The sequence below is a fragment of the Armatimonadota bacterium genome (assembly GCA_016223145.1).
Taxonomy (GTDB): domain Bacteria; phylum Armatimonadota; class Fimbriimonadia; order Fimbriimonadales; family Fimbriimonadaceae; genus Nitrosymbiomonas.
The window spans coordinates 236,103-351,445 of sequence record JACRPN010000008.1 but is presented as its reverse complement, the minus strand read 5'-3'; the positions used below and the strand labels follow the sequence as shown (position 1 = coordinate 351,445).

103 protein-coding genes (1 of these 103 only partly in view) are annotated in these 115,343 nt (G+C 61.6%); 45 read left to right on the top strand and 58 right to left on the bottom strand.

The genetic code is table 11. The features are described from left to right. On the top strand, window positions 1–1,531 hold the 3' portion of the coding sequence (locus tag HZC36_06760) for a tetratricopeptide repeat protein (protein MBI5706675.1). 365 nt of this gene lie to the left of the window's left edge; the window shows 1,531 of its 1,896 coding nt (coding positions 366–1,896); the start codon falls outside the window, past its left edge; the stop codon is at window positions 1,529–1,531. A gap of 9 nt (window positions 1,532–1,540) precedes the next feature. On the opposite strand, the gene HZC36_06755 is transcribed toward HZC36_06760, so the two are convergent. From HZC36_06755 to HZC36_06715, 9 genes are all read right to left on the bottom strand, one after another. Then, window positions 1,541–2,362 (bottom strand): carbohydrate ABC transporter permease, encoded by an 822-nt coding sequence (locus HZC36_06755; GenBank protein ID MBI5706674.1) that lies wholly within the window; start codon window positions 2,360–2,362, stop codon window positions 1,541–1,543. 9 nt (window positions 2,363–2,371) lie between these two features. Further along, complete coding sequence (locus tag HZC36_06750) at window positions 2,372–2,812, bottom strand: type II toxin-antitoxin system VapC family toxin (protein MBI5706673.1); 441 nt, start codon at window positions 2,810–2,812, stop codon at window positions 2,372–2,374. Continuing rightward, window positions 2,812–3,042 carry a hypothetical protein gene (locus HZC36_06745; GenBank protein MBI5706672.1) on the bottom strand — a complete coding sequence of 77 codons (231 nt, stop codon included), beginning with the start codon at window positions 3,040–3,042 and terminating at the stop codon, window positions 2,812–2,814. The genes HZC36_06750 and HZC36_06745 overlap by 1 nt, the downstream gene beginning before the upstream one ends. Window positions 3,043–3,092: 50 nt before the next feature. After that, complete coding sequence (locus tag HZC36_06740; protein MBI5706671.1) at window positions 3,093–3,314, bottom strand: hypothetical protein; 222 nt, start codon at window positions 3,312–3,314, stop codon at window positions 3,093–3,095. Window positions 3,315–3,637: 323 nt separating this feature from the next. Continuing rightward, window positions 3,638–4,522, bottom strand: a complete 885-nt coding sequence (locus HZC36_06735) for a sugar ABC transporter permease (GenBank protein MBI5706670.1) — start codon at window positions 4,520–4,522, stop codon at window positions 3,638–3,640. Window positions 4,523–4,800: 278 nt separating this feature from the next. Then, complete coding sequence (locus tag HZC36_06730) at window positions 4,801–6,156, bottom strand: sugar ABC transporter substrate-binding protein (protein MBI5706669.1); 1,356 nt, start codon at window positions 6,154–6,156, stop codon at window positions 4,801–4,803. Between the two features lie 9 nt (window positions 6,157–6,165). Next, window positions 6,166–6,531 (bottom strand): methylenetetrahydrofolate reductase C-terminal domain-containing protein, encoded by a 366-nt coding sequence (locus tag HZC36_06725; GenBank protein MBI5706668.1) that lies wholly within the window; start codon window positions 6,529–6,531, stop codon window positions 6,166–6,168. A gap of 29 nt (window positions 6,532–6,560) precedes the next feature. Further along, window positions 6,561–7,616, bottom strand: coding sequence for a methylenetetrahydrofolate reductase (locus HZC36_06720; GenBank protein ID MBI5706667.1), 1,056 nt, complete (start codon window positions 7,614–7,616; stop codon window positions 6,561–6,563). After that, complete coding sequence (locus tag HZC36_06715; protein ID MBI5706666.1) at window positions 7,606–8,430, bottom strand: dihydropteroate synthase; 825 nt, start codon at window positions 8,428–8,430, stop codon at window positions 7,606–7,608. Before HZC36_06715 ends, HZC36_06720 begins: the two co-directional genes overlap by 11 nt. 159 nt (window positions 8,431–8,589) lie before the next feature. Between HZC36_06715 and HZC36_06710 the strand changes: the two genes are divergently transcribed. Continuing rightward, window positions 8,590–9,228 (top strand): PEP-CTERM sorting domain-containing protein, encoded by a 639-nt coding sequence (locus HZC36_06710; protein MBI5706665.1) that lies wholly within the window; start codon window positions 8,590–8,592, stop codon window positions 9,226–9,228. A 47-nt stretch (window positions 9,229–9,275) separates the two neighbouring features. Here the strand turns inward: HZC36_06710 and HZC36_06705 are convergent, their stop codons facing one another. Then, window positions 9,276–10,811, bottom strand: a complete 1,536-nt coding sequence (locus HZC36_06705; protein MBI5706664.1) for an alpha-glucosidase/alpha-galactosidase — start codon at window positions 10,809–10,811, stop codon at window positions 9,276–9,278. Window positions 10,812–11,312: 501 nt separating this feature from the next. On the opposite strand from HZC36_06705, the gene HZC36_06700 reads away from it, so the two are divergent. After that, on the top strand, window positions 11,313–12,170 hold the full coding sequence (locus tag HZC36_06700) for a phytanoyl-CoA dioxygenase family protein (protein MBI5706663.1): 858 nt from the start codon (window positions 11,313–11,315) through the stop codon (window positions 12,168–12,170). 78 nt (window positions 12,171–12,248) lie between these two features. On the opposite strand, the gene HZC36_06695 is transcribed toward HZC36_06700, so the two are convergent. Beyond that, window positions 12,249–12,833 (bottom strand): PEP-CTERM sorting domain-containing protein, encoded by a 585-nt coding sequence (locus HZC36_06695; protein MBI5706662.1) that lies wholly within the window; start codon window positions 12,831–12,833, stop codon window positions 12,249–12,251. Between the two features lie 195 nt (window positions 12,834–13,028). Between HZC36_06695 and HZC36_06690 the strand changes: the two genes are divergently transcribed. Together HZC36_06690 and HZC36_06685 are read left to right on the top strand one after the other, a co-directional pair. Next, window positions 13,029–14,186, top strand: coding sequence for a hypothetical protein (locus tag HZC36_06690; protein MBI5706661.1), 1,158 nt, complete (start codon window positions 13,029–13,031; stop codon window positions 14,184–14,186). Between the two features lie 352 nt (window positions 14,187–14,538). Beyond that, window positions 14,539–16,737, top strand: a complete 2,199-nt coding sequence (locus tag HZC36_06685) for a redoxin domain-containing protein (GenBank protein ID MBI5706660.1) — start codon at window positions 14,539–14,541, stop codon at window positions 16,735–16,737. Window positions 16,738–16,739: 2 nt separating this feature from the next. On the opposite strand, the gene HZC36_06680 is transcribed toward HZC36_06685, so the two are convergent. Then, window positions 16,740–17,141, bottom strand: coding sequence for a hypothetical protein (locus tag HZC36_06680; protein ID MBI5706659.1), 402 nt, complete (start codon window positions 17,139–17,141; stop codon window positions 16,740–16,742). A gap of 220 nt (window positions 17,142–17,361) precedes the next feature. Next, on the bottom strand, window positions 17,362–19,395 hold the full coding sequence (locus HZC36_06675; GenBank protein ID MBI5706658.1) for a hypothetical protein: 2,034 nt from the start codon (window positions 19,393–19,395) through the stop codon (window positions 17,362–17,364). 111 nt (window positions 19,396–19,506) lie between these two features. Between HZC36_06675 and HZC36_06670 the strand changes: the two genes are divergently transcribed. Together HZC36_06670 and HZC36_06665 are read left to right on the top strand one after the other, a co-directional pair. After that, window positions 19,507–20,217, top strand: coding sequence for a hypothetical protein (locus tag HZC36_06670; protein ID MBI5706657.1), 711 nt, complete (start codon window positions 19,507–19,509; stop codon window positions 20,215–20,217). A 132-nt stretch (window positions 20,218–20,349) separates the two neighbouring features. Next, entirely contained in the window at window positions 20,350–21,585 is a 1,236-nt protein-coding gene (locus HZC36_06665; protein ID MBI5706656.1) for a hypothetical protein, read from the top strand. Between the two features lie 192 nt (window positions 21,586–21,777). On the opposite strand, the gene HZC36_06660 is transcribed toward HZC36_06665, so the two are convergent. Beyond that, window positions 21,778–22,212, bottom strand: a complete 435-nt coding sequence (locus HZC36_06660) for a DoxX family protein (protein ID MBI5706655.1) — start codon at window positions 22,210–22,212, stop codon at window positions 21,778–21,780. An 86-nt stretch (window positions 22,213–22,298) separates the two neighbouring features. Between HZC36_06660 and HZC36_06655 the strand changes: the two genes are divergently transcribed. Both HZC36_06655 and ggt read left to right on the top strand, forming a co-directional pair. After that, complete coding sequence (locus tag HZC36_06655) at window positions 22,299–24,314, top strand: Zn-dependent oligopeptidase (protein ID MBI5706654.1); 2,016 nt, start codon at window positions 22,299–22,301, stop codon at window positions 24,312–24,314. A gap of 49 nt (window positions 24,315–24,363) precedes the next feature. Further along, a complete protein-coding gene (gene ggt / locus HZC36_06650) occupies window positions 24,364–26,061 on the top strand; it encodes a gamma-glutamyltransferase (protein ID MBI5706653.1) in 1,698 nt (565 codons plus the stop codon). A gap of 98 nt (window positions 26,062–26,159) precedes the next feature. On the opposite strand, the gene HZC36_06645 is transcribed toward ggt, so the two are convergent. Continuing rightward, window positions 26,160–27,038: a DMT family transporter gene (locus HZC36_06645; GenBank protein MBI5706652.1), complete on the bottom strand. Its 879-nt coding sequence runs from the start codon at window positions 27,036–27,038 to the stop codon at window positions 26,160–26,162. Window positions 27,039–27,175: 137 nt separating this feature from the next. Here HZC36_06645 and HZC36_06640 point away from each other — a divergent pair, with 137 nt between their 5' ends. Then, window positions 27,176–27,958, top strand: coding sequence for a PEP-CTERM sorting domain-containing protein (locus HZC36_06640; protein MBI5706651.1), 783 nt, complete (start codon window positions 27,176–27,178; stop codon window positions 27,956–27,958). Between the two features lie 42 nt (window positions 27,959–28,000). On the opposite strand, the gene HZC36_06635 is transcribed toward HZC36_06640, so the two are convergent. The 7 genes from HZC36_06635 to HZC36_06605 form a co-directional block, all read right to left on the bottom strand. Continuing rightward, the gene (locus tag HZC36_06635; GenBank protein ID MBI5706650.1) at window positions 28,001–28,933 is read right to left on the bottom strand and encodes a tyrosine recombinase; all 933 of its coding nucleotides are present in this window, start codon (window positions 28,931–28,933) and stop codon (window positions 28,001–28,003) included. Then, a complete protein-coding gene (locus HZC36_06630) occupies window positions 28,912–30,600 on the bottom strand; it encodes a glycosyltransferase family 39 protein (GenBank protein ID MBI5706649.1) in 1,689 nt (562 codons plus the stop codon). Before HZC36_06630 ends, HZC36_06635 begins: the two co-directional genes overlap by 22 nt. A gap of 20 nt (window positions 30,601–30,620) precedes the next feature. Beyond that, window positions 30,621–31,331, bottom strand: a complete 711-nt coding sequence (locus tag HZC36_06625) for a hypothetical protein (protein MBI5706648.1) — start codon at window positions 31,329–31,331, stop codon at window positions 30,621–30,623. Beyond that, window positions 31,328–32,566 (bottom strand): HD-GYP domain-containing protein, encoded by a 1,239-nt coding sequence (locus HZC36_06620; GenBank protein ID MBI5706647.1) that lies wholly within the window; start codon window positions 32,564–32,566, stop codon window positions 31,328–31,330. Before HZC36_06620 ends, HZC36_06625 begins: the two co-directional genes overlap by 4 nt. A gap of 225 nt (window positions 32,567–32,791) precedes the next feature. Continuing rightward, window positions 32,792–33,856, bottom strand: a complete 1,065-nt coding sequence (locus HZC36_06615; GenBank protein ID MBI5706646.1) for a hypothetical protein — start codon at window positions 33,854–33,856, stop codon at window positions 32,792–32,794. 55 nt (window positions 33,857–33,911) lie between these two features. Next, complete coding sequence (locus HZC36_06610; GenBank protein MBI5706645.1) at window positions 33,912–34,454, bottom strand: 50S ribosomal protein L9; 543 nt, start codon at window positions 34,452–34,454, stop codon at window positions 33,912–33,914. A gap of 11 nt (window positions 34,455–34,465) precedes the next feature. Beyond that, entirely contained in the window at window positions 34,466–35,866 is a 1,401-nt protein-coding gene (locus tag HZC36_06605; GenBank protein MBI5706644.1) for an MCE family protein, read from the bottom strand. Window positions 35,867–36,339: 473 nt separating this feature from the next. Here HZC36_06605 and HZC36_06600 point away from each other — a divergent pair, with 473 nt between their 5' ends. Beyond that, window positions 36,340–38,061, top strand: coding sequence for a M61 family metallopeptidase (locus HZC36_06600; GenBank protein MBI5706643.1), 1,722 nt, complete (start codon window positions 36,340–36,342; stop codon window positions 38,059–38,061). A 17-nt stretch (window positions 38,062–38,078) separates the two neighbouring features. Then, window positions 38,079–39,107: a hypothetical protein gene (locus HZC36_06595; protein MBI5706642.1), complete on the top strand. Its 1,029-nt coding sequence runs from the start codon at window positions 38,079–38,081 to the stop codon at window positions 39,105–39,107. A 161-nt stretch (window positions 39,108–39,268) separates the two neighbouring features. On the opposite strand, the gene HZC36_06590 is transcribed toward HZC36_06595, so the two are convergent. From HZC36_06590 to HZC36_06575, 4 genes are read right to left on the bottom strand one after another with little or no spacing between them, the layout of a single operon-like run. Further along, the gene (locus HZC36_06590) at window positions 39,269–40,279 is read right to left on the bottom strand and encodes a glycosyltransferase family 9 protein (GenBank protein MBI5706641.1); all 1,011 of its coding nucleotides are present in this window, start codon (window positions 40,277–40,279) and stop codon (window positions 39,269–39,271) included. Window positions 40,280–40,317: 38 nt separating this feature from the next. After that, window positions 40,318–42,018 carry an ATP-grasp domain-containing protein gene (locus HZC36_06585; protein MBI5706640.1) on the bottom strand — a complete coding sequence of 567 codons (1,701 nt, stop codon included), beginning with the start codon at window positions 42,016–42,018 and terminating at the stop codon, window positions 40,318–40,320. Then, window positions 42,015–42,770, bottom strand: a complete 756-nt coding sequence (locus HZC36_06580) for an enoyl-CoA hydratase/isomerase family protein (GenBank protein ID MBI5706639.1) — start codon at window positions 42,768–42,770, stop codon at window positions 42,015–42,017. The genes HZC36_06585 and HZC36_06580 overlap by 4 nt, the downstream gene beginning before the upstream one ends. A gap of 28 nt (window positions 42,771–42,798) precedes the next feature. Next, window positions 42,799–43,920: a GGDEF domain-containing protein gene (locus HZC36_06575; protein ID MBI5706638.1), complete on the bottom strand. Its 1,122-nt coding sequence runs from the start codon at window positions 43,918–43,920 to the stop codon at window positions 42,799–42,801. A gap of 744 nt (window positions 43,921–44,664) precedes the next feature. On the opposite strand from HZC36_06575, the gene HZC36_06570 reads away from it, so the two are divergent. Beyond that, the gene (locus HZC36_06570; protein MBI5706637.1) at window positions 44,665–45,504 is read left to right on the top strand and encodes a hypothetical protein; all 840 of its coding nucleotides are present in this window, start codon (window positions 44,665–44,667) and stop codon (window positions 45,502–45,504) included. Here the strand turns inward: HZC36_06570 and HZC36_06565 are convergent. Then, on the bottom strand, window positions 45,480–47,237 hold the full coding sequence (locus HZC36_06565; GenBank protein ID MBI5706636.1) for an adenylate/guanylate cyclase domain-containing protein: 1,758 nt from the start codon (window positions 47,235–47,237) through the stop codon (window positions 45,480–45,482). The genes HZC36_06570 and HZC36_06565 overlap by 25 nt on opposite strands. A gap of 90 nt (window positions 47,238–47,327) precedes the next feature. Between HZC36_06565 and HZC36_06560 the strand changes: the two genes are divergently transcribed. Genes HZC36_06560 through HZC36_06550 form a run of 3 tightly spaced genes read left to right on the top strand, consistent with a single transcriptional unit; the run spans window position 47,328 to window position 50,756 of the window. Beyond that, window positions 47,328–47,936, top strand: coding sequence for an NfeD family protein (locus HZC36_06560; protein MBI5706635.1), 609 nt, complete (start codon window positions 47,328–47,330; stop codon window positions 47,934–47,936). Between the two features lie 34 nt (window positions 47,937–47,970). After that, the gene (locus tag HZC36_06555; protein MBI5706634.1) at window positions 47,971–49,296 is read left to right on the top strand and encodes a flotillin family protein; all 1,326 of its coding nucleotides are present in this window, start codon (window positions 47,971–47,973) and stop codon (window positions 49,294–49,296) included. After that, window positions 49,293–50,756, top strand: a complete 1,464-nt coding sequence (locus HZC36_06550) for a flotillin family protein (protein ID MBI5706633.1) — start codon at window positions 49,293–49,295, stop codon at window positions 50,754–50,756. The genes HZC36_06555 and HZC36_06550 overlap by 4 nt, the downstream gene beginning before the upstream one ends. Before the next feature lie 61 nt (window positions 50,757–50,817). On the opposite strand, the gene HZC36_06545 is transcribed toward HZC36_06550, so the two are convergent. Next, window positions 50,818–51,486: a hypothetical protein gene (locus HZC36_06545; protein MBI5706632.1), complete on the bottom strand. Its 669-nt coding sequence runs from the start codon at window positions 51,484–51,486 to the stop codon at window positions 50,818–50,820. A 344-nt stretch (window positions 51,487–51,830) separates the two neighbouring features. Here HZC36_06545 and HZC36_06540 point away from each other — a divergent pair, with 344 nt between their 5' ends. The 4 genes from HZC36_06540 (at window position 51,831) to HZC36_06525 (ending at window position 54,395) form a co-directional block, all read left to right on the top strand. Next, window positions 51,831–52,721, top strand: coding sequence for a prepilin-type N-terminal cleavage/methylation domain-containing protein (locus HZC36_06540; GenBank protein MBI5706631.1), 891 nt, complete (start codon window positions 51,831–51,833; stop codon window positions 52,719–52,721). Next, window positions 52,718–52,939: a hypothetical protein gene (locus HZC36_06535; protein ID MBI5706630.1), complete on the top strand. Its 222-nt coding sequence runs from the start codon at window positions 52,718–52,720 to the stop codon at window positions 52,937–52,939. Before HZC36_06540 ends, HZC36_06535 begins: the two co-directional genes overlap by 4 nt. A 181-nt stretch (window positions 52,940–53,120) precedes the next feature. Continuing rightward, entirely contained in the window at window positions 53,121–53,768 is a 648-nt protein-coding gene (locus HZC36_06530; GenBank protein MBI5706629.1) for a hypothetical protein, read from the top strand. Window positions 53,769–53,822: 54 nt separating this feature from the next. Then, window positions 53,823–54,395 carry a GNAT family N-acetyltransferase gene (locus HZC36_06525; GenBank protein ID MBI5706628.1) on the top strand — a complete coding sequence of 191 codons (573 nt, stop codon included), beginning with the start codon at window positions 53,823–53,825 and terminating at the stop codon, window positions 54,393–54,395. Window positions 54,396–54,426: 31 nt separating this feature from the next. On the opposite strand, the gene HZC36_06520 is transcribed toward HZC36_06525, so the two are convergent. From HZC36_06520 to HZC36_06505, 4 genes are all read right to left on the bottom strand, one after another. Then, window positions 54,427–55,314, bottom strand: coding sequence for an SOS response-associated peptidase (locus HZC36_06520; GenBank protein MBI5706627.1), 888 nt, complete (start codon window positions 55,312–55,314; stop codon window positions 54,427–54,429). 104 nt (window positions 55,315–55,418) lie between these two features. Then, window positions 55,419–56,711 carry a serpin family protein gene (locus tag HZC36_06515; GenBank protein ID MBI5706626.1) on the bottom strand — a complete coding sequence of 431 codons (1,293 nt, stop codon included), beginning with the start codon at window positions 56,709–56,711 and terminating at the stop codon, window positions 55,419–55,421. Between the two features lie 161 nt (window positions 56,712–56,872). Then, entirely contained in the window at window positions 56,873–58,270 is a 1,398-nt protein-coding gene (locus tag HZC36_06510) for a Gfo/Idh/MocA family oxidoreductase (protein MBI5706625.1), read from the bottom strand. Window positions 58,271–58,396: 126 nt separating this feature from the next. Then, window positions 58,397–59,080, bottom strand: coding sequence for a Crp/Fnr family transcriptional regulator (locus tag HZC36_06505; protein MBI5706624.1), 684 nt, complete (start codon window positions 59,078–59,080; stop codon window positions 58,397–58,399). 352 nt (window positions 59,081–59,432) lie between these two features. Between HZC36_06505 and HZC36_06500 the strand changes: the two genes are divergently transcribed. Then, complete coding sequence (locus tag HZC36_06500; GenBank protein ID MBI5706623.1) at window positions 59,433–60,530, top strand: PEP-CTERM sorting domain-containing protein; 1,098 nt, start codon at window positions 59,433–59,435, stop codon at window positions 60,528–60,530. Between the two features lie 21 nt (window positions 60,531–60,551). On the opposite strand, the gene HZC36_06495 is transcribed toward HZC36_06500, so the two are convergent. After that, window positions 60,552–61,979: a DUF1080 domain-containing protein gene (locus tag HZC36_06495; protein ID MBI5706622.1), complete on the bottom strand. Its 1,428-nt coding sequence runs from the start codon at window positions 61,977–61,979 to the stop codon at window positions 60,552–60,554. A 359-nt stretch (window positions 61,980–62,338) separates the two neighbouring features. On the opposite strand from HZC36_06495, the gene HZC36_06490 reads away from it, so the two are divergent. After that, window positions 62,339–62,893 (top strand): hypothetical protein, encoded by a 555-nt coding sequence (locus HZC36_06490; GenBank protein ID MBI5706621.1) that lies wholly within the window; start codon window positions 62,339–62,341, stop codon window positions 62,891–62,893. A gap of 161 nt (window positions 62,894–63,054) precedes the next feature. Further along, window positions 63,055–63,474: a hypothetical protein gene (locus HZC36_06485; GenBank protein MBI5706620.1), complete on the top strand. Its 420-nt coding sequence runs from the start codon at window positions 63,055–63,057 to the stop codon at window positions 63,472–63,474. Window positions 63,475–63,565: 91 nt separating this feature from the next. Here HZC36_06485 and HZC36_06480 read toward each other — a convergent pair whose 3' ends face one another. Next, on the bottom strand, window positions 63,566–64,621 hold the full coding sequence (locus HZC36_06480; protein MBI5706619.1) for a redoxin family protein: 1,056 nt from the start codon (window positions 64,619–64,621) through the stop codon (window positions 63,566–63,568). Window positions 64,622–64,895: 274 nt separating this feature from the next. Here HZC36_06480 and HZC36_06475 point away from each other — a divergent pair, with 274 nt between their 5' ends. Then, a complete protein-coding gene (locus HZC36_06475; protein ID MBI5706618.1) occupies window positions 64,896–65,516 on the top strand; it encodes a sigma-70 family RNA polymerase sigma factor in 621 nt (206 codons plus the stop codon). 64 nt (window positions 65,517–65,580) lie between these two features. Then, window positions 65,581–68,523, top strand: a complete 2,943-nt coding sequence (locus HZC36_06470; GenBank protein MBI5706617.1) for a prolyl oligopeptidase family serine peptidase — start codon at window positions 65,581–65,583, stop codon at window positions 68,521–68,523. A gap of 390 nt (window positions 68,524–68,913) precedes the next feature. Here HZC36_06470 and HZC36_06465 read toward each other — a convergent pair whose 3' ends face one another. Then, on the bottom strand, window positions 68,914–69,129 hold the full coding sequence (locus tag HZC36_06465) for a hypothetical protein (protein ID MBI5706616.1): 216 nt from the start codon (window positions 69,127–69,129) through the stop codon (window positions 68,914–68,916). Window positions 69,130–69,265: 136 nt separating this feature from the next. Continuing rightward, on the bottom strand, window positions 69,266–69,652 hold the full coding sequence (locus HZC36_06460; GenBank protein ID MBI5706615.1) for a hypothetical protein: 387 nt from the start codon (window positions 69,650–69,652) through the stop codon (window positions 69,266–69,268). Window positions 69,653–69,953: 301 nt separating this feature from the next. On the opposite strand from HZC36_06460, the gene HZC36_06455 reads away from it, so the two are divergent. Then, on the top strand, window positions 69,954–70,280 hold the full coding sequence (locus HZC36_06455) for a hypothetical protein (GenBank protein MBI5706614.1): 327 nt from the start codon (window positions 69,954–69,956) through the stop codon (window positions 70,278–70,280). Window positions 70,281–70,284: 4 nt separating this feature from the next. Here HZC36_06455 and HZC36_06450 read toward each other — a convergent pair whose 3' ends face one another. The 5 genes from HZC36_06450 to purL form a co-directional block, all read right to left on the bottom strand. Next, the gene (locus tag HZC36_06450) at window positions 70,285–70,764 is read right to left on the bottom strand and encodes a cyclic nucleotide-binding domain-containing protein (GenBank protein MBI5706613.1); all 480 of its coding nucleotides are present in this window, start codon (window positions 70,762–70,764) and stop codon (window positions 70,285–70,287) included. A gap of 184 nt (window positions 70,765–70,948) precedes the next feature. Further along, window positions 70,949–71,887, bottom strand: a complete 939-nt coding sequence (locus HZC36_06445; GenBank protein ID MBI5706612.1) for an ABC transporter ATP-binding protein — start codon at window positions 71,885–71,887, stop codon at window positions 70,949–70,951. Next, the gene (locus HZC36_06440; GenBank protein ID MBI5706611.1) at window positions 71,884–72,744 is read right to left on the bottom strand and encodes an NAD(+)/NADH kinase; all 861 of its coding nucleotides are present in this window, start codon (window positions 72,742–72,744) and stop codon (window positions 71,884–71,886) included. Before HZC36_06440 ends, HZC36_06445 begins: the two co-directional genes overlap by 4 nt. 5 nt (window positions 72,745–72,749) lie before the next feature. After that, window positions 72,750–74,207, bottom strand: coding sequence for a tetratricopeptide repeat protein (locus tag HZC36_06435; protein ID MBI5706610.1), 1,458 nt, complete (start codon window positions 74,205–74,207; stop codon window positions 72,750–72,752). 92 nt (window positions 74,208–74,299) lie between these two features. Next, entirely contained in the window at window positions 74,300–76,579 is a 2,280-nt protein-coding gene (gene purL / locus HZC36_06430; GenBank protein ID MBI5706609.1) for a phosphoribosylformylglycinamidine synthase subunit PurL, read from the bottom strand. On the opposite strand from purL, the gene HZC36_06425 reads away from it, so the two are divergent. From HZC36_06425 to HZC36_06415, 3 genes are read left to right on the top strand one after another with little or no spacing between them, the layout of a single operon-like run. Then, complete coding sequence (locus tag HZC36_06425) at window positions 76,566–77,117, top strand: hypothetical protein (protein ID MBI5706608.1); 552 nt, start codon at window positions 76,566–76,568, stop codon at window positions 77,115–77,117. The two genes, purL and HZC36_06425, sit on opposite strands and share 14 nt — an antisense overlap. Before the next feature lie 49 nt (window positions 77,118–77,166). Next, entirely contained in the window at window positions 77,167–77,721 is a 555-nt protein-coding gene (locus tag HZC36_06420; GenBank protein ID MBI5706607.1) for a LemA family protein, read from the top strand. Beyond that, window positions 77,721–78,956, top strand: a complete 1,236-nt coding sequence (locus HZC36_06415) for a hypothetical protein (GenBank protein ID MBI5706606.1) — start codon at window positions 77,721–77,723, stop codon at window positions 78,954–78,956. Before HZC36_06420 ends, HZC36_06415 begins: the two co-directional genes overlap by 1 nt. Window positions 78,957–78,972: 16 nt before the next feature. On the opposite strand, the gene HZC36_06410 is transcribed toward HZC36_06415, so the two are convergent. The 8 genes from HZC36_06410 to HZC36_06375 all read right to left on the bottom strand — a co-directional run bounded on the left by HZC36_06410 (window position 78,973) and on the right by HZC36_06375 (window position 86,188). Further along, a complete protein-coding gene (locus HZC36_06410; GenBank protein MBI5706605.1) occupies window positions 78,973–80,043 on the bottom strand; it encodes a shikimate dehydrogenase in 1,071 nt (356 codons plus the stop codon). A gap of 104 nt (window positions 80,044–80,147) precedes the next feature. Next, the gene (locus HZC36_06405) at window positions 80,148–81,053 is read right to left on the bottom strand and encodes a quinate 5-dehydrogenase (GenBank protein ID MBI5706604.1); all 906 of its coding nucleotides are present in this window, start codon (window positions 81,051–81,053) and stop codon (window positions 80,148–80,150) included. After that, window positions 81,050–81,442, bottom strand: a complete 393-nt coding sequence (locus HZC36_06400) for a four helix bundle protein (GenBank protein ID MBI5706603.1) — start codon at window positions 81,440–81,442, stop codon at window positions 81,050–81,052. The genes HZC36_06405 and HZC36_06400 overlap by 4 nt, the downstream gene beginning before the upstream one ends. 136 nt (window positions 81,443–81,578) lie before the next feature. Further along, window positions 81,579–81,959, bottom strand: coding sequence for a RidA family protein (locus tag HZC36_06395; protein MBI5706602.1), 381 nt, complete (start codon window positions 81,957–81,959; stop codon window positions 81,579–81,581). A gap of 152 nt (window positions 81,960–82,111) precedes the next feature. Further along, complete coding sequence (locus HZC36_06390) at window positions 82,112–83,392, bottom strand: flagellar hook protein FlgE (GenBank protein ID MBI5706601.1); 1,281 nt, start codon at window positions 83,390–83,392, stop codon at window positions 82,112–82,114. 450 nt (window positions 83,393–83,842) lie between these two features. Further along, window positions 83,843–84,208, bottom strand: coding sequence for a hypothetical protein (locus HZC36_06385; protein MBI5706600.1), 366 nt, complete (start codon window positions 84,206–84,208; stop codon window positions 83,843–83,845). Between the two features lie 3 nt (window positions 84,209–84,211). Beyond that, a complete protein-coding gene (locus HZC36_06380) occupies window positions 84,212–84,637 on the bottom strand; it encodes a hypothetical protein (protein MBI5706599.1) in 426 nt (141 codons plus the stop codon). 12 nt (window positions 84,638–84,649) lie between these two features. Next, window positions 84,650–86,188, bottom strand: a complete 1,539-nt coding sequence (locus tag HZC36_06375) for a flagellar hook-length control protein FliK (protein MBI5706598.1) — start codon at window positions 86,186–86,188, stop codon at window positions 84,650–84,652. A gap of 340 nt (window positions 86,189–86,528) precedes the next feature. On the opposite strand from HZC36_06375, the gene HZC36_06370 reads away from it, so the two are divergent. From HZC36_06370 to HZC36_06360, 3 genes are all read left to right on the top strand, one after another. Further along, window positions 86,529–89,675: a hypothetical protein gene (locus HZC36_06370; GenBank protein MBI5706597.1), complete on the top strand. Its 3,147-nt coding sequence runs from the start codon at window positions 86,529–86,531 to the stop codon at window positions 89,673–89,675. Window positions 89,676–89,690: 15 nt separating this feature from the next. Beyond that, window positions 89,691–90,713 (top strand): GTPase Era, encoded by a 1,023-nt coding sequence (gene era / locus HZC36_06365; GenBank protein ID MBI5706596.1) that lies wholly within the window; start codon window positions 89,691–89,693, stop codon window positions 90,711–90,713. 306 nt (window positions 90,714–91,019) lie between these two features. After that, window positions 91,020–91,958, top strand: coding sequence for a hypothetical protein (locus HZC36_06360; GenBank protein MBI5706595.1), 939 nt, complete (start codon window positions 91,020–91,022; stop codon window positions 91,956–91,958). Here the strand turns inward: HZC36_06360 and HZC36_06355 are convergent. Then, window positions 91,955–93,196: a PEP-CTERM sorting domain-containing protein gene (locus tag HZC36_06355; protein ID MBI5706594.1), complete on the bottom strand. Its 1,242-nt coding sequence runs from the start codon at window positions 93,194–93,196 to the stop codon at window positions 91,955–91,957. The genes HZC36_06360 and HZC36_06355 overlap by 4 nt on opposite strands. A 207-nt stretch (window positions 93,197–93,403) precedes the next feature. Here HZC36_06355 and HZC36_06350 point away from each other — a divergent pair, with 207 nt between their 5' ends. Together HZC36_06350 and HZC36_06345 are read left to right on the top strand one after the other, a co-directional pair. Next, window positions 93,404–94,183 (top strand): phytanoyl-CoA dioxygenase family protein, encoded by a 780-nt coding sequence (locus HZC36_06350; GenBank protein MBI5706593.1) that lies wholly within the window; start codon window positions 93,404–93,406, stop codon window positions 94,181–94,183. 158 nt (window positions 94,184–94,341) lie between these two features. After that, window positions 94,342–95,262 (top strand): glycosyltransferase family 2 protein, encoded by a 921-nt coding sequence (locus HZC36_06345; protein MBI5706592.1) that lies wholly within the window; start codon window positions 94,342–94,344, stop codon window positions 95,260–95,262. On the opposite strand, the gene HZC36_06340 is transcribed toward HZC36_06345, so the two are convergent. The 6 genes from HZC36_06340 to secD form a co-directional block, all read right to left on the bottom strand. Further along, window positions 95,213–95,962 carry an ABC transporter ATP-binding protein gene (locus HZC36_06340; GenBank protein ID MBI5706591.1) on the bottom strand — a complete coding sequence of 250 codons (750 nt, stop codon included), beginning with the start codon at window positions 95,960–95,962 and terminating at the stop codon, window positions 95,213–95,215. The genes HZC36_06345 and HZC36_06340 overlap by 50 nt on opposite strands. Before the next feature lies 1 nt (window position 95,963). Further along, entirely contained in the window at window positions 95,964–96,836 is an 873-nt protein-coding gene (locus HZC36_06335) for an ABC transporter permease (GenBank protein ID MBI5706590.1), read from the bottom strand. A 9-nt stretch (window positions 96,837–96,845) separates the two neighbouring features. Further along, window positions 96,846–97,301, bottom strand: a complete 456-nt coding sequence (locus tag HZC36_06330) for an FKBP-type peptidyl-prolyl cis-trans isomerase (protein MBI5706589.1) — start codon at window positions 97,299–97,301, stop codon at window positions 96,846–96,848. Window positions 97,302–97,340: 39 nt separating this feature from the next. Next, window positions 97,341–98,105, bottom strand: a complete 765-nt coding sequence (locus HZC36_06325; protein ID MBI5706588.1) for a phytanoyl-CoA dioxygenase family protein — start codon at window positions 98,103–98,105, stop codon at window positions 97,341–97,343. 19 nt (window positions 98,106–98,124) lie between these two features. Then, window positions 98,125–99,321 (bottom strand): DUF1343 domain-containing protein, encoded by a 1,197-nt coding sequence (locus HZC36_06320; GenBank protein ID MBI5706587.1) that lies wholly within the window; start codon window positions 99,319–99,321, stop codon window positions 98,125–98,127. A 115-nt stretch (window positions 99,322–99,436) separates the two neighbouring features. Beyond that, the gene (secD, locus tag HZC36_06315; protein ID MBI5706586.1) at window positions 99,437–101,947 is read right to left on the bottom strand and encodes a protein translocase subunit SecD; all 2,511 of its coding nucleotides are present in this window, start codon (window positions 101,945–101,947) and stop codon (window positions 99,437–99,439) included. A gap of 160 nt (window positions 101,948–102,107) precedes the next feature. Here secD and HZC36_06310 point away from each other — a divergent pair, with 160 nt between their 5' ends. The 7 genes from HZC36_06310 to HZC36_06280 all read left to right on the top strand — a co-directional run bounded on the left by HZC36_06310 (window position 102,108) and on the right by HZC36_06280 (window position 109,991). Next, on the top strand, window positions 102,108–102,956 hold the full coding sequence (locus tag HZC36_06310; GenBank protein MBI5706585.1) for a prepilin-type N-terminal cleavage/methylation domain-containing protein: 849 nt from the start codon (window positions 102,108–102,110) through the stop codon (window positions 102,954–102,956). Window positions 102,957–103,106: 150 nt separating this feature from the next. Continuing rightward, the gene (locus HZC36_06305) at window positions 103,107–103,610 is read left to right on the top strand and encodes a heavy-metal-associated domain-containing protein (GenBank protein ID MBI5706584.1); all 504 of its coding nucleotides are present in this window, start codon (window positions 103,107–103,109) and stop codon (window positions 103,608–103,610) included. A gap of 135 nt (window positions 103,611–103,745) precedes the next feature. After that, window positions 103,746–104,432, top strand: a complete 687-nt coding sequence (locus tag HZC36_06300; GenBank protein ID MBI5706583.1) for a DUF1326 domain-containing protein — start codon at window positions 103,746–103,748, stop codon at window positions 104,430–104,432. A gap of 570 nt (window positions 104,433–105,002) precedes the next feature. Further along, window positions 105,003–105,548, top strand: a complete 546-nt coding sequence (locus HZC36_06295; protein ID MBI5706582.1) for a PepSY domain-containing protein — start codon at window positions 105,003–105,005, stop codon at window positions 105,546–105,548. A 197-nt stretch (window positions 105,549–105,745) separates the two neighbouring features. Beyond that, window positions 105,746–106,273, top strand: a complete 528-nt coding sequence (locus HZC36_06290; GenBank protein MBI5706581.1) for a PEP-CTERM sorting domain-containing protein — start codon at window positions 105,746–105,748, stop codon at window positions 106,271–106,273. Window positions 106,274–106,604: 331 nt separating this feature from the next. Next, on the top strand, window positions 106,605–109,031 hold the full coding sequence (locus HZC36_06285) for a M28 family peptidase (GenBank protein ID MBI5706580.1): 2,427 nt from the start codon (window positions 106,605–106,607) through the stop codon (window positions 109,029–109,031). A 396-nt stretch (window positions 109,032–109,427) separates the two neighbouring features. Beyond that, a complete protein-coding gene (locus HZC36_06280; protein MBI5706579.1) occupies window positions 109,428–109,991 on the top strand; it encodes a PEP-CTERM sorting domain-containing protein in 564 nt (187 codons plus the stop codon). 276 nt (window positions 109,992–110,267) lie between these two features. On the opposite strand, the gene HZC36_06275 is transcribed toward HZC36_06280, so the two are convergent. Beyond that, window positions 110,268–111,251, bottom strand: coding sequence for a sugar phosphate isomerase/epimerase (locus tag HZC36_06275; GenBank protein ID MBI5706578.1), 984 nt, complete (start codon window positions 111,249–111,251; stop codon window positions 110,268–110,270). A 156-nt stretch (window positions 111,252–111,407) separates the two neighbouring features. Here HZC36_06275 and HZC36_06270 point away from each other — a divergent pair, with 156 nt between their 5' ends. The 4 genes from HZC36_06270 to HZC36_06255 all read left to right on the top strand — a co-directional run bounded on the left by HZC36_06270 (window position 111,408) and on the right by HZC36_06255 (window position 113,202). Then, window positions 111,408–112,112 carry a hypothetical protein gene (locus HZC36_06270; protein ID MBI5706577.1) on the top strand — a complete coding sequence of 235 codons (705 nt, stop codon included), beginning with the start codon at window positions 111,408–111,410 and terminating at the stop codon, window positions 112,110–112,112. Window positions 112,113–112,153: 41 nt separating this feature from the next. Further along, window positions 112,154–112,342 carry a hypothetical protein gene (locus HZC36_06265; GenBank protein MBI5706576.1) on the top strand — a complete coding sequence of 63 codons (189 nt, stop codon included), beginning with the start codon at window positions 112,154–112,156 and terminating at the stop codon, window positions 112,340–112,342. A 4-nt stretch (window positions 112,343–112,346) separates the two neighbouring features. After that, window positions 112,347–112,733 carry a hypothetical protein gene (locus tag HZC36_06260; protein ID MBI5706575.1) on the top strand — a complete coding sequence of 129 codons (387 nt, stop codon included), beginning with the start codon at window positions 112,347–112,349 and terminating at the stop codon, window positions 112,731–112,733. Window positions 112,734–112,863: 130 nt separating this feature from the next. After that, window positions 112,864–113,202, top strand: a complete 339-nt coding sequence (locus tag HZC36_06255) for a transposase (protein MBI5706574.1) — start codon at window positions 112,864–112,866, stop codon at window positions 113,200–113,202. Between the two features lie 357 nt (window positions 113,203–113,559). Here HZC36_06255 and HZC36_06250 read toward each other — a convergent pair whose 3' ends face one another. Next, a complete protein-coding gene (locus HZC36_06250) occupies window positions 113,560–114,993 on the bottom strand; it encodes a hypothetical protein (protein MBI5706573.1) in 1,434 nt (477 codons plus the stop codon). Window positions 114,994–115,343 lie beyond the last annotated feature (350 nt).

Here is a 115,343-nt window from a genome sequence, read left to right as displayed (position 1 = left end):
GCGCCTGCAGAAGCTCGCAGAACCTGGCGGCGTCTGCGTGTCCGAAGACGTGTTCCGCCAGGTAAGCGGTCGTCGTGGCTTCACGTTTCGTCCGATAGGCACGCCTCCGCTCAAAAACATCGGGAGGCCCGTCGAGCTATACAAAATGGTCTTCGAGAAGAGCGATGCCACGAGCGCCGTCCGGTCCCAGGACGCGCTGACAAGTATCGCCGTCCTCCCATTCGCAAACTTCAGCTCTGATCCCGAAAACGAGCATTTTTGCGACGGCCTGTCGGATGAACTCATCAATGCTCTCACAAAGATCCGAAGGCTCAAGGTCGTTTCCCGCACTTCATCATTTGCCTTTAAGGGACGCGAGCGGTCGCTCAGCGAGGTGGGCGAGATTCTTGGGGTCGGTATCGTGATCGAGGGCAGCGTCAGAAAGGTGGGTAACCGTATCCGGGTCACGGCGCAGGTCGTCGACGTGGCCAGCGACACACACCTCTGGTCCGAGACCTATGACCGTGAGTTGGAAGATATCTTTGCCATCCAGGATGAACTGACGGCTGCCATTGTTTCCTCACTCGAGATCGCAGTCACCCCCGAGGAGCGGGAGGGGCTCGCGCGGTCGGGCACGCGAAACATTCACGCCTACGAACTGTATCTTCAGGGCATGCAGCAGTATTGGCGTTTCAGCATCACTGGCCTGCGGGCCGCCCGGAGTCTCTTTCGGGAGGCAGTGACCCTCGATCCTGACTTCGTCCTAGCGTATTCAGCGCTTGCCCAGTCGGCGGCATATCACTTCTTCTTCTGGGGCGACCACGCCATGTATGACGACGCCCGGACCTCTGCTGACCGACTGCTTCAGATCGCGCCGGAATCGGCAGAAGCCGCCATCGCCGACGGACTGGCGCACCTTCTAGCTGAGAACTTTGAGGAGGCGAGTAAGCGCTTCATTGTCGCCATCGACAGGGCACCCCAGTCCTACGACGCATGGTACGTGCTGGCCCGCTGTCGCTTTGCCCAGGGCAGGAACGAAGAGGCGATCGAGGCATTTCTTCGAGCGGCGGACATCCGATCGGACGACTATCAATGTCTTGGGCTGGCACAGGTCGCATGTCGCGCTATGGGCGACGAAGTCCGCCGAAAGCAGATCGCCGAGCGCACGCTGCCGATCCTCGTGCGAAGCCGTAGGCTTCATCCAGACGACCCGCGAGCCGCGTACTTTGAGGCGAGCGTGCACACGGTGCTCGGCGACACGGTGGCCGCTTCGGAGTGCCTGGAACAAGCCTTGTCACTGGGGCCGCATGACCCTTCGATCCTCTACAACGCGGCGTGTATCTACAGCTTGCTTGGCAAGCGCGAGGAGACACTCGCATGCCTCGAGAAGGTAGCCCGAACGGGCTTCGCAGACCTCGATTGGCTTGTGCACGACATGGACCTCGCCACCGTGCGAGAAGATCCTCGCTTTGCCGCAGTTGTGGCCATGGTCGAAGATAATCGCCGCCGCGCGATCGAAGACGTGGCAGGAATCGATCGGCCGAAGGTGTGACGTGCGTCGCTACCCCTTCAGACCGCCCGCCGCGATGCCCTCGATGAAGTACCTTTGCGCCAAGAGGTACACGATCAGCACCGGCACGATGACGAAGGACGCCCCAGCCATCAGCAGCGGCCAGCTCATCACGTAATGCCCCGCCGATAGCGCCGAGATCGCTAGCGGCAAGGTCTTCATCTCTTCGCTCTTCACCACGATGAGCGGCCCAAGGAAGTCGTTCCAGACTCCAAGGAACGTGAAGACTCCAAGCGTTGCCAGAGCCGGCTTGACCAGCGGAAGCGCCACCCGCCGATAAATAGAGAGCTCCGAAGCACCGTCCAAACGCGCGGCATCCAAATAGTCGTCTGGGATCGTGAGCATGGACTGCCGGAGGAAAAAGATGCCGAACGCGCTCGCGAGCCCGGGCACGATGAGGCCGGTGTAGGTGTCCAGCCAAGCGAGGTGCTTGAGCAGGAGAAAGCTGGGGATCATGGTCACCTGGCCCGGGATCATCATGGTGGCGAGCAAGGCGATGAAGAGCACGTCGCGGCCTCTGAACGGGTATTTCGCAAAGGCAAAAGCGGCAAGGCTGTTCAGGAGAAGGCTCCCCAGAGTCACGCAGATGCTGATGACGGCGCTGTTGAAAAAGAACCTGCCAAACGGGGCGATGCTCATGGCGTCAGCGTAGTTCTTCCATTGCGGCGAGGCGGGCAGCGGTTTGGGTGGAAACAGGAACGCCTCGGCGTCGGTCTTGAGCGAGGTGAGCACCATCCACAGGAAGGGCACCGCCATCATCAACGCCCCGGCAAGGACGATCATCCAGATGGCAGTGCGGGTGACGCGGGTCATTGCTAGATCCTACTCAGACGGGTCGACAGCCTTGATCCCAACTAGTGAGAATCGCCGGAAATCCGAGACATCAAGCGTGAGGATCGTGAGGACCTTATGAGAGAGCGCTATCGCCACGTGATTAGCGTCGTGACAAGCTGCGCCTTTGACCTCCAGTTTTCGGACCAAAGCAACCCAGTGACTGTACGTCGATTCATCTTCCAAGAGCACAGTAAGGCGGGCAGCGAGCGCGTCGAGCATGCGCCCCACCTCGTCAAGCTCTTTTCCTATCCCATTGGCAGACTTGGGCCTCGTACAAACGTGCCAAAACTCCCGAAGTGCCTGTGTTGAGCAACACAACTCGTGTCCGTCGGCTTCCAACGACCGAACCGTGTCGAGGACTCTGGGATGCAGGGGATCCTCGGCCACTGCTAGCCGCAACAAGATGTTGGTGTCGAGGAGATAGCGCACTACTCTGGGCTCTCGTAGAAGTCCTCGGCTCTGTAGATCTTGCCCTCAGGGAGGCGCCACCCTTTCGTGATTTCGCGAGCAATGGCCTCAAAGTCGTCCCAGGTGCCCCGCTTCTTCTGGCCCGTCTTGACTTCGTCAAGCACCCGAATCTCGACGCGATGGCCCGCCAATTCTTTTGCATGCTTGGTTGAGACGTCGTCCCAGTTCCCTTCGATGATCCGCGGGTCCATGGTATTAGTATACGATCATCTCAATGGCGCTCTTGTGCTCAGCAAAGGTCTTAGCCATCGTATAGATCTTCGCGCTTCCAGGTGCGTGGTCCTTTCAGCCCAAGCTCGTCCGCTATTCGAAAGGCATCCTGGACCTTGCCTTTTCCGGCAGGCGACACAGCCTGCTCGATGACCTTCGCCAAGAACTGCCCGACGGGCATTCCTGCGAGCTGGGCGTTCTTCTTCGCTGCCTCAAGCACTTCGTCCCGCATGGTCACCGTCACGGTTCTCATGGTCTCAATATGCGGCGGACGGCTTCAAATCACCTCACAAATCCTCGGGCACACGGCCGATCATGGGTTAGGTGCTCCCCGCCCAACGACTCGGTCGTCGGCCCATCCCCGGATGCCACCGGTCTATCTCCTCTCAATCAGGGACCAAACACCCATTGGCCCGAACATTGCCGCGAACGCGAATGAATGCCACGGAAGGTGCTCACCATAGGCCACGAGACTTATGACAAGCGCGGCCAACAGAAAACCTATCCCTCTGCTTGTCCTGCCCCCACGATCTGTAGCCATCGTCTCCTAAATCCTAATCTCCTCGAAGACCATCCTCATTGCCACGGCTTCATTCTCCTATTGAAGAACCGCCACTGGGCCAACGTCAACAGCAGCACGATCACAAACAGCAGCACCGCCATCGCCGAGGCGTAGCCCATCTCCAGGTTCTGGAACGCCGTCTGCCAAAGGTAATACAGATACACCCGCGTGCGGTCGAGCGGCCCGCCGCCGGTCATGATGTATACGCTCTGGAACACCTGAAAGCCGCCGATGACCCCCATGATCGTCAGGAACATCGTGGTCGGCGTGAGCAACGGCCAGGTGACGTGCCGGAACGCTTTCCACGAGTTCGCGCCATCGATGCGCGCCGCCTCGTGAACCTCCTCAGGAATCGCCCTGAGACCGGCCAGATAGATCAGCACCCCGAACCCCAGCCCGTGCCACACGCTGACCATCGCCACCGAGGGCATCGCCAGGCTGGGTTCGCTCAGCCATCCAGACCCCTTAAGGCCCGCCTGCCGAAGAGCCGCATTGGCCAGGCCGTATTCCGGGTTCAAAATCCACTCCCACACGAACGCCACCGCCGCCATGCTCGTCACATTCGGGAGGAAGTAAAGGCCCCTCACGAAGCTCCGCCCCGTGAACCACTTTTGGTGAAGCGCCAGAGCGATCCCGAGCCCGAGCGCCAGTCCGACCGGAAGCGTGAAGACCACGTAGATCGAGGTGTTGAGTAGGGTGGTCCAAATAAGCGGATCGTCGAGCAGGCGCTTGAAGTTGTCAGCCCCGACGAACCGGGCTTCGGACATGCCGTCGTAGTGCGTAAACGCGAGCAGGATCCCCCAGATCGCCGGGATGGCGACGAAAATGCCCATGATCAGCAGCGCCGGAGAAACAAAGTTCCACCCGGCGGTCTGAAGCTGAGCCTTGGGGTTAGGCACCTAGCGGGCCTCCGGGCAGTTCGCGTTCCTGGTTCGCAGTGCAGACAGAAGTCCCGAATCGCCGTATCGCTGTTCGCGCACCGCCCTTCGCCCTTCGCCCATCGCTCTTCGCATGCAAAGCGGCGCTAGGTCGCCGCACTCCAAGGAAGTCGCCCTTCACCAATCGCCCTTCATTTCTTAATCCCATCATCCCTTCATCTCTTAATCTCTTCATCTCTTAATCTCTTCATCCCATCCTCACTCACCCTCACTCACCCTCACACATCCTCACACATCCCTCACCTCCGCAACCCCTCCGCCTCGATCGCCTGCCGGATCTGCTTGTTCGTGGCCACCGCGGCATTGTGTAGCGCCACCTGTGGGTCCGCGCCCTCCAAGAGCACCCGGTCCACCGCCTCGCGCAACCGAAGCGACGCGCGGTCGATGTACGGGCTGCACATTTCCATGGTCGTCCAGCCGTTCTCCAGCACCTGGCTGATCCAGCCGCACTTCTCCTCGAACTCGGCCTGGGTGGGTACGCCCGGGATGCGCCCCTCGACGCCCGTTACATTCCTGAAGCCGGCCGACCTCAACGACGACCATCGCGAGGGTGGCGCCACCCACAAGACCTGCCAGTACTTGACCAGCGCCTCGGTGCTCGATAGAAACTTCACGAGCTTCCAGGCCTCCTTCGGATGGCGCGTCTTGCTGCTAATCCCCCAGAAGCACGAGCTGCTGACCGACATGGGCTTTTCGCCCCTGGGGATCGGGGCCACGCCGAACCGAAGCTTCGGCGCGTTCTTCTTGATCGAGGGTGTGATCCAGCTTCCATCGAAGTACATCGCCACCTTGCCCTGCTCAAAAAACTTATCCGGCCCAAGGCCCCCTCGCTGGGTCCTCGATTGGGTCAGCGTGTAGCTGCGCATCATCCCCTTCATGAAGCTAAGCGCCTTGGCGGCTTCCGGGCTGTCATAGACCGTCTGAGTTCCGTCCTCGCTCCAGAAGCGGCCGCCAGCCTGGTAGAGAAAAGGCCGAAACCCCCAGTCGTTCCAGGATAAGTTGAATCCCAGTACCTCGGGGTGCCCATCCCCGTCCGAGTCCACCGTCAGCTTGTCGGCGGCCGCCTTCAGGTCGCTCCAGGTCCAGCTCGCGTCAGGATAGGGCAGCTTGGCCTTGTCGAAGAGGTCCTTATTGAAGAACAGACCCACGATGTTGATGTCCTGGGGGATCCCGTAGATTTTGCCGTCATACCGAAGGTAGTCCCACAGGATCGGGATGAAGTCGTTGCGGTCGATACCATCCGGCCCATCGATGAACTCATCGAGCGGCAGGTTGATGCCACGGCGAATCCACAGCGGCCCTCCGTCGCTGCCCTCGCGCATGACGTCCGGCGCGATGTCCCCTGCGTACGAGAGCTTGATCCGGTTCCCGTAGTCTTCAAAGTGGTGGAACCGCACCTTAATGCCTGGGTTCTGCCGCTCGAACGCGGGGATGTAGATGTTCTTGTAAAGGTCATTCTCCCATGGCATGCCGAACACGCTGAGCTCAATGACCACTGGCCCGCTCGTCGGCGGGTCGACTTTGGGGCGTGATGCGACCCAAGCCGCTCGCGCAACGAGAAGCAGAAAGGCACAAAGCGTAAGGAATCGAATCACGGTGGTTCGCTATTCCTTTCGGAGCGACGTGCCATGAATCCTGCCTGCCATCGCGTTCAGAATGGCGCTCGTGCCTTCCAGCCGGTGGTCGTGTGCCGGCTGGATGTGAAGGAGCTTGCGCTCCCGGCCCAGCTTCTTGGACCGAACATAGATCAGATGCCACACGCAGGGCAGCCACGGGTCCACTTCGCACATGCCGTCGGTCCTGGTTCCGCCGCAAGGCCCGTTTCGCATCTTCTTGGGGCATCGCATCGGGCAAGTGAAGGCGGTGTAGCTCAAAATGCACTGCCCACAGGTTTTGCAGCCAAAGATGGGCTTCTTGACCGTGTTCTCGGCGATCAAAAACAGACGGTACGGCAGCCTGTGCCGCTCCATGAATCCTGAAAAACGCTCGGACAACCGGCTCACACAAGCCCCCTGGAGGCCACACGGACGGCGGCAACCGCCGATCTCGCCATCGAGCCCGTTTCGGGGCTGTTCGGGCTGTGAGCGAGCGGCCGAGGAAGCAAACCGGCCTCCTCGACGATCCTCGGCGTGAGCGACTCCTTCATGGCCGGCATGATGTGGATCCCAGCCACGCCTGAAATCTGTCGTAGTCGACGGATCGTCTCAACGCAGATCCGAACACCTTCGGCTTCCGGGTCGTCCGCTGCCTCGATTTTCTGCGCCAGTTCCTGAGGAAATCGCAGCCCCGGCACCTTCTCCGCCATGTGCTTGAGCGCCTTTACCGAGCGCAGCGGCATGACCCCTGCGATGATCGCCGCCCTTTTCTCCAGGCCCTCTCGGCGCAGAGCATCCATCCATTTCTCAAATCCTCCGATGTCGAAAATCGGCTGCGTCTGAAAGAACTTGGCCCCCGCTTCGATCTTCTTCGTCACAGACCACACCCGCATCTCGAACGGCTCGCCATAGGGGTGCGCCGCCGCGCCGACAAAGAGCTTGGGAGGCGGCGAAATGGGCTGTTCGTTCATGAAGCGCCCTTCGGCCATCCCCGCAGCGAGCTGCACAAGCTGCGTCGCGTCCAGGTCCCACACGCCCTTGCTCTCAGGATGGTCGCCAATGCTGGGATCATCGCCGCTCAGGCAGAGCAGATTGCGAACCCCGCAAGCATTCGCCGACAGAATCTCCGACTGCAGCGCCAAGCGGTTGCGGTCACGGCAGGTGGCTTGCATGATGGGCTCAAGACCCGCCTCAGCCAGCAGAACGCTGCAATGGGAGGAGCTCATCCGCACTGAGGCCGCCTGATTGTCGGTCAGGTTCACCGCGTCGACGATGCCCTGAAAGTGCTTGACCTTGTTGAGTAGGGCCACTCGGTCGGGGCCTTTCGGAGGGCTCATCTCGCCGCAGACCACAAACGTCCCGGCGGACAGGAGCGCCTGCAACCTGCTGACGGGCTCGATCTGCTCGGGCGAAGCCCCCGGAACCCGGTCATACGAAGCGGGCTCCGAGCTACACCCCATCGAACCTCCCTGACCGGCACGCCTCGATGTAGCCCATGCAGTATTCATCGCGGTCCGTGAGTACTTCGGCTGACGCTACCAGCGCCATCAGCGTGCGGTCATTGGGATCCAGAATCGCGGCGTCCAAACCCGCACCGATGGCGAGCACGGTCATCGCCCAATTGACCAGCTTTCGGTTCGGCAGGCCGTGAGAGACGTTGCTCAGCCCAGCGATGGTGTGAACACCGGGAAACTCGGCTTTCACCTCACCAATCAGCTTCAAAAGAGCCCTCGCCGACCCCTCGCCGCCGGCGATCGGAAAGGTCATAGGGTCAAGGTATACGTCGGCAAGCGGAACGCCATCCGCCGCGAGGCGCGCCACAAGGTTGCGGGCGATCAGGCTTCTCACCGCTCCGTCGGCCTGGATGCCCGAATCGTCCATAGCTAGCGCCACGACCTTCGCGCCATGCCTGAGCACTACGGAGATGAGCCGCCGGTATCGGTCCGGCTCGGCGGTGATGGAGTTGACGATCGGCGCCCCATGCCTCGGGTCATAGGCCTCCAGGGCCTCGCGAAGGGCGTCCGGGTTTGGGCTGTCGATGCAAAGTGGGCACGGTGTGCAACTCTGGACCGTCTCGACCAGCCAGCGCAACGCCTCCGGCTCCGAGTCGGTGAGCGTGCCGCAATTGACGTCGAGATAGTGGGCGCCGGCGTCGATCTGGGAAATGGCGAGACGCTCGATGAACGCCGCGTCACGGTTTGCGACGGCCCGCTCGACGACCGGCTCGCCCTTGACCTTTCGACTGGTGTTGATGCGCTCGCCAACGACTAGGATAGGGCACCTCTTGTTGCCCTCATTCTATCCTTCTGCGGGCCCATCCAGGGGGCGATACCGGCTTTTCAATCCTGACAAAAATGAACTGTATCAAGGCGCAAAAGGGGACCCACTCTGGATCGTGGGCGGCGCGATTCCGGGCCGACCTCGGGACCAGACATGAAACCGTATCTCGCACTCTGCCTTCTGTCAACGGCGGCGCTTTCGGCGGCCAATACCTATCTCGCCACCTTCGATGAACTGAATGAAGGCGATTTCGGCCCATCGATTACCAGTAGTGGTGTGAAGTTCTACGACGTGGACCAAGACCTCTCGGGCGGAGTGTTCTGCATCGAACAGGCCAATTCTGGCGACCTTGGCGGGTCGTTCTCTACGCCAAACGTCCTCGGCTTTGGGGGCTATGTTCCGGGCAGCGGCGTCGCCTTCGGACGCATGAAGAGCTTCTCCATCGGGATGGCCGGAACCGGATTCCAGCTCAAGAAAGCCTCACTGGACATCTGGACGTTCCTCCTCCAGCAAGGCGGCAACACGGTCACGCTGGAAGGGTGGCTCGGAAACACCCTGGTCAACTCGGACACCTACACGCCCGGCACCTTTTCCGTTGAGCACCATTCCCTAAGCCTGCCGACGGATGACTACGACAAGTTCATCGTCCGAGCGCAGGGCGCCGTCGACCACGGAGTGGTGTTCGCAGACGTGGACAATGTCCGTGTGGACGCCGTGCCGGTGCCCGAGCCCGCAACGTTGGCGGCTCTGGGTCTTGGCGGATTGGCATTGCTCCGAAAGCGGCCTCATTAATCGAGAGCTGCCCACCAAATGGTGCGCAGGCGTCTCGCCTGTGCAACTCACCCCGTCATCCCGGCCTTGTCTGAGGACGCGGCGGCCCGTTTGGCCGCCGCGTCCTCAGACATTTCCTCTGCAGACCGAACCCTCAGGCGCGCAGCACCCCGATTCCCACCAAACCGTGCCAAACTCGCCGAACCCGTCAACCGCTCCCGCGCCAACGCAACCTCGTCCCGGTATTGCGGCAGCCACTGCCCTGTCGCCACCAGCATCTCGTCGGCCATCTGCCAGATCTCCGGCGGGTTGCACACAGCCCCCGTCAGCGGGTCCAGCATCATTGCCTGCTTGAGCAGCTCCACTTCCCCTCGCACCGCCGCCTCAACCCCCAACCGCTGCACCGAGACCGACGCATTGCACACCGCCGCGCACCCCAGCGGCAGATCGCCGACCACCGGCATCGAGATGCCATTTCCGTCCACATATCCCGGCGCTTCGATCACGCAGTCCTGCGGCAGATTCGTGATGATCCCGTCGTTGCGCACGTTGAAGTGCCCCCGATACACGCGGCCCGTCTCCAGCCCCTCCAGGATGTAGGACCCGTGCTCCTGGCCCCGGTCCTTCGGCTCGAAGGTGAACGGCGGCTCTTCCAGCCACCTCGGAAACTCCTGCTCGAACCAGTTCCGCCCCTCCGTGCACACCCTTAGGTACCCGCCGGTCTCCCCGTTGATCCAGCTGCTCAAGTCGATCCAGTCGGCGATCTCGGCCGGGCGCTTGCGATACCAGGGCACGTATTCGCTCAGGTGGCCGTTGGATTCTGTGGAGTAATAGCCGAACCGCCTCAGCATGTCGATGCGCACCTTCTCGGTCTGGCGGAATTCGGGGTGCTTCTGGAACCCCTCCAGCAGGTAGGGCGTCATGTCGCGGCCCTGGAAGCGCACCTGCACGTACCACGTCTGGTGGTTGATGCCCGCGCAGACGATGTCCACGTCTTCCTTGGTGACCCGGTCCTCCGGGCCGATCCAGCCCCTCTCTCGCGCCAGAAGCTGGATGACGCTGGCGAGCTGGTGATGCCCGCCGATGACGCCATGGCAGAGTCCAATCGTGCGCACGTTCGTGTACTCCAGGCACGCCCACGTGAGCATCGCCATGGGGTTCGAGTAGTTGAGGAACAGCGCGTCGTCCGCAGCCAATTCCTCGATGTCGGCGCAGAAGTCCAGAAGCACCGGAACCCCGCGCTGGGCGTACATCAGGCCACCCGGACCGAGCGTGTCGCCGACGCACTGGTCCACGCCGTACCTTAAGGGGATGTACACGTCGTGCGCAAAGCCCTCGAGGCCGCCAACCCGCACGAAGCTGAAGATGTACTTCGCGCCTTCGATCGCCTTCTTTCTCTCTAGGTGGGCTGTCACCTGTGTGGGCAGACCCGAGGCGGCGATGTCCCGGCGCACAAGCTGCTCGACCATCGAGAGGTTCCGCGCGTCGATGTCGTGCAGAGCGATCTCGATCTCCCGAAGCTCAGGAACGCACAGGATGTCGCGGATCATCCCCCGCGTAAAGCCGACGCTCCCCGCGCCGAGAACCGCGATCTTCAAGCCCATGGCCTAGGATAGTGGATTTCGGGCAGCTCGTGGGCTCCCCTCCCTTTGTTTTGAGGGAGTCGAAACTGCTTCCGAGTCCCGGCGAAGTCGGGAAGGGAGGGGTCGGGGGAGGGAGGCCTTGCTCGCTCTCGATCATCATTTTTCGACTGTGTGTGGTGAGTAATTGACCTTTGGTTCAAAGGCATGTCGATCCCAGGGCTAGAGTCTGCACCGAGTGATAGAAGTCGCGGGTGCCTCCACCCTTTAGGGTGGTGTTCGTGGAGTCGGTTCCTGTCGGGAAAGTAGGATGCAACTGTGCAGCAGGCCCTACTGAGCCCATCAGAGCACGGCACATCCGACCATACTCAAGAACCGCGAGCCGGGCGGAGACCACTATGACGCCACCCGTAAAGGGTGGAGGCACCCTGTGTTCCGAGCTGGGGGGATCCCCACCCGGAGGGTGGCTTGCCGGCTAAGGCTCGGAAGAGCGCCCAAGGGATAGACTGAATCCCGGAGGCGATCATGACGTGCGTCAAGCCCACACCCGAAGAACTTCACACCGGCGTGTTCTCGCCGGTAACGCTCCAAGCCGCAAGAAACGCCATCCTCGACGATGGGATGGTGGTGCTGGAAGCTGTCGCCGACGTCCAGCACCTGGCGCTTATCCGTGAGCAAATGCTCGCAGACGTGGACAAGGTGCTCAGCCGAGGCGACACGCCTTTCAACTTCGTGAAGGCCAACATCCAACAAGACCCGCCGCCCTTTCCGCCGTTCCTGTTCAAGGATGTGCTGCTGAACGACCTGATCATCCAAGTCACCCACTCGATCCTCGGCGACGGGCTCTACAACGCCTTCTACAGCGGCAACACCGCGCTCGCCGCCTCCGGCCAAAGGCAGCCCACCCACTTCGACATGGGCCATCTCTGGCCCGGCCTCTACGGCCCGCCCTATTGCCTTGTCGTGAACTTCCCGCTCGTGGACATGGACGCGGGTAACGGCGCCATCGAGCTCTGGCCCGGCACGCACAAGATCCCGTTCGGCGATTGGCGGTCGGCCGACATCAAGATCCCCGAAGCGATGCTGGAAGAGCAGCGGCCGATCTCCAAGCCGTTTCAGCCCTCGGTGAAGCTCGGCAGCGCGCTCATCCGCGATATCCGGCTGTGGCACGGCGGCATGCCCAACCCCAGCCCCAACCACCGCCCGATGATCGCCATGATCCACTACGCGGCGTTCTTCCCTTGCGGCCCGGGACCGGAGTTCCCTGCTTCATGCAAGAGCTTCTTCGAGCACCCTGTTCTGGAGACCAGGGCGCACTGGGTCGAAGGCGACATCGACCACACGCAGCACAATACGGCGTTCGACTACGCCGAGAGGGGATAGTCCCCTTGACCTCAGATCGTTGAAAGCGGGGCCAACTTCCTGAAGGGCGCCGGCCCCACTCTAAGAACGCTTGGCCGACTATCGGCGACGTCGCGCGAGCGCTACTACTCCAATCGCCAGTGCAGCGAATGATGCGGGCTCAGGCACGGGCGAAGTATCACCCATATAGCTCAGGATTTGAGTTCCGTCGGCATTAGATCCTAGCGTTCCTGCGCCGGTCCACTCACCATCAATGTCGGCGAAGAAGGGCTTGCTGGCAGCGTCATATCCGACCGCATCGAACACGAGGGTGCTCGATCCGCCAGTACCAACACTGGTGGCGCCGCCACCGCCATACGCGAAGTTCGTATCCCAGCCCATATAGCTGTATCCGGCAAGGGCCATGTCAGAAGGAATGCTTCCAAAATAGCCGCTGCCCATGGGCGCATAAACCAGACCGCCAGGCGCATTGTTCGTGTAGACGCCCCACCACCATACCGGAGCAAGGGCGGACACATTTGTAAGGGTATACGTGTACCGATATACCCCGCCTCCCATGGCAGCGATGGACTCGGTGCAAGTGAGATCGGGTGCAGCCGGCCTCAAGCCGGTCACGGCAAAGCTGGTCGAAGCCAGTGGGACGATGACGGCAACAGCCGCCAAAGTCAGCGTTTTGAGTCTCATTTCCTAGAAACCTCCAATCAATACAACTCACCAGCGTGCGTGAGTCCTAGATATCCTACAACGGAAGTGAAACACGTCCAAGGTGTATCCAGCCCGTAAAGTTGCCGGTTCTTGCAGGTGGCGGTCCGATGCGGTGTCAGCCTTCCGCCGATTCTCGGCAGCCCATAAAGACGAGCCGCCTGCCAAACTTGGGCTGTGGACACAATGCGCCAGAACGACTGGGGCATCGCCCGGTCTCGGCTCCTGGACTGGTGGCTCGGCAAGGGCTGCGCCCTGTGGATTACGGCTCCCGCAGAGGAGCCTTGGCTGGAAGTCCCTGAGCCGGCACCTCCGGCAGACCTCGAACAACGGTGGATCGACCCAACCTTCCGCGTTCAGCAATCGCTCCATTGGCTCTCCCGCACCTACCACGGGGGCGCAGCCTTTCCCTACCTCGACACGATGATCGGCCCCGGCTCGCTCGGGCTCTTCCTCGGCTGCGAACCCGGGTTCGCAGAGACCACGGTTTGGTACAACCCGTGCATCCAGGACCCCGACGCCACGCCGCCGGTCCGCTTTAACCCGGCCAACCAATGGTGGCAGACACATCTCGCCCTGATTGACGAGGCAATTCGAGTTTCTCAGACCCTTGGAGGCTGGCTGCCGGTCGGGATGCCGGACCTCATCGAGAACTGGGACACGCTGGCGCAGCTCCGCGACCCAATGGAACTCCTGATCGACTCGATAGACCGTCCCGAGTGGGTCCTTGCGCAGATCGAGGCGATCAACCAGGCGTTCTTCGAGACGTTCGACCTGATCTATGAGCGGATCAGGCTCTCGAATCCGCAATCCGCAATCCGCAATCCGCAATCTCAGAACCTCCACCCCCTACCCCCTCCTCCTCCAGGGCAGGAGGAGGGGGAATCGGGAGGGATGGTGTTCGCCGCCTTCAGCCTTTGGGGACCGGGGAAGACCGCTAAGGTCCAGTGCGACGCGGGCTCCATGATCTCCCCCGAGCACTTCCGCAAGTTCGTCCTTCCCTCGCTATCCCGCCAATGCGACTGGCTCGACTACTCGATGTTCCACCTCGACGGCACCGACTGCTTCCCTATCCTCGATGCCGTGCTGGAAATCGAATCGCTGAACGCGGTGGAGTGGACGCCGCAGCCGCAGTTCCCTGGTGGCGGCTCGCCCCAGTGGTACGAGTTGTACCGCCGCATCAGGGCGGCCGGAAAGTCGGTGCAGGCGATCTGGGTCAAACCGGACGAGGTGCTGCCCCTGCTCGACGCCCTCGGCCCCGAGGGGATGTATCTGATGGTCGAGTGCGCGACGGAGTCTGAAGCAAGGAGGCTGGAGAGGGAGGTGTATGGGTGAAGGGTAGTGGGGTGGTTTCGGGTGCCACCCGTCGCTCCGTTCGATCCTTACCCATGAGTTCCGGCAACCGACCCTTGTCGATGCGTTTGTATGGGTGAAGTGCCGGGTTCTGACGCCCCTTTGCGTCCCTCTGCGCATCTGCGCCTTTGCGAGAAATCCCTAGCTGCGCAGACTGAAGACCAGCGGCTATGGGCCTGAAGGGACAGAGGCCTGGGGGCCAAATACTCGTCAGTCCACAATCCGCAGTCCGCAGTCCGCAGTCCGCAATCCTGAAACGTCGAATTTCCCGCCGATTTCTGGCCCTATTTCATCTCCCGTAGCGATAGAACTCGCTACAATGGAAACCCTTACCATGACAAAGAAGTCAAGAATCCTTCCACTGCTGTTGTTGGCCTCAGCGGGCTCCTTGGCGATGGGCCAAGTCGCTGGCAAAGACTTTGGCCACTCGGCGCACGGAAAGGCGTTCGACACCGGGATGCGCACCAAACCCTGGAAGATGGACGGCATCGGCACCGCCCCGTTCCGGATCACCACCAAGGTTCCCGAGGTCCAAGAGTGGTTCAACCAAGGCAACGCGCTGCTCCACAGCTTTTGGTATGAGGAGGCCGAACGCACCTTTCGCTGGTGCCTGAAGCTCGACCCCGACTGTGCGATGGCCTATTGGGGCCTCACGGCGACCGGCCTCAACTGGTCGAATATGGGCGCCCGCTACGGCAAAGAATACGACAGATACCGTGCCTTCCTTAAGGAAGCCGCAGCGCGAAAGGACAAGGCCACGCCGATTGAGCGTGCGTTCATCGAGGCTTGGGAAGCTGCCTTCGCCGAAGGTAACAAAGACTCTGGAGGAACCCTTAGCAAGCGGCTGCTTGACATCACCAAGGCCCATCCGAACGACATTGAGGCCAAGGCGTACGCGGGGCTCTATTCCATCGGGCTCCTTTCGGCGTCCGAGAACGACAAGGTCTTGCAGCAGGTTATCGCAGTCGCGCCGAGCCACCCAGGGGCCCACCACTACCGCATTCACAACTGGGACTTTCCGGACCCCTACAAAGGTGTGGACAGTTGCCGGCAATACGGCTCCTTCGCCCCTGGAATCGGCCATGCCATGCACATGCCCGGACACATCTTCAGCAAGGTGGGCATGTGGCATGAGGCTGCCATCGCGATGGACGGCGCCACGAGGGTCGAGCTGAAGTACATGAACGCCCGCATGGCGCTACCTTTCGAGGAGTGGAACTTCGCGCACAACCGGACCTACCTCTCCTACATCCAGGAGCAGCTCGGTATGGCAGACGCCGCAATCCAAGGTGCGCGAGACCTGATCGCTGCCCCCCTGGACCCTCTGTACAACAACTTTGAGTCGTACGATACGGGCGTTGAAGCCCTGGTGCGGGCACTCGTGAAATTCGAACGGTGGGGGGATATCCTGCGTACGGGTTCAATTCCGTGGCGCAATCAGAGCCCCTACGGCCAGCAACGCGCGTTCATCGAGGGCCTCGCCTATGCCGGGACAGGCAAGGTGGACCTGGCGACCCTTCGGCTTGCGATCCTCGAAGGCAAAAAGGGCAGCGGCGAACTCAGCGAGGCGGAGATCGCTCAGGCCAAGACCCCTGAGGGGAGGATTCTCGCAGCGAACATCTTGTCGGCGATGGGCAAGCCCGCCGATGGCGCGAAGGTGCTCAAGGAGGAAGCCGACAAGGAAGTCAAAGCCTATGCCGACAGCCCCTACGGCCTGGGTGACCCTCCTGGTGATCCGATCATGGTTCCGCGGATGCTGGCCGAGCTGTATCTGAAGGCCAAGGACTTCGCTGCGGCGATTCCCTACTTTGAAGCGACGCTCAAGCATCTTCCGTACGATGGCTTCTCGCTTTCCGGTTTGGCGGTCTGCCACGCAGCGCTGCGAGAAACCGAAAAGGCAAGGCAATACGCGGGAAAGCTGCGGCACGTGTGGTCGGGAGCGGATCGGGACCTTCGGTGGCTGAAGGACGTCACCGCTCTTGGATTACGCGAAAGCCCCGTTGCCGATCCCGCCTCTCCCGAGCGGATCTACAAGCCCTCTGCACTGAACCGGCTCGGCCCAGGGAACTGGGAACCCTATGAGGCTCCGAAGCTAGCCGTAACTGACGCGAACGGCCGGAGCGTCCGCCTCACCGACTATCGGGGCAAGAACGTCCTGCTGATCTTCTACCTGAGCGACGAGTGTGTGCACTGCATGGAGCAACTCCGAAAAGTGAACGGGTCGAGCGCAGCGTTCGAGAAAGAGAACACGGCCATCTTGGCCGTGAGCAGCGCCACGCCGAAGCAGATTCGTGAATCGCTCAAACTTGGCGAGATCGGGTTCCGCTTGCTCTCCGACAAGGACCACGAAAACGCCCGACGGTTCGCCAGTTACGACGACTTCGAGAACATCGAGCTCCACTCGACGATCTTGATCGACTCGGAGGGGAAAGTCCGATGGAAGCGCACAGGAGGCGACCCGTTCGACAAGGTCGACTGGCTGCTGGGTGAGGTGAGGCGAGTCAACGCAGAACTCGCCTCACCACGTCGGTAGCGTTAGTGTTTCATGCACACGAACTGGTAGTACTTCTTGCCGCCCTTGTAGACTGTGCGGCGGACGTACTTCTTGCCGTTGCGATAGATGTACGCCTTGCTGAAGGTGGCCGCGCGTGCGCGCCGCAGCTTGTTCTCGCTCTTGCGATCCTGCTCGTATCGGTGGGCCGAATAGAGCGCTCCCGCCGTGCCCAGGAACGTAAGGGTCCCGTCCTTGTTGAGCAGGCCGATGGCGCCGAGCACGCCTGAGCCGATGGCGATCGTTTTCCATTCGTTCTTCATCTTCTCTCGGTGCTTGATGGCCGCACTTTGGGGTTCAAGCACGCGCCCGTGAGCCAACGAGGGGGCAAAGGTGGCGAAGGCCATAGCGCTTATCGCCAGGACCGTACTGAGTGTGTTTCTCATGGTTTCCTCCTTTGGCGTTGTGGATACTTTCCTTAGACGGAAGTAAAGATTGCGAGTGTTCGGCCACCTTGGCTCCGGCGGGACGTTGGTCCCGCCATGGCATGAAGGGGCAGCCTGTTCGCACTACGGAGACATTCAAGTAACTCGTCCCTCAGATGGTCTCGCAGGCATAGGAACGCCAGTCTCCAGACTCGGCCGGTTACGGTTTACGGGACAGGTTCTATCCGGCTCTACCTGAGCCCCCAATCCATATGGGCTCTCCTTCCACGTAGCCCCCATTGGTGAGGCCCGGCCAAAAACGGTTGTTGCGATGGTCCCGATCCTTAAATGGGGGACCCACGCTGATGCTCAGTTCGCGCCACTTGACCTTTCTGTTTAGGTACCGAATGGTCTTATCGCGGTACTCGGTTTCGCCGTCTTTGAAGTGGAGTCCTGCGACAAAGTCGTTGATGTAGGGGTTGCTCTCTGGACGGACCTCTCCCGGGATCGAAATGACCAAGTCCGTCGTACCAGCCGTTACCAGAGCGGCAACTTGCGTCACCACGTCCTTATCCTTATCGCCAATAATCGTGCCCATCACGCATGCCTGGTCGCCCCAAGGCATGGTGAAAGACGTCTCCTGCTGGCTGACGAACGTGCGCGGCTTGCCCAAGGGAGTCCAATAGAGCTCTGCTCGAATCTTCGCAGGCAGGACGCGGGGGATCGAGAACCGGTATTGACGGATCTTCCCCATTTGGTCCGGATGCCTGCTGTTGAACCATCCCAGACCCACCCACTCGTAGGCGGGCCGGAATCCGGCGTTTTTGACCCCATCCACTCCGTCCTTGGGCGCGATCAGGTATCCGCCGACATAAAGATCTACCGTGTAATCGGCGCTTGGCTTGCTCAGTTCAACTTCAACCAGCAGATACCCGTCCGGGACGTACTGATCTTCGACGTGGATGGCCTTCAGCGCGACCAAGTTCACATCCGACTGGCGGGAAGGGACGCTGGCCAAAGGCCATGAGCGCCGGTAGAGCAGCGCGGTCTTCACGCCTCCGCCCTGTGCTCCAACCGGTGGCAAGGGCAACGGGCCAGGAGCATATTTTGGTGGCCCGAACGCCGTGGCTGTTTCTCCTGGCCCTGGCTCGGGAAGCCTAAAGCCACCGCCAGCTCCGCCACCAGAATTTCCCCCCGTGGCGCCGCCCGACGAGCCTCCCGTGCTTCCACCGCCGGCCGGAGGGCCACCGCTTGGCACATCTCCGACCCGAGCGGCTGTAACAGACTGATAGTAGTAGTTGCTGCTCGTCGTCGTCATGGACCTCCCATCAACCGTGATCGCGAACTGAACGACGTAGTGGAGGTTCGTCCTTGGCGAAGAAGACGGCCAATACACCATCACCTTGCCATCCTGGACCCACCACTCGCCGGGCTGCCAGCCAGGGTCGGGGCACGTGACCTTACCGTCCCGTGTCAGTGTGACCTGGCTCGTTCCCGCTCCGGTATATCCCTGCCACTTCCATTCCCAGACTCCCGGCGCGAGCTTCTCGAGGCTAACTCCAGGTTGTGGCGTCACAGATGGCGCACCGCCAATGCGAGTCGCCTTGACGGACTTGTAATAGTAGTTTCCAGCGCTGGTGCTCATCGTTCGGCCATCTTGCGCCAGCGTGAAGACCATTGAGTAATGGGTGTTCGTTTTCGGATAGGACGTGGGCCAATAGACTCGAACGGTCCCGTCTGTTTCGACCCACCACTCGCCCGGAGCCCAGCCTGGGTCGGGGCAGGTCGCCTTGCCATCCTGCTGAAGGGTGACCATGCTGGTCCCCGAGCCTATGTAGTTCTCCCACTTCCATTCCCAGACCCCGATCACGCTTCCGCTCAAGCCACCGTTTGCCGGCGTTTTTCCCGTCCGCATGTACTCGATGAGGAACATGCAGACGCGGTAGGACTCGCCGCGCCTGGTAGGGTTGGATGCGGCGGACACCACGACTCGCGTCTTGCCTCCAGACGGCGTGCAATCGATGAGCGCCATCACCCACTCGTTGTTGCCTCCAATGGTGTGTTCCATGGGCTTGTGGGTCACGAGCCCCGCCGCGCGCAAAGCACTAGTGGCGCGCTCCATCGCCTGAGGCACCGTCAGGTCGATGCTCGTCTCCGCGGCAGTGAGCCCCGGAGTCGTCGGATGGTAGTCCTGAACCCTGCCCCCCAGACCGCGAAGCGGGAAAAGGGCACACAGAACAACGAGAATCGGAACAATGGCCTTTGCCTTCAGCATTTTGAGCTTTTCCTCCACAAGTGAGACTCATTGTATCAACACTCTCTTAGGAACCAAAACGATTCAACGATAGATGCGGACGAACGGCATTGGAACGGATAAGATGGAGCCATGACCTCGCTCCTGCTCGGCATCGCCGCGATCTCATCCTTTCAGACTGCCCAGAACCCAGGTTATCGGGACATCGAGATCCGGGGATGGAAGGCGCACGTCGAGCGCTCGCTCTTCAACAGCCTTCTAGAATGGAATCCCGTGCGCGAAGAGCTGGACAAACAGCTCTATCAGATCACGCGGGTCGTCCCGCATCCTGCCCTTGGCCAGCTGAGGCAGGTCCCGATCTGGGTTCATCGTAAGGCGCCGATCACGCAATGCATGGCTTATCACCCGGGCAAGGAATATCTGGTGGAGCACGCGATGAACCCAGAAATGGCCAAAGGGATCGAAGTGGGGTGCGCCGAGACGTTTCTTCTCTGGACCATCGATCAGCCCTGGATGGTGTTCCACGAGCTGGCACACGCGTATCACGACCGCTTCCTTGCGAGCGGCTTTGAAAACGCGGGGATCAAGTCGGCCTACGAGGCTGCGATGAAGGCCGGGCTCTACAAGCGTGTGGCCTTTTGGGATGGCAGGGAGCGCGACGGCTACGCTACGACCAACCAGATGGAGTACTTCGGAGAGCTTTCGGAAGCGCTCTTCGGGCAAAACGACATGTTCCCGTTCGTCCGAGGCGAACTGGCCAAATACGACGGCGGTGGCCTAATAGCCGTCGCCGAGGCGTGGGGGGTGAAAGACCTGCTTTCGCCGACGAGGAAGAAGGGATAGGGACGAAGCGCAGGCATCCACCTTGCTCGAGGGGGGAGAGGCTGGTGAGCGAAGCGAATCGGGTGAGGGGCAGGAGCGCGAAGCGCGACAGCCGGCGGGCACAACACCTCACCTCGGAGGCAAGATAGAACCATGAGCGGTTTCGAAGTTCGGGGTGTTTGGGGCGGTCCCGCGCAATGCGGAAAGACCCGCGAGAGCGTGGCCAAGTACCTGGACAAACTGAAAGATCACGGATTCAACGCGGTGTTCATGCACCTCAAGGGTGGCGACGGCCTGCTCTATTGGCCCAGCCCTGGATTCCCCGAATGTGTTGCGCCAGGCTATGGAGATTTCGATTTGCCGGCGGTCCTCCAAGAGGAGTGCGAGAAGCGCGGGATGCAGGCCCACGCCTGGATGATCGACTTCTTTGAAGGCAAGAACGGCGCCGCGTACCGTGCTCATCCGGATTGGGCAGCGCTGGACCCGGACGGCAAAACTTGCGCCGAGGAGATGCTGCGTGGCAAGCCCTGGGGGCCACTTTGGATGTGCCCGGCACAGCGGCCCGGCTACACGGACCAGTGGCTGGTGCCCGTCTACAAGGAGTTCGCCGAGCGCTACAACTTTGTCAGCATCCACCACGACTACGTGCGTTACCCCGGAGATGCTGCCCCCGATCGCTACTGCTTTTGCGATTACTGCCTGAAGCACCTTCCGCAATGGGCAGGTTTCGTTAGTGAGAAGTACCCTGATGAGCGGTTTTTCCATGAATCCTACGATCGTGGCTACCTCGAAGCCCACTGGGAGCAAAGTCCAAGGGTCCTACCGGTTAACTGGAACACACTACCCAGAAAGTTCAAGGCCGAGTTTCTACTGAGCGGCAGCTTCTTCCAGGGGGGCCGATACGACCTGGATTACTTCTTCTATCTTTACCGAATCCACTGGATCACCGAGTTCACCAGGCAGTGCCGTGAAGCTGTACAAACCGCGAACCCCAGCATGAAGATCTCGGCGGCAGTGTTCAAGAACCCAATCCATAGTGGGCGCTTTATCGGCCAGGATTGGCGGACATTTGATCGATATGTGGATATTGCGATCCCGATGGACTACCGCGACCACTATCCGGGGAACTTCGAGCAGTACCTGCACCTGCTTGAGGAGTCGATCGGGAACCAACAAGAGTGGGCGAAGGACTTCGAGGCCCTTTACATCGGCATTGCCATCAATTTCCTCTTCAAAGAAGAACCCAATGGACCCTACCCCGACGCCAAACTGAGCCGAGTCGTCGAGCGAATCCGAAAAACGGGCGTGCCCGGCATCGTCATGTTTTGCGACAGCCAACTTGACGAATACGGAATGTGGGACGTGGCTAAGAGAGCGTTGGAAGGATGAAGGCGGGGTTCGAAGCGCAACCGGCGTCTGGGAGCTTGTGGACGCCGGATGCATCGCATGTAGCTACGCGAGCTTTGGCCCAACGGGCCGCAAGGAGATAGCGAAGGGCACCGCCCTGGAACCGGGGCATCTTCACCCGCTTCCCCAGCCCCAACGGGGCGTGCGGAGTATCGGTGTCATCTCCTGACGCCCTTACTCCCCAAACGGGAACATCGGGACTGTGGCCAATCCGATCAGAGCACACGCCATATAGCCCGTAAGCGATGCCGCTGCCGCGTAGTCCTTGGCCCACCGCTGACCCGTCATCAGGCAGACCAACGTCAGCGAAACGCAACCCATGGCTGCCGCGGCGACCCAAGCCGGTCCCGAAAACAGGGTCGACACGATCGCAATCAGACATCCCCATCCGCTGACAAACTCAAGAGCCGTTAACGCCGTGAGAAACATCGGCACCGTACCCTTGAACGGGCTTTTCTCGAAGTGCGGCACCATCCACTCGAGGTTGCCCTTGCGGTCCGTCAGCTTGTCGTAGCTGGACTGGATAAACGTCGTCGCAAAGAACGCGCAGGCCGCCAGGTTTGCGAGAATTGCAGGGTTCCAATGCATGTTGGCGCTTGCCTCTGCCAAAGGACGGACCGCCCCTCGGGAACGATGCGCCGGCCTGGTCCGGTACTCTGGCAAGAACGGGCGACGAAGCCCCGGAGTTAAGACTCATGCAGAAGTGGACTCATCTGCGCGCGACCTCCATCGGCGCGCTCATTCTCCTCGCAGCAACTGGACTTGGACAAGAAGTGCCTGCCAACGTAACGGCGGCCCTCAAGAAGGCGGACGCGGGAATCGCGGCCATCCTGAAGATCAAGCCCAAAGACCGCAATTTCTGGAACACCTTCGCGTCACTGGACAAGATCTCGGCTCAGCTCGACGTGGACACGTCGCTCACCGTCTTCATGCAATACGTGTCCACCAACGCCGAGGAGCGAGATTCGGCGCGGGCGGCAGATGAGGCCGTCACCAATTGGGCCATCGCGCTCGGCAAGCGTGAGGACCTTTACAAGGCGCTGAAAGCCGCTGCGGCCACAAAAGCCAAACTTTCTCCTGAAGAGCAGCGATTGTGCGACCACTGGCTGCGCGATTTCCGGCGTTCGGGCATGGGCCTAGACGCCGCCAAGCGAAAGCAGCTCCAGGGTATCGAAGAGCAGCTCAACAAGCTGGGCATCGACTTTCAGCGCAACATCGCCGAAGACGAGACCAAGGTGGCGCTGGCGCCAGATGAGCTCAAAGGCGTTCCCGCAGAAGTCCTCAAGCGGATCCCGATGACGAACGGCCTTTACCTGGTCGGCATGGACACGCCCACTTACTCCGCCATCATGGACAACTGCGAAGTGGCGCTCACGAGGCAGAAGTGCTGGCTCGCGCACAAGCGCCGAGGCGGCCTCAAAAACGTCCAAGTGCTCGAGCGGCTAATCCCCTTGAGGGCACAACAAGCCAAGATGCTCAACTACAAGTCCCCAGTCGACTACGAGGTCGAGATCCGCATGGCGCGCAACTCGGACACCATCGCCAAGTTCTATGAGCAGCTCGAACCGCTGGTCCGCCAGAAGCGAGATGCCGACATGGTGGAATTCAACGAGGTCAAGCGCAAGGCGACAGGCGACCCGAACGCCAAGCTCGACGTCTGGGACTACGCTTTCTACAAGAATGCCCTGCTCCGGGACAAGTACGCCGTCGATCAGGACAAGGTCGCCGAGTACCTTCCGATGGAAAAGGTGGTCGCCGGGCTCTTCTCCATCACCTCGAAGCTCTATAACATCGAGTACCGCGACATCACGTCCAAAGCAGCCGAACTCAAGCTGCCGCTCTGGCATGAAGACGTGAAACTCTACGAGGTCGTGAGCATGGAGGACGGCAAGCTCCTGGGCCGGATGTATACGGACCTCTATCCACGGCCCGCCAAATACTCGCACGCGGCGTGTTGGGGCTTGCGGCCCCGCTACTATCTGAATGGCAAGGAGCAGGTGCCCTTGGCGGCGCTCGTATGCAACTTTACCAAGCCCACTGCGGAGAAGCCTTCCCTTCTGCCCCACGATGAAGCCGAGACCTTCTTCCACGAGTTCGGCCACGGCCTACACCACATCCTCTCGCAGTGCCGCTACGCGCGATTCTCGGGCACTTCGGTGGCCAGGGACTTCGTCGAAGCACCCTCACAGATGCTGGAGAACTGGGTATGGGACCCGGCGGTGCTCGACACGTTTGCCGCGCACTATCAGACAGGGGAGAAGTTCCCCAAAGCCCTTCTGGACGGAATGGTTCGGGCGCGCACCCTGGGCTCTGGGATCGAGACCTCGTTCCAGCTCTTCCTGGGCGAGATGGACCAAGCCTTCCATACGGTGCCCGACGGCAAGGTAGACACGGTCGCCAAGTACAAAGAGGTCTTTGGAAGGCTCATGCCCTATGCGCCGATCAACGAGTCCATGTACCACGCTTCGTTCACGCATATGGTCGGCTATCAGGGTGCCTATTATGGATACCTTTGGTCGCTGGTGTATGCCCAGGACATGTTCCAGCGATTCGAGGAGCTGGGTCTGCTGAATCCTGAAGCGGGCAAGTACTACCGAAACAAGATTCTGGGTCGAGGGGGCTCCATGGAAGAAATGGACATGCTGAAGGACTATTTGGGCCGCGAGCCCAAGATGGACGCGTTCCTAAAGCACTTGGGTCTTGGCGGCTAGACGCCCCAAATCACCGAACCCAAACGAGCGCGCGCAAGGTCCTATCCGCATGAGGTCCTTGCCCGTATTGCTTGGTCTGCTCCTGTCGCTCGTCGCGGCTCCCGCCCCATCGCAGGTCACCGAAACCCTGCGCGCCAAGCGCGCGATGGTGGTCTCCGACAGCGCCATCGCTTCGAGGGTTGGCGCCGAGGTCTTGCACAAGGGAGGCAACGCAGTGGACTCCGCCGTCGCAACGGCGTTCGCCCTGGCCGTCACCCTTCCGGCTGCGGGCAACATCGGGGGCGGCGGGTTCATGCTCATCCGCCTCAAGTCGGGCGAATCGGTATTCGTGGATTACCGCGAGACGGCGCCCGCCGCCGCGACCAAGGACATGTATCTCGATAAAGAGGGCAACGTCGTCAAGGCGCTATCCACGGTCGGCCAAAAAGCCGCCGGCGTGCCCGGGACCGTCGCCGGACTCTTCGAAGCGCACGCCAAGTACGGAAAGCTCGCGTGGGCCGATCTGGTCGAGCCGGCGATCAAGCTGGCGCGCGAGGGGTTTGAAGTCAGCTTCGAACTGGCCCGAGGCCTAAAGTCGCGCTCAGCCACCTTCAAGCGGTTCCCGGCGAGTTGGGAGGTGTTTTGCCGTGAAGGCAAGTTCTACGAGTGGGGCGACACGCTGAAGCAGCCCGACCTCGCCAAGACCCTCGAACGCATCGCCAAGAATGGGCGGGACGGCTTCTACAAGGGAGAGACCGCGCGGCTGATCGCAGAGGAATGCAAAGACGGCGGCGGCCTCATCACCGAGCAAGACCTCGCCCAATACCAGCCCGTCTTTCGTGAACCGTTGCAGAGCAGCTACAAGGGCTACGACCTCATCACCGCCCCGCCTCCAAGCTCGGGTGGGACCGCCCTGATTGAGATGCTCAACATCCTCTCGGGCAAGGACCTCAGCAGCTACGGAGCAGGCTCGTCGGTGACCTACCACTGGATGCTGGAGTCCATGAAGCGGGCGTTCGCCGATCGGGCGGCCTATATGGGCGACCCCGACTTCACCAAAATCCCGGTTGGCCAGCTCACCGACAAAGTTTATGGGGCCAAACTGCGCGCCACGATCAGCCCGATCTTTGCGACCGCAGCCAAGGACATCATGCCTGGGCTCGGGCAGATTCACGAAGGCGAGCACACCACGCATTTCTCCGTCGTGGACGCAGAGGGCGCCGCCGTCTCAAACACCTACACCATCAACGACAGTTACGGCAGCCACGTCGTGGTGCGCGGCGCGGGTTTCCTGCTCAACGATGAGATGGACGACTTCGCTTCGAAGCCCGGAGTCCCGAACAACTACGGCCTGATCCAGGGCGAGGCCAACAGCATCGCTCCCGGGAAGCGGCCTCTCTCCTCGATGACGCCGACAATCGCGCTGCGCCACGGCCAATTGGTCGTGGTTTTTGGATCGCCGGGCGGGCCGACGATCATCAACACGGTGCTCCAAACGTTCCTAAACGTCGCCGAATTCGGTATGACGATCCAGCAGGCCGTCGACGCCCCGAGGCTTCATCATCAGTGGCTGCCCGACGAAGTGCGCTGGGAGGCTCGGGGCCTGAGCCCAGACACAAAGATCGCCTTGGAGGCGCTTGGCCACCGCCTCAAAGCCACGCCCGAAACCATCGGCTCCTGCCAGGCGATCTTCGTCGATCCGGCTACGGGCCACCGGATCGCGGGCCTTGACAGGAGGCTCTCCGGAACCGGCGCGGCAGGCTACTGAGGCGGGGTTCGTGGTCCGCGGTTCGTGGTCTGGAGACCGGAAGGCGTCGCCCTTTGCCCGTCGCTCTTCGCAATTTGAAGGTCCGGAACGTCCGCCCCCTACCTCAGCCTCGACCTCTGCGCCAAGAACACGCCTGCAAACGCGATGACGAACCCGAGCCACTGGACCCCCGTAAGGCTCTGTCCAAGCACGATCCACGCGAAAAGGTTCGCCAATGGCGGAACGGCGTATTGATAAATCATCGTCCCCGATGCGCCCACCTGCTTCACCCCGACGTAGAAACACACAAACCCGAAGACTCCCGCGACAAGGGCCACGAACACCCAATGCCAGATTGCCACCGGGGGCAGGGCCGCCCAATTCGTGGCCAGCACTTGGGAGTAGCCATAGGGGAGGATGATCGGTAGCGCGCCCCACATAGAGACCGTCAGAACCGTCGCGGGAGGGTATTTCCCCACGAGTGGCTTGCTGATGACCGTTGCCACCGCCCATACAACCGCCGAACCGAGAATCAGCAAGTCGCCGACGAGCCCGCCCTGTACGCCGTGACCCGCGACCACCATCGAGACCCCTGCAAACGCGAAGAGCGACCAGAACACCGTCTCGCGCTTCAGCACCTCCTGCTTGGCCAGCGCCGAGAAGAGCGCGGTGAAGAGCGGCGCCGTGGCCAGCACGATGGAAGCCTCACCAGGGCCCGTCCGTGTCGTGCCCTCCAGGAAGAGCACCATATAGATCCCGAGCGAAAGAAAGCCCTGAAAGAGCACCAGAAGTAGGTCGCTGCGCGGAATGCCGCGGGGCACCCGACTGATGAGACAAAAGGCATAGAGCCCCGCAATCATCGCGCCCCAACGGGTCAGAGCCAGGGCCGGCGCGGAGATGTAGCTCCACATGAGCTTTAGGGCGACGAAATTGTAGCCCCAGGACACGTAGGTGACGACCAGCGCAAGGCTGAATACTCGGTGGCGCTGGTCTTGCACAAGGGAGTATGGCGCACGCGCTAGAGGTCGATCCGTGCCTGGCAGAAATACCAGACTTGAGGCTCTTCCCAATCCTTACTTGTTTGCGTTGGAAATCTGGCTCAAACCGGAGATAGGCTGACGATCGAGGTTTGTCCATGCGACTCTTTGAGATGAAACTCGTGGCGACGGCTCCATTGCTGTTGATTGCGTCCAGCAGCCTCGCCTCCACGAATCTGCTCGTCAATCCTGGATTCGAAGAGCCACCCATTTTGGGGGCCGGCCAGAGCGACCTGATCGTCGACGATCAGAAAATGATCCGCACCGTCTACCTGGGCGATGACAGCTACTACGCTGCGATCTCGGGAATTGCCGACTGGCAGTACGCCATCCCTGGCGATCACGGCACCGCTTCGGACCATGGGCTGATGCGGCCGACCAGCTTCGGCGATCCCACTGGCCCTCGGATGCTCTTCATCAACAACTGGGAGCGGCGAGTAAGCCAATCGGTTAGTGAAACCATCCAGGCCAATCGAACCTATCGAGCGACCGTCGTTTTCGGCATGCCGCTCGACCAGGACACCGACCCCAAAGCCGGTCTGTTCCAGTTGATCGCCGGGCCTATGGATCTTGGAAATCCCGACTTTCTTGCGTCCGAGAGCCTTGTGCTCGCGGAGTGGCGCATAGGCTCAGCAGGTTGGCTCGGAGCACCCTTGAATCAAGTCGTCCCTGGCTTTTCTCTTGTGCCCCTCACGCTCGAATACACGGCGCAGCCGGGCGATCCGGGAATAGGCAAGGTCCTCACCGTCTCGTTCCGAACGGAGTCGGACTCTGCGGGGATCACCCTCTGGGATGATGCGACTTTGACGGTGGTTCCGGAGCCTGCTACGGCCCTTGGATTCTGCCTCGGTATGGCTTTTCTGGCTCGCCGGCGCCGCTAGTTTGGGGGATTCCGGGCAGCCGAAGGACTGGCCGCCAGGGGCCTACCGACGCGGATGGGCCGCCTGATACTTGCGCCTCACCTCGTCCAGGTCGAGCTGGGTGTAGACCTGCGTCGAGGCCAGCGAGGCGTGGCCAAGCAGCTCTTGAACCGCCCGCAGGTCGGCGCCCCCCTTCAGCAGGTGTACGGCGTACGTGTGCCGCAGGGTGTGGGGGCTGACGTGCTCCGGCAAGTCGGCCTTGGCCGCCATCGCCTGCAGCCGCTGGCCAACGGTCGTTCGCCGCATCGCCAGCCCACGATCAGACACAAAGACGTTCCGTAACGGCCGTCTCAGCAGCGCGGGCCTCCCCGATTCCAGATATCGCCGGAGCCACTCGATGGTCTGCCCGGGCAGAGGCACATACCGGGTCTTACCCCGCTTGCCCGTCACGCGAAGCGCCCTGCCCTCCAGATCAATCTCTTCCATGGCGAGGTCGCAGGACTCGCTCACGCGCAGTCCGGCGCCATAGATGAGTTCGAGCATCGCCCGGTCCCGCAGGCCCTTTGGGGTGGCGAGATCGGGGACAGCCAGCAGCTTCTCAAGCGTCTCCATCGGCAGAGCCTTGGGGAGTACCTTGGGCTTCCGGAAACCTCCCGTCGAGGGCAGGTCCATCGCTGGCCCCTGGCCCCTTTGCTTCAAGAACTTGAGAAACGACCGAAGCGAGCTCAGCCTGCGTTGGGCCGTCGTGGCCGCGAGCGGTCTTCCCAACGTCGCCTGATACCGCGAGACGGCCCGCAGGTCGAGCTGCTGCCAGCTTTCAAGCCCGGCACTGCGAAAGAAATCGGCAGCCTGGGTGAGGTCGTTGCGATAGGCAAGCTGGGTGTGGCGACTGGCGCCCAACTGCATTTGCAGGTGGTCCAGATAGGCCTCAATCGGTTCCATCCAGAGCGCCGGCAGCTCGACCGTGGACGCCGTCATTTCCGCTTCCAGACCCATATCCAGGGCCGAATGTACTCCAGGTCGTGGATCGCCGGGAGACCGCCGCCAAACGTCCGCTCCAGCGCGTAATCTCTCTGCAGCGTCTTGAGGAAGGCCTTGTACCGGTCCACCTGAAGTTGAATCCCAGGTGCGAGCCCGGCGCGCTCGGCGAGCCGCGCCAGAGGCTCGATATCGAAGCTGGAGAACACGACGAGCGACGGCTTGAGTTCGTCGAGCAGCCTAACGTCCCAATCGAAACGCTCCGCAGGGTTTTCGGGCACGTACTGGACCATCCCTGCGGCGCGCATCTCGGCCATCGCTTCATCGTAGTTCTGCATAAACCGGGCGCGCGGCTGGGTTGAATCCGGGAAGAGTGGCGGCGTCTGGAACCAAGGATCCGACACGATGCCGGCGGTCGTCCCAGGCGACTTCGCGATCTGCTCCTTTAGGTAGAGCGCCGCCTCGTCTCGCGGGTCTCCTCCTGCCATGTACGCGGCCATCACTCCTGCCGTCCTCAAACCACCCCAAATCGGCACGCCGCCGAGGATCAGCATCAGCCCGGCGGCCAGGGGCCTCCCGACCTTTTCGCCCCGCTCAAACCCCCATTCCGCAAGCGTGCCAAAACCCACCGCCAAGAGAACGAGCAGCGGGAACGAATAGCGCAGGAACATGATCTCCGAGCGGCCGATCACCACGTAGTAGGGCAACGCAAACGCAAGGAGCGGCCACACCAGCGGCCTCAGCCTCTTCGGAGCAAGCGCGACGCCCGCCACCGAAGCCAACAGCAACAGCCCTCCAAAACCTTCGATAAGGTTGTAGATCTGCACGGCGAAGCCGCTTCCCAAACCCACAAACACCAAGCCGTGTCCCTGCGCCGAGTGTGCCAATTCATAGGAAAAGCCTGCCCAGAACTTGTCCGGCTCGGTCAGGCAGCCAGGAGTCGAGACCAGGAACCCGAGCAGGCATGCCCCCACCGCCGCGAGCGCCAGCTTTCCCCATCCCGGCTTCCTTCCCATCACGATGACGGCCAGCACGGCCAGTATCGCCAACCCACCGGTGTACTTGGTGCCCGCGCTAAGCCCAGCGAGAAACCCCGCCCAGAGCACGAGCTTGAGCGTTTGTTTGTGGTCGAGAGCCTCCTCGCCCTCGGCGATGAGGAGCCGCGAAGCCACCAACGCGCTCGCAGCGATGAGCATCGTCGCCAGCACGTCAACCGTGGCGAACCGGGAATGAACAGTGAACCCTGGCGCGAAGGCGATCGCCAGCCCGGCAAGCGAGGCCGCCAAGGGACTCATCCACCGTCTGCAAAGCAAAAAGACGAGGACGCCCGTGAGCGCGCCGAAGATGGCGTTGAGGATCCGTCCCGCCAAAATGCCGTTCCCCACGAACGTCCACACACTTTCGGGCCGAGCGGGATCGATGCCACCACCATAACCGCCCACCACGTCGGAGGCAACCCGAAGCAGCGTCAAATAGAGCGTGCCGTAGCTGTAGAATCCGGGCGCGAAGTCAAGGCTCTGGGGCTCGATCTCCTGCGCGTAACCCCAGTTCACGATCTCGTCGGGATGATACGACTGGTTGTGAAGGCTGTTGGGAAGTCCCCAGCCGATGCCCACCAGCCGAAGGCCCAGACCCGCGAGAAACAGAATCCAGGGGAAGTAGCGGATCAGGCGCACTTGCGCCAAGGGGCGCTCGGGCGCCTCGCTCAACCGTGAGCCTTTGAGGCAATAGCCTCAACACCGAGGTCGGCCGCAGCCAATCCGGCACGGGGACGCTCGGCGCCCGTGACGACTCCCACCAGCGCTTCAACCACCACGGGATCGTACTCGGTGTCGGCCCCCGAACGCATCGATTCCAGGGCCAAAAGCTGCCCTTGCCATCGCTCGAACCACACAAAGTCGGACACTGCCTTGAGCACCCGAGATTCAAAGGGCAGATCGGACCGCACCGGCGCGCCGTTGGCGATCGGACCCCGATACGAGAGGTGGTGTTTCCGAACGATCGGCGCCAGCGGCTTGAGGGACGGGATGAACTCGAGCATGTTGGCGCTGAGCTCGCTATGCTTCATGTAGGCGGCTCGCTCGGCGGCGGACCATTGCTCGTAAGGTCGGCCCTCGCCGAGCCGGAACGGCATGGCGCAAAGGCCGACGTCGCGCATCTGGGCGGCGTTTTCCAGGTTCTTGAGAACCCTCTGCGGAAACTCAAGCCGATGGCCCACCTGCACGCAGAGGTCGCGCACCCGGTCCGTCTGTCCCTTGTGGATCGGGAACCGCAGTTCGAAGGCCGCGCCGAACGCCCGAAGCGATTCGCAGAAACGTTCCTCCAGCACGGCAGGCAGCAACACCCGCTCCCAAAAGAGCAAGGCTAACGACACCAGGGCCAGCACGCCGAGAACGATCATCAGCTCGGACGTCATCGCGCGCCTCCCAACACCGCCTCGCGAAAGGCTGCGACCACCTTCCCATCGAACTGCAAGCCCGAGCACCGGTCGAGTTCGGCAAGGGCCTCCTCTTCGCTGATCGCCTTGCGATATGCCCGCCCCGCCTCGTCCTCGCCGTCGGAGGTCATCGCGTCGAACGCGTCGGCGACGGCGATGATCTTGCTTTCAATCGGAATGGCCTCGCCCGTCAGCCCGTCGGGATAGCCTCGTCCGTCGGGACGTTCGTGGTGGCTGCGAATCCAGGTGGCCATGGTGCGGAATTCGCTCACGTGGCCCACAATCTCCTCGCCATAGGCGCTGTGCCGCTTCACCGCGGCGAATTCCTCATCGGTCAGCGGCTCAGGCTTATCGAGAATGCGCTCGTCCACGGCGATCTTGCCGATGTCGTGCAGCACCGCCGCCTCGCGCACCATTTGCGCCCTCTTCTGCGAGAGCCCCAGGGCGAGCGCCGTGCGTTCGGCGAAGGAGGCCACCCTTCCCACGTGCCCGCCCGTGTAAGGGTGGGCGCGCTGGAGCATCTGAGAGAGCGCCGCGATGGTTCCGTAATATTGATTGAGAAGAGCCGATCGGCCTCTGTGGGCCTGCCGAAGAGCGAGGGCCGGCACCACCAAGACCGCGCTGAGCAGCGGAACGCCCTGTGCGTGAGACGCGGCAGCAGCCAGCGTGGAGCCGACGCTGATCAGCACGGCCGACGAGGCCAAGATCGCCGGCAACTCGGAAGCTCCCAAGGTTCGCCGCTCGTTTGCCGCCAACCGGATTCCTCCCTCCAAAACCGCCCAAAGACCCACCATGGCCGCCGCTCCTAGAAGGCCGTAGCCCAGCGCGGACCGCAGCGCGATCCCCGCACAAACCGACGCGATCCCCGCGCCGATGCAGGCCGATTGGGCCCGCGCGGGGTCGCTGAGCGACGCCTTGGGATCGGCAAGCCATCGCGCCAATCCCTCCATGAGCATTGCGGGGAGCACCCCAAACTCGACCGCAGTGATCGTGACAAACGGCAACGTCATCGCGTATTGGGACCCCGAAAAGGACCGCGTGATCCGCGCCACGAGGACGCCAAGCGCCAGCCATACCCCCAAGTGCCACAACGGCGCCCCTGCCAGCCAAACATTCTGAGGCTGCGCCACCAGTACGGTGCCGGCGACCACCAGACTCGCGAACGGCAAGAACGGGTGGCCTGCCTCGCGTTGGGAAATCGGAGCTACGGACATCCTACAGCAGACGGACGATTGAAGGGGCCCTAAAGACGCTCGTCCTTCCCCCCCGCCCGCCTCGGCCGAAGAGGGGTTGGTTAGGGGGACTCGGATAACGGGAGGAGATGATGAGATGAGGAGATGAAGAGCAGGTGGGCCTCTCCTTTTGCCCAGGAGGAGGGGTTGAGGTGGAGCTTCCGGCGGATAGGTGCCGGGCCCACGGCTCACGGTTCGGCGCCCAGGCTACTTCGCCGGACCCGCCGCCTTCAGCTTGCAGGTGCCGTGAAAGATCTCCTCGATTACCGGGTCCGCCGAGGCCGAAATCGTAACGCTGAACCCACCCTCCGAGGTGGCGTTGGCAACGATCGTGCGCATCGTCTTCGGGTCAAGGTCGTAGTCCACGTGGACCTTGAGCTTGAGCGGAATAGCCTTAAGCCCGGTCTGCGCCGGCTTGAGCCTGAACGTATCGTGGATGAACTGGGCGAGGTCGCTGTCAAGGCTCATGTCTGCCGTGACCCGCTGCACCTGCTTGCCCCCAGACTCCACCATCCCCACGTAGGTGTAGGTGTAGTCCAGCCGCTGAACCACCATCTTCGAGTCCGAGCTCGACTTCTGGGGCGAATAGCCGACCGTTCGCTTCCAGGTAGCACCCGGCGCGACTTCCTCTTCAAAAGGGAGCCTCGGCGAGAAGTCCAGCGAGGAATCCATCGAACCGACGAATGCCGCCAGCCTGTGGAGTTCACCGACGAACTGGCCGATGACGTCCACCTGAGCACGGGGAAGGCCAACGAGTCGGTGGGACCTAAGGCTCCCGCCGCCGTCCTTGCCCCCCTTCTTCGGGGGAGACTGGTCCTTGATGGACACCATGTCGTTGACCGGCGAAAGCGTGATCAAGACGTCCTGGTCGAGCTTCTCAACCGTCTTCTCGGGGCCGTCTTCGCCGGGCTCGGTGATCGTGATCGAGGGACGCTTGTACTTCAGTTCGCAGAAACCGTCGGGCTTGAGGGCGGTGATCTCATAGCCGAACTTGTACTCGTAGACGATCTTTTCGGGCATGAAGGTGGTGATCACCAAGTCCCGAACTTCGGTCAAGAGGCTCGACTTGAACTCGTACTCGAACTTCTCACCCTTGGCAAAGATCCGCCGAAGCTTGACTGAGGCAACCTCTCCCCCTCGCCCCATCGGGGAGAGGTCGGTGAGCGCAGCGAACCGGGTGAGGGGGGTAACACGAACCGCCTGCTTTTCAGACAGTCCGGCGCTATTAGCCCCATATAAAACCAAAGCGGCCGAAACGAGCGTGATCAGCATCTTCTTGCAAGATCATACGACGTTTCGGCCGCTCTCGCGACACGATTCGAAACGATTACTCGGCTTCAGCTTCCGCCGGGGCCTCTTCATCGGTCTCTGCAACATCCTCGGCCTCGGCTTCCGGAGCAGCCTCATCCTCTTCGGGGATCGCCGGGTCGAACACGGTGACCGTGATGTGGGCCTCGACTTCGCGGTGCAGATCCAGCTCCACCGAGTGCTTGCCGAGCCGCTTCAGCGGGTCGAGAAGCGCCACCTGCTTCTTGTCGATGGCGATCCCAAGCTGGTCCTTGACAGCGTCCACGATGTTCTGCGACGTGACCGCTCCAAACAGCTTCGTCGTGCCGCTCCCCGCCTTGCCCTCGATGCGCACGGTCTGTCCGTCAAGCTTCTCCTTCAGCGCTTTTGCGCCTTCAAGAGTCGAGGCGTCGGCAGCAGCGACTCGAGCCATCTTCTGTTCGAGCACTCCAAGCTGCCTCTTGTCGGCGACGATCGCCAGACCGCGAGGAAAAAGGAAATTGCGGGCGTAGCCTGGCTGAACCTTGACGACCTGGCCCTGCTTGCCGAGTTTCGGCACCGTTTGATTCAATATGACGCGCATCGGAAATCCACCTATTTTCGGATCCCGACTCCGAGCGAAAGGGCGTTCTTTCTGAACACTTTGTCCACGCCGATCCAGCCCAACCAGCCGTTTCCGAGATCGAAACGCGACCGGAGGTCAAACGTGGGGTCGTTGATATCGTAGAAGTCCCCACGCAGGTCCCACCTGGCCGCGAGGCGCCAGTCTACCCCGGCGCCTGGCTTGCTGGCATACACTCCGTACCGATATCCGATGTTTTTCGTCACGTCCTTACCGTATTGTAGGGTCAGCTTGTTGCCCTCGAACGCATCGAATACGCCGGCGATGAACCGCCCATCCTCGGTCGGGAAGGTCGCTGTGAAGTCCGTCCGCCAATAGGAGGGGCCGGACTGATGGTGCAGGTCCATCTCCGTGGTCATGTTCTTGATGCCGGAGGTCGAGGGGACCTTCTGGAAGAACTCCTTCAGCTTCTGAAGGACCTCGCGAGCGTCGTCGGCCAGCTCTGAGGCCTTTCTGGTGACCTCGGCGACGTTCTTGCTGATTTCGATCCCGTTCTTGGTCATCTCCTCGGTGTTCGCGGCAATCTTGGTCCCCGATTCGGTGATCGACTGGATGTTCGCCGCAGAGGCATTGATCGGGTCCCTGAGCTTGGGATCGGTCACAAGCTCGTTGAGGTTCGCCATCAGGGTGTCCGCCTTGCCGGCGGTTTCACTGAGCTTGGCGAGCAGGCCCTCGGCTTCGGTCTTCCAGCGATCGTCCTTCAGCAGGTTTGCCGCGAGCTTGGCGCCCTCCTGAACGTCTTTCATCGCCGACGCCAAACTGTTCATGGCCGACTTGATCGAGGCCTTGTTGTCGGCGAGCACTCCCTGGACGTCGCCTGCGAGCTTCCCAAACCGATCGGCCGTCTTGGCCGCCGAATCGATGAGGTTGGTCAGGCTGTTCTTAATCTTTGCGTCGCCGATGAGTTCGCGAGCCGCGATGAGCGTCTTGTTCATCTCTTGAGCGGTCGTTTTGAACTCAGGGAACAAATTGTCCATCGGCGAGCCCTTCCTGCCCGCCAAGATGTCGCCTGGACTCAAGAAGGTCGAGGACTTCCCTGGCGGCGCGAGGATCACCAGAGGGCTATCGCCAAACCCGATAAGCTGCCCCTGCACCATCGCGCTGCTGCCGGCAGGGATGCGCCTGCCCTCTTCCAGCGCGATCGAGACCTTTGCCGTGCCGATCTCGGTCAACTGAATATCCTGGATCGATCCGACTTTCACGCCCGCCATAAGCACGGCCCCACCGAGGGCAAGCCCGGTGGCGTCCTCAAACTCGGCGTAATAAAGGTCCGCCTTCTTGGCAAAGAGCGATTTGCCCAGGATCGCGTAGGCGCCAAAAAGCAGCCCCACGAACACGACGACAAGCAGTCCGACCTTCCAAGCCCCTTGCATGGTGCGAGTTTAGCTCCTTACTGGTATTTGGACGAGGGAAATGGGGCGAAGGGACGTGAGAGATACGTGAGGGGTGAAAGGGAGGTTCGGAGAAACGGGGAGACGGGGCGCCGGAGGGAAGGTGAGTGAAGCGTTGAAGGGATGAGGGGGAAGAAGGTCTGAGGTCTGAGGTCTGAGGTTTGATGTCAGGAACCCCCTCGCCCCTCGTGGGAGAGGGCTAGTGCTTGCCCCGACTATCGGGGAGCGCAGCGAACAGGGGTGAGGGGGAAAAAACCCGCGGACGCGATTGGCGCTTCCGGAGTCCCTCCCATGTTTTTGCGCATCGAAAATGCTTCCGAGTCCCGGCTCGTCGGGAAGGGAGGGGTTGGGGAGGGAGACGGTCCCTTCGTCCATGCGCCATCCCCGAATCGGCCCAAGCCGTCATCCGTCCTCATCCTAGAACCCCATCCGCCAAAATAAGTCCGACAACTCCCATGCGACGCTTCCTTCTATTCCTTTGCCTGCTCCCCGTGCTGTCCTGGGCCGACGTCCACTACACACTCACGCCACAGCCCCAGGCGCAATCCGTCCTGGTCTCTGTTCGGCTGGAGACCACAGAGCCTGACCAGAGCTTTCATATCCCAGCCTGGTGCCCGGGTTTCTACTTCCTTCAGCGCTACGAGCAGAACCTCTCCGACATTCGGGCCGCCAACGGGGCTGGCCAAGCCCTGCAGATCGGACCGGGTGAAGACGCCAGGTCGTGGGTGGTCTCAAACCCGACGCAGGGACCGATGACCTTCAGCTACCGGGTGCTTGGCAACGACCCTGGATTGGGGTTCTTTGGCGTCAACGTCAGGTCTGATTCGACGTTCGTGAACGGACCGGCGACATTCGTCTACCCCCAAGGCCGCAAAAATGAGCGCTGCAGCCTGAAGCTCACGCTGCCGCGCGGCTGGGATGTCGCCACCGCCATGCAGGCTGCCGAAGAGGACGGGTTTGAGGCCCCAGACTACGACGAGTTCATCGATCACCCGCTCCAGCTTGGCAAAATGCAGCGCAGGCCGTTCGAAGTCGCCGGTATCCCCTTCGAGGTCGTGTTTGTGACCGCCAACGGGCTCTATCCCACCAACCAGGACGAAGTGGTCGAGGAGCTCAAGCAGCTCAGCCTTCCTGCCATCAAGCTCTTTGGAAGCGCGCCGTTCCGCAAGTACCTCTACATCGTCCATCTCGCCGTGGGCAACTTCAACGGTGGTCTCGAACACCGCGCCTGCAACGTCATCGCCACCAACAACAACGGGCGGCTGAGCCTGGGCACCCTCGCCTCGCACGAGTACTTCCATGCGTGGAACGTCAAGCAGATTAGGCCCAAGATCCTCGGGCCGTTCGACTACACCCAGGAGCAACGCACCGGCAACCTTTGGTTCGCCGAGGGCGTGACCGACTACTATGCCTACCTGACCGCCTACCGGTCGGGGAGGTACGACGAAGCCTGGCTGCTCGACAGCTTCTCCAGCCAGATCTACACCCTCCAAAGCGGCCGCACCCGCAAAAGGATTACCCTCGAGCGCGCTTGCCGAGAGACCTGGGAGCACGGCGGCTTCGGCTACGACGACCTGGACTACTACAACAAGGGGCTCATCTCGGGGCTGGTTTTCGACGCAGCCATTCGCGAGGCCACTGACGGCGCCAAGTCGCTCGACGACGTGATGCGCCTCCTCTATCAAAAGCACAAGCTGCCGCACCACGGCTACGAGGAAGACGGCATCCTGCGAGCGATCAACGAGGTTTCGGGGAAGGACCTTTCGGCGCTCTACCGCACCATCGTGCAATCCACCGACGAGGTCCCGTTCGAGGTGCTCCAGGGCATCGGCCTAAGGGTCCTCGAGATCGGCAAACCGGTTCCCGTTTTCGGAGCGGCCTTCAAGGAGGGCGTCGTCGCCTCCACCTCCGACGCTCTGGCCGAAGCGGGTCTGCTGAAGGGCGACAGTATCCTCGAATTGGACGGGCAGTCCTTCGCCATGTCCCTCTTCGCTGGGATGAAGATCGGCCAAGCCTACAAGCTGAAGGTGCAACGCAGCGGGCAGATTATAGAGCTCAAAATGCGCATGGAGTCGCACTCCCCACGCGAATACCGCTTGGAGCGGGATCCGTTCGCCTCGGAGCCCACGTCAGCAAGACTGTCAGAGTATTTGATCAGACCTAACCAAAGCCGATGATATCGACACTCATCTTCTTGTCCGCACTCCACACACAGTCCAACTCCTCGATCTCAAACGTTGAAGACCTCAAAGGCGTATCAGAACTTAGGTTCGCCGTGGGATACCCCACGCTCGATATGCTAATCGTCTCGGATGACGGAAAGGTCTTGGTCCAGTATGATGTTCAAGATGGGACCGCTTCGGCTGCGGATGCAATGACGGGCGCCCATGTTTGGTCGGTCTCGCTTGCCGACTCGGCCGTCGCTTCGTCCGACAAGTCAGCAATTCCCAGCGACAACTTCTTACCGGTCGCGTGCCCAGACGAAGGCCGCCTTCTCTGCGTTCGGCGTAGTGGGTCAGAGTCGAACACTCAATCGACAAATCAGGTTGACGCCATCGGGATGTTCACAATCCGCCGCAACGGGATTGCGTCTGCGGTTTTCGGACAAACACGGTCCTTTGGAACGGCCACCGGCATGCTGGAATCGAAGGTTTCCGCGCATGGCGTCCGGATAGCGATCATCAAGGGCGGAGGCACCGCCAGCAATTCGCACTCCAGGAACACCAGTGTGACAGTTGCATTCGCGACATTGCGTGATAGTGGACTGACTTTCCTGACAAAGAGCAGTCTTACCGCTAGCGAACGTAAGCTGGTTGGACTCGCTATCCCGCTGTGTGAACCCAATTTGCCTAAGGAACTGAGGACATTCCCTAACCAAAAAGAATATCCGACCTCTGCTGATATCGAGAACGGCCTAATTGCTTACCTTCATGGCGACTCTTACTTCGACGCCTATCGGAAACGGTTCGTAAGGCTGCCGAGACAAGAGAAGGGCTGGCGAATAGAGTCCACCGCAGCGCGCGGACGCGTTTGGGCATGGACATCCTGGACTCCAAGGGAAGCGAAGCCAAGTCTATTCGTGACGTCTAGGGGCGGTACTTGGAAGAGGGTCGGGAACTTCCAGCTTGCGGGAAGGAGCGCGAACGGCAAGTTCCTGTTGCTTCACCAGCCGAAGAGGATCGGCGCTACTCCAGGCCGGTTTCTCCTCGTCGAACTTAAGTAAGCACTGCTCCGAGCAGTTCCTGGTTGACAACTTGGCCTATCCATGTCAGTTGGGTCGTGAAGGAAGCGCCATGCCCGCAAAACCAGGCGCAACAGGCCTACTTACGTACTGCTTTCCCCGAAGTGACGAGAGATTTGGAGGATTTCAAGGATTCCTGTCGTTCAAATCTGCAGCGCCGCAAGCACCCTATCAGGCTCAATCTCCGCCACTTCCCTTCCCTCCCCTGGCGTCATGACTGTCAAGCCCTCAAAGGGCGGTGCCCAGAGACGGTGGATGCCGTGGCGGTACAGCCCGACCGTCGGCGTTCCCGCCGCGACCGCCAGGTGCAGAATCCCGTTGTCCAGGCTGAGCACGGCGCGTGCCTTGCCCAGAGCGCCCACCACCTGGGGCAGCGTGAGCCGCCCGCGCAGGTCCAGCACCAGCCCCGAGCGCACCATGACCTCCTCGGCGCTCGCCCCAAGCCAAAGCGCACGCTGGTCCGACGGCTTTGCGCCCAGCAGACCCGCCGAAACGCCCCGTTCGGCCAGCGCCTGGAGCACCTTAATCCAGGACTCCACGGGCCAGAGCTTCTCGGACAGGCTCGCTGAGCACCCGATGAGCACATCCGGGATCGGCATCGGAGGCTCGGCACTCGGCACTCGGTAAGGCGGGATCGGCCCGCCCAGATAGGCTCCACGGCAGAAAATCTCGCCGATGAAGCCGGAGTTCAAGCACTTGTAGCGCTCGGTGAGGTCCTCGGCGATCCACTCGGGATCGCGCCAGAGCCGCCCGGGCTCATCGTCTAAAAACGCCAACTCCCCGCGTCCACCCGGACCGGCGCAGGGACCCGCGACGAATCCCTCGGGCTTGGCGATCAGCGCCGCCGCCGTCTTGGCGAGCGGGCCGACCTCGACGTTCGCCACGAGGTCGAAATTCCCGGCCCAGCGGGCCAGCATCTCGACCGCTGTCGCTGAATCGGAACCGTGCAGCGGCTCGTGCGACTCAAATAGGTCCGACGCCTCTTGAAACTCCAAAGTCCGTTTGCCGCCGAAGTACACGATCTCGCAGGGCGAATACTTCTCTCGGAGCATCTGGAGCAGAGGGGTCGCCGCCACAAAGTTGCCGATCGCGTCGTTCGAAATGACGGCGATGGCGGGGTTGGGCGGAAGGGCCTGGCCCTCAAAGCGGAGCACGCCAGATTCTAGCTTGTGAACCGAGTGGGCGCGCTGGATCAGACGTTACGAAAGGTATCTGCGCTCTGCCATACCGACGGGATCGCAGCAGCCGGCTTGCCGGTTGTGGACCCAGTCGGCGGGGCGCTGCAGAGCGCTGCCAGCGCATTCGGGAAGGAATCACTCGGGGCCCAACCCTCGAATTCTCGCCCCAAGAACCCTGTGTCGAACTGCCCGGCTCGGAAGTCCGGGTGTCGGAGCACCGCCAGCAAGAACTCGATGTTGGTCCTCACGCCAAGGATATGGAAGTCCATTAGGGCCGATTCCATCCGCAAGAGGGCTTCTTCGCGGTTGGCCCCATGCAAGATCACCTTAGCAAGAAGCGAATCGTAGTAGCGGGAGACTTCCAGCCCCGCGCCGAAGCCCGTGTCCACCCGGATGCCCGGACCCTTCGGCTCGGCCCAACCCACGATCCGGCCAATCGAGGGCAGCCAGCCGTTCGCGGGATCTTCGGCGACGATCCGTGCCTCAATCGCGTGGCCGCAGATGCCTGTTCGTTCGCCGTTCATCAGGGGTGACGGAAGGTCGAGGGCCTCTCCTGAGGCGATCTTGAGCTGCCACGCCACAAGGTCGAGCCCGGTGATGAGCTCGGTGACAGGGTGCTCGACCTGAAGCCGGGCATTTACCTCAAGGAAGTAGAACCGGCCCGTGGCGTCGTCGACGATGAACTCGACCGTGCCGGCGTTGGTGTAGCCTGCGGCCTGCGCTAGGCGGACGGCTGCTTCTCGGAGGTCGGGCCAAGCCACGCCCTCACCCGGTTCACTGCGCTCACTTCCTTCCCCTTCGGGGTGGAGCCGGACCTCTCCCACAAGGGGCGAGGTGGATTGTCTGTCCCCATCGCCCATCGCCCATCGCGCATCGCCTTCCATTGCCCCCTCACCCGGTTCACTGCGTTCACCAACCTCTCCCCGAAGTGGCGAGGTCGCTTCCTGTCTTCCATCGCGCATAGCCCATCGCGCATCACCTCCCCACGGCGCTTCTTCGATCAGTTTTTGATGCCGTCGCTGGATCGAGCACTCTCGCTCGTATAGCGCTGCGACGCGGCCATGGTGGTCCGCCAGAATCTGAACCTCGACGTGACGGGGCCTCTCGATGAGCTTCTCCACCATCATCGCGCCATCGCCGAAGGCGTTCAGAGCCTCGGAGGAAGCCGTCTCCAGGTGGGAGAAGAAGGAGGACTCATCACGGACGACTCGCATCCCTCGCCCGCCACCTCCGGCCGAAGCCTTCAGCATCACAGGGAATCCAATCTTCTTGGCCTCAGCCTTGAGTCTCTCGGCTGGCGCTCCCTTCTCGAAAAAGCCGGGCACGACGGGAACTCCCGCTGAGACCGCAAGCTGCTTGGCCTCGATCTTTGCGCCGAGCTTTCGCATTGCTGCCCCGGTCGGCCCGACAAACGTCAGACCGGCCTCCGCGCAGGCATCGGCAAAGTCGGCGTTTTCGGCCAAAAACCCATAGCCCGGATGGATGGCATCGGCGCCCGTCGCCTTGGCGGCCCCGACGATCTTCTCGATGTTCAGATAGCTCTCGACCGGGTCCGGCGCCCCCAGGCCCTCGCGTTCATCAGCGAGCTTGGCGTGAAGGCTCTCGGCATCGGCGTCGCTGAAGACGGCAACGGTGCGAACGCCCATGGTCCGGGCCGTCCGCATGATGCGCACGGCGATCTCTCCCCGGTTGGCGATGAGCAGCTTACGGATCATGCCTTTGGCGCCCACCTCGCAGGCCGCTTCTCCAGAAACGCCGCGACACCTTCCCGTCCCTCGTCGGACGCGCGAGCCTCCGCTAGAAGCATAGCCGCAGCCTCGATGGCAAGCGGCGGTTCGGCGGCGATGCGCTTGGCCCTGGCGCAAGCGTCCGGACCGGATGCGAGCACCGCCTGGACCTTGGCTTCCACGGCTGAATGGAGCGAATCGGCTCCGGCAACCTCGTGTACGAGACCGATCCTAAGTGCCCTTTCGGACCCAAAGGCCTCGCCGGTCGAAAAGAGCGCCCGGGCATGGCCTGCGCCAATCTTCGGAATCACGAACGACGAAATGGTGGCCGGCAATAGCCCCAATCGCACTTCCGAAAATGCGAACTTGGTTTCAGCCTCGCAGACGGCCACGTCTGCCGCCGCTACAAGCCCGCATCCTCCGCCAAAAGCCGCGCCGTGCACTTTGGCGATCACCACCGCCGGGCAGCTCACGATGGCCTCAAACAGCCGCGCCAGCTTCAGAGCGTTCTGAACATTTTGCTCCTCGGAATACGCCGCCGCCCGGCGCATCCACTCAAGGTCGCCGCCTGCCGAAAACGCTTTGCCCTCGCCCGAGAGCACGACGCACCGAACCCCCGCGGGTAAGTCCAAAAAAACCTCGCTCAGAGCGGCAATCAGCTCGTCGTTGAAAGCGTTCCGAACCTCAGGCCGGTTCAGTGAAACCTGCAACAGGGGTCCGGATTGCGCGACGTTGAGCATTTCAGCGAGTATGGCAGAGCGGGTTTCGCTACGCGGTGAGATAGGCGCCGCTCGGGCGCGCCTCGATTCGGCCGGCCCGCTTTTGCAGGTACATCCTTTGGTCGGCGCTTGACAAGGCGCGCTCTAGGGAGTCCGCGCCGGGGCCTATTTCGACGACGCCACAAGAGATCGATGCGTCGAGACCCATACCGGAGACGTACTTCTCAAAGATGTGCGCGGCTGAGCTCATCCGGCGCTTGACCGTGGCGGAATTCAAACCCTGAAACAGAATCAGGAACTCATCGCCCCCAACACGGCCGACCATTCCATTGGACTTTGCCGCCGACTGCAGCCGTCGAGCCAAGAACCGCAGCACGATGTCGCCGAAGGCGTGGCCATAGCGGTCGTTGATGGATTTGAACCGGTCGCAATCCACCATCACGACATAGGCCGGAACTTTGTGCCTTTGCCATAGCCGGATCGCCTCTCCGACGCGATGCTCGATCTCTGCCTTGTTCAGCACCTGTGTCAAAGGGTCGCGACGAGCCGCTTCCTGAATGCTTTGCAGGCGCCCTTCGACCTGCGAAATGATGAGCATGAGAGCGGTCAGGGAACCAACTCGCAAGAGCCCGTTGGGTTCGAGCAACGCTAGCGCGTGCCCTTCGCCATGATCGGAGTACGCCATCTGCCACGAGACGGCCAAGACGCTTGCAAAGCCGACTCCTCGGCCCGACAGCCGAGTGGCAAACCAGATCGGCAGCAGGTACAGGAATCGCGAACCGGAGGGGTTGCCAAGCATCGCCTGGGCTAGGGTCGTGAGAGCCAGCGCGACCGCTGAATAGAGCGCACCCTTCAGCCACGGGCGACATTGGAACGCCTTGAGTCCCGATCTCGCCGTCGTGGTTGTGAGGGCTGCGGCGCGTTCACATGTACCCAGAACCTCGGGAAACTCGTCGATCAGGAAGTCCCAAACGTTGAGCATCCACTCCGGCCAGTCAAGGCTGCAAATGTATTCGGTGAGCCTGCGCCATGGACACCTTGTCTTTCGTTGGCGACCCGTCATGAGGCGCGTCACGTCGATCACCGAACGGCTGCGCCGCGGCCGCCTGACCTTGCGCCCTTGTCCCTTCCTCTTCCCATCCCCTTCCCTAAAAGCATGCCAAATGGCCATAGTGATCCTAATTGTCGGATCGTTGAGAATGTTCTTTAGGTTTTCTAGTTCGAAAAGCTAGAGGAAACAGGTTGGGTTGGAGGGTTTGTGGGTTGTGGATAGGGACGCAGGCACGGAGCCTGCTGCTACGAGCTCACGCTCACCATTCTCACCACCCTCACCTGTTCACGCCTTCTCAAAGCCAGCAGGTGCAGACCCCGAGGACGCAGGCACGGAGCCTGCGGCTACGAGCTCACGCTCACCATTCTCACCACCCTAACCTATTCCCGCCTTCTAGAAGCCAGCAGGTGCAGACCCCGTGGACGCAGGCACGGAGCCTGCGGCTACGAGCTCGCGCTCACCATTCTCACCACCCTCACCTGTTCACGCCTTCTCAAAGCCAGCAAGTGCAGACTCCAGGCCGCAGGCACGGAGCCTGCGGCTACGAGCTCACGCTCACCATTCTCACCACCCTAACCTATTCCCGCCTTCTAAAAGCCTGCAGGTGCAGACTCCAGGCCGCTTGGGCATCAATGCCAGGCGCTCGAGGCCGGGTAAACCCGACGCTCCGTCCCGAATCGCTAACTGTGAACGGCCAACTATCCTCACGGTCCTCATCATCCTTCCACACCTCCAATCGTCCATCCGTCCACCCTTCCATCCTCACCGTCCTCATCATCCTCACGGCCCTCAACATTCTCACCTCCCTTGCACCCTTCCACGCCAACAGAGCGGCCGCAGCACAATCTGCCGAATCTTCGCGCCGTGGCCGCCGTCCTTCTGCTGATGAGCCGCGCACGTTCATGCGTTGTCTTGGTGCTTGCCGGGGCGTTCATCCCCCAAACAATCCAGGCCCAGGCGCTCGCCACCAACCGCGCCCTCCTCGACGGTCTCGGCGTGCACTATGGCCTCAAGGTCGAAGCGGCGCCCTCCTTCCCGGTCAAGCTCACTTCCGGCGAGATTTCGGGTGCCCCAGCGCCCAATATCGAGCTGGACCGCTACATTCCGATCTTCGTCAAGGAGTTTTCGCTTTATCCCAGGGAACTGGTCGCCAAGCTCAGCCTCAAACGAATCGTTCTCTGCGAGAACCTCGCGTTTGCGGGCCAGCTTCGTGCGGCCGTCCCCGATTGGGAACATGACACCCTCTATCTCGACACGAGCCGTGGCAAGACCAACCGGATGTACCAGGTGCGGGTGCTCCACCACGAGCTGTATCACATGATCGACTTCAAAGACGACGGGGAGGTCTACCGGGACAAAGAATGGTCTGCCCTTAACCCCGAGGGTTTCAAGTATGGAACCGGCGGCGCGCTCGCCCAGAACACGGCGGGGACGGGCGTGGCCACCGACCAGTACCCGGGCTTCATCAACCACTACGGCACGACCGGGGTCGAGGAGGACAAGGCCGAGGTCTTCGCATACATGGTCGCCGAGGCCACCTATTTGGAAACCAGAATCGCCTCCGACCTGGTCCTGCGCTCTAAAGTGAACCGGATGAAAGCGCTGATGTCGAAGTTCTGTCCTCAAGTTGGGCCGGAATTCTGGAAAACGACGGCCGGGCTGGCGCGGAAGGTGGCTGCTCACTCCAGAACAAAGACGTCGTAGCCATCCACCTTCTGGCTGAGACGCGCAGCGCGAGGCTCGCCGAGAGCCCGATAGGCCGGCTCGGTGACCGCGATGCCGCCGGTGGGTGAGACCTTCTCTGTGTGGGCTGCGACGTCGATGACCTGGGCAAACTGGACCTGGTCCAAATCGGCGACCACTTCCCCACCGTGCATCGCCAGGCGAAGCTGAAAGGGCGCATCCAGACGGTTCTGTGTCCGGTTGAACTCCTCCAAATGCCCAAGCACGGCTCGGGCGGCGCAGAGCGCATTGTCCGGGTCTCCAAAGGTCACGATCGCCCCATCGCCGGTTTGCGCGACCGAGCGCCCCTTGTGACGCTCAAAGGTCTCGGCCAGCCAAGACTGATAGCTGCGGAACGTGAACTCGACCGTCAACGGGTCGGCGTTCTCCTTCAGTCTGGTGCTGCCTACGGCATCCACAACCAAGACGAGCACCGTCACCGGGGCCGTTGCCAACCGGCGCTTGATCTCCAGATACTCGGCGATCAGAGAGGCCTCATCGGCGTCTTCGCCCAGGCGCAACCGGCTAAGCTCGCTCGTCAGGTACAGGCCCAATCGCACAAGCCCGATGCCCGAGACCCGGATCAGAAACAGCACCGCTGCGCTGCCCAAAGAAGCCAAAAAGCGCTCCGGCGAGGTGGGAGAGCCGGGATAGGGCAAGAAGCTGAAAGCCAACTCGCCCACGGAGGACAGGACGCCCACCGCTAGGGCCTTGAGGAGCGTGTCGGTCCATACGGCGAGCAGACCGATGATGGCGATGAGCACCACGAACATGCCGACCCCGAACAGCATCATCGCCGAGCTCGCGTTCACGGGGTTCGAGGGGTTGAAGTTGGTGCTCCACGCCACCGCGTAGTTGATTCCGGCCATCATGAGGCTGAGGAGCAGGGCCGTGAGCGCGACGTGGCGGCGCGCCCACCGAAGCACAGGATGGCGTTTCCTCGGGATGCGCTCCGGGATGCAGCAAAGCCGCTCCTGCACCTCGAACAGTCGCGAGAGAAGCTCGTGCCGGGAGAGCTGCATCCTGCGGGACCGTTCCTCCCTCAGACGCACCATCGCGCCAAAAGTGGTGGCGATCGTCGCGGCGGTTCCATAGAACACGCCAAACACGATGCCTGAACTCACGATGTAGACGATCCGCCCGGGGGTCGTCTGAAACATCGGCGGGAACCCCGTCTGGAGCGCCGACGCCGCGCCAAAACCGGAAAACAACAGCGCAAAGAGCCCGGTCCCGATCGCTGCCACCCTGAAGTCCGCCCGCCGATAGAAACACGCCCAGTGAAGCAAGAGCACGGACAGGCCGGTAGCGATCCGGATCGCAACCCTGAGGCTTTCTTGGGAGTCGTTCCTGACGGTCTGTGATGCCAGAAAGATGATCCCGAGACCGACGGAGGCCGAAAAGACCAGGAAAGGGAGCGCGGATGCAAACAGCGAATCGAGAACCCTGCCCAGCGCCCGAGAGCAAGCGACTACAGCGTCCCTAAGGATGGCGACGATCGGCTTTCTTGGCTCGCCTGTCGCCACGCCGCGCCTCAGCAACTCCTCGACGATGCGCGGAGATAGGTCAAAGTCTGCCGCCAGCCGCTGGACGCCGATGCGAGAGAGATTGGGCGTGGACCGCAGGCTCTCAACCAACTGGTTGGCGCGCATCAGCCGGGCGTCGCGTAACGACGATCCGGTCAGGGGCTCTGGGGTCGGCTGCGAAAGGTCGTTCATGTCCGGTGGCGCGAGCGGAGTCTATCACTTCCGTGGTCTGCAACCTGAAAAGAAGGTCCCGCGTACCTGCATAGAGAATCCTTAACCACAATGCTCGGACTCTACATCGTAGGATTGATCGTCGGCGGCGCGCTGGTGCTGCTGAGCGTTCTGGGTGCCGGGCATGGCCATAGCGACTTCGCTACCGACCACGACATCAGCCACGACTTTGGCGACCACGACCTCTCGGTGGACCACGACGTGGATCATGAGGGCGTCGGAACGGCGATGCACGCCAGCGACACCTGGATTCCCTTCCTGAGCCTGAGGTTCTGGACCTATTTCAGCGCCGTCTTTGGGGCTTGCGGACTGCTTCTGACCAAGTTCTCCAACCTTGGGCAGGCCGAAACTGCCATCTACTCTGGCGCTGGCGGGATTCTGACGGGCCTCATCGTGGCCTACTCGGTGCGGCTGCTCAAGAAGTCGGAAGCAGGCGGATCGACCACGGAGAAGGACCTGTTGGGCAAGACCGCCCTGGTGACGGTCGCGCTAAGGGCCGGCCTCCCAGGAAAGATCCGCTGCACCGTGAAGGGCGATATTCTCGATCTGCTCGCGCTGCCTGAAGGGGCAAGCGACATCCCCATCGGCGCCGAGGTCGTCGTCGTGGGCATGGAAGGCAATAACGCCAAGGTCATGCCACTGACTGAAATCATGGAGTAACCCATCCTTGCTGCACTCTCACACTCTCGCTCAAATGCCGGACCCCCCCGGCTTCTCACCCGCCTTGTGGGTGGTGGTCGGCACGTCTGCTGTAGTCCTTCTGCTGCTGTTCTTCTCCTTCATGAAGTCCCTCTTGCAGCTCTGCCCACCAAATGAGGTGTTGATCCTCTCGGGCCGCAACCACCGCTTCCCGGATGGGTCGCTTCGCGGGTACCGCGTGCTTCTTGGCGGTTTCACATTTCGTTGGCCGATCGTCGAGAAGGTCTACCGGATGAGCTTGGGGCTGCTCGAAGTCCCGATCTCGATCCGCGGGGCCTACTCCCAGGGAGGCGTTGCGCTGAATGTCGACGCCATCGCCAACGTAAAGATCTCCAGTTCCGAGCGCGTTATCGGAAACGCGATCGAGCGCTTTTTGGGGCGCGATCCCAACGAGATTCGGCGCGTCGCCAAGGAGACCCTCGAAGGACACCTGCGAGGCGTTCTTGCCAGGCTCACCCCTGAGCAGGTGAACGAAGACCGGCTGAGGTTCGCCGAAGAGCTCGCCTCGGAGTCCGAGCAAGACCTCGTGAAGCTCGGCATCCATCTCGACACGCTCAAAATCCTCCACGTCAGCGACGACCAGCACTATCTGGACAGCATCGGGCGCGGCGCAATTGCAAACATCATCCGGGAGGCCGAGATCGCGGAGAGCGACGCCGAGCGCGACGCCGAACTCAGCGAGGCCGATAACCAAGCGCGCGCCAACGTGACCAAAAATCAGGTCGAGGCCCAGATCTTCCAGATGAAGAACGAGCTCCGGAGAATTCAGGCGGACCTTGAATCTACGGTGAAGTCGGAAGAAGAGCGTATGCTCGCAGCGGCAAGGCAGGCCCGCGCCAAGGCCGAACAGGAGCTGCAGAAGCTTCGTGCGGAGCTTGAGGGGATCCGGCTTCAGGTAGACACCGTACTTCCGGCTGAAGCCCAACAGGTGGCTCAGGAATATCGCGCCAAGGGAGAAGCCGCGATCCTCAGAGAGCGCGGCGTGGCCGTCGCCCAAACCGTGCAGATGATGCACGACGCTTGGTCGGTCGCCGGCAAGTCGGCGATGATGGCCTATCTGATCGACGACATCGAATCCATTCTTGCTTCGGCGGCGCAGGGTGTCGCCAAGGTCAAAGTGGGCTCAGTCAACGTGATCGACGGAGGCGATGGCAAGGCCCTCGCCAATTACGTCGGCAACTACCCGGCGATGCTGAGGGAGGTGTTCTCGGCCGTTGCCGACACGACGGGCATCGACATCCCAGGCACCATATCCGGAGCCAAGGAGCTACCCGCCCCCAGTGCCCCGGCTGCAACCGCCAAGGGAGGTGAAACGAAATGACTTGGCTATTGATGGTTCTTGGCGTCGTCGCCTTCTTCGTCCTGCTTTTCATCCTGAGCCTTCCTGCGCTGCTGAACATCTGTGCTCCGAGCGAGGTTCTGGTGTTCACTGGCTTCCGCCGAAGGGTGGGGCCGGACCGCGTCGTCGGCTATCGCGTGATCAAGGGCGGCAAAGCCTGGCGAAAGCCGCTGATCGAGCGCGTGGACCGCATGGACCTAACCAACATCGTCATCGACCTCACGGCGACGAACGCCTACTCCAAAGGTGGTATTCCGCTGGTGGTGCAGGGCGTGGCGAACGTCAAGATCGCCGGCCATGAGCCGCTGCTCAACAACGCCATCGAACGTTTCCTAGGTAAGCGCCGCGAAGAGATCATGATGATCGCCAAAAGCACCCTCGAAGGCTCGCTGAGGGGCGTGCTGGCCACGATGACCCCCGAGCAGGTGAACGAGGACAAGATCCTTTTCGCCGAGCAGCTTGTGCAGGAGGTCGAGCAGGACATGACCGCGCTGGGCCTGATCGTGGACACGTTGAAGATTCAGAGCGTCACCGACGACGTGAGTTACCTGGACAGCATCGGCCGTAAGCGCAACGCCGAGGTGGTCAGCAAGGCGCGCATCGCCGAAGCTGTGGCTCGGGCAGATTCCATCGTGCGCTCCAGCGAGAACCTGCAGAAGGAGAGCAAGGCGCAGATCGACGCGCAAACCAGCATCGCCAAGGCAGACGCGGACAAGCGGCTGATCGACATCCAGACCCGCCGCGCAGCGCTCGTTGCTGAAGAGCTAGCCGCCGTATCCGCGATGGTGGCCAAAGCGCGGGCCGAACTCGAGGTTCAGAGCGCCCGTGTGGAGCAGGTACGCCGGCAGTTGGAGGCGGACGTCATTCAGCCTGCCAAGGCCGTCGCAGAGGCGGCCGAAGCACAAGCTAAGGCGGAGGTTGCTCCGATTCTCGAAGAGGGACGCGCGCGGGCAGAAGCGCTTCGGGCCGTGGTCACGAGCCTTGAGGCTGCCGGAGAGCATGGGCGTGAAGTGCTGCTCATGCAAAAGCTGCCGAGCATCATCCAGGCGGTGACCAATGTGGTCGCGGAGACGGAGATCGAGAGAATGACCATCATCGACATGCCTGATGGCGGCGGAACGGCCGGGCGGGCGCTCTCGACGATGGAGCAGATCAAGCAGCTCTTCGGGGTGGACCTGGTCGAGAAGATCAAGGGGATTGGCGGAGGTTCTTCTTCGCCTCAGGCACCGGCCAAAGGGATCTCGGCGCCCACGCAGCCCAGGCCCGTCGAGAGCCACGCGGAGGAGCCTGCTGAGCCCAAAGAAGCTCAGGAGCCGGCGCCCAGGCAGGACCGCAGACCCGCACCGACGCAGAAGGAACGGCGGCGGCTGAACATCGAGCTTCCCCCTCCTCCCAAGCTCCAGCCACCTAGCTTTGAGCTTGGGAATGACGAGACCAAGTAGCAAGAAACCCCGGCCCCACCTTCGGTGGAGCCGGGGTTGCGCAGGCTGATCGCCCGTCGAGCTACTTGCGAGCCTTTCGCCGCGCCAGTAGGCCGATGCCCAAAGGCGCCAACGCCCAGATCGTCGAGGGCTCGGGCGCCACGGTCACCGCGCCAAAGCTCAGGTCATCCACCACAAAGCCATCGGACCCGTTGTCGATGAATTGAATCTTCGCCACGTCGCCGGTCGTGAATCCCAGAACGTCCTGATACTGGGTGAGCGAGACCTGCTCGATCACCTGGTTGCTCAGGTTAAGGGTCTGGACCACCACGCGGTTTGACGGTACAGGGTTGATGTCGGAAATCCGGAACGACACCGATCCGCCTGCCACAAAGGCGGGGGTCACGCCATCGTTGGGATCCACAAAAACCACCGACAAAACGGCTTGCGAGGTGCCGTATGGCGGCGTCGTATTGACGGCCAGGAAGTCGTCCCATCCAAGGGAGCTACAGCCGGAAACGAATGAGCTGTTGGCCACATAGGCCGCTCCGCTAACCACTGAGAACAACGCTCCGACGCCCACAAACTGGTTGCCTAGATCAGTTCCCTTGGGGTTGCCCGCAAACCAAGGGTCGGGGCCAAACCCGGGGGTCAGCCCTGCTTCGCCGAAGTTGATCGTAACATCTGCGGCCGCCTGGCCCGCGAGCAAGAGCCCCGCAGCCAAGCAGGCTCCACCAAAAAGCCTACGCATTACACCAATTCCTCCACAAATTCCAACTCGCCCAATGGCAAGCGGCTCAACACTCACACCGCGAACGACAATTACGCCCGACGGCAATTACAGTAAATCACACTTCCAGGCATTTTTGCAAGGAATGGCGCGATTTTGTGCCCGGAAGCCAAAGGGCTCCAACCTGTGGCCTTTCGGGGACTCGCGGGCGGGCGCCAGCCCATGATCCTGCGATTCGCAAAATCATGGAGGAGTTCCGGAGAATCTGTAGAATCATAGAAGTATCGCCTCTGCACGAAAGGGGTGCATCCTCTCTTGTGCTGAGAGCTGTGAGGGCTCGAGAACGGGCCTTCAGGGAGGAATCCATGCGTCGACATCGTGCATTCACGTTGATCGAGTTGCTGGTCGTCATTGCGATCATTGCCATTCTTGCCGCCATTCTCTTCCCCGTCTTCGCGCAAGCCAAGGCTGCCGCCAAGAAGACGACGTGTATGAGCAACTTCAAACAGATAGGGCTCGGGCTCATGATGTACGCCGCCGATCACGACGACGGTATGTGCCACGTAAATCAGGGGGGCTACAACATCCCTGGATGGGGATTTGGGCCCCCCGACGTCATCTGGGGACAGCTTATCGACCCGTACGTCAAGAACTGGTACATCCATCGCTGCCCAACAGACCCGAACGCCAACGATGCGGGCCTTACGGTTGACCCGTACGGCAATCCGGTGCCCGAAAACGACCCGGCCAAGTACTATTACTGGGCCGAGCGTTCAGACATTGGCCTGAACTACCTGTTCCTCTCGCCCTGGATCTACCGATACTACTCCGACTATTACGTCGGCTCTGAGCCGATCAACCTGACCCGGATCAGCCAGCCTGCGGCCACCATCGCTGCCGGCGACAGCATCTGGGACAGGAACTGGCAGACCGGCCAGCCCGTGGGAGGAGGCAACTGGGTCATCGAGCCCCCTTGCATCTATGATGAGAACGGGACGCTCCTCGTGCCAACCACCTCGCCCGACGAGATGTGGTACTACGGCGGCTGGCAACCCAATCCTACCGGCACCCCTCCCTATTCCTGGTTGGAGTTTGGGGGCGTGTGGTTCCGACATGCCAGACAGACCAACATGACCTTCATGGATGGCCACGCCCACAGCCAATCTCTGGGTTCGCTCGTGGCGGGATGCGACGTTCTGCCCTTTTTCGGCGGCGCGGCCTATGACGGAAACAAGTATCTGTGGGACCTGAGATGAGACATCTACTCCTGATGCTCTCCTTCGCCTTGCTCCTTTGCGGATGCGGTACGGCAGGTTCGGCAGAAGCCGACGGCAACACTGCCTCGCTCTCCAAGGAGATCCCGCCTCCAAGAACAGACGCTCCGAGGTTTGAACCTGAGGGCCATAGCATGCTCAAAGAGCAGCCTTCCGACATGAAGGCCAGGGGGGTTCCCAAGAAGTCCGGCAAGCAATAAGCCTGTCGGACTTCTCGCAACTGGAAACGCGGCGTCATCGTGTAGGGCGATCGCGGCTTTGGATGACGCCGCCCCTGAAGGGGGCCTGGCAGTTGCCGGGCTCCCTTTCCCGTGGGTCCTCCATGAGTCTGCCAAGAGCCGATTTGACACGCATTCGGCGTCTGAAGCGTCCTTCTTGCAGATGGTTCTCCGCACGCGGCTCACGTCTCTTCCCACTCGGTATTGGCTTGGCCTTGGTTTGGCTGCCCTTTCTTTGGGGGCGACGGCCTCGCCGGTTGGCCCCAACTACTGGCCCTTCAAGAAGGGGAACTCGTGGACTTTTGTCACCCTGGCCCAAGGGCAACGGATGGAGCAGGTGGTGACGTGCATCGAGAGTTCATCCTCCGGCGGGGCAACCACATCCAAGCTCGACTACCAGATGGCGGGGCGCTCGACCCAGCAGGAGATCTACCGAACGGACGCCAAGGGTCTTTGGCGCGTCGCCTCCGGCGCGAACGCATCCAGCGTCATCAAGCCATCCTTTCCTGTGATCCAATTCCCCCTCAAGAACGGAAAGACGTGGACCTGGAAGGGGCAAATCTCCGTGATGGGCCGTACGCTTCAGGGCTCCGCCAAGATGAAGGCGAGCGGCCCCGAAAACGTGGCCGGAATCTCGGGCTCCTTTAGGGCTTGGAAGGTACACGTGGACCTCACGGTTTCTGCACAGGGCCAATCGATGTCGATCGTAAACGATTACTGGTTCGCAGAAGGCGTCGGGCTTGTCCGGCAGGTGGCGACCGTCAACGGCATGGTCATAGACGGTACATTGTCCAAATTCAAGGTCAAATAGTGTTCAGGGCCAGTGCCACGGCGCCTCGGTTCCTTGCTTTACCTTCGACGCCTTATGCCTGCTTTTCTCAACCTGCCCCTCGAAACGGAGCGCCTCACGCTCCGCCCCGCACGGCTGGACGATGCGAGCGCTTTCTTCGAGTTCCTTTCGGACCTTGAGACGGTGCGCTATTGGTGGTCGCCACCGGCCAAGGACGTTTCAGAGATCGAAAGGCAGGTTCAGCGCGCCATCGACGGGCTCGCCGCAAACCAATGGCTCGACCTCTCCATCGTGCACCGAGAAACCGGCGATACCCTCGGAAAGTGCAGCCTCTTCGCCTTCTTCGAGCAGTGCCGCCGGGCGGAAATGGGCTACCTGCTCGGAAGGCCCTTTTGGGGCCACGGCTACATGGCAGAGGCGACCGCAGAACTCATCCGCTACGGGTTTGAGAACCTGGACCTGCACCGAATCGAAGCGGATATCGACCCGCGCAACCGGCCCTCGGCGCGCGTACTCGAACGCAACGGCTTCCAACAGGAGGGCTTACTTCGCGAGCGGTGGATCGTTGGCGAGGAGGTCTCCGACACCGCCTACTATGGTTTGCTGAGAAAGGACTGGGAGGCCGCGCGGCAGAGCGCAGTGGCCTGAGCCGCTTGGCAGGTCACCGTCTGCGGGACACCTAGATCGCCTCGATGCAGTCCGGGCCGGCGTAACGCGGATTGCTCATGGACCGCGAGACCGGGTGCAGCGCCATCTTCTCGGATGGATAGGGGTCGAGAAGGGAGATGAGGTACTTCGCCTCCAGTTCGTCTGTGCCCAGCCATTCGTCAAACTCGGATGGCTCCAGGATCGCCGGCATCCGGTCGTGGATCGTCTTCATCAGCTCGTTCGGGCTGGTGGTGATGATCGTGCAGCTTTCTATGGGTCCGCCCTCGGGGGTCTCCCAGTATTCATAGAGCCCGGCGAAGGCCAACGGCAAGCCATCGGTAGAGTGGATGTAGTAGGGCTGCTTGTAGGGCTTGGGAGCCGGAGCGATGGGCGATGGGCGATGGGCGAAGTCGGAGTCTTCCCCAAAATCGAGGATTCCGACCGCCTCGGGTTTGGGCTTGACCTCGACCCATTCGAAGAAGTCGTCTGCCGGAATCAGGCATCGTCGGCGCTTAAAGGCAGCGCGGTAGCTGGGCTTTTCGAGCAGGGTCTCGGCCCGGGCGTTGATCATGCGCTGGCCGATGCTAGGGTCCTTGGCCCAGCTTGGAATCAGGCCCCAATGAAACCAACGGAGTCCGTTCTTCCCGTGGGGCAGACTCTCAGTCTGCCTTCCTCCCCCAACGATTTTCCCCAAGGCGGACTGAGAGGCTGGCCTACCAGTTGGCGGCACTTGCCCCAAGGCAGACTGAGAGTCTGCCCCACGGTGATCTGATAGTGCCCCACGGGATTCGCGGATCACCGCCAAGATCGGCTGGGTTGGCGCGATGTTGTAGCGGGGCACAATCTCAGGCACGTCGTCCAAGTCAAAAAGCTCCTGGAGAACGTTTGCCGAAGACTTCAGCGAGTACCTGGCACACATGTTAGGATGGACCACCGCTTGAGGGAAAGGCTCCCTCCAGGGACATGCAAACGAAGGCCTTTCCTTCCGGGGGGACGTTTTTTGTCGGGCTCAAACCCCTCACCCTACCGAGGGTCCCCGTAGACTCCCATGAAGAGGATCACGCCGGTCGTCTTGTCCACGATCGCATAGAAGAACGGCCGGTCCGCCAGGAACATGAACTCCTTGGTCGGCGCCGGGGCGCTGGTGATGCCCACCTCGACCTTCGTCGCGGCAGCCGCCTCGCTTCCCTCCTCGTTGACCTCGATCGTCGTCTTGTGGAGCACCTGCTTGATGTAGAGGTCGTTCGGCTCGCGCATGCCCGAGAAGTCGGCCTTGTCGGTGAACGCCTGGCCCATGCCGAGGGTGGTCAGCGGGTCGTTCAGCACCGCCTGATAGTCCATCTTGAAGCGTGGGATCATCACCGTGCCCTGTTGGGGCTTGAGCGATGCGGTCCAAGCCGCCCAGTTCTTGGGGTTCAGCTCCTTCGAGAGAGCCTTGTAGCTGCCGCCTTCCGGCGGGAGCACCGCCAGCATCGCAAGCCGTCCCGAACCATAGGGCATCCGCACCACGCGCGCCTTGTCCGACTGCGCGTATTCGAACTCGCCTTTACGGCTCATCATCTGGACCTTGGCCTTCTTGCCATCGAAGCCGGCAAAGTCGCGTTCCTCGGTCACTTTAGGGTCAAACGGGGTCTTCCAGAAGCCCTTGAAGTACACGGCGTTGATCAGAAACATCACCGTGTCCTCGGGAATTTCTTTGACCAGTTCCCTTATCTTCTCCTGCGTGGCCTGGCTCACCCACGCGTTGATCTGCTTCGCCGCGTCCGGTCCCGAGAAATCCAGCACTGTGGGGGCTGCGCCGAAGTTCTCCTGAATGCGGCTGAAATAGTCTTTCTTGAACTCGATGCCCTTCTTGGCCCACAGCGAGTTGGCGATTTCGGTCTGAACCTTTGGGTCGGGAGCAGAGAAGACGGTCAAGAGCTGCTTTTCGGCCTCGTTGACGTCCGAAAGCAGGAGCCCATCGAAGCCGAGGGCTTTGTCCATTCCGGTCTTGGTGTCCTTCGCCGCGCCGTTGTAGGCCATCGCCAGACACATCGAGATGCCGAGCGGGGAGACCAGCGCGCTCTGGTAAGCAGGCTCGGCGCCCTTCTCGGTCTTGCTTTTCTGGCCGACGAGCTCCGCAAGGAGCTTGAAGCCGAAGGCGTTGCTTTCCTCGGCGATCCGGGCGGATTTGCCCTGCTGAAGCGTCTTGCTGGCCTTGTCGACTTCAGCCGGGCTGGCCCCGCGCCGGGTGGGTAGATTGTTGGTTCCGTCCACGTTGCCTCCGCAGCCTGCGAGCACGGCCGCCGCCATCGCCAAACCAAATAGGGCTTTCATCGGTGTTCCTCTCCAACATTGTGAACGAATTGGGAGTGCCTCCGGTTCGCGGGAGTTGAGGCGCTGGGCGAAGTGAGCTTCTCAAGCGTGCAAGCCAATTCCAGGCCAGGGAGCGGTCCGAACGACAGCGCTACGACCCAGCCCAAAAAAACACGACTCCCCTACATCCTATAGAACTCTTCCCATTCTCTTCTCGGAGGGGCGCCGCTCAGCATCATGTTCGCCAGGGCATGGTTGGTGATGCGCTTCTTGGCCCGATCGAACTCCAACTTGGCGTTCACTCGCTGAGCGAGCACGCCGAGCGCCATTGCCTGACACAAAGGACCCGCAACCGCGAAGTTCGAGCGGCACTTCTCTTCTCCGCGACAGGCGCGCAGGAAGTTCAGGAAGTGGTTGCTCGGCGTCTTCGGCACCTCGGGCAGCTTGAGGTCCTTAGCCGCAGAGGTCGGGATGATCTCGAGGGTCGAGGCGTGTGAGCCTCCCTTGAAGGTCAGCCCCTCGCCATAGATCACCTTGCCCGGGGGGTTCACCTTGGTGTCGATGGCCCCCTTGGTGGGCGGCGGGATGTTCGGGTCCACCACGCCCCCGCCGAAGGTGTCCGGCAACGGCGGCAGGTTCTTCACGCCGTCGTACCAGGTCAGCTCCACCGGCGGCATCGAGCCCCGCTTCGGGAACCGGAACGCAATCGTCGAGGCCTGCGGGAAGAGGAACGGGCTGTGGCCCTCCAGCTTCACCTCAACCTCCGAAGGCAGTCCCATCTCCAGAAACTCATGGCAAGTGTCGAAGATGTGCGCGCCCCAGTCTCCCAGCGCGCCGTTGCCGAAGTCGTACCACGACCGCCAGTCGCCGTTCAGGTAGCCGGCGTTATAGGGGTGCTCCGTCGCCGTGGCGATCCAGTCGTTCCAGTCCATCAGTTCGGGTATCGGCTGCTCGGGCAGGTATCCGGTGGCGATCATGCCGTGCCAACGCCTGGGGCTGTTCATGAACGCCGTGATTTTGGTGACGTTCTTGATGATCCCCGCCTCGGTCCACGCCTTGAACTGGAAGTAGTTCGCCTCGCTGTGGCCCTGGTTGCCCATCTGGCAGGCGACCCTGTACTTCTTCTCGGCGGCCATCATCAGCTCGATCTGCCGAAAGCTGTGCGCCAGCGGCTTCTCGACGTAGATGTGCTTGCCCTGCGACATCGCCAGCATGGCGATCGGGAAGTGCGAATGGTCGGGCGTGGCGATGCTGACGGCGTCGAACTGCTTGCCCATCCTGTCGAACATCTGCCGGAAGTCTCGGAAATGCGGCAGGTTCGGAAACTCCTTGAGGATCGCCTGGGTGCGCGGCGCGCCGATCTCGGTGTCGCAGAGCGCGACGACGTTTGCTATGCCGGTGGCGTTGAGCGCTCGGATGATGTCGGCACCGCGGTTGCCGATACCGCAGCACGCAAGGTTGACCTTGTCGTTCGGCCCGATCCGGCGCCGCCCCTGCCCGACGGCGCCGAACACGCCCGCCGGAAGCAGCGCATAAGTCCCCGCCGCCAGCGCGGCCCTGAGAAAAGTGCGGCGGTCCATGCTTCCGGACAAGGGGCTCGCGAGTTCGGACAGGGGCGTCTTTGGTTCTTTCAGGTCGTTCGGCTTCATGTGGCAACTCCGTTGGCAGAGGTTACTGCATCGGTACTTCCCACAGATGTGCGGCGCTCAGAGGTCATTCGGTTCGGCGATGGTTCGCAATCGCAGGTCGTCTTTTAGCTCCAGGCGCCCGCGCGAGACCGTGAGGATCCCGCCTCGCTCGAACTCCTTGAGCAGGCGGCTGACCACCTCGCGGACCGTTCCCAGTTCCGCGGCCAGTTCCTCGTGAGTGGTCGCCAACGCCTTTGGGGACTCGCCTTCAGCGCCAAAACGTCGCGAAAGCAGCTGGGCCAGCCTTTGGTCCACCCTTCGAAAGGCCACCTCTTCGACGAGAGTCATTACGTCCACCATTCGCTTCGCCATCGTCGAGAACACGTATCGGCGGACTGATTCCTCGGTAGCGACCCATTCACGAAATGTTGAGGCCGGGATGGCGATCGCCTGAGTATCGGCTTCAGCGCGCGCCGAAGCCATTGCGGGCCGCGCGAGATAGACACAGAGCATATTCACGAGACAGGACTCGCCGTCCTGGACGTGGTAAAGGGCGATCTCTCGCCCGGTCGGCGCCAACTTGTACACGCGGATGTCGCCTCGCCCGACGAAGGCGAAGACATCGAGCGTATCGCCCTCAAAGTAGAAGTCGGCCCCGGCGCCCAAGGCCACCTGCATGGCCGATTGCTCGATCCGCTCACGCAGCGCTGGAGGCGCGTCTGAAAAGAACGTGAACTGGCTAAGAGCGCTCCGTTTGTCCACAGGCTGATTCCCCCTACCGGAGCTGGCAGGCACGCCGAAAAACGCGCCCTGGCGATCCGGTTCGCGCCATGGTACCGCCAATCTTGTTCTCGCGCCCCAAGCTCGCTTCGCCATTTGCGTCGCAAGGCGGCAAGAGGTCACCGTTCCGTGACTGGAGTCACAGAAAGACGGCGAATGCTGTCGGATAATGAACGAAAGCTCGGGGCACAGAGGCGCAACGAGGGGTCCTCCCAGTACGGGCGATGGACTTGCGCAGAGGTGTCAACGCGAACTTGTGACCGGCTTGGCACTGGATCCTTGCGGCTCCGCAGAGCCGCCTGGGAGGCGCTTGGCCTGCCCCAAGGAAAGACGAATGAAATACCGAATCCCACCTTCACTTTCAACGGCTTTCGCCTTGGCGTGCGGCCTGGCCTCGTCTGCAAGGGCGCAATGGTCCGTGACCTATCTGCACCCGGCAGACGCAACGGGTTCCGTTGCTCAAGGCGGATCCAATGGGCAGGAGGCTGGGTACTCAAGCTCCGCAGCCGGAATGCATGCCGGCTATTGGAGCGGAAGCGCTGCCTCGTGGGTGGATCTGCACCCGGCGGGCTCATTCCGTTCGGAAGCCTACGGCACTTCAGGAGCGCAGCAGGTCGGGTACGCGCGGTTCGGCGACACCTGGAACTACGTAGACCACGCAAGCCTCTGGAGCGGTTCGGCGGCCTCATGGGTCGACCTGAATCCCGCCGGTGCGACCCACTCGTGGGCGCAAGGCGCCTCCGGATCGCAGCAAGTTGGTCACGTCTACTTCAACAACTATCATGCCGGCCTTTGGAGCGGGTCAGCTGCTTCGTTCGTGGACCTCAATCCCGCAGGAGCGGCTTGGTCGTATGGTTACGGGATCTCCGGCGGGCGCCAAGTGGGCTCCGCTCTTGTTGGCGGGATCAACCGCGCAAGCCTTTGGAGCGGATCGGCGGCCACCTGGGTGGACCTCAACCCTTCGGGGTCGACATACTCGGAAGCGTTCGGGGTCTTAGGCACGCAACAGGTAGGGAGGGCCCAGTTCGCTGGGATCGACCGTGCGGGCCTATGGAACGGAACCGCCGCCTCGTGGGTGGATCTGCACCCCGTGTTTGCCAACACTTCGGTTGCCTGGGCCACCGACGGCAGCCGCCAGGTGGGGTGGATCCTCCAAACCGGGAGAAACAGGGCAAGCATCTGGAACGGCAACGCCGCTTCATGGGAGGATCTCTCGCTGGCGCTCTCGTCCGATTTCACGGACAGCTATGCGTACGGTGTCTGGAGCGAGGGCGCCACGATATACGTCGCCGGCCAGGCATGGAACAACGTCCTCTTCCGTCCTGAAGCCGTTCTCTGGTCCTCGCCCGTTCCCGAGCCGGCGACGTTAACCATGCTGGGAACTGGCGGAGCTGCACTGGCGCTGCGGCGCAATAGGCGAGGGGTAGGCTGACACAGTCGCTTGGATCAGTTCTCAGTGAAAGGGATCACGGTTCTGTGACCCCAGAACCCTTATCTTGATGCTCCTAAAGCTCACCCGGTCGCCGTGCTCTTGGAGCAGGATGTGCCCGTCCGGCCATTCGCCGAAGCCGGGGATCGTCTTGTACTTGCTCTGCGCCACCAGCTCTCGAAAAGCGGTTGAGCCGCGCTCATATTCGAGCACCTTGCGGCCGTTCAGCCAGTGCTCGACGTGGCTCCCGCGCACGACGATCCGCGCCGTGTTCCACTCGCCGATCGGATAGGCGTGCTTTCCGGCGGATGCCGGGATGAGGTCGTAGAGCGAGGCGACGGTGCGATTGCCGTCTCGGCCGAGCTTGGCGTCCGGGTGGCGCTCGTCGTCGAGGATCTGGAACTCCAGGCCGATGGCCGAGCCGGTGGCGGCCTTCGCGCCGGTTCCGGTGATGGGGTCCAGGTTCGGTTGGCAGAAGTACTTGATGCCGCTGTTCGCGCCAGGCGTGATCTTGAAGTCCACGAGCAGCTCGAACTGGCTGTAGCGCTCGCGGGTGACGATGTCGCCGCCTGCGACGGATTCGCCGCCGCCGCTGCCCAGCACCGTCAGCACGCCGTCCTCGATCACCCAACCCTTGCTGGGGAAGTCCTCGCCCTTCGCGCTGCGCCAGCCCTTGGGGGTCTTGCCGTCCCAGAGCAGCCTCCAGCCGTCCCTCTTCTCTTGCGGGCTAAGCGTATTTGGTTTGAGATCGAGGTCGGTGATCCTGAGGTTGCGCCAGCGCACCTGCGCGCCGGCCATGGTGGCGTCGTTTCCGATGTTGTGAACTTGCAGGGCGATGAACCCGCGGAGGGTCATGGCGTCCTTGATCTCGGCGCAAGGCTTGCCGTTCAGCCAGGTCTTGATGGTGTCGCCGATGGCTTCGACCTTGACGCGGTTCCACTGGCCATGCTTGAGCAGCTTGCGCCCGCGCTCGGTGAACGCCTTCTCGTCGCCGCCCAGCGGTCCGGGATACAGCCACCCGCGGCGGCCTTCGTCGTAAAGGCCCGCGCTCCACCAGCGGTCGCGCTTGGCGTCGGGGTCGATCTCGACCTGGTAGCCGTGCACGCGTCCGGCGGGGATGTTGACGGTCTTGCCCTGCCAGTCGACCTGCGTTCTATGGTCGAAGCACTCGCTGCGGATCTGCACGCCGGAGTTCAGCCTGGGGTCCACCTTGAAGTCGTACTCCAGGATGAAGTCGCCGTAGGTCTTCTCGGTGCAGAGGAAGGAGTTGGGAGTGTTGAGCACCGCCGAGCCCACGATCTCTTTGCCTTCGACGGCGTAGGTTGCCTTCCCTCCGCGCTGAACCCAGCCCGTGAGGTTGGCGGCTGGGAGCAGGCTCGTTCGTTCTTGAGCGCAGGCGGGAACAGCAAATACTCCTGCGAAGGCCATAAGGATCAGGGTTAGGGGGCTCATTTGCCTGATCGAATTCCCTCGCTTGGCAGAACTTGCGCCGATAGACATGCCTGGGAGTGTACATAACTCCCCTCATTCGATGGCGAGCGGCAGATCGCCAAGCCATCCCCCTGCCTGCCTCAGCACCTTTGCCTACTTCAGCACTAAGGGTGCAGCCCAGCCAAACTCCCACCCAAATCCTGACTCCGATGTATGGAGCGACAGGCAAAATTACCAGCGGGCGCGGGCTCCGCGCTGCAGTACCCTGATCCACGCGGAGCCATCGTCGGCGCGCCGCATGCCCGAACCTTTTTCAGGACGTCTGACGCGCGGTCGAGACCTTGAGGTCTCCTGACTTCGGGCTCCAAAAGGAGAATGAAATGAAACGCCTTCTAGGCGCCGTCGCCTTTGCCGCGATGGCGTTCCTTCCGGGTAAAGCCTCGGCAACGGTCGTCACCGTCGAGGTCTGGGCTTGGATCGACGGACGCGACTTTCTGTACGTCCAGGGCCCCAACGTCTTCTGGAGACACTGGGATTACAACATTCCCGGCCGTGAGGACGGGCACAACGACCCTACCTACATCAGCACGACCCTCGACGGCGCCCCCGTCCTGACCAACTACCCTTGGTACCCCGATTGGCCCGGCGGCACCGGTTATGGAGCCTACTCGTCCGTGTTCACGGGGCTGGTCCCTCCGGCGCCTCTGATGGACTCGATCTTCAGCTGGGAGGTTCTGGCCGCACGCTACAGCCTGACCCTCCATGACGGGCCGAGCTCGATGAACGGCTACAACACCGTTCTCGACTTCAATGACGACCCGCCTGGCGGCGCCGACTGGTACGGCGTCCGCCTCAGGTATGAGTTTGTGCCCGAGCCGACGGGTTTGGCCGTGCTGGGAGCGGGGCTCTTGCTGCTAAGGCGCAGGAGCCGTTAGCCGCCTCGCCAAGGGTCGCAGGACGGCTTCCGGGGCTTGGCGCCAGAATGCTACATAGAGCCTGGGATGGCCGTTTGGCCACCCCAGGCTCTATGCCGTTTGCCGGTTGCCCGACAAATCCGGTGCGAACCGCCCTGCTGGGACGTTGGTTCCCATAGATCATGGAATCTGGCTCTATTTCTTCGAACCTTCAGCCGGCCGGCCACCCGAAAGTCCACCACCCTATCCGCAGGCTCCGACAGACCCGCCGGGAGTTCCACGAAGGGCAGCCCTGGATCGTCCGCAAGAACGACCAAGTGCTCGATTGGCTCTCTGACCACGTGCTGGCTTCCATGGTGATGTTCGACATCGCGCTGATCGTGCCGCTCCTCGTGATCCCCATGAGCACCGACGTGAAGGTCACGCTCGGCGTGATCTCCGGCTCATGGATTCAGTGGTGGGCCCTGCCGGCGCTTCAGCGGTCCCAGATGAAAGCCGACCGCAAGCGCGAGGCCAAGGCCGACGCGGACCATGAAGCCTTGACCCACATCGCTACAAAGGTGGACGAGATCCTAAAGAAACTCGAAACCTCGACAGCATGAATGCAGAGAAGGGGAGGCGATGTCGCCTCCCCTTCTCTTCAGCCTTTCGCCATGCCTCAGCACCTTCAGGTTTTGAAGCTTCGTGTGTTGCTCAGCCGCCGGCCTTCTGCGTCAAGTTCTGCTGAAGTTTCGTGACGGCGTCTTTGAAGCTGCCGTCCTTCTCGATCTCATTGCCGGGAATGGCGGCGAGCGCCTTGCCCGCGTATTCCAGGCCCTTCTTATAGTCCTTGGCGCGCTCGAACATGATCGCCGCGTAGTAGAGCACGATCGGGTGTTTTTCGCTGGTTGCCTTCACGGCTAGATCCATGGCCTTGCACGGCATCGCCATGTCCGCGTTGGGCACCGATGAAACGGTGAGCGCGTAGTCCACCAGCGACATCCAATTGCCGGCTTTGCTCAGTTCTTCGGCTTTGGCCTCCCAAGCTTTGGGGTCCTCGACAGCGAGCCAACCAAACTTGATCGTCTCAGCCTGCTCGGCGAACCTCGGAATCCTCTTCACCAACGCGTCGAGCTGGTCCTTGGCCTCCTGCTTCTTGCCCGAGTTGTAGGCCTCTTGGATTGCCTGAAGGTCCTTCCTGGCGGCCATCATCTGACGGCTCTCCTCGGCCTGCTTGTCGAATTCCCCTTTGAACTTGGCCAGGTCAAACTTGCCCGATTTGATCTGCGCAAGCGGCTCACCCATGGTCATCGGATGGCCGATCCACTGGATCTGCCCGCCCTTGACGATGAACGCGCTGGGAATGCCGTTCTGGCCGGCCGCTTCCATCCAGGTCTTGGCCATGCCTTCTTTATTGCTGGACCATCCGACGCTGTAATCCATCTTGGCGCCCATCTGGTCCACGAACTTCTGGATGTTGCCATCCTTGTTGTCTTCCCAGATGCTCACACCGACGAACGTCACATCGGCGTTCTTTTTGGCGAGCTCGGTGAGGTGCGGGATGCTGGTCTTGCAGGGGCCGCACCACGTGGCCCAAAACTCGACGACATAGGTCTTGTTCTTGTCGAACTTGGTGACGGGTTTGCCTTTGAACCAGGCCTTGACGTCCATCGCCGGGGCTGCTGAGCCCGGGCCGATTCCGGCGTCGTCGCCGAAGGCAGCGGCCGCGAGGGCTGCGCCCGCAAAAATAAGGGTGACTGTTCGCATCATGGCTGATTATGGCTGGACGTACCGGACTCCTCATCGTTTCATAGCCCAAAGGTCTGTAGGAGCACAGGCTTCCCGGATGAAATGCGCAACCAACCGCCAACAAATAAGGACAATAGTTTGCCATTCTTCTCACCATTTTGTTGCACATGCAACCTTATTCGGCGAAGGTGCGTCATAATCTCGGGACCCAAACCGAACAGATCGAGGGAACTTTCGTCGGTCTTTTCAGGTTCCTTACAGTGTGAGGGACCCGGATTCGGGCACCGCAAAAACAATGGCCACTATCGCAAAGGAATTGGACTATCGGGAAGAGAGCCGCTTCAACGCGCTCATGCAGGAGACCTATCGCAAGGTTTATAACCTGGCGTTTCGGCTCGCCGGCAACAAGCTGGATGCCGAAGACCTGACCCAAGAGGCGTTTTACCGAGCCTACCGCAGCTTCCCCGACTATGAGGGCGACAAGCCGTTCGAGAACTGGATTTTCCGTATCGTGACGCGGCTATTCCTCGACCTTCTGCGCGCTCGCAAGCGCCGCGTGCAGGCCATGAGCTATGACGCGCCGCTCCAGCGCGAGGGCAGCGACGACACCGTTTTCTTCGACATGGCGGACCAAAGTCCCAGCGCCGAACAGATTTTGTTGGGTGGCTCTTTCAGCGAGGAGCTTCAGGCAGCCTTGGACGCGCTCTCCGAGGAGCAGCGCACCCTGATCACGCTGGCCGACATCGAGCAGATGCCCTACAAGGACATCGCCGCGATCATGGGCAAGCCGGTGGGCACCATCCGCTCGCGGCTCCACCGTGCACATAAGCAGCTCCGCGCTAGGGTCGAAGCTGCACGCAAGTGCCGCGAAAAGTCCTGCGGCTGCGGGATGCGGGTCTGCACGGATTTGGGATAGCCAACCCTTCACACCGCCCCCTCCGTTTCGGGTAGCGTTCCCATCACCTCAGGAGGGTATGGGTATGCGTCGCAGTCGATGGCTTCTCGCCGGGTTTGTCTTTGTGTTGGCCCTGGGCCAAAGTGTGGGGTGGCAGCAGGCCAAAAAGCCCCTCGACCATTCGGTCTATGACGGCTGGAAGTCGGTCCGCCTGCCCGCGCTCTCGCGCGACGGCCAATGGCTGGCGTTCGGCGTTTTCCCGCAGGTCGGCGACGGCGTCCTCTATGTGAAGAGCACCGGCGGCGAATCGGAGAAGCAGATCGCCCGAGGCAGCGGCCAACGCTTCACCAAGGACGGCCGATTCCTGCTCTTCACGATCCTGCCCGCCAAGGCCGACGTGGACCAGGCCAAGAAGGACAAGAAGGCCCCCAAGGACCAGCCCAAGAACGCTCTCGGCATCCTGGAGCTCTCCACCGGCAAGCAGACCACCCTCGAGCGCGTGAAGGCCTGGAAGATGGCCACGGACGACGCCGGTTTCATCGCCTATCAGCTCGAAGAGCCCCCCACCCCTCCCGCCAAGCCGGACGAAAAGAAACCCGAAGCCGGCGGCGAAGCCAAGCCACCAACCCAAACTCCACCTGCAAAGCAGACCGAGGCGGCAAAGCCCGCGGAGCCCATCAAGCAGGGTGAACCCGCCAAGCCCAAGAAGCCTGAGAAGAAGAAGGACCACCCCGCAGGCTCAGAGCTCATCGTGCGCAACCTCGCCACCGGTGAAGAAACCAAGATCGCCGACGTCGTGGACTACCAGTTCTCCGAAGACGGCAGCACCCTGGTCACGACTATCTCCTCCAAGACAGGCGAGACCGACGGCGTCGTGGTCCACAACCTCCAGAAGAAGGACTCCGTCACGGCGATGAAGGGCATGGGCCACTACACGCTCGTCACGCTCTCGAAGAAGGGTGGCAAGGTGGCATTCCTCTCGGATCGAGACGACTACGCCGCCGACCAGCCCTCCTACTCCGTGTACCTCTGGGCGCCCCACATGAAGGACGCCGAGCAGAAAGTCAAGGAGGGCAACCCCGCCATCCAGAAGGGCTTTTGGATCCCCAATCGAGGTTCTCTGCGCTTCTCCGAATCGGGCAACCGCCTGTTCTTCCCCGTTGCGCCAAAACCCGAGCCTGAACCCAAGGACAAGCCCGCGGCCACCGACGAGGAGAAAGCCGAACTCGACATCTGGAGCTGGCGCGACGCCCCGCTCATGCCCGTGCAGCTTCTTCGCATGGCAGCCGATCGAAACAAGACGTACGACGCCCTGATCTTCCTGGACAACGGCTCCATCCGACAGATCGAAGACGAAAAGTCGGACTCGGTCACCGTCGGCTCGAAGGGTGACTCCGACCTTGGTGTCACGAACAGCGACGACCCGTATGGCGTGTCGGCCTCGTGGGACCCCGGCGTCGTGGACTCGTACTTGGTCAACGTCCGCACCGGCACGAAGACCCAAGTCCGGAAGGGAGCCAAGAATGGCATCTCGCTCTCACCCGATTCGCGCTATGCGGTCTGGTTCGATGGCGAGGCCAAGGCTTGGTTCGCGCGCGACGTGCGTTCCGGGCGCGTTGTGAACGTCACCAAGGACGTACCCCAGCCCGTCCACGACGTGGACGACGACCACCCCGACCTGCCAGGGCCCCAGGGTCTGGGTGGCTGGCTGAAGGGCGACGAGGGCGTGCTGGTCTACGATCAGTACGACATCTGGCTCTGCGACCCCTCGGGTTCGCGAAAGCCGGTGTGCGTCACCGACGGCTACGGCCGCAACTGGGAGATCACGCTCCGCGTGATCGACACCAACCCCGACGAGGACTTCCTCGCGCCGAACGCCCAGCTCCTACTCAATGGCTTCGACCAGCGCACCAAGGCCAGCGGGTTCCTCAAGGACTCCCTGGGCGTCGAGGAGCGCCCGGTCAAGCTCCTCTGGGGCAAGTACGCGTTCACGTTCAGCGGAAAGGCCAAGAACGCCAACAACGTGGTCTATAGCCGCCAGACGTTCAGCGAATACCCCGACATCTGGACCTCCGACCTCACCTTCGCCAACGGCAAGAGGATGAGCGACGCGAACCCCCAGCAGAAGGAATACAACTGGGCGACCTCGGAGCTTGTGAGCTGGACCTCGCTCGACGGCATTCCGCTACAAGGCCTCTTGATCAAGCCCGAGGACTTCGATCCCACCAAGAAGTACCCGATGATCGTGTACTTCTATGAGCGCGACTCGCAGAACCTGTTCCGGTATCGCTCGCCCTCGCCGAGCGCGAGCACGATCAACCCAACGATGTTCGCCAGCAACGGCTACCTCGTGTTTATCCCCGACATTCCCTACAAGATCGGCTATCCCGGCGAGAGCTGCGTGAACGCCGTGCTTCCGGGAGTGACCAACTTGCTCGACCGAACCTACGTGGACCCCAAACGCATCGGCGTGCAGGGGCAGAGCTGGGGTGGCTATCAAATCGCGTATCTGGTGACCCGCACCAACCTGTTTGCGGCAGCCGGCGCCGGCGCGGCGGTGAGCAACATGTTCAGCGCCTACGGCGGCATTCGGTGGGGATCAGGTCTGGTAAGGCAGATGCAATATGAGCACGGCCAAAGCCGCATCGGCGGCACGCCCTGGGAGAAGCCTCTACGCTACATGGAAAATTCGCCCATCTTCTGGGTCGACAAGGTCACGACGCCGCTCCTGCTCATGAACAACGACAAGGACGGCGCCGTACCGTGGTACCAGGGCATCGAGTTCTTCACGGCTTTGCGAAGGCTCAGTAAACCGGTCTGGATGCTGGTCTACAACAACGAGGACCACAACCTGACGATGCGCAAGAACCAGAAGGACCTTTCCGTGCGGCTGCAGCAGTTCTTCGACCACTACCTGAAGGGCGCCCCCGCGCCAGTCTGGATGGCGGAGGGTGTTCCGGCGGTCAAGAAAGGCAAGACCTTCGGCCTGGAGATGCCTCCGGCTGGGGAAAAGAAAGCCGGGGGATAGGGCCTGGCGATTGGAATCACCGATCCCGACGGGGAGAAGTCGGTGGGCGAAGCGAACCGGGTGAGGGCGTCTGGTCCAGCCTCCGCGCCTTTGCGAGAAGGCCGGTAGGCCAAGATAACGTCAGAGCGCCGGCGCGGAACCGGCGGCTACGATTCCTGGGGGAGCGAGAAGGCCGGTAGGCCAAGATAACGTCAGAGCGCCGGCACGGAACCGGCGGCTACGGTCCCTGGGGGAGCGCCGGCATTTTGCGGACCTTTGCACTTTTGCGTCTTTGAGAGGAATCCCTAGAGCGAGGAGTTCAAGAATTCGCCTGTCCAGAATCCCAATTCGTTGCAGGCTCTGCGGATACGGGCCGGCCGTCCCCCTATCCCTTTGTCCCTAACAGGTTTCCTACGCCAGGATGTCCAGCAGCGTCCCGAGGGCATCGTCGGCCGCGCGGGCCAGCTTGACTCCAAGCTGCATCTCCAGCTTTGCCCGGGAGAGATCGGCCACTCCCTGCACGAAGTCTCCGTCGCCAGAAGAAAGCGCTTCGGCGGCCTCCGCCATGCGGGCCTGTGCCTGGTTTATCAGCGCCAGACCACTTGAGCCAACAGAATTGAAGCCCATCCAGGGTTCTATTCCATAGATGGGGCACTCGGTACCGACAGGGGGCCGCCATCCGCCAAGACATCAAGGGGGCAACACGGGCCAGACCGCGCCCATCATGCTGACATTCGCCGCCGTAACGGGCCCCTCGGCACCGCTACACCGTGCCCGATTCGCCAGGATTCCTCTCCTCCCGGCACTCCCATTCGGCGAGCCAATCGTCGGTGTTCTTGAACCAGCGTCTTGAGTCTTCCTGGTGGCGCACCTCCCGACCCGCGTAGAACCCCACGCAGATCGATTGGCAATGCAACACGGTAAGGCAAATGCCCGTCGCGATCTGCGCGAACGGGCCCCCAGGCGCAAACCAGCCCAGCAGCCCAACCGCCAACGAAAACAACCCAATCGCCGCCATCACCAGCCATTGCGGCCAGCGTTGAGGGGTCCTATCGCAGAGGCGTCTCCCAAACCGATACAGAACGAAGGTGTAGCCCATCACGAAGGCCGTGCCCCACGCAAACACCAGAATCCAGAGGATGATCTCCATCGTTTCGACTGTCGACCCCTATTCATTAGCACGCCCTGGACGCTAGGTTGTTCCCAGAAACTCCTGAAATATCGGCATTGCACGGAGCAATTCTGCAAAAATGGGGTTCGTACCCAACGTGTTATGCGTCTGGAGAATTCAAGGAGGAAATCGGCACTGGCAACTTCCCGACAGGAGGTCGTGGATAAATCGGTGGGTTTCTTGGGGAAAACCCCAAGATATTCTGTTCGCCTGTTCTCCGCCAAAGCCGTAAGATAGCCCCATGTCGGTAACGACAGCATCTAGCTTGGTGTTCTTAAACTTGGAACCATTCGCCTCGGAGGCAAAGAGAAGGCTCCCCAAGGCACACAAGGCGCTCTTTGCGCAGGCGACCCCCGTCGAGCTGAGGCGGCGCGCGTTTTTCGAGCTGCTTCACGGCATCGAAGAGGACTTGATCAAGACCTCTCCGGCGGCTGCGGCGATCTCAGGCCGCAGACGCGCGACCCTCGCTTTCTACGCGCTCCTGGACGGTTCGCCGATGGCAACCTGCCCAGACGCAGAGGTCGAGAGGTTGCTGCGAATGCTCCTGCCCACCCCCAGCGCCGCCACCGCAGCTGTCGCTACTGCCGGGCAAGCCGTCGCCATATAGAGCCTCAGAGAGCGTAGCGCCAGGGGTCCTGCGAGGCCTTTTCCTTAAGGTCTTCCAGGACGATCGAGGCGTTGCGCAGCCGCATGCTGAGCACCCGCGCCAGATTGGCGAGCATCACAAAGCCCACCTCGCGGTTCTGCGCCATGTAGCGCCTCAGCTCTGCGGCAGGCAGACGCGCGAACTTCGTTAGCCCGATCGCGACTACGTCCGCGGACCTGGGCTGATCGTCCACCAGGGCCACTTCGCCCACCATGCTCCCTGGCTCCACGTCGGCCAGCTTGTCGCCCTGCGGCGAGAGAACCTGAAGCCGCCCGGATAGGATGACGTAGAGGTCGCTTCCCTTTTGGCCCTTCTCAACCAAACTGGCACCGGATTCGCAGGCCCCAAGCTCTGCCATTTCAGCAAGCTCGGGGATGACCCGATCAGGAAGGCCGCAGAGGAGGTAGTTCTTGGCAAAGGTGGGCATCAGGTCGGCGGGGATCATAGGCCGAGATTCTATCCGAAGACGAACGGATGGGGTTCGATCCGCCCCTCGCGCTGGGGCGAGGCCTGCCGCGAGCTTGCCGAAGGCGTCGGTGAACGATAACGAATCGGAGACTCCGATGAAGTCGGGACCAGGAGAAGGGCGCAGCGCTCCTCTGTCCCTTTGTCCCTTTATCCCTGTGTTCCTATCTCGCCCCAGACGCCGCTTCCACCCCGACCGGATGGAAGCAGTGGAAGAGCCGTTCGCCAACTTGGGTCGGGCCCGGATCAGCCTGCTTGCAGTCCTCTCCGGCGTTTGGGCAGCGGGGCGCGAACCTACATCCCAGGAACTTGGTTCTCGGGTCTGGCAGCTCGCCGACCACTCCTACAGGCAGTCGGCCGAGGGTCTCAAGCGTCGGCGCCGAATCGAGCAGCGCCCGGGTATAGGGGTGCCTGGGATCCCTAAAGACCTGCTCTGTCGGACCGGATTCAACAATCCGCCCAAGGTACATCACCGCGATCCGATCGGCCAGGAACCGCACCGTCGTCAGATCGTGGGAGATGTACAGAAACGCACAGCCCATGTCGGCCTGAACGTCGCGCAGGAGGTTCAATATCTGCGCCCGCAGGCTTAGGTCGAGCGCCGCTGTGGGCTCATCGCAGATCACGAGCGGAGGCTTGAGCGCAAGCGCACGGGCGATCGCAACCCGCTGACGCTGGCCGCCGCTCAACTGATGCGGAAAGCGAGGCCTGAACGTCGGGTCGAGGCCGACTTCCGTAAAGAGCGGATCGAGGTCCACCTCCTTCCCGCACAAGTGTCCCGGCTCCAGAACCGAGCGCTCCACCGGCCACCGAGGGTCCAAACTCGCGAATGGGTCTTGCCACACCATCCCGACTCGATTGGGCAAATCGCGTGAGGCGCCCTTGACCTCCCTTCCCAAGAGGTCGATCCGGCCCCCCTGAAGGGGCTGCAGCCCGATCACTGCCCGTGCCAATGTGGTCTTGCCGCATCCGGATTCGCCCACAAGCGCGAACGTCTCGCCCTTGCGCACTTCCAGACTAACCCCGTCGAGTGCCCGCACGACGCCGCCCTGGGTTGGAAAATGGACCGCAGCCTCCTCGACACGCAGGATGACCTCGCTCATTCGAGGCCCCGCTCGGCGACGCGCGCCCAGAGCAGCCGCTCGCGGAGCTTCGCCAAGAAATCTGCAGGGTCGACGGTGACGAGTTGGGTCACACGCTCGGACATCTGCACCGTCACCACGTCGTCTGAGAGCAGGTGCAGCCTCGTTTGGCCGTCCACGTTCAGCACGGCGTCACCTTCAGTCTGGAGTTCGAGGCGAATCACAGAGTCGTACTTTAGCACGAGGGGCCTCGCGCTCAGGGTGTGGGGGCTGATCGCTGTGAGGATCATCGCCCTTACCTTGGGGTCCATGATCGGTCCCCCGGCAGAGAGATTGTAGGCGGTCGAGCCTGTGGCGGTCGCGACCAAAACGCCGTCTGCCGGATAGCTGGTGACGCGCTCGCCGTCGATGGTCACGCGAAACGTCATCATGCGTGCCGGCGCTGCGCGCTGCAGAACGACGTCGTTCAGCGCATGGATCTCCGCCATGGTGACCCCCTCGCGCACGAGGCTCGCCCTGAGCATCATCCGCTCCTCCGTTCGCAGGTTGCCATCGAGAATCTGGCTGAGGCAGGCCCCAAGCTCTTCGCCCTTGCACTGGGTGACAAACCCAAAGCGCCCGAAATACACGCCGAGGATCGGAGTGCGGGTTTCGGAGCACAAGTGGGCTGCGCGCATCACCGTGCCATCGCCCCCGAAGCAGATGACGATGTCTGCCAGACCCGTATCCTCCGGCTCAAAACTGGAGGTGCCAAAGAGGCTTTTTGCGTCGCATTCGACCGACACCTCCACCCCGCGAGCCATTAGCATCTCGATGGTTGACCGGGCAGCATCAACGGCATCGCGTCGGTGCTTGTTAAGAAGGAGATGGATCCGCACAGCCGCTATCCGCCCGCCTTGATCCGCTCCAGGTTCTTCTTCGCTTCATCGAAGTTGGGGTCGATTTTGAGCGCCTGCTCCAGAAACTTGATGGCGTTGGCGCGGTCGTTCAGCCTCTCATAGGCGATGGCGAGGTTGTTGTAGGCCGGCACGTACCTCGGGCTCACACGTATCGCCTCTTTGAACGAGGCGATGGCCTCGGCGCTCTTGTTGGCGTTCAGATGCCAAAGCCCGATGCCGGAAAGCGATTCCGCCGACTTCGGATTGGCCTTGAGCACCTGCTGGTACTGAAACTTCGCGCCGTCGAAGTCGCCCGCCTGCCAAAGCGCGTTTGCCAGGCTGAGGCGAACCTGGTTTCGCGAACCGTCCCGGTGCAGCACCTCCTTCCACGCTGCGATGGCGCCGTCCATGTTGCCAAGCTTCGCGCAAGCGGCGCCCAGGTTCACAAAAGCGTTCACGCTGGTGGGGTTCAGGTTGGTGATGCGCTCGAAAAGGTCCTTGGCCTCGCCGTATTCGCCCCGCTCATAGAGCAACAGGCCCAAGTTCGTCATCGCGTCGAAGTCGTTCGGGCTCTGCGCAATGGCCTTCCGGTAGGCGGCTTCGGCCTCGGCCTTGTTGCCCACCCGCTCGCGCAACACGCCAAGGTTATGCCAAAGCTCCGCGCTTTCGAGGCCGTCCTTAAGGGCCTGCTCGAGGATTCGAAGCGCGTCGGCTTGACGGTTGTTGCGGACATAGGCGGTCGCCAGCGCGAGCGTGACGTCCAGGTCGCCTCGGTCAAGCGAATAGGCGCGCTCGAGGAACGAAAAAGCGGATGCCGGCTTGTTCAGCTTGAGGTAGGTGAGGGCCGCGTTGGCGGCAAAGGCCTTTACGTCGGGCCTGAGGTTGCTGGCCTTGGAGAAACTCTGCGCCGCGGCTTCCAGCCTTCCGAGCCCCTCCTGGGCGGACCCAAGGTTGTTGAACACAAAGGCGTCGGTGGGTCTGGTTTCGAGCGAACGGTTGAGCGCCTCCACCGACTTGGTGAACTCCTTGTTCTCCAGCCGAATCGTGCCGATGTTGTACCAAGCGATGCCGTTCTTGGGGTCGAGCTGCACGAGTTGGCTGAACTTGCCAAGGGCCTTTGCCGACTCCCCGGAATCAAGGTAGGCGCTCCCCAGGTTGTTGAGGATGCGCTGGTCGCCGGGGCGCTTGGCGTCGGCTTTCTCCAGCGGCGGCACGGCATCCTTGGGCCGGCCATCACGCAGATAGACGAAGCCAAGCCACTGAAGCGCGTCGGGGTCGTCGGGCCTTTGGGCAACCAACGCCTCGAAGAGCTTGATCGCACCTTTAATGTCGTTGTTCCGGACCTTCTCCGAGGCCACCCGAATGTCCTCGAGGAACTTGCGGTCCTCGGCCGACTGCGCGGCGGCGAGCCCAGCCCCCATCAGGGCCAGAACGATCCATAGAAGCCTCAACTGTGCCTTCATGCCAAACGCCTCACTCCTGTTCATGACGGCTCGCCGCCGCACGGGATACGCGCTGAACCATTGTAACAAATCCGGCGGGCCCGGACGACCTCCTAATGCGCCATCAACGCGGGAAGGGTTCCTTCAAACGCCTCCTTCATATCCTCCAACGAGAGATCGACACAGCCGCCCCCATCAACCGAAATCTTGAGGCCCACTCCACCGAACTCGCCAACCGCCACAACCGTGAGCAACTCCCGCTCATCCGGCGACAGCCCATCCAACGGAGACGGGGATCCCGCCGCCACTCCCACCAACACCCTGCCGGGCACCTCGCCGAAGAGCGCCGAAGCCACGCCGGGTTGGCCGGCGAAGTGCCCTGACCCGCCCGTCGCTATTGAAATCTCCAAGCCGGTCGAACCCGCAAGGGCGATCTCAGCCGCAGCCACCGCCAGACCTCCCTCGCTCAGGTCGTGGGCACACTCGATCCGCCCCTCCATCGCCCACCGACTCAGCACTCGGCACAGCGCCTTCTCCGCCGCCAGATCGGGAGCACACGGCACGCCGTCCTCCACACCGCAAACTTCGGCCGCGTATTCCGAGGCTCCGAGCCCGCCCTGGCGAACCGGGTTCCGGCTGGTGGCCAGCAGATACAAATGGCCCCCGCCCGACTTCGGCGCCATCCCGATTCGCTTCTCGACATCCGGCATCACGCCAAGCATCCCCACGAGCGGCGTCGGAGGCACTTCTCCCAGGTCGCTCTCATTGTAGAAGCTCACGTTCCCGCTGACCACCGGCGTGTCCAGCGCATCGCACGCCTCGGCCAGACCCTCGACCGCGCGTTTGAACTGCCAGAACACGTGGGGCCGCTGCGGGTTTCCGAAGTTGAGGCCATCGGTGGCCGCGACGGGGATCGCGCCCGTACACGCCACGTTTCGAGCCGCCTCGCACACCGCCAGCATGCCACCCACATAGGGGTCGAGATACACCTGCCGCCCGTTGCCGTCGATCTTGACCGAGATGCCCTTGTGGGTTCCGCGCGGCGCCAGGACCGCGGCATCGCCCTGGCCCGGAAGCAGCGACGTCTGTGTCTGGACCGACTGGTCGTACTGCCGAAACACCCATCTCTTGGAGCTGAGGTTGGGAGATGCCAAGAGCTTGAGCAATGCCGCGTTGGGTTCGGCGGCGGCGAGCGATTTCGGATCGAACAGCAAGGCCCGCCGATAATAGGCAGGCTCTTCGGGCCCGGTGCTGTAAGTCGGGCAGGTGTCGGCGAGGAGCCTAGGATCGAGCTCTGCCACCGTTTCGCCTTGATAGCGCACCCTCAGAATCGGCTCTTCGGTCACATGGCCGATGACGACGGCGTTAAGGCCCCATTTGTGAAAGGCATCCAGAACCTCTTGCTCCCTTCCCTTCTTCGCAACTGCGAGCATCCGCTCCTGGCTCTCGCTGAGCATCAGTTCGCTCGAGGTCATGCCCGCCTCGCGCACCGGCACCAGGTCGAGGCTGACATCCATTCCTACGGCGCCTTTTGCAGCCATTTCGACAGTGCTGCAGGTAAGGCCCGCGGCGCCCATATCCTGAATCGCCACGACGGCGCCGGTCTGCAGCGCTTCTAAGGTGGCCTCGATGAGCGACTTTTCCGCGAAGGGGTCGCCGATCTGCACGTTGGGGCGTTTTTCCTCATTGTCCTCGCCAAGCGCCTCGCTGGCAAAGGTCGCGCCGTGAATCCCGTCTTTCCCGGTCGAGGAGCCGAGGTAGATCACCGGATTGCCCGCGCCGCTCGCCGCCGCCGTGGTGATCTCATCCAGCTTCAGGATCCCGACGCACATCGCGTTGACCAGCGGATTGCCCGAATAGCGCGGGTGAAAGGCCACTTCGCCCGCGACCGTTGGAACGCCTACACAGTTGCCGTAGCCGCCAATGCCCGCCACCACGCGCTCGAAGAGGTAGCGGTTGCGCATGACCACCGGCTCTTCAGCCTCCCCGTTTCGGATCGGCCCGAAGCGAAGCGAGTTCAGCGAGGCGATCGGCCGCGCGCCCATGGTCAGAATGTCGCGGATGATGCCGCCGACGCCGGTGGCCGCGCCCTCATAGGGTTCCACGGCGCTTGGGTGGTTGTGCGATTCGACCTTGAAAGTCACCCCTAGGCCGTCGCCGATGTCCACGATGCCGGCGTTTTCGAGGCCCGAGCCCTCCATGGCAGCCTTGTACTTCTTGAACAACTTCAGAACTGGCCGCGAGTACTTGTAGCCGCAGTGCTCGCTCCACATGACGGCGAACATGCCAAGCTCAGTCAAGCTGGGAGTCCTGCCGATGAGTTGGACGATCAAGCCGTACTCCGATTCGGTCAAACCCATCGAGGAGTACACTTCTTTCGTGATCGTCGCCATCGGGAGGATTATAGCGTTTTGGGGGCTATTCCCTCGCGTGGCGAGGGGCCCGTTTTGGGGTCGAATGGGCGTTCAGGATAGAGCCGCCTCCTTTGTGCTGGCGCCACCCTACATTCGTCGCTTCGTCTATGTAGGACTGCCATTTCTTTTCACGCTGATGTCGGCCGTTTCCTGCGGCCCCCGCTTCGACTACAACGGCACCTGGATCGGCTATCGCGAACTGAAACCGGGCGCCAACGAGGACCCCTCCGCGATCCGGTCCATCAGCAAGGTCGAACTCACCCTGAAACCCGACGGCACCTTTGAGCTCTTCCAGACCGGCATCCCCAAATCAGGCAACGTCGCGTATGGCGACGGCGGCGCAAGGCTCGACGTGCGCTTCATCGCCCAGCGCAGCCTCTCGACGATGGACCCCGAGACGGCCAAACGAAACCAGTCCCTCATGATAAAACCGCTTGAGAACGGGTCCCTTGAGTTCCTCGACCCGGGCGATTTTGACCCGCGGCCCATCGAGCTCATACGAAAGCCGAAACCTTGATCTGTGCGGCAACGTATCCAGGTACAACGAATTCAAGAAAGGCACAACTATGGGATTTCTGATCGTCTTCATCGTTCTGGTCGTGATCTTCTTCGGAGTCTGGATCGCGGCCTACAACAGTCTGGTCGGCTTGCGCCAAGAGACCTCCAACGCGTGGGCACAGATCGACGTTCAGCTCAAGCGGCGGTACGACCTGATCCCGAACCTGGTCGAAACTGTGAAGGGGTACATGAAGTTCGAGCAGGACACGCTCACCGCGGTCATAGAGGCACGCAACATGGCACTCTCTGCGAAGACCGTGGGAGAGAAGGCCACCGCCGAGAAGGCCGTTGGAGCGGCCCTGACCGGCATCTTTGGACTCGCTGAGGCCTACCCCGACCTCAAAGCGAACCAGAACATGCTGTCGCTTCAGGAAGAGCTGAAGTCCACGGAAAACAAGATCAGCTTTGCGCGGCAGTACTACAACGACGTGGTCACCAGCTACAACACCAAGCTGCAAGCGTTTCCGACGAACATCATCGCCTCCATGGGCAGCTTCCAGTCGAAAGAGCTGTTCGAGCTTGACAACCCCGTCGAGCGCGAACCCGTCAAGGTCCAGTTCTGATGCGGAAGGAGGCTCAGCCTCACGTTCGCTCAGCCCGGATCCTCGCGGCGCTCGTCCTGTTTTCAGCCGGGTTGGTGGCGTTCTCTCGCTACCAGTCCGGCCAAGATGCCGACCTGTTCACCCGCGCACCGGGCCCCGAGCAGGAGCGTTTCTTTGTGGCCGTCTCCGAGAGGCCCGACGCCCTGCCGGTCTTTGAGAAGCTGAGCCCAAGCCAGCGCCTGCGCGCCGCGCGAAACTTAGGTCAGTACCAAAAGCCGGAGGTCGCCAAACTCGGCGCGATCCTGCTCGACAGCTTTGATCCCGGAGCCAGGAAGGCGCTCGCCGAAAGCCTATCCAGGATCGCCCAATCGCGCCCCGATTTCGTTGCACAGCAGCTCGACAAGACCTCTTCGTACCAGACGGCCGGGGTCTTTGCTGCGCTCAAGTCGAACCAGGCGGTGGTTCCGGTCGTGGCGAAGCTTCTGGAATCGGACGCGCACCGAGCGAACGCCTCCAGGCTCCTGCAGGAGATCGGAAGCCCGGCTGTTCCGGTGCTGATCGAGGCGCTCGGGTCCACCAGCGAGACCGCAAAAGTGGCCGCTGCCGAGGTACTCGGGAAGCTGCGGGCGCGAGAGGCGGTGGTGGCGCTCAACGGCTTGATCGAGCGAACCGAAGTGGAGAAGCGCGATCCATACATCGGCGCGCTTCTGGTCGTCGGCGACCCGAAGACCGAATCGATGGCTCGAGGAATCCTCATGGATCCCACCGCGCCAAGACCCCTGCGCCAGCAAGCTGCAACCGGGCTCGGGCGCATCGGGACCGTGAGCGCCGTCGAGGAACTCGCCAAATGGAGGTTGGTCGAGGACGAGGAACTGGCCGCCAGCGTCTGGGATGCCCTTAAGGAGGCGGGGGATGTGGCGCTTCGACTACAGGGCATGCACCTTCGGGAGCGGATCCGTCTGGCGGCGGCGTCAAAAACGCCCTTGGCGGAGCGGGTCCTTTGGCAGGGGTATCGGTCGTCCTACCGGGAGGACCGCCTTGCCGCGCTTCGTGCTTCGAGGGGGCGAGTCGGTTTGGCGCCTGATGTTGCGGCGATTGTCCGGTCCTTGGACCCTGCTTTTGATGGAGACCTGGTGGAGGCGGCTGTAGCGGCACTCTGGTCCACGCCCATAGGCCGAAAGCAAGTGTTCTCACTGAAGCAGGATCGCGGCCTCGATGGCTTCATCGCGCGCCAGAAGGCGCTCCCCGATCCCTAGCAGACTTCCGCCCGCGCTATGCGCCTTGTGCTTGCAGGGCGAGGCGCGCCTTGCGCGCACGCTCGATCGACTCCGTGCTCACGGCAGTCTCGAACGACCGAAAGCCGGCCAGCCGAAAGCCGTGTTTCTGTGCCCAGCGCTGGGTCTCGTCCACCTGTTCTACCGTGACATCCTTTCCAAGGCTGTAACTCTCGGCGCGGTTTTCCAGCGCCAGCATGATGGTCTCCGCCATGCAGGCATAGGCTGTCTTGGGTTCGAGACCGAAGTTCATCCCGAAGTTCACGTCGCCGGGCACCTCGACCAGCCCGCCCTCGATCACCAGCACGTCCGGCCTTTCGTTCGCCACCCGGCAGGAAACGTCCCGGGGCCGCGCCACGTCGCAAATCACACTGCCGGGCCTCAGGTGCTGGGGCAGAATGATCGCCGCGTCGCTGGAAGTCACCGTCACCACACAATCGGCTTCCCGCAGACGGTTGAGGTCGGTCGTGGCCTCGGCGCCTCTAAGCGTCTCCGCGACGGCTTTGGTGCGGTCGAGGTCCCTGCCGATCAAGATCGTGCGCCCGAAGCTTCGCCCGAGCACGTGGGCGCAAGTCTTGCCGATGGAACCCGTCGCGCCCACCACCGCCAGCGATGACCGCTCCGGCACGATCTCAAGCAAAGTGCACGCCTTCAGCGCGCCCTCGATGGCCGTAGCGACCGTGTAGCTGTTGCCGGTGGTCACTGCGATTGGAGACCGTTGGGCCAGGGTCACCCCGGCATCGCCCGCCACGGCCGTAAACGCGCCCAGGCCGATCACTTTGGCGCCCTCGGCACCGGCCAACTGGCAACACTCGAGCAGCCGCGAATAGACGAACTCCACCGGAAGCGTCTGCGTCAGCTGACGGGGCGTGAGCGGCAACCCGATGAACCACCCGGAGGTCTCTTCTCCATGAACCGAACGGATGCCCTTGATCTCGCTGAGCACCATGGGCCGCTTCTTGGCGATGATGGCTTCGACCCAGGATTCGGGCAAGTACTTGGCGATGGGATACTTGCGGGCAGCGTCGCGCGCCCTTAGGGGGTGGAGGATAAACGCAAATTGCGTCAAGGTCGTTGTGTTCCTGTCAGGTTGGGTGGCGGAGCCTGAAGATTGAAGGCATGGCGCTGGGCCCTTCCGGGAGCGTTTGATGCCTCCGAGACGATACCCAATGCTCAAGCCTCCAGTTCTAATACGCCAGGTTTCCATTCGAGTCGCTCAAGAGCGCCCAAATAGTCGGCTTCGGTCATCTCCTCGGGCCTTTTGCCAAGTGCGGCTACCAGCACCGCCTCCATCACGTTGGTGGCAAACGTCTCGCCGCCCATGACCGGTGTAGTGGTGATAATGCGTTTCAGCCCCGTGGAGCGGAACCAGTCTATAGTGGCCTTCCTCAGGGTTTGGGTCAGGATGGTCTTCCCGGGGAGCTTGTCCGGCGCGCTGCGCTTGATGAAGTGCGTGTCGCCGCAGATGAAGGTCGCTTCGTCGAACGCCCACCCGAACTTGGGCTTTCGCACGTCCTGCTTCTCGCCCGTCGGATAGAACCACTTGAAGGGCAGCTTGGTGATGATGGGCAGAGACAGCGCCCCGATAATCCGGACTGCTCGGTAGCTGCGGATGCGAATAGGCAGGCCGATGGCGAACATGAGGTCACCATACACGACGTTGGGACAAAGTTCGGCGAGGGCCTGCGCCATTCCGAAGCGGTCCACGGCCGACACCAGCAGCACGCGCTCCTTCTTGAAGTCCACCGTCCCTTCCCGCTGCAGGCGATAGACCGTTTCTCGTTCAAGGGTGTGTTTGAGTCCCGAGCCGTCTACGACGGGGGTCGTCTTACACGCGGACACAATGCTCTGAATCTGGCGGAAAGCGTAGCGCTTCTTGTCGACGACGACGTAAATGTCCGCCCCGCCGACGCCGATAGCGTCCACCTTGCCGTCCAAGTCCTTGAACATCTGGGCGAACTTCTTCAGGTCGCCGTCCGTACCGATGCGCTCAATCTTGAACTCTTCACCGAAAATCTCGGCGACGTGGGACTTGTTGCCCTTACTCGACCCCAACGAGATGGATACGACGTGCTTCATACGATTTCGGATTGGGGATTGCGGATTTCGGATTGGCCAGAAGACCGAGCTTTCATCGTCTTGATACTGGCCACCGAGATAGAAAGGAGTTCGTTGCCTTCCTTCCAAAGCTGCTCGACGCGCGGGTCATCACAACCCGTGTCCATGAGCAATTCAAGCCAAAACATCGATTCGCCTGCCTCTTCCTCCACAGTACCGAACTTCGGGATCGCGTCGGCTCTGCTCTTGGCGCGACAAACCGCTCGGTAGTTCGCGGCAACCGACGTCCCGGAGCGCAGGAGCTGCTTCCCAATGACGTCGTTGACCACCTCGGGTGGCAAGTCCCGAACGAGCGCGACCACCTCGATGGCAAATGCCTTGGTTCTATCCTTCAACTGCTCTTTAGTCAAGCTCTTTCACCTGCTCCGCCAGAACCTACTCGGATTGTGCACGCGAATCGCACCTTCGGTTACAGTCCCCCCAACGGCATCACGGGCCATCGGACTCGGCTCCCTCAATCCGAAATCCGAAATCCCCAATCCGCAATCAAAACACGGCAATCGCCTCAATCTCCACATCCACCCCTCGGGGCAGGCCCGCGACCGCGACGGTCGATCGCGCAGGAGGGTCGTTTTTGAAGAACTTGCGATAAATCTCATTCACCGTCGCGAAGTGCTCCATCGAAGAGAGGAAGATGGTGGTCTTGACCACGTTCTCGTAGTCGAGACCGGCTTCAGCGAGCACGGCTCCAAGGTTCTTGAGGGCTTGCTCGGCCTGGTCATCCACGCTCGTTTCGATGAGTTCGCCCCCAGGGGTGAGCGCGATCTGCCCGCTGCAAAAGAGGAAGCTGCCGGAGGCCTTGATCGCCTGCGAATAGGGACCGATGGCGGCGGGCGCGTTGGGGGTGGATACGACGATTCGGGTCATGCAAGGAGGTTACCCGTGGCGTTCGTGCGATTCGCCGCGGTGGCCGTGGCTGAGATGATGGGTTGAAGGGATGATGGGATGAGGGACAGATCCACGACGTGCACAAAGGCCCTCCTTGCTCCGCTTCGGAGCAAGGAGGGCCTTGATCAAGCCTACCGCTTCATGTTCAGTAGGTCTTGAAGCATCTCATCGACCGTCGTGACGACCTTTGTGTTGGCCTGAAAGCCACGCTGGGTCACGATCAGATCCGTGAACTCCGTTCCGATGTCCACATTCGACTGCTCGAGGAATCCCGAACTGATCGAGCCTCGGCCACCCGAGCTCGGGGCGCCAACGATCGGCAGGCCAGAGTTGTCTGTCGCTCGCCAGGCGTTCGAGCCGATTCGTTCCAGACCGCTCGGATTTGAGAAAACGGCAAGGGCCAGTTGGCCGAGAGTTCGCGTCAGACCGTTCGTAAAGAGCCCTGTCACCACGCCATCGGCGCCGATGCTGAAGCCCTGCAACGAACCCGGCGGGAAACCGTTCTGGCGGCTCATCTGAACCTGCGTTTCGGTGCTGAGCTGGGAGAGCCCAGCGAAGTCCATCTCGATACTAAACGCCGGGGCTGCCCCAGCAGGCACCGTGACCGAGTGGGTCGCCGTGCTGTTGATCAGGATTCCATTCGTATCGAAGTAGAGCGGCTCACCACTCGTGGAAGAGGAGCCGATAACCGTCGTGTCCCCCACGACTGTGGCGTCCCAATCCCAGCTTGAAACCGCGCCCGGAGGAGCGGGTGGGGTCGCAGGGTTAAGGGTGTGGTTGTAGAAGCGATATTGCAGGTCGTGCTGGCCACCCAAGGCATCATAGACGCGCGTGACCGTCGTCCACTCCTCGGATGCAGTGGCATCAGCATTGAGGTTGCCGGCGAATTCCATATCCGACGTCACCTGCACCGCACTGAGTTGCCCAATCGGGATCCTGAGGCTGTTGGAGCCGGAGATCGCGACCGACGTGTCCACTTGGCCCAGGCTATTAGCCGTCCAGCCAAGAAGCCGCTGGCCCGTCGGCCGATGGACCAGGTCGCCCTGGGAGTCCAGGTCAAAAGTCCCATCACGCGTATAGGAGGTGCCTGTTCCGCTGCTAAGCGCAAAGAACCCGTTTCCCTGGATCGCCATGTCGGTGGGGCGGTTCGTTGCGCTGAGCGACCCCTGCTCGTTGTTGATATCTGTTCCCGACACCAGGACGCCAAGACCGTACTGAATGGGGTTCAGGCCGCCTTGCGACGCGCTCGGGCGAGAAGCGCCACGCACCGTCTGCGCGAGCATGTTCTGGAAGGAGACCCTGGACCGCTTGTGGGCGGTCGTGTTGACGTTGGCGAGGTTGTCGCCGATGACGTTCATGCGCGTCTGCTGCGCTTTGATGCTGGCCACGCCGGCCAATAGTGCTTGTAGCATGAGTTGAGATTCCTCCGTTTGTCTTATTGCAGCGGTGCTCAGAGCGCCTTCTGGCTCTGGGCTGGACGCTCGAGGAGGAACCCCGATCCCGTCCGTCCGCTTGGGATGCTCGCTTGCTGAGGCAAGCGGGTCTGGGCCGATCCGACTCGGCCGACAAGTTGTTGGGACTCCTTCCGCCCGAGCGCCAAGTCATCCTGCCCGAGGGCTGAGTCAGTCAGCGGGGGCGCTGGGTCATTCAGCGTGGGCGCTGAGTCACTCGCGGAACACCGTGAGTCGTTCAGCGTGGGCGCTGAGTCGTTCGCGGAACACCGTGAGTCGTTCAGCGGGGGCGCTGAGTCGTTCGCGGAACACCGTGAGTCGTTCAGCGTGGGCGCTGAGTCACTCGCGGAACACCGCGAGACACCCAGCGTGCACCGCACACCGTTTCCCGACCACGTGAAAGCGCTCATCTTAGACAATCACCGCGCTGTCGATGTTGGTGAACACGTTCTCCTTGAGCGCGCCTTGCTCGACCGCCGTGATCAGCGTTCGGTTCTTCACGCTCACGATGAGCGCCACGTCGTCCACCATGACAAGCGACTCCTTCGCCCCCTTGGTGGCCGCCTTTTCGACGCCCTGCATCACGCGGTCCCATTGAGCCTTGTCGAGCTCGATGTTCCGGCTTTGCAGCCGCGTCTGGGCATGGCCGCTGATCTTCAGGCGGTCCTGAAGGACCGACTGGAACTCGTTCGGCTGGATCGCCGCCTGTCCGGGCAGCCCGACGGGCCGGTTCTGGATCAGCTCGGCGATGCGTGAGTTTTGGATACGGTTTTCCATGGCTTATCCCTGGTTCAGCGCCACCTGCTGGATGGCATCGAGGCGAACCTCGACTTGGCCGCCATTGGCTTCCTGGAGGACCAGCCAGTTCTCGCCGCTCTTCACGTTGAGACCGACAGCCAAACCGGTCACCAGGTCATTGGTGCCCGTCGTGCCCTCAGTCATGGGCCTGACGGCGGTGACCGTCTTGCCCAAGAGGCTGGAGGCCTGCTGGACCTGCATGGCGCTCTGAAGCTTGCCCATGCCTTGAACCGTTCCAAGCTGGGCCATTTGTGCGAAGAAGTCGCGGTCGTTCATCGGCTCCATCGGGTTCTGGTTCGCGAGCTGGACTGTCAGCAGCTGAATAAACGTCTGCATGTCCATCTCTGCGCTCCCTTTGCCCGACGAGGCCGAGAGCGCCTTGTTGTTGATGCTGGTAATTGGGTTCATGTGTTTTTCCCCTCACACCCACACGTCCACACCCGTCGCCCGCCGCGCATACCCGCGCGCCTGCTCCAGGGTGAACCCGTCGGCCGTGGCTTCCCTTCGAAAGCCGTGGTGGAATCGCGCGGTCTGCGCTTGATCGAAGCCCTGTGACGCCCCCTGATGGCGTCCGCCGAGCGCTGCTGCGGTTTCGGAACCAACTTGAACGCTCTGAAGCTGTACGCCTCGCGCGCTCAAGGCTTGGGTGAGTTCGCCGGAATGCTCACGCAGAGCAGCCCGAACGGAGTCGTTCGACGCAGTCAGCTCCGCCGTCACTTCCTTGGCCGAACCAAGCACCTTGATCGTGATGGTCCCAAGGTGTTCCGGGTCGAGACGCACCGTGACGCCGTCTTTCGGCCTGATCGCCGCGAGCATCTCGATGCGATCCGCGACTTGGTGCAGGGCCCGGCTGGCCTCGGCAGGCCTTAGCGCGGCCTCATCGGTCCGCGGCGTCGCATCGGTGGCCTGGGGGCCTGCCGGCGCGATGACTGCAGCTTCAGGGGCTAGCGCGGCGCCCTTGTCGGGAGCGCCGAGCTTGGCTTGGGCCAGGTCCTCAGGCTTGGCTTCCGAGGGGCTTGCGTCGGCCCAACCAGCCGATGAGCCTTCGGAGCCAGCGCCGTTCGAGCTTTCTTCTCCGAGCCCTTGGCCGGCCGATTCCGCGCTCGCCGAGGGGTCCACTGCGGGGGAAGCCGCCAGGGACTCCCCAGACTCGGCGGTGTTCTCGGCGGCGTTTGCGCGACTCTGGCTCGGGCCAAGGGAATCAGAGCTAACGTGAACGGGCCTCAGCTTTTGAAGCACTGCGTCGTCGGCAAGGCTGGCCTTCCCTTCTCCGGCTTCAGCAGAGGCCTTATCCAACGGAGCGGAATCAAGTCCAGCGGTTTGAGAAGGGCCGAGCGCGTTCTCGGGAGTCCGCACCGCAACACCTTCAGGCGTTGAGTTGTGCTCCTCGGCCGAGGGCCCAAGATCCGAGAGGTCTGGCGCGAATTCCACCTGAGATTGCGTGGCGGACAATTCTGTTGGCGCTTCGGCCGGTGCAGCACCTGCCAAGGCGACCCCGATGAGGGGATCTGCAGCAACCGCAATCGTTTCTGACGCCGAACTGCTCGGCACGGCCATCTGCGGCTCGACGCTGAACAGACCCGCGGGATTGGGAAGGAGGAGTGCCGCGGCAAATGCCGCAGCTTGCGAGGAGGCAACCGAACCGGGCTCCTGCGCCTGGCTCTCGCCTTCCCCATGTGTGGGCGGCGCCACGAGACCGTTGGGGTCGGTATGACCCTCCACTCGTCTCGCAGCGGTTTCGGCTTCAGGGAGAGAGTCCGGCTTTTTCGAGCTTGCGTTCAGCTTGTCGCTCGATGCCTCTTCCCCCTTCGCCAAGTGGTTCGGCGGGGGCGGCTCGGGGCCAGGTGGCGCGTGGTCCTTAACCTGGAACTCCGATTTGTCCGCTTGCCCCATGATGCCTGGCCACACCGAACCTGGGTTCGGCGCGCTTGCAGGCTGGATGATTGCAAGCATGCTCATAGGTGTTTGGCCTCCAATTAGGTGGGCTATTCCTATCGTCGGCAGAGGGGGCCTGGTCCTTTAGCGGGGTTTTGAACCCATCTGGGCGACGCGCCAGATCGCGTTCCCAAGTCAAAAAGCTCTTGGGTGACGGCAAATCTGCCATACTCTGACCCAAGTTTCTTCGCGCGAGGCGATCCTGAGGAGAGCAAGCCTCCAGGTTCGCTGCGCCGAGGACCCACGAATTAATAATCTATCGCGCCCGCACCGCGCTATCTGAGACGGTGGGCCAGGCCGAGTGTGTCCGAGACGGCCGTCTGCCCCGAAAGCTAGCGCTGAGGCGAGTCGAGAACGGCAAAAAATGGCAAGAAGAAAAAGCCCACCCGCAGAAGTTGAACCCATCGTCGAACCCACCGTAGCCACAGCCCCCAAAGCCCGGTTCCGAAAGAAGCAGGATTCCCCGGCAGCAGAGCCGCCCCAAGCCGAAAAGCCCCCCAGGCGCGGCCGCATCCCCAAGGAGTCGAAGCCTGCCAACGTCCTAACGCCGGCAGAGGCCGAGGATCGCCCGAAAGCCACCTTCCGGAGCCGAGGCGACGCGCGAACGGAAGTGGCCCCTGCACCCGCAACAGCCCCCGAGGAAGGAAACCGAGGCAAGCGCCGAGGCCCAGATAGGGGCAGAGGCTCGCGGCAGTACGCGGATTCGACCGAAGATGCCCCGGCCAAGTCCTGGGAGCCGTTTGTGACTTCGGTGAAAGAGTCTGACATGCCGGTCGCCGAATTCCGGTCCCCCTCGAAGCCCCTGAAGCCTGCAAAGCCCAGCCAACTTGAGGATGCGGCTTCCGCGGACGAGCCCGACCTGGCGCCCCGCCGATCGAGACGCCGTGGCCGCGGCCGAGACGAAGAGGAAGCTCCCATCACCGCAGCGGACGCCCTCGAGACGGAGTCCTCAAGGAAGTCCAGACGCGCCAGGCCCGCCAGGGAACCCGAACCCGAGCCGGCCGTCGAGCTCATCCCGCCGCTTCCCCCGGTCGTTCACAAGCCGATCATCCCAACACCCGAAGATGCGCCGCAGGTAGCGATGCTCAACGGAACGCCTGCGTTCGTTCGAGCAGGGCGCGTGTATCCGCCGATCAGCTTCTTTGGGAGCGCGCCGGACGAGCGCCGCGCCGAAACGGTGCTCCAGGAGATTCGCCTTGCGTCGGATGCGGGCATTCATCTTCATGCGATCTTGCTGGAATTCGAGATCGACCAGCAATCCGTCTCTTCGAGCCTTGGCTTCGCGGCCTATATGGTGGCAAAGGCCGTCGAAGTGGATCCTGAAGCTCAAGTTCTGCTGGGGCTGGTGCTCCTCGCGCCGCGGGGTTGGGACAAGAAGTACCCGGACGCGGTCTTCCACGACGGCGCGGGCCGAATCATGGACCCAAGCGTGTGCTCGGAGCCGTACTGGGGCGAAGCCAAGACTTGCCTTGCGGACTTCGTCGCCCGGCTGAGAATGCTGGAAAGCAGAAACCACGTGTTCGGCGTTCAAATCGAGCGAGGCGAGTGGTTCCTTCCCAGCGACGTCGGATACGACAACTCCCGAGCCGCCGTACAGGCGTTCCGATCCTGGGCTCGAATGCGCTACCTGAACGACGTTGTCGCGCTGCGGGCAGCGTGGTTTGACGGCAATGTCACCTTCGACAACTTGACGATCCCCGAATTCAAACGCAGCGGCGAAGAGGGCGGCAAGTTCATGCGCGTCAGCCGCAAGGAACGCAGGTGGGTGGACTACCACCTCTTCCTTAGCGACGCCACCGCGCACCTCATCAGCGACCTCGCCTACACCGTCAAGGAAGCCAGCGAAGGGTACTTGGTGGTCGGCACCAACTACGGCTACACCTTCGAATGGTCGCACCCGTTCAGCGGGCATCTCTCGCTCGGCAAGCTGCTCCGTACCCCCGAAATCGACTTCATCGCGGGCCCCCCTAGCTACCGAAACCGCGAGCCCAAGGGCACCGCGCCGTTTCCTTCCCCGATCGACAGCTTCCCGCTCAACGGCAAACTCTACCTCTCCGAAGAGGACTACAAGACCTCGATCGCCGAGACCTTTGAGCCCGACGATTTCAACCCCAAGATCAAGACTCCCCAGGCCCTGGAGAGCGTCCACTGGCGCGGCATCGGCGCGGCTTTGGCGCACGCCAGCGGCGTCTCCTGGATGGACCTTTGGGGCAACGGCTGGCTGAAGACGCCCGGAATCTGGCAGCGCGGCGCCAAAGCGCGGGACCTGCTGCTTCGGCGCATGTCCACGAACCTGAAAGACCCGGACGTCGCCGTCTTTATCGACGAGCGCGCCCTTGCCTATCTCGTGGATGAGAACTCGTTCGCGTTGCTGGTGCAGAACGTCCGCGAATCCGTGCTTCGCTCCGGCCTCAGCGCGGGGTTCTATCTGCTCAGCGATCTGGCCCACCGCGAGTCGTTCCCGGAGACTCGCCTCAACATCTTCATCAACGCCTGGGACATGCGCCCCGAACATCGGTCAGCGATCCGCTCACGCCTCCAAAGGGACGGCAAGGTGCTCTTCTGGCTCTATTGCGGCGGGCTGTTCGATGCCGGCCGAGAGGCTCTTGAGCGCGCTCGCGAAGTCATGGGCATCGCCATCAAGCCCCAGCCTTTCCACAGCCGCACGGGCACCACCATCCTGAACCGAAAGCACCCGCTCTGCGAGGCGTTCGCCGGGGTCGGGTCCATCGGTGGCGGCAAGCTGGAACCCAGCTACTTCGCAATTCCTGAAGGCTCAACGGTTCTCGGCGAATACACCCACACCGGTCTTCCCAGCTTCGTCTACAAAGAGGTCCGGGATGAGACCGACCCCTATCTGGACTGGAAGTCGGTCTTTCTTGGCGAGCCGGTGGTGACCCCCGCGCTCATCCGCGCCCTGGGCCAACTGGCAGGGGCCCACGTCTGGAACTATCAGGACGACGTGGTTCACGCCAGGCCCCCTTTCCTCTCGGTCCACACCGCAAACGCGGGCTCGCGGACGATCATGCTGCCCAACAACTGGTCGGCCTACGACGTTCTCGCAGACTCTTGGTCGGCGGTTGATTCCTCCAGCCTTCGATTCACCGCGCTTGACGGCGCGACACACCAGTTCTTCGTTGGGGCGCGGCACGAAATCGAGGCGCTGCTCAACTGCGACGTAAGCAGTCTGGAGACCATCTCCGAGTTGCCCCCGCGTACGGACAACACCGTCCGACAAGACCTTTCGGCGCTCGACGTGCCGATCGTCCAGCTCGATGAGTTCATCGAGGGTGGCGTTCCGGAAGACGCGAGCGATGAGTGGCTGCTGAGGCCCAAATTCGTGGACTCGGACGGCGACGACGGCGCAGAGGACGAGCCAGAAGCCGAAGCCCGGGTCAGCCGGCGCAGGCGCCGGACTCGGCGTGGAAAGGGTGGCCAAGAGCCTGGACCGGAAAAGAGCGAGGCGTTCGGCGACCTTGGCATGCACGTCCTGTTCCGCAAGCGGGAGTAGCCGATCGGGAGCAGCATGGCATTCAAATCTGGCCTTGTGACCTTGGTGGGAAAGCCTAACGTGGGCAAGAGCACGCTTCTCAACGCGCTCGTGGGCCACAAGGTGTCCATCGTAAGTTCCAGACCCCAGACCACGCGCCGCCGGGTGATCGGCATCGCGCAGGGCGAGGGTTACCAGATTGGCTTTATCGACACCCCCGGGCTCCACGAACCCCACAACCGCCTTCAGCGGGCCATGGTTGAGCAATCCAGGGGGTCTCTGGCGGACGTCGATCTCGTGGTTGTGGTGGTGGACGTCTCCAAGAAGCCCGACGACATAGAGATCGCGTTGGCGAAGCTGTTGGGCGCGCCAGACAAAGGTCCCGCACGGCTGATGTGCCTGAACAAGATGGACCTCCTCCCTGCCGAGCTGGTGGTGGAGCGAGTGGAAGGCTACTGCAAGCTGTTCGGGACAGAGGAGTACATGTTCACCGACGCGGTGCGCCTTAGGAACCTCGACAAGCTGGTCGAGATGGTCCTCACGCACCTTCCCGAAGCTGAGCCGCTCTTTCCAGAAGACGAGTTCACCGATCAAAGCGCGCGGTTCCTGGTCTCGGAGATTATTCGGGAGAAGGTTCTCGCCGCGACGCGCCAAGAGGTGCCCCACGCGACGGCGGTACGGATTGACAGTTGGGAAGAGCCCGGAAGCGCGCCTGCCGCCTCGCCCCATCGGGGAGAGAAGGGACGAAGGGACGAGGGGACTGAGGGACAAGAAGCTGGCAAAGCCACCTCGCCCCCTTGGGGAGATACCGGTGAACGCAGTGAACCGGGCGAGGGGACCACGCTGCACATCGCCGCCACCATCCTCGTTGAGCGTCCCGGCCAACGCGCGATCCTGCTCGGAAAGCAGGGCTCGATGATCAAGAAGCTGGGCACCGAAGCGCGGAAAGAAATCGAGGAGCTACTAGGACGACACGTCTTTTTGGCGCTTCACGTCTCGGTCAAAGAGGACTGGCGCAGCAGCTTCTCGATGCTCCGAGAGCTCGAGTACGTGGACTGAATAGCCGCTTTTCGCACTTCGCTCTTCGCGAATCGCCAAGCGCGAAGAGCGAAGAGCGAGGTAGTTTCCCGCTGCTCATCCCCTCATCTCTTCATTCCTTCACTCTGAACCGCCGCACCGGCCCCTCTCCCGGCTCGCTAAGCTTCCCGATGGAACCGGGGCAGGCACCGGCTTCCCCCTCGAAGGGGGAGGTGGTTCTCACCAAAACACCAGACCCCGGACCCCATATTCCGGACCTTGCACCTCGGACCTCGGACCTTTCCCTCTGCCCTCCATCCCGGATAGAATCGACCTCAAGACCGCTTCATGGACTCTTCAGAACTTGTTGACCTCTTCGGAGCCCCGCTCGAATGCGACCCAGCCATCGCATTGAACTCAGACGCCCTCCGGTTGCCGATCCCCAAGACCGGCCCCCTGCCGATGGTCCAGTTCCAGATCGAAATCGTCGGTCCACGGTCCATGAAGGCGGCTCCTGCCCTGGCGGTGCTCGACGAGCCCTGGCGCTCGGGCCTCGGCTACCCTGAAGTCTTCGTCATGGACGCTTCCGACTCTGGTTGGCGCTCCCCGACAAGGCCCGAGAAGGCGGCAACGCTCGACTCTCTGGTGCTCTGCTGGGATTACCTGAGCGCAAAGGGAACCCTGAGCGCCAATGCTTGCGCGCGGCTCGTCCATGCCGCCGAGCCCTTTGCCAAGAGTCTCGATCGAAGAGCGATGCCGATGCCCTTGCCCCAGGACGTCGATCGCAAGGTCGCCGACCTGAAGCAAAGGCAGGAAGCTCTGGATATTGGCTTTGAGGTGGGTGTGATCTCGGGCACAAGCACTCTCTCCGAGCGCCAGATCTGGCGCACCTGCGCCGCGCTTGGCCTTGACCTTGCCGCCAACGGCGCGTTCGTTTGGCGCGCGCCCGGGTGGAGCCTGCCTCTGCTTTCCGTAGCCTCCTGGGACGATGGCGTTTCGTTTGGCCTCGACGGTGCGCGGGCGGATCGTCAGCACGAGGCTATCGGCGTCGGCTTCAACGTGCCCACCAATCCAGACCCGGTAACGTCGCTGAACGCCTGTTTTCAAGTAGCCGAAGCGTTGGCAACGGCGCTGGGCGCGCTGGCCACCGACGATGAAGGCCGCCCCTACACAAGAGCAATGCGAGCCGAAACGGAAAACGCCATGGCCCAGGCTCTGGAAGCCTTCCGCCGCGCGGGCCTGGAGCCCGGATCTCCGGAAGCTATCAAGCTGTTCCCTACGGCCTAGCCGAGCCTTCGCCTTCGCCGCAAGAAAGCCAAGCAGCCGATTCCAAGAACTGCGATCGCTGAAGGCTCGGGAACCGGCCCGTAGACCTTCGCAAACGACCTTCCGCCAAGGATGTTCTGTTCGTAGGTGAGGCCATTCAGATTCGGGGCAAGGGTGAAGCTCACTCCGTTTCCACCGGTAACCACCTTGGCGTCGACACGACGCTCCTGTAGATAGCGGCTCTTGAGCTTAAGGATGAAGTTCCCCTTGATTCCGGCCTTGTTCACGCGAAAGCGCTCGACGCCTCCGCCCTGATTCCCCACATACTCCCATGCTGCGGCCTCATCGCTCAAGATGGACCCGGTGAAGTCTCCCGTGTAGCCCAGAAAGTCGATGTCGACGTAAGGCTTCTCGGTGAGAAGGTAGCTCCCGAAGGTGCCTCGGTAGGTCCACCATCCCGCCGTCTGTTGGCCATGGTGGTTCGCCGATCCTCGCCTTCCATTGCCGTTGAAGGCCGCCGCCAATTCGCCCGTGAAAATCTGGCTCGTGTTGGAGCCCCACAAGTAGGAAACACCGAAGATCTCGTCGTTGTCGATCCCTGTTGTCGGGTCGTTCCCGTAGTTATTGCCGTTGTTGTACCGATGCATCACGTTGTCTTGCGTCGAGGACGCAGTGAGATTCGGGTTTGCGTTCTCGTTGATCGGGTGGTCCGCAAAGTCCTCCGTCTGGTTCTCATAGAGGTCGACGAGGCCCAGGGTGTGGCCCATCTCATGCATCATCGTCCATGCGAAGTTCGTGGCATTCCAGTTGACACCGGCCTGGGGCCGGACGCCGTAGACGATCTCGGCATAGCCCACTTCGCCCGCAGTCCCGCCAACGAAGGCGTAAGCGTGCGCCCCGGTTGCTTTGGTCGAGTCGTATCGCAACCTGAGGAGGCCCGTTCCGGCCGCATTGAGGCCCGAGTTGTCATAGCTCACATTGGCCCATTGGGACCAGGTGTTCGTTGCCGTGCTCAAGGCGGACGTGACCATCGCATTCGTCACGTTTGGCGGCAAGGCGTTGAACGCAGCCCACTTGCCAAAGGCGTAGGTATTCGCGTTGCTCTGGCCCGCATACATGAGCTGCCCCGCAACGTCATATCGGTTGGCATAGTCCTTACGTCCCGCTGTCAAAGTGAAGACACCGAAACCCAGTGCTTGCCCACAGAGGACAGCCCCACAGGCTGTCAGCCAGGCCAATCGGCCCAATTGCTTCCGCATCACTACACACTCCTTTTTGGGAAATCAATGGCGCGATCAAACGAGCACGCCCATATCCATAGTACACAGAATCGTAAAGAATTCCAAGCACTTCTTGCAACGAGACGCTGGTGCTCCACGAACAATGGCCCAGACAAACCTCGGCTCCTGGGTAGCCCGGCAGGAAAGGCGTTGCCGGAGCTTCGAGGGACAGGTATCTTCTCCCCCATGCACGCCGTGAACCCGCAGGAAGTCAGGACCGCATTCGAGCGCGACGGCTATTATGTTGCGAAGGCCGTTTTCGACCCTGCCCGCGTTGCCGAGCTCGAACGGGACTTCGACCGGATCGTCGACCAGCTCCTTTGCTCGAACGAGGACATCAACGCCCGGTGGAGCGGGCCCGAAATGGAGCGGCTGGGCAAGGACACGATCGTCCACCACACCCACAACGTCCAGCAGTTCTCCTCGGCGTGGCTCCGTGCCATCCTCGACCCCAGATTCCTGGAAGTCCCCAAGGCGATCCTGGGCGAGGACGTGGTCCTCCACCACACCAAGCTCTTTCAAAAGCCGCCGGAAAGGGGCGCGCCGTTCCCCATGCACCAGGACTGGACCTATTTCCCCACCCTCAAAGACACGATGATGGCCGGCATCATCCACGTCAGCGAGGCCACCGACGAAATGGGGTGTTTTCGCGTGGTTCCTGGGACTCACAAGTTGGGCAGAGTCGCCGACTCTCACGGCCAGCACCAGCATGAGGTGATCTCGAAGTACACGGTCGAAGAGGCGCTCGCGCTGGAGGCAGAACCTGGCGACGTGGTCTGGTTCCATTACTTCCTCATCCACGGCTCCATGCCGAACACCTCGCAAAAGGCTCGCAAGACGGTGCTCGTCCAAGTCCATGCCGGCGACGACCGGGTCGAGGACGGCAACCACCACTGCGACGAGCGCCTCCCCTTATGCGGCTGGAACCACCTCTCCACGCGCGTTCGGGCAGGCTGGAAAGACTAGTTTGGCTCTGAATTCGCCCTCCAGATCGCCGGGAATCGCGAGCAAGGATGCTCGCGATCCGGGGTGCAGACTGGAAGTCTGCGCTCCGTGTCGCCGAGTCTCGTTCCCGATTGTCCCGTTCATATTGCCTCAGGCTGCAGTGAACAGGAGCGTCCGGCATGCCTAAGGTCAGCGTCGTGGTGGTCAGCTACAACACGCGCGACAAGCTGCGGCAATGCCTTTCCGCCATCGAGGTCGAGCATGACGCGATCGTCGTGGACAACGCCTCGCGAGATGGTTCCGCCGACATGGTGGCATCTGAGTTTCCAGGCGCGAAGCTGATTCGCAACGCCGACAACCGAGGCTTTGGCGCGGCAAACAACCAAGGAATCGAGCTTGCTTCGGGAGAGCTGGTCCTGCTGTTGAACAGCGACTGTTACGCCTCCCCCGGGGCCATCGCGCGGCTCGCGGAAGCGTTCTCCGACCCAAGCGTCGTTGCGGCCGGAGGCAAGCTTCTGAACCTGGACGGCTCGCTCCAGCATTCGTCGGCAAACAGGCTCACCTTGTGGGCGGTCTTCTGCGAGCAGTCGCTTCTTGAGAAGCTCTTTCAAAACAGTTCCCTCTTCTCACCCTATTGGAACAGCCGTCGGCACGATGCCACGGCAGAAGTCGAGCAGGTGATGGGTGCTTGTCTGATGATGCGTCGTGATTTGGAGCGGTTTGACGAGCGCTTCTTCCTTTACTGCGAGGACACGGAGCTTTGCTGCCGCTTGCGGGGGCACGGCAAGATCCTGTACGTGCCTGAAGCCACCTTCGTCCACGAGCTTGGGTCGAGCGGCGCCACCGGAAGGTGGCGCTCCGTCGCCCTCTACAACCGGGGAAAGGAGCTGTATTTTGCCATCCATCGCGGCTCGTTACAGTCTGCCGTGTGCTGGCTGCTGAACCGTCTGGGAGCGCTCCTGAGAATGCTGGTTTGGGGGGTGCCGGCGCTGCTTACGATGTTTCTGGTTCCCCGGTACCGGCGTCAAGCCAAGCTCTTCTGGCGTGTGCTCAAAGCCCCTCGGATGGGGCCGATGCCTCCCGCTCGTAGCGGGCCGTGATCTCAGCGGGAGCGCCCTGTTCGTGGATCAATCCGGACTTGAGCCAGATGCACCGATCGGCCACCCGGCGCACTGAATCCATCTGATGCGAAACGAACAAAATGCTCCCGCCCGAGGCGCGAAATTCGTCAATCTTGCGGTAGCACTTCTGCTCGAATTCCACGTCACCGACGGCGAGCACCTCATCCACGAGCAGGACGTCGGCGCTCACATGAACCGCCACCGCAAACCCCAGCCTGGCGAGCATCCCGCTGGAATAGGTCCGAACGGGGGCATCAATGTGCCTTCGAAGCTCCGAAAACTCCACGATCGGCTCCACTCGCTTTCGCATTTCGGCCCGTGAAACGCCAAGAATGACGCCGTTGAAGAAGATGTTTTCAAGGCCGGTCAGGTCGGGGTGAAACCCCGCGCCGAGCTCGAGAAGCGGTGCAATCCTGCCGTTGACGGCGACCGTTCCCGACGTCGGCCTGTACACCCTGGCGATGAGCGAAAGCAGGGTGCTCTTGCCCGCGCCGTTCCTGCCGATGATGGCCACGGACTCCCCTTTGGCGACATCGAGCGAAAGGCCCTTCAGGACTTCCAGATGCTCAATTTCCTTCCGACGCCACCAAAGGAGCATCGTCTTGATCGAGCCCACCCCCGAATGGCTCAGTAAGAACTCCTTGCGGAGGTCCCGGATCTCGATGGCCGCAGGTCCCACCTTAGGGCCTCTCCACAAACCGCCACTTCAGACGGTTGAAAACGGCGTAACCCACGACGAGGAGCACCACGGAGGTGAGCGCGGTCATTCCAAAGAGCGCCCAGTCCATCGGCAGGGCCGGCAGCGTGGCCACATGGCCGCTTGCGTCCTTCATCTCCACCGGCTGCGGCGCGACCAGGATCTTGCGGTACGCGGTGCACAGCATCGCAACGGGGTTCAGGTGATAGAGGTAGTAGCCTATGCCGACTTGGCCGTTCTCCAGCGATTTGGCATAGACAGTCTCACTAAAGTACATCACAGGGCAAAGGAACAGCAGCATCCAGAGCATGACGGTAACGATGTACTTGACATCTTCATAGAACGTGTTGAGCGCGCTGACAAGAAGCCCTACCCCCGCTGCAAGGGCAAGGTTCACGAGGAGCACCAAGGGCAAATAGAACGAAGTGGCCTGGAACGGAGAAATCGTCGGATCGCGCCAGTAGACGAAGAGCAGGTACCCAAAGAAAACCAATAACGCCAAGGTCAAGTGGATGAAATTCGAAATGATCTGCGCCAAAGGCAGGATTTCGCGCGGAAAGTATATTTTCTTGATTAACTGCACGTTTGAAAGCACAGACTGTGCCGAATCCAAAACGGACATCTGGAAGAACACGAAAGGCAGATAGGCGGCGAGGATATACGCGCTAAGGTTCTTGGTCTCATAGCCCACATAGTTACGAAAAACGAACGTGAGGACCGCGACCGTCATTAATGGATTTAGCAGTGACCAAAAGAAGCCGAGAAAGCTGTTCTTATAGCGGATTTTGAGCTCGCGCTCGACCATGCTGTACAGCAGCTCGCGAAAGCGCCATAGCTCCTTGAGTTCCGCAAGCATCGAACGAGTCTACCTTTGGGCGGTGCTGGGAGGCGGCGCGGCGGCCGCGGAACGCACGATGCGAACGATCCGGATGATCCCCAACAGGGGCGTGTCCGCCGGCACCACGGGAGGCGCCCCTTCCGTTCCGAAGAAGTTCTCCGCGCTAAACATGATCTTTCGCTCCATCCCCACCCGGCATGAGCCGAGCGCGGTCTGCCAAAACGGGTTCGAAGCCGGGTCGCCGATGGCGACCGTGTAGGGCAATCCCCGCTTCGCCGAATTGGCGATCTCCTTGCCCTCCATCGTGGACACAACGAACTCGACGGTCACCCGGTCGCCAGGCTTGGCGGGGAGCCCGACGGGGCTTCCCCCTTCCTGAATCGAGGCCGCCCTGGGGTCAACCGGCTTGGACGCCGCAACGCCAGGCTGCACGCCCATCAGCGCCAGCCCGACCTTGAACGCAACAATGAGGTCAGAACCCATTTCTGGTTAAAGACGAAGCACAGACCCGGTTCGAAGCGGCTACTCGCTCGCAGGCGCGCCGGCAGCTTTCTGAAGCTCTTGCCAAGGAAACCTTCTCGGAACCGCTAACGGCCTACCCGCCAGCCCACCCATCATGATGTAAGCGCGGCGGGGGACATCAGAAGTGTTGGGCGGCGCGAAATGGAGGGTCCGGCCCCCGTGAACGGTGGCCTCCCCGGCCCTGAGCGGCACAGCCACCACGCCTTTCGGGTCTGGACCAGCGAGCTCCAGGCCATGGACCTTGGGGTCGTTGCCGATCGGCTGGTGCGGGAGGATGTCGAGCCGATGCGATCCGGGCACGAAGCACATGCACCCCGACCGCTCGTCGACGTCCTGCAGTGGCAGCCAGATGCTCAGGGACGAGTGTTCGAGCTCGGGCTCCCAGTAAGCCTCATCTTGGTGCCATGGCGTGGCCACCCCATAGCCGGCCGGCTTGAGGATCGCGTGGTCTCCCCTCCAGTCGGGCTCTCGGCCCAGAAGCTGTTCCAGCACCCTTCCCGCGTTGGCCCAAGCCAGGGTCTGGCGGAGCTCGGGGCGAAACTTGCCCGGATCGAGCACTTGGGGAAGCTTTGGCTTGGCGCTCTCGCGCGCCGCAAGGTCAAACCGCATGCCCGTGTCGGCGCCCTCCTGCCCGGCGAAGAGGTCGTCGTAGACGGCCCTCATTTGCGCAAGTTCCTCTGGTGTGCTCAGGTTTGGGAGCTTGAGGTAGCCCTCGTCGTGGAACTGGGCGACATGCTCATCGGAGAGCTCAACGGATGGCGACATGGTGGGCAGAGTCTACCGACTAACTTCTGCTCTCCCCAATGGCAAGTGCACGTTGGCGCTGCGGCTCGAAGGCAGCACACTCCGCCCTCATCCGTTCAGTAATCTCGATAAGCGGCGTCTGAGCCTCGATTGCCTCCCTCAGCCACGCGTTCCCCGCCAGGATGTCGAACGGCAGCTTCTCGAACTCATACTCGTAGGGCGGCTTGCGCCAGAAGCTGGACCCCTTGGGCCACTGCCGCAGGCAAGCCTGCAACGCGGCCACCGCCGTCAGTACCGGCCTGAAGGCCATGCGATCTGTCACGTGCAAAAAGGCCCCCTGACACGCCTGGCCAGCGAACTTTTGGAACGTCGGTTGGAATGACATCGGCCTGAACAGACACCCCAACAGGCCTAGGCCGTCGAGCTCTTCGGCCAGCTTCCATCCATCGAAACCCGGTGCGCCGAAGATCTCGAATGGGCGCGTCGTTCCCCTTCCCTCGCTCAGTTTCGTGCCCTCCAGCAGGCACATGCCGGGATACACGCGGGCGGTTTCGATGGATGGCATGTTCGGCGACGGCATGACCCAGTTCGACCCAAAGTCCTCAAACTGCATCGCACGGTCCCAGCCCTCCAACGACAGAACTTCGACCACCGACCTCGGATAGAACTCTGATTGCAGGTACCGGGCGATCTCGCCCAAAGTCATCCCGTGGCGCATGGGCAGCGGGTGCAGCCCCACGAAGCTGGCGAACTCCTGCCGCCCCACGGTCCCCTCCACCTCGATGCCTCCCAGAGGGTTCGGCCGATCAAGCACCAAGATCGGCAGTCCCAGAGACTCACAAGCTTTCATGCACAGCGCGAGGGTCCAGATGAACGTGTAGTACCGGCTGCCGATGTCGGGAAGGTCCAAGGCCAGCAGATCAAGCCCGGCCAACCATTCCGGCTTCGGTTCCCGGCGCTCACCATAGAGGGAATAGAAAGGAAGGCCGGTCCGAGCATCGACGCCGCCCTCCCACTCGATCATGTTGTCTTGCTGCACGCCCCAAGGGCCGTGCTGGGGGCCAAAGACGGCGGCGACCTTGAGCTTGCCCTGGCGGTGCAAAGGGAGCAAGAGGTCGAGGAAGTGGGTGAGCCCGGAATTGACGGTGGCCTGGTTGCAGACGACGCCGATCGTCTTGCCAGTAAGCTTCTGGAAGTCGCAAACCACCAGGCGGTCAAGTCCTGTAAGGAGGCTCATTGGGAGAAGAGGCTACCCCGCTGCGGGAGGCAAGAATTGTGCGGCATTGGCGCAACGGTCTCCCTCCCCAACCCCTCCCTCATTTACGAACCAAAACGAGGGAGGGGCTAAGAGGCTAGTCGTCCAGGTGCTGTTCGCCCTTGCGCTGCTGGGTCCCGCTGCGGCGTTTGATCGTGCCGTACTGCTCCTCTGCGGACTGCGCCCTCGTACGCCGGTCTTGGTCCTGCGCCATGACCTTGGCCCGTGCCAGTTCGTGCGCCGCGATGCCGAGCAGCGTGCTCTGCTCGCCGCGCGTCTTGGCCAGCCAGCGGTCGATCACATAGAGGATCGGGCTTGCGTTCCAGATCGAGGAGTACGTTCCCGAGATGATGCCGAAGAGCATGACGTAGTTGAAGAACTTCAGGTCTGTTGTCGCCGAACCGATGGCGATCAGCCAGATGAGGGTCATGATGACCGTCGAGGACGTGTTGATCGATCGCGCGATGGACTGGGTGATGGACTTGTTGATCAGGTTGCCGATGTCCTCACCGGGCAGGTGCCGGCGGAGGTTCTCGCGAATTCGGTCAAAGATGACGATGGTGTCGTGGGTGGAGAAGCCGATCATCGTCAGCATCGCCGTGATGAATAGCGAACTGATCTCCCAGCCCATCGCCATGCCGAAGATCGCCGCAAGGCCAAGCACCACGAGGACGTCGTGCAGCATGGCGCCAATCGCGGCGACACTGAATCGAAGGCCAATGGCAAAGCCGCCCAGGGCGAAGCCAAACCGGATGCCCAAGTAGAGCACGATCAGCGCGGCACTATAGATCACGCCAAGAATGGCGTTTCGCACCGTTTCAGCCTGCACCATCGGGCCGACCTCGGTGAACTCGATGATCTCGCTTGGCTCGTAGCCTGACGCGGAAGCGACCTTCGCCTTGGCCTCGTCGGTTTTGTCTCCAATGGCCTGCCCGGGGGCCGTCACCTCAAGGAAGTCCACGATCCCGTCGTTGCCGATCCGGATGTTGGTGCCCTTAATGCCCCCCGCTTCGAGGCTTGATTGAACCTGGTTCATCGTCAAGTGCTTCGAAGCGTTGTTGAACTTGGCCGTGTAGCCGCCGCTGAATTCGACGTTCGGCTTGATGCCGCCCATCGCCAGCGCGATCGCGCCGGGGATGATCGTCAAGATCGAAATGGCAAAGAACCAGTTGCGCTTTTCGACGATCGCCAGGGGCTTGTGCATGGCGCCCGCTTCCAGGTGCTCACCGAACCACTGCCGGCTCAAGCCGTACCACTTGGGATTGGCCCCGAGGCCGGATCCCACGAGGAAGTTCAGCAGCAGCCGGGTGACCGTAACCGCCGTGAACAATGAGATCGCCACACCGATGATCAGGGTCGTCGCGAACCCCTTGACTGGGCCGGTACCCAACGCCAGGAGGACCAGGGACGTGAGGATGGTACAAGCGTTCGAGTCGAAAATCGCCGGCAGGGCGCGCCGGAACCCGAGGTCAATCGAAGCCTGAAGGGTCTTGCCTGCGCGAAGCTCTTCTTTCAGACGTTCAAACACCAGGATGTTGGCGTCGACAGCCATGCCCACGGAGAGGATGAATCCCGCAATCGCCGCCAGCGAGAAGGTTGCGCCGATCAGCTTGAGCGCCGTCAGCGTGAACAAGATGTAAAGCAGGAGGGCCGTGAGCGCCACCAGGCCCGGGAACACGTAATAGACCACCAAGAACGCGCCGATAACACCGAACGCCACCTGGCCCGCAGTGATGATCTTCTCAAGCGCGTGCTTGCCGATGGTGGGGTCCACGGTCGCGCTGTGGAGCTTTTCGAGCGAAACGGGAAGAGCGCCCGCGTTTAGGAGCGAAACCAGCTTCGTGACATAGGTCGCGTCGAATTCGCCCTCAATGACGCCGGATTCCTTGATGACCGCGCCGTCCTTGAGGGGGGCGATGTTCAGGACGACGCCATCGAGCACCGCCGCGAGGTTCTCACCCTTGTTCTGGTGGATGTAGCACCAGCGCTGCATCTTCTCGCCGCCTTCCTTGGTGAAGTTGAGCTGCGGGATGTACTTGCCGATGCCGTTCTGCTGAGCTTTCGCTGAGGCCAGTTCCGCACCCTGAAGGATCGGCGTGCCCCAGCTCTTGATCATCTCCTTGTACTCGGGCATGCTGGGCTCGATCGTTTTCCCCGTTGCCCGAATGACGAAGCGTTCCGCTGGGCCGCCGTTGTAGGTGAACTTCTCGCGGTCGGACTCGTAGCGCCGCTGGGCGTGAACCGTGCTGACGGTCTTAGCATGAAAATACTGCAACTTCGCCGTGCTGCCGAGCAGACTTTCAGCCTCTTTGATGTCGGTGAAGCCGGGGAGTTCGATGACCCACTGGTCGGTACCCTTCCGCTGAACGGTGCCGTCCACCACGCCGAGCGCGCCCTGGATGCGTTGGGCCAGGATCCTCTCCATCAGATCCATGTTCAGGGTCTTGCGCTGTTCGTCGGTGAGCTCCTCGAGCTTCATGCGGTAGGTGAGCTGGACACCACCGGTGACGTCCAGGCCCATTCGGGCCTTTTGGGTGGTGTAGAGCCAGCCAGACAGCCCCGCAAGGCCGAGCACGATGAAAAGAAATAGATAGCTGCGTGAGCGCAAAGTCGGGTTCTCCAGGTTAGGAATAGTGCGCCGTAGTATACCGGGGAGGGTCCCGTCCGGTCCCCACAAGTACAAAGGAGGGGGCCGCCGGACTGCAAATCACCACTTTCAGGGCTATCTGAAACCCTATGGGTATCCCTGCCGGACCGTGTGACGTATCATGAATATCGCCGTTCGGCCATTGATAGGGAGTTGCCCAGTGAAGAAAGGTGCCTTTACGCTGATTGAGCTTCTGGTCGTGATCGCCATCATCGCGATCCTCGCCGCGATCCTGTTCCCCGTGTTCTCACGCGCCAAGGAAGCCGCGAAAAAGACCCGCTCCCTGGCCCAGATGCGCCAACTCTCAGCCTCGGTGATGATGTACGCAGGGGATTACGACGACTACTTCCCTCCAGCCACGATGAGGTCGTTCGTCGTGAGCGAGACGCCCACGATCTGGACGCAGATCCTCGATCCTTACGTCAAGAACAAAGAGATCTTCATCCCGGCAGGCACAGACGCCGGTTTTGCCACGGACTGGTTCTCGCGCAGGCACCAGGGAATCGGCTACAGCGACGCCACGGGAGTGGACCCTTATAGCACCGCGACTCCAGGCAGTGCGGGCCCAGGCACGGAGGGATTTCGGAGCGCCGTGAACTTCTCCCAAGCCGAAGAGGCAGCCAGGACCGGGCTCTTCGCAGTAACCGCGAACGGCCCCGAGGGAGACACCACGAGTAAGCATCGAGGCTACGTCTTCAATCCCTACAACGGCATGAATTCGCCCGACGGCGACTACCTGAAGGGGCTGCCCTTGATCAGCGACCGCGACCTGGTCGTCGATCCCAACGACAAGAACTATCCGAACTCGCCAAACCTGCCGGTTCGTGAACTGAAGCCCATCTTCTGCCGCTATGGCGCCGACAAGCAGGGCCACGGAACCTCGCCGATCGTGTTCGCCGATGGGCATGTGAAGGTGTTCACCGCCGACGGACTGAACAAGTTTGGAGCCGTGATCTGGCGGTTTCGATAAATAGCTCGTCTCGCAGAGAGCCCATCGACCCTTGCTGCGGTGGACGGCTCCGCTCCTGCACGAACCAGGGAGCAATCGGTGGACGTTTGTGTGTTCCGATGCGCGCTCATGGATGGATGTGTCTTGCCCTTTGTGGTGTAACCTATTGCCATGCTGCACAAAGCTGTCATCTTTGGCGTGCTCCTTTCGAGCCTTCCAGTCTGGGTTGGGTCCGAAAACTCGTCGGCGTCGTTTCACGTCGGGGCAATGAGTTGCACTTCGTGTGAAAAGGCGATCCGCTCCAACCTCGCGAAGTTCAAACCGGTAGAGGTCGTGCTGGCAGACGCAGGCAAGAAACGCGTCGAACTGAAGTTCGCGCCTGATAAGGTCTCCTTGCAGCAGATTTTGAAGGTGATTGCGGGCAAAGACGGCCATTATGAGGCGCGACTCGCTCTTCAGTATGTCGACGACAAGTTGTCTGCGGCCCAAGCTGAGAAGACCCGTGCAGCGCTCACAAAGGTCCCCGGGGTGCGCGCCGCGAGCATGCCGGATAAAGATCGGATCATTCTGCTCACTTTCCGAGATCAGCCGCCCGCTTATCTTCCAGCCATTCTCAAGGCAGCCGAGGAATCCGGCGGGACGCTCAGGGACCCGGAATCTGCGACTGCCAACTAGCCTCCTGCTCCACAAAACCCGGTTCTGTTGGGAACCCGGTAAGTTTCCTTGCTTTCCAGTGAATGTCGTTATATACTTTCTTGTAAAGATGCCTGGTGGTCCATCGGCCAAAAGGCATTCCAAGGAGGACACAAGATGAAACAAGTTTCGACGCGGGCCGGCCTCATCATGGCCACCTTCGCTATTTCACTGATCGCTTTGGCGGGACCCGCCAAGCATGCCGCTCCCGCCAAGAAGGGCACGTGGCACATCAAGGCCGATTACATCGAGGCCTGTTCCTGTAACCTCTTCTGCCAGTGCTATTTCGCGACTCGCCCGGAGGGAGAGGCCTTCTGCGAGTTCAACAATGCCGTCCATATCGTCAAGGGCAACGTCGGAGACGTGAACCTGGACAACACGTACGTTTGGCTCTCAGGCGACCTTGGCGGGGACTTCAGCAAGGGCCAGATGAAGGGCGCGGTCATCACATTCAACAAAGGAACGACAAAGAAGCAGAAGGACGCCATCGTGTTCCTCATCCAAAAGGTCTATCCCGTCAAGTGGGAGAGCATCAAGATGGACGAGGCCCCGATCACCTGGAAGCGAACCGGCAACAACGGCTACGCCAAGCTGGGCGACAAGGGTGAGGTGAAGCTGGTGGGCAACAAAGGCTCCAACGGCAAGCCGAGCGTTATCAAGAACCTGGTCTATTGGGGCGCCCATAAGAACGACGGCTTCGAGTTGGCGTATAGCACCCACCACTACAAGGGCAACGGCTACGATTACTCACACAAGAACAAGAACGGGTTCTTCATCACGATCGAAAGCAGCGGGAAGATGTAGGTCTGAATACGAGAACACACCCAATGGCCCGATCGGCAAGTTCGGGTCGGGGGTGCCTCGAATTCCCGACTCGAGGTTCTCAGCCCTCAATCTATCTCGCACGCTACGAATTGGGGGAAAGTGATGCCATGCTTCGGCCATGCGGCGCATTTTGTTGCGTCTTGCCGTTCTTGCTTCTGCCCACCCTTGGCCACGCCAACGCAGCCATGAGTCTTGGGCTGAAGATGTGAGACCTCGAATACTGGTTCGCTTACGTACCGCCGCCCTCATATTCGAAGCCCGGATGATCGGGCGCTGGATGAAGATCGGCCGGTGCCGATGCTTGTGGCTGTCGTTCCTAGCGACCCACTTGACGGGTCCGGTCCACGAAAATGGCGCTTCAGAACCACGCGATCTCCGGCTCCGGGGCAGAACCGGAATTCGTTGATGGACTGTCTGGCGCTGAATCGCCGCAAGCGATAGTCTCAAACGAGCCCTATCTCTGCACTCCGTTCCCTTCAACCATGAGGCTGGAGGGTCGCAGTGCCTCGCTTTGACCTCTTCCAGATGGCCTGTCGGCTAAAATCGAGCATGTTCCACTTCCTTCGAGCCACCCATCGATGGATCGGGATCGTCTGCTCGCTGTTTCTGATCGTGCTCGCCTGCACCGGATTCCTGCTGGCACTGAAGAAGCGGTTTGATTGGATTCAGCCCACCGCACAGGAGGGCCAGAGTCTGGCGAATATGTACGAGGTGATCCCGATCGGCCAGGTGGCCGAGGCGGTCTTTGCCGTGGGAATCCCGGAGCTCCAGACCCACGAGGACTTCTACAGGTTTGAGCTGCACGTGTCCAAGAACCTGTTCAAGGTTATGAGCAAGGAGGGATACCACGAGGTCCAGGTGGACGCCCGAACCGGCAAGGTGCTCTCGGTGGGCAGGCGCAACGACAACCTGATCGAGAGCATCCACGACCTGAGCCTCTTTGGAGACCCGACTCACGACTGGGGCCTGCCGCTTGTTGCGCTAGGCCTTTTCACCTTGGGCTCTTCCGGCATGTATATGTTCTCGGTCCCGCTGGTGCGGCGAGCTCGGTTCAGAAGGCAGCAGGCGAAGAGAGCGGGGGCGGCCGACGGCTAGCCATACCCCCCGGGTACAGCCGGACTCCGGTCGATAGGCCCGTTTTCGTTGGGCATTGTCGAAAGAACCGACCTGGTGATCGTACTAGGCCTATCCGTCACACAGCCCTGGACTGTCACAAATGTATTGCTCGCGACAATACACTCGTATTCGCGCAATGCGCGCGATGATTGCCATATAGGGCAAAGGAGCTAAGAATGAAGATTGGATTGAGGGCCAATAGGGCCTTAGCGCTTTCGCTGGCGCTCGGAGTAGTGGGAGCTGCCTACGGCCAGATCGGCCAGGGCGTCTATGTTGTCAATACCGGACACGTCATCGCGACGTTTCAAGGAAGCTCTGCTGGATATGACAGCGAGCTATATCTCGATCAGGCCGGTGTGGGGCCGATCTTCCCGAACCACTCGACCTCGGTCGGAACGACCTTCGATCTTGGCATCTTCAATGCTGGCGATGAGTTGATCTTCCGACTGCGCGTGGTGAATACTGGAGATGACTGGAAGACCGGTGGTGGCTACCGAAACGCGGACGGCTTGGCGCATGCCAACATCGTCATGAACTGGAATAACACCGGCGAAACGTGGGTTGGCTTCGAAGACCTCTATGGTGGTGGCGACCAGGACTATGACGACCACACCTTCTCGTTCTCGAATACGGCCGTGCCCGAGCCTGCGAGCCTGATGGTTCTTGGCCTTGGCGGTCTGGCGCTCATTCGCCGAAAGCGATAGGCAGAAGCCTGCCAATAGTGAAAGCGATCATCCGCTTCCAGGTTGCTGAAAGCGGATGATCTGGACGGCGGTGACTTTTTGCCGCTGTCGAGCAGGCGACCTGTCGCCGCGATCACCCCAAATTGGGAACTTGGGACAAGCCCAAATTCGGAAGAGGGTTTGGAAAGCGAGGTTTGAGGTCTTGGTGTGGGAGTGCGCGGGCTTGAGCGCTTTGGAGTGCGGTGACTTGTCAACGCAGTCCAGAAGGCCCGGGTAGGCAACCAGCAAAGCGAGCTTGTTTCCGTTGATTGCAGCCTTGTACGCAAACCAACAGAGGGTAGGCTCCACCGCCATGCAGCGTTGCACTTGGGCGATCTTCGTATTGGCCGTTGGCGTCACCTTGACCTTTGGGCAGGCCAGATTCGAGAACTCAAACGCCATCACGCCTGAACGCCTCAAGGCGCACTTGGAGTTCATTGCCAGCGACGAAATGGAAGGAAGAGGCACGCCTTCACGCGGGCTCGAAACGGCGTGCCTTTACGTGGCCACCCAGCTCAAGCTCTGGGGCGCCAAACCTGCAGGAGACAACGGGACGTTCTTCCAGAAGTTCAGGCTGGTTCGAACCGTGCTGGACTCGGGTGCCAGCTCGCTTTACCTTGGAACCAAACGTTTGCAAGCCGGAGAGGGCTTTACCGATGGCGCCAACAATGGCTCAGCATATGGGAATGCCGTGTTCGTCGGGCACGGGTACCGCCTGGGCCGAAAGGGCATCGATCCCTATGCGAACGTCACTGTCAAGGGCAAAATCATGGTCGTCACCGACGGCTATCCATTGGGCATGAATTCGGGCGACTTGAACTCCGATCCCGGTTCAAGCGACCTGACGCCGAAGCAGGCAGCCGAGCGCTTTGGGGCGGCCGGAATCCTGATGATCCGCAGGACCGATTTTTGGGCTACAGCCCGGAGCCAGAACCTCCCGACCCACTTCTACTCTCCCGAATCCGCCAAGCCGGCGCCCAAGATCGGAGTTCCGCTCATGGTCGCCGGGCCGAGGTTGATCGAGGAGCTCTTCGCAGGCGAACGCGTCAGCGCCGAACAAGTTACCAAGGCGCTCACTGCAAACGTGTCGAGCTTCGAACTTTCGCCGGAGAAGCGGCTCTCCTTCAACGTCGTGGAGAAGGAGGAGTTCGCCACCATCAACAACGTCGTCGCCATCTGTCCAGGCAAGGACGCGAAGCTGAAGGCGGAGTTCGTCGGTCTGGGGGCGCACATCGATCATGAAGGGACCAATCCGGCCCGAATCGGAGACCAAATCTATAATGGCGCGGACGACGACGGCTCCGGGTCGGCCGCGCTGCTCGAGATCGCCCATGCCTATCTGACGGGAGCCCGGCCCAAACGGTCCATGCTCTTCATCTGGCACACCGCCGAGGAGCCAGGCCTCTGGGGTTCGCAGCACTTTGTGGACCACCCGGCGATCGACCTCAAGAAACTGATCACTTACATCAACATGGACATGATCGGGCGGAGCAAGCCGTTCGGCTCGAAGGATCCCGTCCACATGAACCTGACCGAGCCGGACGAAGTTTACGCCCGGGGCCTCACAAAGATGAGCTCAAAGCTCCAGCAAACGGTGGAGGACGTGAACAAGCGCTTCCTGAAGCTCCGGCTCAACTACGACGAGGAAGAGTGGATTGGCTCGGGCAGGGTCGCAGGGGGAAGCGACCACCAGAGCTACTTCAAGAAAGGAATCCTCACTTTCGACTTTCACACCGGGCACCACGTTCAGTACCACCAGGTGGATGATGAGGTCGGCGCCATCGACTTCGAAAAGATGTGCAAGATCGCGAAGACGGCCTATGCTTCGAGCTTCGCGATCGCCAACCTCGCTTCACGGCCGACGATTGACCGGCCGCAGACAAAGCTGATCATTACCCCGAACTTAATCAAGCTGTCTGCCGGGGCCAAGCAGACCTTTTCCGCGAGGTTTGAGCCATCGGAGGGGCACACCGTCGTTTGGAAGCTGAAAGACCCGACCGCCGGGACGATTTCGCCTGACGGCGTCTTTGTGGCTTCCGCAAAGGTCGGCCGGTATATGGTTCGAGCCGAAAGCGCGAGCAACCCCCGCATCTACGGTTGCGCGACCGTGCAAATCGCTCCTGAACCCGTGAAGGCAACCGCGCCACCGCTGACGATTCCGCTCAACCCTCGCCTGATGAACGGCGACCTTGAGCTTGGCGCATTGGGAGCCGCCCCTCAAGACTGGCATCTGGTGCCGGCCTCCAAGGACGATGGGTTCGTTGCCGAGGTCTCGTCAGACGGCCCGAAGCAGGGCGCGCAATGCCTCGCCGTGTACCTGAAGGGCGGACCGGGAAAGCTCTTTGCAAACGTCCGACAAGCCGTTGACGCAAAACCGTTCCGGGGCAAGACCGTGAGGTTCCGGGCCGCCGTTCGCGTGGAGCCCGGGCAAACGCCAAGCCGAGCCCAGCTCTGGATTCGCGTGGAGGGCACGGACCGCCAGATCCGAGTCTACGAGAACATGGCGGCCACGCCCATCACTTCAAAGGACTGGGCTTACTACGAAATCTCCGTGGCGGTGGCTGAAGACGCGGAGGTCCTCCAAGTGGGGATGCTTGCGTTCGGTGACGGCAAAGCCTGGCTCGACGACGCAACCCTAGGTCTCGACGAAACGCCCGCCCTTTCTGTAGCGAACAGCGCAAGGCAACCTGCCGATGCCCGGCTTCAGATGGCCCCCGCTAAACAGATCGCGGCTTCCTAGTACGACGCTTCCCCCGGCGGAAGCAAGACAGAGTTACGAACGTAGGTGCTCCCACCTGTGGATTGCGGAGCCTATCGAGAGCCATCGCGTATTCAGTAGTGGGACTGGCGCAAGGACTTCGAAACGGCACCGTTTGCGACTGCAATCTTCGATCCGCCGACAAAGCGCGATGAGTGCCTATGGGCTATTCACGCCTCTTAGCGACGAGTAGACCGGAATGCGCTGCCGCCCGGCCCGCGAGTCGCATCGGACGAGGAAACCAGACCAGAGTCGCCGGTACTTTTGCCAGAATTATCGTGTGACGTACATGCTGTGTCAAATCGTGGCTTACACTCTACAAAGTCGGAGAGTTCTCTGACACAGGGCTTTTTAGCCTGCTTGAAATGGAGAAAAGGGATGAAAAGAGTCTCATTAGTATTGGTAAGCCTTGTGTTTGCCGTCACCTCAGCACTAGCAACTGTAATCGACACCTACCCGTATTGGGACGGAGGCATTACATCTGGTTGGACGACCGTTGGCCAGTCTTTTGACGCGGCTGGTTCGGTGATGACCGACTACCAGTTTGCCATCGAAGGCGGCAGCGGTTCCCTCACCGTCGAAGTGTACAACTGGACTGCAGGCTTGGGCCCGACCGGAGCTGCGTTGTATAGCACTGTCGTGGCGTGGCCAACGACTACGGGAGACGTGGTGCTGAGCGGTATCAACGTTGCCATGACTATGGGTGGCCACTACGGGGTGGTTGTGGATGGCGTGGGTCCGTCGAGCGTTCACTGGATGGGCAACACTCTGGGGAACCCAACCGGCGACGGCTATTGGGGCTACGGCATCGGCGGCCTGTCGATCTTCGACGGCCTAAGCACCCAGTTCAAAGCCACCTTCGATGTCGTACCCGAGCCGGCATCGATCGCCGCTCTCGGACTTGGCCTCGTGGCGGTTATGCGCCGACGCGCCAAGAAGTAGGCAGACTATCGCCAAAGAAGCAGCATGGCACGCGCCGCGTGCCATGCTGTTGCGCCCCGCCAAGCCACTCGGTAGCCGGATACCTTGCTTCGTAACGCCCCAATGGGCGAGGTTGGTCCTTTCGCCAAACCGTCACAATGACAATAGTCTGGCTGCGGACCCGAGTGGCACGGCACGATACGGCGATTCCACGAGGCTGATAAGGAATTCCTCGGCCCACTGGGCGGATCGAGGGTTCCAACGGGCTTGCGGGAGTGGGCCCGGGTGCCTTCTAAATCAATCCTTCGCCCAGAACATCTTGCCCGCTTGCTCCTGGATGACCGCCTGCTTCAGCACGTCGAGCGCTTTGCGCAGGCCCTCCATGCTCGTCATCAGGCCGTCCTCATGCTCGATCGAGAGCACGTGGTCGTAGCCCACCATCCGCAGGTTCGAGCAAAAGTCCTTCCACCACTCGATACCGTGCCCGTACCCGACTGAGCGGAACACCCATGAGCGCTTGATAATGTCGCCGTAGCTCTTGGTGTCCAGGTTGCCGTTGCGGCCGGAGTTGTACGGGTCGATGCGCGTGTCCTTGGCGTGGACGTGGTAAAGGGCGCCCTCGGCGCCCAGCTCGCGGATCGCTGCGATGGGATCGATGCCCTGCCACCAGAGGTGCGAGGGGTCGAAGTTCGCGCCGATGGCGTCGCCGTTCTTGCCGACGCCGTTGCGCAGCTTGAGCAGCGTGTCGTTGCTGTAGCACACGAACCCGGGGTGCATCTCGATGCAGAACTTGACGTTGTGCGCCTTCAGAAAGGCGGCCTGCTCGCGCCAATAGGGGATCACGCGGCGCTTCCATTGCCACTCGAGGATGTCGCGGAACTCGTCCGGCCAGGCGCAGGTGACCCAGTTGGGGTTCTTGGCTCGGGGACCGTCGCCGGGGCAGCCTGAGAAGCCATTCACACACTCGATGCCGAGCATCGAGGCCAGCTTGACGGCGTTCACAAAGACGTTGTGATGATCGTCGGCGATCGCCTTGACCGGATGGATCGGGTTGCCGTGAACGCTGATCGCGGAGATCATGAGCCCGCGGCTCTCGACGTCCTTCATCAGCTTGTCGCGCTCAGCCTTGGATTCGAGCAGCTTCTGTACTTCAAGGTGGGCGCTGCCCGGATAGGCGCCCGCGCCGAACTCCACTGCCTGGATCCCTTCCGCCTTGACGATGTCCAGGGTCTCGGTGCGCGACTTGTCGCCGAAAAGTGCCGTGAAAATGCCGATCTTCATACCATCTGGATTCTATCAAGGAAGGCGGTGGTCCTGCTGGAGCGCCTTCATCCCTTTCACCAGAGCCTTGGAACCTACGGGCCTCATCCGTAAACGATTTCGTCAGGAATCCCGTCTCAATCTTTGATGCCGCAAGCGCGGCGGGAGGGGATAGAGATGCTCATCGTCAATCTGATGGCCTCGGCGTGGCTCATCGGGCCCATCAGCGTCGAAGAGGTTGCGATTCCGGTGACCAAAGTCGCCTCAACCTACTTGCTCAGCAGGATGTCTCGGCCCGAGGGACCGCCCGTATTGCCAAACGAAACAGTCAAGTGCGGCCTGGTTCCAGACTTTGAGCTTAGGGCTGATGCTCGCCGAAACGAGGTCGTTGCCAAGGGTCCAAAGGAGAAAGTGGATGAATTGCAGCGGGTCATCGCCCTTTTCGATGAGGATCCCATGAGGATCAAGCTGCGGGTGATGTACGACATACCGCTCTTTGGGGTGAAGGCCGACTCAACACTCACCCTGACAAACAACGCGGAGACCAAGTTCTCAGAGCCGTCCGCAGATTTCGAGGCAAAGATTCGGATGAGGATCAACCACGACGGAACGATCACGGCGTTCTTCGAGTTTCGTCGAGCCGGGCAAATGAAGGCCGTTGTGAGCAGATTCAGGGCCGGCGAGTCCATGGCTGGAGACTCGGACACCTGGGCGAACTTCGAGTTCAGCCACGAGCCAAGCTCGGCAGAACTGCAGAAACGAGGCATCGGCAACTTCGACCGTTCAATCCTCAGTGAAAACATGACGCCCACGGGCTTCTGGTTCTGGTGCACAGCCGACGTGATTCCGCGCAAGCAGTCCATCAAGCAGCTCCAGCATTGATGCGAGTTCAGGAAACCCGTCAAACGCCAAGGATCAGGGTTATGAAGTGCCTTTGCCTGCTTTCGTGCGCCGCGGTGGTGCTAATGGTGGGCTGCGCCGCTCCCGCCAAACCCAGCGAAGCCGAGGTCGCACAGGCACGGCAGTCGAACGAATACACCCGCGACATTGACAAGACCCATGCCGTGGCAAACGATCAAAGCTCCCGCGAAGACGACCCGGCGCTACACTAAGGCCATGCGCCTTTCCCTCTGCAAGCTCGTCCTCGACCTCGGCACCAACGGCGATGGACTGCCGGTGATTTGGGGGCTGGTCAACCGCATGGGCCGCGCCGAATACCCTTCGCCCTTTCCCCGCACCAAGCTCGCCATCGAAGTGGAGACGGACATTGACGACGCCGGCCGCGAAGGGACCCTCACCGCCCAACTCATCGACGAGGACGGCCGTGTGCTCTGGAAGCAGGATGGGTTGTTCAAAGCGGCGCCGATGGGTGTGGATGGCTTCAGGCCCCTTCTTGCATTTGATTTCGAGGGCTATCCCGTCATCCCGGCAAAGGGTACGTACCGCTTTGACGTGCTGTTCGAAGGCGAAGTGCTGGGTTCGGAGAGAGTGGTGTTTGAGTGAGGTTATGGTGGTGTTTGGGAGTGCGCGAGCTTGCTCGCGCTTTGACCTTACGTTGAGCATTTTGGGAGTGCGCGAGCTTTCTCGCGCTTTAGGTTACAGGAGATCCCACAACTCCAGATCATAATCAGAAATGTCGTCGCCACCGATGAGCTGGCCGCATGCGCCTTCAAAGATCGTCGATCATCCTGGCACCTACATCATTACGGCCGGCACTTATCATAAAGAGCACCTTTTCAAAGATTCAGAAAGCCTGAGGCTGCTTCACGACACGCTCCTCTCGGTCGCCGAAGAACAGGGCTGGCAGCTCCAGGCATGGGCGGTATTCTCCAATCACTATCACTTGGTTGGCTTTTCCCCAGATCGTCCGAACGCTGTAAGGACACTAACCAGCAAGGTGCATGGGCTCACAGCGATCGAGCTCAACAAGCGCCAAAGCGCAACTGGAAGGCAGGTCTGGTATAGAAGCTGAGACACCCGGCTCACTTACGAGAAGTCGTACTTTGCGCGTCTGGCCTACGTCCACAACAATCCAGTCAAGCACGGCCTCGTCCGTATTGCCAGCGAGTACCGTTGGTGTTCTGCCTCATGGTTCTTTCTCAAGGCGGACCGCCCCCTCTATGAATCGGTGATGGGTATGGACACGTCGCGAGTCAAGGTGTTTGACGAGTTCTAGGGAAAAGCGCAGGCAAGCCCGCGCAATCCCACAAGCTAGCTTCGCGCGGGGCTATCTTCCAAACTGCTTGTTGTCTCGAGTGCGAGTCAAAGCGCGGGCAAGCCCGCGCACTCCCAAAAGCGTCTCTCCCAAAGGCGCACAACCAAAGCCAACCTACTTCTTCTTCAGAGGCTGGATCAGGCCCTTCCCTTCCTCATACCAGATCAGCTGATCCCCTTCGTCCTGAGTCTTGCCGAACACTCCGCGGTCGTCCTTGCGGTTCTTGCCGACGCCCCAAATCTTGAAGCCGTTCCTCAGCGCCTTGTACTGCAGCGGCTTGGCGGCGATCTCATCGTCACCCACTAAGGCAATCTCGGAAAGCGCTTTCGGCCAGCGGTGGTGCTCGGCGTGATAGGCGAGTACAGCCAGAAACGCTCTCGTTTGCGCTCGCATGGTCCGATAGCGGAGGATGCTCTCCTGCCCGCTCCTCGCGGAGGCTGGGGCGGCCGAATCGAGGGCACCAAGAGCACTGAGCACCAGGTCCGGGCTTATCTCCTGCTCGTCCAGCTTGTCCAGACCTTTCAGGATCTCGGGGCCGCTCTTTCCGGACCGAACCACCCTCAGCACTTCTCGCCAGTACCGGATCGTTCGTGCCTCGCCCGCTTGGATCAGCTTGGGATTGGTCGCGAACGCCTTCTCCATGGGGCTCACCTCCATGATCGGGTCGTTCACGATCTTTGGGATGTCGCGAATCGAGGTCACGTCCGCCACGCAATCGGCCTTTATGGCGGAAACGGGGTCGAGGGGTGGGGTGAGACCCTCAACGAGAGCAAGCTGCGCAAGTTCTTGCGGAGTCTTGCGGCAGAGGACGGCGATCTGGCGGATAGCGGCGTGAGCATCGGTCGCGCAGGCCATTCCGACCAGCATCTGAATGAGTCCGGGCTCGTCGGCGGTATGGGCAGCGACCTTGAGCGCCGTTCTCAGGTCGTCTTCTGCCCCAGAGAAATCCTTGGCCTGGGCCCTCAAGATGGCCCGCAAGGCGAACAGCCTGGACATCGTCTTGAGGTCTGCCAGTTCGGGCAAGAGCATCACCAGGCCGTCGTTCCAGTTCCGGTGGAAGTCACACCTGGGCTTGAGGACCGCCCCTTCCGCAAGAGTGAGCGGCTCAGCGTAACCCGACAAGAGGTCCTTGGCGGGAGCAATCCCCGTCTGGTCGCCCTTGAGCAGAGCTCTGGCAGCCGTCATCTTGTCATAGACGGCCGAACGGTTCTTCGTCCTCACCGCCTTCATCTCGGCGATGGCCTTCAGATAGATCGGCGCGGCGTTGTCCTCGTCTCGGACCTTCTCACGGTCGGCGAAGAGCTCAGCCGGAGTCAGCGGCAACCCTTCGGCCTTCGCGGCGGCACGTTCGGCGGGAAGCGACCGGGCGGCGTCCCCGGCAGCAAGATCAATGCCCCGGTCAAGCGCACCCTTCACCGTGAAATAGAGGACGAGAATAGCGAAGACGATCGCGCCGAGCGTACAGCCGAGGATCCAGAAGAGGAGCCTGCGCCGTCGCTTGCGGCGTGCAGCCGGACCGGGGGGTGCTATGACCGGAGGAGCCTCCATTTGCCGTATGATACAGCTATGGGCCTGCCGACCTTCGGCAAATCCAGATTTGCCTCTCTGTTTCAGATAGAGACCGGCATGGATGCCTCCGCCCCGACGATCGGGATGGAGGCTCCCAATAGAGCAGGTCCCGCAACAAAGCCTCCATCCCAGAAGGGGTGGTGGCATCGAGCAGGCGAAGACGACACCTTGCCTGGGGGGCAGCAGTGACCAAAAATCCGTGGCTCGCCTGGATCGCATTGGCGTTCTGCGCTGTGTTTGTCCTGTCGCTATGGGTGCCTTGGTGGTTCCCAAGCCCCTACTTCTCAAGAGGGCAGTGCACGAGCAACCTCAAACAGCTCGTCCTCGGC

Excerpts from the sequence above, each read along its gene's own strand:
- HZC36_06540 (MBI5706631.1), top strand. The coding sequence starts at position 51,831 with ATGCGTCGACATCGTGCATTCACGTTGATCGAGTTGCTGGTCGTCATT.
- HZC36_06605 (MBI5706644.1), bottom strand. The coding sequence starts at position 35,866 with ATGCAAGGGGCTTGGAAGGTCGGACTGCTTGTCGTCGTGTTCGTGGGG.
- HZC36_06585 (MBI5706640.1), bottom strand. The coding sequence starts at position 42,018 with ATGATCCGTAAGCTGCTCATCGCCAACCGGGGAGAGATCGCCGTGCGC.
- HZC36_06525 (MBI5706628.1), top strand. The coding sequence starts at position 53,823 with ATGCCTGCTTTTCTCAACCTGCCCCTCGAAACGGAGCGCCTCACGCTC.
- HZC36_06335 (MBI5706590.1), bottom strand. The coding sequence starts at position 96,836 with ATGCTTGCGGAACTCAAGGAGCTATGGCGCTTTCGCGAGCTGCTGTAC.
- HZC36_06475 (MBI5706618.1), top strand. The coding sequence starts at position 64,896 with ATGGCCACTATCGCAAAGGAATTGGACTATCGGGAAGAGAGCCGCTTC.
- HZC36_06295 (MBI5706582.1), top strand. The coding sequence starts at position 105,003 with ATGTTCCACTTCCTTCGAGCCACCCATCGATGGATCGGGATCGTCTGC.
- HZC36_06535 (MBI5706630.1), top strand. The coding sequence starts at position 52,718 with ATGAGACATCTACTCCTGATGCTCTCCTTCGCCTTGCTCCTTTGCGGA.
- HZC36_06370 (MBI5706597.1), top strand. The coding sequence starts at position 86,529 with ATGGCAAGAAGAAAAAGCCCACCCGCAGAAGTTGAACCCATCGTCGAA.
- HZC36_06325 (MBI5706588.1), bottom strand. The coding sequence starts at position 98,105 with ATGTCGCCATCCGTTGAGCTCTCCGATGAGCATGTCGCCCAGTTCCAC.
- HZC36_06560 (MBI5706635.1), top strand. The coding sequence starts at position 47,328 with ATGCTCGGACTCTACATCGTAGGATTGATCGTCGGCGGCGCGCTGGTG.
- HZC36_06615 (MBI5706646.1), bottom strand. The coding sequence starts at position 33,856 with ATGCTGATCACGCTCGTTTCGGCCGCTTTGGTTTTATATGGGGCTAAT.
- HZC36_06275 (MBI5706578.1), bottom strand. The coding sequence starts at position 111,251 with ATGAAGATCGGCATTTTCACGGCACTTTTCGGCGACAAGTCGCGCACC.
- HZC36_06705 (MBI5706664.1), bottom strand. The coding sequence starts at position 10,811 with ATGGGCTTGAAGATCGCGGTTCTCGGCGCGGGGAGCGTCGGCTTTACG.
- HZC36_06300 (MBI5706583.1), top strand. The coding sequence starts at position 103,746 with ATGAAACAAGTTTCGACGCGGGCCGGCCTCATCATGGCCACCTTCGCT.
- HZC36_06665 (MBI5706656.1), top strand. The coding sequence starts at position 20,350 with ATGAGCGGTTTCGAAGTTCGGGGTGTTTGGGGCGGTCCCGCGCAATGC.
- HZC36_06575 (MBI5706638.1), bottom strand. The coding sequence starts at position 43,920 with ATGGCCATTTGGCATGCTTTTAGGGAAGGGGATGGGAAGAGGAAGGGA.
- HZC36_06635 (MBI5706650.1), bottom strand. The coding sequence starts at position 28,933 with ATGGGTCTGGAAGCGGAAATGACGGCGTCCACGGTCGAGCTGCCGGCG.
- HZC36_06390 (MBI5706601.1), bottom strand. The coding sequence starts at position 83,392 with ATGCTACAAGCACTATTGGCCGGCGTGGCCAGCATCAAAGCGCAGCAG.
- HZC36_06610 (MBI5706645.1), bottom strand. The coding sequence starts at position 34,454 with ATGCGCGTCATATTGAATCAAACGGTGCCGAAACTCGGCAAGCAGGGC.
- HZC36_06625 (MBI5706648.1), bottom strand. The coding sequence starts at position 31,331 with ATGACGTCCGAGCTGATGATCGTTCTCGGCGTGCTGGCCCTGGTGTCG.
- HZC36_06345 (MBI5706592.1), top strand. The coding sequence starts at position 94,342 with ATGCCTAAGGTCAGCGTCGTGGTGGTCAGCTACAACACGCGCGACAAG.
- HZC36_06350 (MBI5706593.1), top strand. The coding sequence starts at position 93,404 with ATGCACGCCGTGAACCCGCAGGAAGTCAGGACCGCATTCGAGCGCGAC.
- HZC36_06740 (MBI5706671.1), bottom strand. The coding sequence starts at position 3,314 with ATGAGAACCGTGACGGTGACCATGCGGGACGAAGTGCTTGAGGCAGCG.
- HZC36_06685 (MBI5706660.1), top strand. The coding sequence starts at position 14,539 with ATGACAAAGAAGTCAAGAATCCTTCCACTGCTGTTGTTGGCCTCAGCG.
- HZC36_06755 (MBI5706674.1), bottom strand. The coding sequence starts at position 2,362 with ATGACCCGCGTCACCCGCACTGCCATCTGGATGATCGTCCTTGCCGGG.
- HZC36_06460 (MBI5706615.1), bottom strand. The coding sequence starts at position 69,652 with ATGGAGATCATCCTCTGGATTCTGGTGTTTGCGTGGGGCACGGCCTTC.
- HZC36_06620 (MBI5706647.1), bottom strand. The coding sequence starts at position 32,566 with ATGTCCGTAGCTCCGATTTCCCAACGCGAGGCAGGCCACCCGTTCTTG.
- HZC36_06555 (MBI5706634.1), top strand. The coding sequence starts at position 47,971 with ATGCCGGACCCCCCCGGCTTCTCACCCGCCTTGTGGGTGGTGGTCGGC.
- HZC36_06305 (MBI5706584.1), top strand. The coding sequence starts at position 103,107 with ATGCTGCACAAAGCTGTCATCTTTGGCGTGCTCCTTTCGAGCCTTCCA.
- HZC36_06545 (MBI5706632.1), bottom strand. The coding sequence starts at position 51,486 with ATGCGTAGGCTTTTTGGTGGAGCCTGCTTGGCTGCGGGGCTCTTGCTC.
- HZC36_06255 (MBI5706574.1), top strand. The coding sequence starts at position 112,864 with ATGTCGTCGCCACCGATGAGCTGGCCGCATGCGCCTTCAAAGATCGTC.
- HZC36_06380 (MBI5706599.1), bottom strand. The coding sequence starts at position 84,637 with ATGAACCCAATTACCAGCATCAACAACAAGGCGCTCTCGGCCTCGTCG.
- HZC36_06565 (MBI5706636.1), bottom strand. The coding sequence starts at position 47,237 with ATGAACGACCTTTCGCAGCCGACCCCAGAGCCCCTGACCGGATCGTCG.
- HZC36_06270 (MBI5706577.1), top strand. The coding sequence starts at position 111,408 with ATGCTCATCGTCAATCTGATGGCCTCGGCGTGGCTCATCGGGCCCATC.
- HZC36_06435 (MBI5706610.1), bottom strand. The coding sequence starts at position 74,207 with ATGAAGGCACAGTTGAGGCTTCTATGGATCGTTCTGGCCCTGATGGGG.
- HZC36_06495 (MBI5706622.1), bottom strand. The coding sequence starts at position 61,979 with ATGAGCCCCCTAACCCTGATCCTTATGGCCTTCGCAGGAGTATTTGCT.
- HZC36_06330 (MBI5706589.1), bottom strand. The coding sequence starts at position 97,301 with ATGGGTTCTGACCTCATTGTTGCGTTCAAGGTCGGGCTGGCGCTGATG.
- HZC36_06420 (MBI5706607.1), top strand. The coding sequence starts at position 77,167 with ATGGGATTTCTGATCGTCTTCATCGTTCTGGTCGTGATCTTCTTCGGA.
- era (MBI5706596.1), top strand. The coding sequence starts at position 89,691 with ATGGCATTCAAATCTGGCCTTGTGACCTTGGTGGGAAAGCCTAACGTG.
- HZC36_06680 (MBI5706659.1), bottom strand. The coding sequence starts at position 17,141 with ATGAGAAACACACTCAGTACGGTCCTGGCGATAAGCGCTATGGCCTTC.
- HZC36_06470 (MBI5706617.1), top strand. The coding sequence starts at position 65,581 with ATGCGTCGCAGTCGATGGCTTCTCGCCGGGTTTGTCTTTGTGTTGGCC.
- purL (MBI5706609.1), bottom strand. The coding sequence starts at position 76,579 with ATGGCGACGATCACGAAAGAAGTGTACTCCTCGATGGGTTTGACCGAA.
- HZC36_06355 (MBI5706594.1), bottom strand. The coding sequence starts at position 93,196 with ATGCGGAAGCAATTGGGCCGATTGGCCTGGCTGACAGCCTGTGGGGCT.
- HZC36_06520 (MBI5706627.1), bottom strand. The coding sequence starts at position 55,314 with ATGTGTGCCAGGTACTCGCTGAAGTCTTCGGCAAACGTTCTCCAGGAG.
- HZC36_06710 (MBI5706665.1), top strand. The coding sequence starts at position 8,590 with ATGAAACCGTATCTCGCACTCTGCCTTCTGTCAACGGCGGCGCTTTCG.
- HZC36_06265 (MBI5706576.1), top strand. The coding sequence starts at position 112,154 with ATGAAGTGCCTTTGCCTGCTTTCGTGCGCCGCGGTGGTGCTAATGGTG.
- HZC36_06250 (MBI5706573.1), bottom strand. The coding sequence starts at position 114,993 with ATGGAGGCTCCTCCGGTCATAGCACCCCCCGGTCCGGCTGCACGCCGC.
- HZC36_06415 (MBI5706606.1), top strand. The coding sequence starts at position 77,721 with ATGCGGAAGGAGGCTCAGCCTCACGTTCGCTCAGCCCGGATCCTCGCG.
- HZC36_06485 (MBI5706620.1), top strand. The coding sequence starts at position 63,055 with ATGGAATCTGGCTCTATTTCTTCGAACCTTCAGCCGGCCGGCCACCCG.
- HZC36_06725 (MBI5706668.1), bottom strand. The coding sequence starts at position 6,531 with ATGGAGCGGCACAGGCTGCCGTACCGTCTGTTTTTGATCGCCGAGAAC.
- HZC36_06720 (MBI5706667.1), bottom strand. The coding sequence starts at position 7,616 with ATGGGGTGTAGCTCGGAGCCCGCTTCGTATGACCGGGTTCCGGGGGCT.
- HZC36_06280 (MBI5706579.1), top strand. The coding sequence starts at position 109,428 with ATGAAAAGAGTCTCATTAGTATTGGTAAGCCTTGTGTTTGCCGTCACC.
- HZC36_06670 (MBI5706657.1), top strand. The coding sequence starts at position 19,507 with ATGACCTCGCTCCTGCTCGGCATCGCCGCGATCTCATCCTTTCAGACT.
- HZC36_06675 (MBI5706658.1), bottom strand. The coding sequence starts at position 19,395 with ATGCTGAAGGCAAAGGCCATTGTTCCGATTCTCGTTGTTCTGTGTGCC.
- HZC36_06260 (MBI5706575.1), top strand. The coding sequence starts at position 112,347 with ATGCGCCTTTCCCTCTGCAAGCTCGTCCTCGACCTCGGCACCAACGGC.
- ggt (MBI5706653.1), top strand. The coding sequence starts at position 24,364 with ATGAGGTCCTTGCCCGTATTGCTTGGTCTGCTCCTGTCGCTCGTCGCG.
- HZC36_06510 (MBI5706625.1), bottom strand. The coding sequence starts at position 58,270 with ATGGACCGCCGCACTTTTCTCAGGGCCGCGCTGGCGGCGGGGACTTAT.
- HZC36_06655 (MBI5706654.1), top strand. The coding sequence starts at position 22,299 with ATGCAGAAGTGGACTCATCTGCGCGCGACCTCCATCGGCGCGCTCATT.
- HZC36_06375 (MBI5706598.1), bottom strand. The coding sequence starts at position 86,188 with ATGAGCATGCTTGCAATCATCCAGCCTGCAAGCGCGCCGAACCCAGGT.
- HZC36_06700 (MBI5706663.1), top strand. The coding sequence starts at position 11,313 with ATGACGTGCGTCAAGCCCACACCCGAAGAACTTCACACCGGCGTGTTC.
- HZC36_06695 (MBI5706662.1), bottom strand. The coding sequence starts at position 12,833 with ATGAGACTCAAAACGCTGACTTTGGCGGCTGTTGCCGTCATCGTCCCA.
- HZC36_06310 (MBI5706585.1), top strand. The coding sequence starts at position 102,108 with ATGAATATCGCCGTTCGGCCATTGATAGGGAGTTGCCCAGTGAAGAAA.
- HZC36_06500 (MBI5706623.1), top strand. The coding sequence starts at position 59,433 with ATGAAATACCGAATCCCACCTTCACTTTCAACGGCTTTCGCCTTGGCG.
- HZC36_06320 (MBI5706587.1), bottom strand. The coding sequence starts at position 99,321 with ATGAGCCTCCTTACAGGACTTGACCGCCTGGTGGTTTGCGACTTCCAG.
- HZC36_06450 (MBI5706613.1), bottom strand. The coding sequence starts at position 70,764 with ATGATCCCCGCCGACCTGATGCCCACCTTTGCCAAGAACTACCTCCTC.
- HZC36_06745 (MBI5706672.1), bottom strand. The coding sequence starts at position 3,042 with ATGGACCCGCGGATCATCGAAGGGAACTGGGACGACGTCTCAACCAAG.
- HZC36_06515 (MBI5706626.1), bottom strand. The coding sequence starts at position 56,711 with ATGAAAGCCCTATTTGGTTTGGCGATGGCGGCGGCCGTGCTCGCAGGC.
- HZC36_06480 (MBI5706619.1), bottom strand. The coding sequence starts at position 64,621 with ATGATGCGAACAGTCACCCTTATTTTTGCGGGCGCAGCCCTCGCGGCC.
- HZC36_06580 (MBI5706639.1), bottom strand. The coding sequence starts at position 42,770 with ATGCTCAACGTCGCGCAATCCGGACCCCTGTTGCAGGTTTCACTGAAC.
- HZC36_06530 (MBI5706629.1), top strand. The coding sequence starts at position 53,121 with ATGGTTCTCCGCACGCGGCTCACGTCTCTTCCCACTCGGTATTGGCTT.
- HZC36_06490 (MBI5706621.1), top strand. The coding sequence starts at position 62,339 with ATGAAACGCCTTCTAGGCGCCGTCGCCTTTGCCGCGATGGCGTTCCTT.
- HZC36_06290 (MBI5706581.1), top strand. The coding sequence starts at position 105,746 with ATGAAGATTGGATTGAGGGCCAATAGGGCCTTAGCGCTTTCGCTGGCG.
- HZC36_06285 (MBI5706580.1), top strand. The coding sequence starts at position 106,605 with ATGCAGCGTTGCACTTGGGCGATCTTCGTATTGGCCGTTGGCGTCACC.
- HZC36_06550 (MBI5706633.1), top strand. The coding sequence starts at position 49,293 with ATGACTTGGCTATTGATGGTTCTTGGCGTCGTCGCCTTCTTCGTCCTG.
- HZC36_06385 (MBI5706600.1), bottom strand. The coding sequence starts at position 84,208 with ATGGAAAACCGTATCCAAAACTCACGCATCGCCGAGCTGATCCAGAAC.
- HZC36_06640 (MBI5706651.1), top strand. The coding sequence starts at position 27,176 with ATGCGACTCTTTGAGATGAAACTCGTGGCGACGGCTCCATTGCTGTTG.
- HZC36_06395 (MBI5706602.1), bottom strand. The coding sequence starts at position 81,959 with ATGACCCGAATCGTCGTATCCACCCCCAACGCGCCCGCCGCCATCGGT.
- HZC36_06445 (MBI5706612.1), bottom strand. The coding sequence starts at position 71,887 with ATGAGCGAGGTCATCCTGCGTGTCGAGGAGGCTGCGGTCCATTTTCCA.
- HZC36_06405 (MBI5706604.1), bottom strand. The coding sequence starts at position 81,053 with ATGAAGCACGTCGTATCCATCTCGTTGGGGTCGAGTAAGGGCAACAAG.
- HZC36_06600 (MBI5706643.1), top strand. The coding sequence starts at position 36,340 with ATGCGACGCTTCCTTCTATTCCTTTGCCTGCTCCCCGTGCTGTCCTGG.
- HZC36_06465 (MBI5706616.1), bottom strand. The coding sequence starts at position 69,129 with ATGGGCTTCAATTCTGTTGGCTCAAGTGGTCTGGCGCTGATAAACCAG.
- HZC36_06360 (MBI5706595.1), top strand. The coding sequence starts at position 91,020 with ATGGACTCTTCAGAACTTGTTGACCTCTTCGGAGCCCCGCTCGAATGC.